The following is a 113,096-nucleotide window of genomic DNA, read 5'->3' as shown; positions in this document are numbered from 1 at the left end:
CGTCCGAGGCGAAGAGCATCGCCCCGGAACCGACGACGACCCCGCCGTCTTCCGACACTCCGGCGACGCCGCCGGCCTCGATGAGTTGCGAGACCCTGATCCCCTCGGACACGGTCGCCGCCCTGCACAAGCAGGGCTGGGCGGCGATGAAGCGCGACTTCGCCTTCGGACCCGACCCCGTGCCCGGCGGCATCGAGTGCCTGTGGTCGGATCCGGCCATCGCCTCCGACCGCGGCCTGCTCTACGGTTGGGCGCCGATCGCCGGCGCCGAGGCGAAGACCCGCCAGGAGCAGCTGGTCGCGTCGGGCTGGATCCGCGAGGACAGCGCTCGCGGTGTGTACATCACGGCGGACCCGCGTGCCTCGCTCAGCCAGGACGAGGACGGCTACGGCATGACCTACCTGTTCGGTCCGGGGTGGGTGACCGTGTCCGACACGAAGCAGGGCCTGGTCCTGATCGACCCCCGGGGTTGATCGGGATGCCCGTGCGGACGACCTCTCTCACCGTTCCTGCCTCCCCCGACCGGGAGAACGAGGATGCGATCGCGCTGGCGACCGGCATCGGCGTCGTGGTCGACGGCGCCGGGATCCCGGCAGACCTGCGCCGTGGCTGCACGCACACCGTGGCCTGGTATGCGCGGCGCCTCGCCGACGCGTTCTGCGCGCGACTGGTCGATCGCGGCACGCCGATGCGCGACGCCCTTGCCGGAGCGATCGCCGAGGTCACCGCGCTGCACGCCGGATCGTGCACGTTCGAGGGCGGCTCGCCGAGCGCGACGGTCGCCGCCTGGCGCGTCGATGGCGCGGAGATCGAGCATCTCGTGCTTTGCGATGCGTCGATCGTGGTGCGGGATGTGTCGGGCCGCGCGCACGAGATCACCGACGACCGCATCGAACATTCGGTGGCACGGCGCACCCGAGAGCTGCTGTCCGCGCGCACGGCTGCAGCCGATCCCCATCCGGACGAACGGGCGGCGCTCCGCTGGCGAGCTCTCGAAGAGTGCCGCAACTCCCCTGACGGGTTCTGGTGCGCGCAGACGGATCCGAAGGTCGCGGAGCAGGCCCTCATCGGGCGTCAGGCCATCGACGACACCGCGGCTGTGATCGCCGCCACCGACGGTGGCACGCGCGGGTTCCAGCTCGTGGACGCGCACGATCTGCCCTCCTTCGCGCTCAGAGCCGCATCCGGAGAACTCGACGGACTGGCCGCCGAGATCCGTGCCGGCGAAGAGGGACTCCGCACCCGATCCGACTTCGACGGCAAGATCCACGACGATCTCTCGATCGTGGTCGGATCCTTCGACTGACGCACTCCCAGGTTCCGCACGGCGTGGGCGAGTTGCCCGTCGCCTCGCGGCCTTCTACTGTCGAGAGCGTGATGGCAGATGCGCTCCAGTCCGCGTGGTCCGACGTCTCGAGCCAGGATCCGGTGCGCATCACCCATGCCCTCGAGGCATTCCGGGGGCTGCTCCCCGAGGCGCTGATGACCGAGGGCGAAGGCGGAGACGCCCACCGCAGCGCACTGCGCGGGCTGGCGTACGGTCTGGACGAGCTCGGCCGCGCGGACGAGGCCAGGGAGCTGTACCGCACGCTCGCGGAGGTCTGCGAAAGCGCACTCTCCGACCAGGGGCACCTGGACGAGCACCGCGAGCAGCTCCTCGACGACCGGCTGTATGCCCGCGCCGCCGAGCAGATGGTCGGTCAGGGACCGGCTTCCTCCGCTGTCGTCGCCGCGCTGGACGCGCTGATCGCGGAGGGCGAGCAGACGCTCGGCGGTGCGCACGGCCGCGTGCTCTGGCTGCTGGACCGGCGGGCGCAGCTGCTCACCCGGATGAACCCCGCCGAGGGGCTGCACGCCTACGATCTGCTCATCGCTCGCGCCGCGGCCGCGGACGAGCGCGGGGAGAACCACCTGACGGCGCTCGCAGCGAAGGCGACGGAGCTGTCCCGGATCGACGAGGACGAGCAATCCGCCCTGCTCTGGGGTCAGGTGCTGGACGGCCGCCGGGCGCTCCTCGGCTTCGATGCACCGTCGACCCTGGACGCATGGTGGTGGCGTGCGAGGACCAGGTACTGGTCGGGCGACGCCGCCGGAGCCGATGCCGACCTCGCCCTGCTGATCCCTGCGCTGCAGCGGCAGCGCGGGGAGGACGACGCGCTCACCCTGGACGCCATGAAGTTCCGCGCCACGACGCTGCGGGTGCTGGCCCGTGACGGCGCGACCGCGGACGATCCGCTGCCGCTGGTGCGACGGATCGCCGTGCTGGAGACCGCGCGCTTCGGCCCGGGCGCCGACCAGGTGCTCGCGTCCCGGATGATGGCGGTCGAGGTGCAACTCGACCGAGAGGACCGCGAAGGACTGTGGCCTGCGCTCATCGCGGAAGCCCGTGGGATCGTCGACGACACGGCGGATCGCGCACCGCGCGCCACGCTCGCACTCCGCGCGCGTGACGTCCTCGCCCGCGTGCTGGGCGACGCTCGCGCAGAGGTCCCCTCCCCTGCGCTCACCGAGTCGGGCCTCGCCACCGCCGTCGCACGCTGCGCGCACATCGATCACGCCTGCGAAGGACTGACGTCGGCCGACCAGACGACCGCCGCGAGCCAGGAAACCGTCACGGATCCGGATCCGTCCCTCGCCTCGCCCGAGCACCTCGCGAACGAGATCGCGCGCGCCTGGACAGACCTGTCCCGTTGGCACGCACCGCACACCTCCGACGCACTGGATGCGCTGCGCGCGGGTGCCGACCGCCTCCGCGGACTCGGCCCTGCGGGACGCCGGAGCGAGATCGACGTGCGGGACGAGCTCGGCTCCGACTTGCGCGACGCCGGTCGTGGATCCGAGGCTCTCGCAGAGTTCGAGCGCTCGCTCGCGCTGGAGCTCGGGCTGGCTGCCGAGGCGTCGACCCCGGACCATCGCCGCACGGCGGCGACCAGACTCGCGCAGTCCCGGTACGCGCTCGGCGCCACGCTGCGCGGCATCGGGCGCAACGCCGAGGGCGAGGCGCTGCTCGCCGACGCCATCGAGATCGCGCAGCACGACGGCGCCTCGCCCCGGATCGTCTCCGAGCTCCGCGATGCCCGTGCGCTCGCCCTGCAGGATCTGGGGCGCAGCGACGAGGCCGCCGCCGAGATGCGCGCGCTCTACGACGCCTCGGGCGACGTCGGCCACGCGATCGACCTCGCCGCAGTGTATCTGCGCAGCGACCGCGCGGCCGAGGCCGAGGCGCTGCTGCGACCCGTACTCGCACAGCTCGAGGCGGAGGGCTCCGCCGAGACCGCCCAGGGTTCCCGCGTGATCGGCAACCTCGCCCTGGCCGCGTGCCAGCTCGGGCGGGACGCCGAAGCCGCCGCCACTTACGACCGTCTCTACGAGCTGCAGTCGCGCATCCTCGGGACCGAGCACCGCGACACCCTGATCACCCTGCACAACCGTGCGCAGGAGGAGCGGCACCTCGGCCGCTACGCGGAGGCGGCGCGACGCTTCGAATCGGTACTCGCGCGGCGCACGGCCGCGCTCGGCGCGAACGATCCGCACACCCTCAGCACCCTGTCCGCCCTCGCCGGGACGGTCGCGGACGCCGGAGATCTGCCCCGTGCCAGGGAGCTGACGGAACGGGTCGTCGCCGAGACGCGTGCCGTGCTCGGCGAGACGGATCCGCAGACGCTGCACCGGATCCGCGATCTGGACGGCATCCTCGCCCGCCTCGGCGACGCACAGCAGGATCGCGATGTGCTCGCCGACCAGGTCAGGGCCGGGTTCGCCTCGGCCGAGGGCGCCGCCGATGACGGTGCCACGTCACCCGGGCTCGCCGCGCTGCGCTATGCCGACCACCTCGCCCGGCAGAACCGCTACGGCGACGCCCTGGTCGAGTACAGCCGCGCCCGCGACGCGCTGAGCGACACCGCAGGCATCGACTGGTTGAGGGCCGAGCGCGGCGCCGCAGAGTGCTCGAAGCGGCTCGGCGCATACCGCGAGGCCGCCGACGCCTACGCGCGCATCGTGCCGCAGATCGAGCGGCTCCTGCCCGGCGACCACTGGGCGCTCGCCGACACGCTGAACGACCACGGTCTCGTCCTCTCCCACCTGGGCCTCGTGGACGCGATGATCCCCGTGCAGCAGCGGGCGATCCAGATCGCCGACGGCGCCGGATCCGACCCCGAAAGGGCCGTGCAGCTGCGGATCTGGCTCGGCCGCCGTCTGGCCGAGGCCCGGCGCTTCCCGGAGGCCCTCACCGCCTACGACGATGCCGCCGAGACCGGCGCCCGCACGATCGGCGCCGAGCACGCGATCACACTCGACGCGACCGACGATCGGGCCGAGACGCTGATCGCGCTCGGACGGCATCGCGAGGCGCTGAAGATCTACCGCACGAACATCCCCGCCATGGAGCGGGTGCTGGGCGCCGACTCCGCCGCTGTGCGTCGCGCCCGGACCAAGCAGAAGGCATCGGCGCAGCAGGCGTCCAAGACCCGTTCGGTGATCATCGGCGGCGCCATCGTCGCGGCCATCCTGGTGTACGTCATCTGGACCCGGATGAGCTGATCGGCAGGCTCGCTCGCAGAACGCTATGAATGCGGATCCGGATCTTCCGTCGCGCCGGCGTCTGCGGGATGCTCAGCGTGTCCGTGGCCGATCACGACGGACATGGGAACGCACGACCCGAAATCGAGGAGCACACCATGACCAACTACCTGCTGATCTACCGGGCTGACCCCGCCGCGATGGCGGCGATGCCCGAGCCCACGCCTGAGCAGGCCGCCGAGATGATGGACGCTTGGAACAGCTGGGCCGCACGCGCCGGCGACGCCATCGTCAACTTCGGCGACCCGACCGCGGCGGTCTCCCCCGGCGCCGACCCCACCGTGGGCGGCTACTCCCTGCTCAAGGCGGATTCCTACGACGAGATCGCCGCTCTGCTCGAAGGCCACCCGCACACCGCCATGGGCGGCACGATCGACGTCTACGAGACCCAGCCCGTAGTGGGCGGCTAGCGCGACCGGCAACGCCCCGTCGGCCGCTAGGCGTCCGGCGGATCCAGATGAGATCGGCGCAGGGCCGATCTCATCTGCTGAACGGATGCGAATCCGGCGACATGCGCGACGTTGTCCATGGTTTCGCGGCTGTGCTGTGGCGTGCCTTCCAGAAGTGACCGGGCCGAGTCGACCCGAGTCGCCTCCAGCGCCCGCCGCGGGGTCGTGTCGATGTGAGCGAACAACCGGTTCAGGAATGACTGGTGCACGGACAAAGCGGCCGCCAATTCACGAATGGTGAATGTGGAATCGCGATGCCGGGCCTCGATGAGATCCAATGCTCGTTTCAGCACTTCGAAGTTCGTCAAAGAGAGAGACATCGGCAAGCCGAGCCCGTCGAGCACCGCGGCATACAACGTCGTGTTCAAGGCGCCCGTCAGCGCCCGTGCTCCCGGAGAACTCGATAGACCAGGCTGCGCGCAGAAGACGTTCGTGGTGTTGGCGACGAGAGTGAATGTGTCGGCGGTGAGGCTGAGGGGCTGCATGAAGAGATCGCGGCGCCTCACCGAATGAAAAGGGGTGCTCAGCTGCCACTCGAACCATGACCACGTCGCCGAAGCCGAGGCGGTCAGCGGGACTGTTCCGTCGACAACCACCATCTGCTGACGCGTCAAGCGGAACGGAGCCTCGGATCCGCGCGTGAGCGTGACCTCGCCGTCGACGCACACGAGGACCCTCTGGACCTTTGGCGAGAGGAGACGAGCGGCGAGCGAGCACGGCGTCACCCGGCTCCGGCCGACAAGCCAGGTCGTCGAAGCCGTACGTTCTGCCGACACATGCAGCGGAGGAGCACCCACGGGGCGCCAACCGAGAGCTTCGAGAGCTGCGGTCGGCGCCCCTGGCGGCGATTGGCTGGACATCTTTACCTTCGAATCAGACGGACCTCGCGGCTCAACCGCCGGTCTGCGGTGCAGACACCGAACATGGTGGACGAGCAGCATCAGGACGCGCCGACACGACAGCCATGACGGCGAGCCGCGTGATGCCTACATCCTGCGCGCTGGAGCGCCAGAGTCAAGCTCCACGAGAACCTGATCGTCTCCGCCCCTACCCGACTCCCGGGAGGGCTACACCATGATGCCGCTGAACTGGTCCGTCCGGACGCGTGCTACGCCGTCGTTCTCCCCGTTCGACATCGTGCAGCTCGGGGACTGCGTGAAGTGCGGCACGTACGTCGTCGTCATCGAGATCGAGTAGGGCTCAGAACTGACGTCGTACCCGACCGGCACCGTCGACATGTCGATCGTGCCCGTGGCGGCCGCGGACAAGGGGATCGCCGTCGTTCCGGGGGCGGCGTTGGACGTCACAACGGTGCTGGACGGCAGACCTGTGCGCGTGAACTCGTACACCCAGTTCGCGCCGACATGCGTGCTGCTGGTCAGCTGCCAGCCCGCGGGGATGGACGTCCAGGACGCCACCCTCCAGGGAAAGGTGTAGCTGTAGGTGATCGACAGGACGTCGACGGTCACGGTCTGTGCGGACGAGAACGAAAGCGCGGGCCAGCCGCCCGGGGCGTCATTGCCGAACTTGAGATACATCGTTCCGGTCGTCGAGGATGTCGTCTTGTCCTTGTCACGTCCGGTGGTCAGGTTGGTCCAGTCGTCGTGCACCGTCCCTCCCCAGTACCAACTCAGGGAGGGGCAGGCCGTGCCGCTCGCCGCAGCCAGGGGTGCGGCCGTCGCAGCCGCGATCACCGGGATCGACCAGGCCGCGCCCTTCACGATCGTTCGGCGCGTGATCCGCTGCCGCGGAGCGCTCGTGGGATGTTCCGAAGTCATCTGCAATCTCCATGCTGTCGGGCAAGGGAAGGCCGTGGTGATGCTTCGATCAGGTCGTCAGCCGATGCGGCTGATGACACCGTGACTCTTCGTCCCCCGCGACGCACTCCCCAGTGGCGTCAGAACGGCCCGGTTCGGACCGCCTTGCAGCCAGTAGACCGGAAATGGACTCCCCACCCGTTCTCCGAGGGCAAACTGGCGAAAAACCGATCGCCGCGAGTCAAAATCGATCGGAGACAGGGATCCTGTGGTCACCTTCACGTCGCTGCGGATCATCGCGACATCGACGAGCTGCTATCGAGAGCCCGCTCACCAGGCCCAGCGGATGCCGATGGCGCCAGGGCCGAAGTCCCGCTGCCGATAGTGCACGGATGCGGTGGCATCGACCTCGACGGGCCACTCATGACTCATGCCCCGTTCGCTGAAATAGACCCAGCATCGACGCGGTACCTCAGCGGGGGCGAAGCGCACCCAGATCAGGATCTCCTCGAGTCGTTGCTCTGCGGCGACCTCGTAGTCCGTGTCCAGATCGAGAGGCGCTCCATCATCCTGCGTGACGACGGTCTCCGTCATCGCCGACTCACCCTGCTTCAGCGGTTGAGGGAAGCGGAGCCAGACGCTGCGGACGTTCTTCGCGAGACGTCGATCGTCGCGGATCTCGCATCCGGCCAGCGCACGGATCTTCAGGTCTCCGACATCGGCGTTCTCGTCGACGCCCATGAAGACCGTGAAGCCCTCCGCGCCGTCGCGGTTGGCGACCACAAGCCGTCGTGCCGTCGTCGAAACGATCTCGCGATGCTCGCCGATGACGATCGTGACCTGAGTCGAGACGCGCGACACGTCCCCTTCGCCCGTGAACGCCGCGCCGGTCGCCGGATCGGCGACCGGGTAGTCCAGGAGCCCGTCGAAGCTCTCCACCCGCCCCAGCCTCCGCGCCGAGGGCCCGACGACGAGCTTCGCCAGCGTCCCTGAATCCACGCCGATCGCGGCCTCCAGAGCAGGAATCGCATCCAGCGATGATTGACGCTCCGGAAGCCGATGCCCGGAACGCCAGTAAGACAAAGCTGTCAACGAGACAGGGTGCCCTTGCCGCGCAAGTCGATCGCGCACCTCGGTCAACGTGATGCCTTTGTCGACGAGTGCAGCGCTCATCACAGTCGCGAATGTCACTGGGCGATGGGAATCTGACACGATCTGATTGTCGCCGCCCCGCGGGGAACAGCAAAAACCAGGGTGAACCACGACACGACACCGCCGGTGCTCCGCGATCGGCTCAGCGCTCGCGGCTGGCAGCGGGGACTCGGTGCGTGCCCGACTCCTCGCTATGCTCTGGCTATGCAGCGCTGCCGCTGCGACGACGAGCGGCCCTGACCCGAGAGGAACTCACGATGAGCGATGCGACTACGGCGACAAAGCCGGCGGGCCCGAAGTGGGAGAACGACGCCAAGGACGCTATCAAGACCGCGTTACGACGTTTTCAACGACCGTTGTCCGACCTCGTTGATCGCGATGCCAACGAGGGCGACACTCGCCTCCTCGTCACCGACTTCCTCTGCGATGCCCTCGGCTACGACAAGTACGAGGATCTCACCACCGAGTTCGCGGTCCGCGGTGAGTTCGCAGACTACGGCGTCCGCATCGACAAGCAGCTCGTCGCTTTCATCGAGGTCAAGCGGGTAGCGCAGAAACTCAACGCCCGGCATCTCCGCCAGGTCGAAACGTACGCCGTGAAGGAGGGACTCGAATGGGTCATCCTCACCAACGGACAGATCTGGCAGGCGTACCACATCTCTGCGGGTACGGGTCAGCAAGTCTCCACCACCCTCGCGCTGGAGGTGGATCTGCTCGGTGACGAATCTCCGTCGAAGAAGACCGCCACGCTCTTCCACCTGCACCGCAGCGCACTCAAGCGCAACACGATCGACGAGCTCTGGAAGCGACAGACCGCTACCGCCCCGGCAGCGCTCGCATCGGTACTCACCGCGGACACCGTTCTCGACGCAATACGGAAGGAGATTCGTCGCGGCTCCGGCTTCAACGCAGATCCCGCCGACATCGCCACAACGCTCACGCGGTCCGTCATCAGGGGAGAGCTGCTGAGCGCTTCGACCTGAGCGCGCAGGCTCTTCCGTCACCTACCCTCCCAACGACACGCGGCCCCGACCGAAAGGCGGACCATATGTTCGCAGGGCTCAACGGATGGCACCTTGTGATCATCCTCACGGTGATGCTGATCGTCGTCGCCCTCATCGCCGGCGTCGTCATGGTCATCGTCGTCGCTGTCAGAAGGGGCAGCGGTTCGGCGTCTCGAGACCAGTTTCCGGCGAGCGCTTCGGCACGGCGGGCGCCGACGTCTCCTCCCGCTGGGTGGTACGCGGATCCCGATGGCGATCCCGGTCAGCGCTGGTGGGACGGGCAGCGCTGGACCGAGCACCGTCAGGCGCCGTGAACTCTCTGCCCGGCGCCTGCACAAGCGTGTGGTCTGAGGGCACAAGAAAAGCCCCGGGATCCCTACTCTCGTAAGGGATCCCGGGGCTTTTCAGAGCGACAGCGGCACGGTGGAGCTGGGGGGAATCGAACCCCCGTCCAACGCTGAGTCTCCACGCCTTCTCCGGGCGCAGTCTGTGCAGACGTTCTACTCGGCTCCGACCTTTGTCACAGACACCTAAGTCGACAAGCCCAGCCTGGGAAGAGTCCCGTGCGACGTCCAGACGCCATCGCACAGCAAGATTCCTAGATGACGTCAGGATCCGTATCGGAATCACATACGGCCTGACGGACTATCGGGCTCGCTTACGCAGCGAGGGCGAAGTCAGTGCGCTTTGCATTGGCACTTATTGTTTTGCAGGGAGCGTTCACGAGATAACCCTGCATCCTCGGCCCGCTTCTCGTGGATTCACAGGCGCTGTCGAAACCGATCAGCCCCGTGGTCCTTCTCGCGAAGGAGCCGCTGTCGCTCTGTGGAATTACCAGCGGGCGCGCGAAGCGCCCGAGCATCACAGACTACAACGCTTGAAGCGTCCGCGCCATTCCGCGGCTCGGCCGTCACGTCGGACACGTGCCGTAGAGTCGCGGCATGAGCGAGGTCGTCATCACCGTCCGCGGCGAGCACGAGGTGCGGATCGCACCCGAACGCGCCATCGTCACCCTGTCCGTCGCGCTGGACGGCCCCGATCGCGAAGCCGTCGTCGCCCGCACGGTGGCCCTCGCCGAGCCCGTGCGCGAAGGCATCGCCGCTCAGGAAGAGGCCGGCGCCGTCGAGACCTGGTCGAGCCGCCGCCTCGCCGTGCGCTCGGAACGGCCATGGAGCAATGACGGCACGCGGCTCGCCCTCGTCCATCACGCCTCGGTCGACTTCACCGCGACGTTCGTGGACTTCTCCGCGCTCTCCGCGTGGGTCGCCGAAGTATCGACCGGCGACGGCATCGCTGTGAACGGCACCGACTGGATCCTGACGCCCGAGACCCGAGCCCGCGTCGAGCAGGAGGTGGCGTCGGAGGCGGTGCGCACCGCGGTCACGCGCGCGGGCGCCTATGCGGCGGCCCTTGGACTCACGAAGGTCGAGCCGATCGAGATTGCCGATGCCGGGCTGATCACCGACCGCGGCGCGGCGGACATGGCCCCGAAGGCGATGCGCGCGTTCGCCGCTCCCCCATCGGGCGCCGGGCTCGAACTGCAGGGCGACGACATCACGGTATCCGCGACCGTCGAGGCGCGATTCGTCGCCGCCTGAGCGGACAGGAACCGCGCCTCGACCGCGTGCTGCGGGGTCAGGCCCTGCGGCGCCTCACGGAGGCCAGAGCGAGCACGCCGCCGAGCAGGAGCACCGCTCCGGCGCCGATGACCGGAAGCGGGTCCGCACCGGTCGCGGGCAGCGCTCCGCCGGCGGATCCGCCGGGGGCCGTCGTGGGCGCTGAGGTCGGCGTGACCGTCGGAGTCGGCGTGGGGGTCGGCGTGACGACCACGGGCGTCAGTACGAAGTCCTGTCCTTCGATCAGCTCGCCCTGCTCGGTGATCGTCACCGTGCGCGTGGCGGGAGTCGCGCCGGTGAAGCCATCGGGCACTGCGACATCGATCGTGTAGACGCCGGGCGCGAGCTCGCCGAGTGCGTATGAGCCGTCCGCGGCCGTGGTGACCACGAACGGGCCGCCGGGGCCGGCGATGGTCACGGTCGCGTCCGGGTGCGGCGCTCCGCCGTCATCCGTGACCGTGCCGGCGACGGATCCGAGACGGGCGAGCGCGAAGTCCACGTTCTCGACGTCATCGGCGGCGACCGTCTCAGCACGCGACGCGTCACCCGACACGACGTAGCCTTGCGGGGCCTCCACGCGCACGGTGTAGTCGCCCGACGGAAGCCTGGGGAACGAGTAGGTGCCGTCGGCGGCGGTCACCGTCTGCTCGGTGCCGCCCGGCCCCTCCGCGGTGACGACCACACCGCCGACGCCGACTCCGGCCGCGGTCACCGTCCCGGAGAGAGTCGGCTGCACCTGCAGCACGAAGTCCTTGCCGGTGATCGGCGTCTCGTCGTTGCCCGGCACCGTGAACGGCGTCGGCGAGGACACCACGGTGTAGCCATCGGGCGTGGTGATCGTGACGGCGTGAACGCCCACCGGCACGTCATCGAAGAGGTACGACCCATCCGCACCGGTGACCGTGGTGCGTCCGCCGTCGAGCGTGATGGTGGCCCCAAGGATCGGGGTGCCGTGCTGGTCCTTCACCGTCCCGGAGACGGGAACAGGGATGATGTCGCGCACCGCGAAGTCAGCCGTGCCGTCGGCGTCGGTCAGGTCGACCTGGCGCGATCGCAGGTCGCTGGTCTTGCCTGCGGGCGGCGTGATCTCGACCGTGTATCCATCCGTGGCGACGGCGCCGCCGAACGAGTACGTGCCGTCGGCCGCGGTCGTCGTGGTGCCGATGACCGTGCCGTCGGGTCCGGTCAGGCGCACTTCGACGCCAGACGCCGGCGTGCTCGCGGTCTGATCGAGAACGGTGCCCGAGACGGCGCGCGTGATCGCCGCGAACCACGTCTGATACACCGGGAACCCGGCTCGGCGGGTGAAGGTGAACGTCAGCGACGAGATCGGCGCGTTCGGTTCGAACCAGGCGGCCGCGCCACTCGTGTCCGCCGCCGCCGCATTGCCGGTCAGGGTCAGCGTGGAGGCGTCCCAACTCGGCACGTCGGCCGCGTCCCCCGTGCACGAGGGCTTGCCCGCGAACTCCGGCGCGCAGTAGTTGAAGCCTCCACGGAAGCCCAGTTCGGCGGCGGTGAGCACATGCCCGCCGGGGCCGACGGCCGAGATCGCGACCTTGTCGGCGTCGATGTCGCCGAGCACGAACGTCCACCCGGCGGTCGGGGTCGGATGCGCGAAGGTGTACGTCGTCTCCGAGGGCGACGAGGCGTTGTCGGCACGCGGACGCAGGTTCAGGTACTGCTGGTCGCGGCTGCTGCCGTACTTCGCACCGACCGGCGTGGTCGCTGCGAGCCACACGCTGGCGCCGCTGATCACGCCGACCGATCCACCACGAGAGTCGCTCGTGTAGGTCGCGTCCAGCTGCGGCGCGGCGGCGGTCATCGTGCCGGTGTACGCGCCGGAGGATCCCTTCAGCTCGCCCCAGTCGGCCCAGGGCGTGCCCGTCGCGGCCGAGGCGGGCGCGACGAGGGCGAGGGCGGTGAGGGTCGCCAGAGCGGCGGCAGCGAACGCGACGGTACGTCTCATACCGATATGTTGGCAGATTTCTCCGCGCGACGCGGTGCGCACAGCGTCACCGAAGGACGCACCGCGTCGGGAGTGCAGGCTCTCCGCCTGTGGATCTCAGACCGCGAAGGGCGCGAGTTCCGCGGCGAGACGCTCGTTGACGTGCGCGTGGATGCGGGTGCCCGCCTCCTCGTGCGCGACCTCGAGCAGCAGCCCGGTCTCGTGCACGGCCGCGACGAGATCGCCGCGGTCGTACGGCACGACAGCGCTGATCTCGACCGCCGGCTTGGGCAGCACCTCATCGATCGCGGCGCGCAGCCCGGCGATGCCCTCACCGCTGCGCGACGACACGAAGTGCGCACCGGGCACGAGCCCGCGCAGCACCATCCGCTCGTCGTCGTCCAGGAGGTCCGCTTTGTTGAACACGATGATCTCAGGGATGCTGCGCGCACCCACATCGCCCATCACGTCGCGGACGGTCTTGATCTGCCCGGCCGGATCCGGGTGCGATCCGTCGACGACGTGCACGATCACATCGGCGTCGGCGACCTCCTCGAGCGTCGAGCGGAACGCCTCGACGAGCTGGTGCGGCAGGTTGCGCACGAAGCCGACCGTGTCGGTGAGCGTGTAGACGCGGCCATCGGCCGTCTCCGACCGGCGGACCGTGGCGTCCAGGGTCGCGAACAGCGCGTTCTCGACGAGCACACCCGCGCTGGTGAGCGCGTTGAGCAGGCTGGACTTGCCGGCGTTCGTATAGCCGGCGATCGCGACGGACGGGATCGTGTGGCGCTTGCGCTCGGCGCGCTTGGCCTCACGGGCGGGCTTGAAGTCGCGGATCTGTTTGCGAAGCATCGCCATGCGGGTACGGATACGACGACGATCGAGCTCGATCTTCGTCTCACCGGGTCCGCGCGAGCCCATGCCGGCGCCGCCCGCGCCGACCTGGCCACCGGCCTGACGGCTCATCGACTCGCCCCAGCCGCGCAGACGTGGCAGGAGGTACTCGAGCTGGGCGAGTTCGACCTGCGCCCGGCCTTCGCGGCTCTTGGCGTGCTGGCTGAAGATGTCGAGGATCACCGTGGTGCGATCGATGACCTTCACCTTGACGACGTCCTCCAGGGCACGACGCTGAGACGAGGCGAGCTCGGTGTCGGCGATCACCGTGTCTGCGCCGACCGCGGCGACGATGTCCTTGAGCTCCTGCGCCTTGCCGCGGCCCAGGTAGGTGGCCGGATCCGGATGCGGCCGGCGCTGCAGCAGGCCGTCGAGCACCACGGCACCGGCGGTCTCGGCGAGGGCGGCGAGCTCGCGCAGCGAGTTCTCCGCGTCCTCCTGCGCGCCCTGCGGGTACACGCCGACCAGCACCACGTTCTCCAGGCGGAGCTGGCGGTACTCGACCTCTGTGACGTCTTCGAGCTCGGTCGAGAGACCCGCGACGCGCCGCAGCGCGTGCCGTTCCTCCACCTCCCACTGTTCGCCGTCCGTGGAGGTGTAGCCGGCGGTGGCCGTGTCCTGCAGCGCCTGCGCGGATCCGAACACGTGCGATTCCGCACGTCGCTCCGCTGCTGCCAGGACGCGCTCGACCGCGTCGCCGTGCTCGTCATGTGTCGTGGACTGCGTCATCCGCACCTTTCTCGTGCCCGCCGATTCGGTCGGGCGCCTTAACTTTAGCTGGGAGTGTCCGCTACGCTCGCTCCATGGGCTCGGACCACTACTTCACTGCGGCCCCCGCCAGCCCCGAGAACCTCCGCAGGATCAAGGTGACCCTCGCGGGCAAGGAGATCGAACTCACCACCGCGGCCGGAGTCTTCAGCCCCGATCATGTGGATGTCGGCACCTCCGTGCTCCTCGCGAACACCCCGCCTCCGCCGCCTGGCGGACACCTGCTCGATCTCGGGTGCGGCTGGGGTCCGATCTCCCTTTCGCTCGCTCTCGCCTCGCCGCACGCGACGGTATGGGCGGTGGATGTCAACGAGCGGGCGCTGGATCTGGTCCGCCGCAACGCCGCGGAACTCGCCCTCGACAATGTCAACGCCGTCACCCCCGACGATGTTCCCGCCGATGTGAGCTTCCGCACGATCCGCTCCAACCCGCCCATCCGGGTCGGCAAGAGCGAGCTGCACGATCTGCTGGAGCGCTGGATCCCACGGCTGGACGAACGCGCGGACGGCTGGTTCGTGGTGAGCCGCAACCTCGGAGCCGATTCGCTGCAGCGCTGGCTGGCGACCACCTTCGACGACGGCTACAGCATCTACCGCGCCACGACCGGCCGCGGCTTCCGGGTGCTGAAGGTCCGCCGGCACGGCACGCCGCGCACGGACACCATCACGCTGCCGTAGCCGCGTCTTCCACCACACCTCGAACTCGCCACCGGGCAGTACCGGCGACGAGGTCCGCGGTCAGGCCAGCTCGATCTCGCCCGAGAACGCGAGCTGGGCAGGACCCGACAGGAAGGCGTGCTCGCCGTCCGCACCGGGGGCCATGGTGACCCTGAGCGTGCCGCCGGGGACCTCGACGAGCCACTCGTGAGGCGCCGCCGCGCCCGCCCAGTGCCGCACCGCGAGAGCCGTGGCCACCACTCCGGTCCCGCAGCTGAGGGTCTCCCCCACGCCGCGCTCGAACACGCGCATGCGCACCCGGCCGACGCCGTCGTGCACGAGGGGCTCCGCCGGCACGACGAACTCGACGTTCGCTCCGTGCTCCGGCATCGGGGCGAGCTCGGGTCCGTGCGCGAGCTCGAGGCCGTCCAGCTCCGCATCCGAGGCGATCGCGACCACGACGTGCGGGTTCCCGACGTCGATGCCGAGACCGGGGCGGGGAACGCTCAGACCCGTGGCGCGGGCGAGCGGATCGTGCCCGGACAGCCGCCAGGCGCCGATGTCGACGCGGTAGCCCTCGTCGCTGCGGGTGACGTCGCGCACCCCGGCACGCGTGCCGATCGGCAGCGCGCCGCCCTCCTCGAGATCGGCGAGCCCGGTGCGCAGCAGGTAGTGCGCGAAGACGCGCACGCCGTTGCCGCACATCTCGGCCGCCGAGCCGTCGGCGTTGCGGTAGTCCATGAACCACTCCGCGTCGGGGTTCTCCGCGAGCGCAGCGGTCCCCTCGGGAAGTGCCCGGGAGCGCACCACTCGCAGCAGGCCGTCCGCGCCGATGCCGAAGTGGCGATCGCAGAGCGCGGCGACCTGATCGGCGTTGAGCTCCAATTCACCGTCGGGGTCGGCGATGATGACGAAATCGTTGCCGGTACCGTGCCCCTTGGTGAATGCGACCATGCGTCGATTCTAGGGGCGGTGCTTCTGCGGCGGCTGCGCGCAGCGTCCGCTGCGCCCCCACGCCGTGCGTCCCCTCTGCCGGGAGCGGATCCGCTCCGAGCAGATCCGCTGGCGCCGCGATCGCCCGCCGCCGCACGCTGAGGACATGACCGATGACATGCCTCGCAACCTCTTCGACGCCGACACGCGCCGGATGCTGTTCGCGCGCCGGGTGCTCGTGCTCGACGGCGCTCTCGACGACGACAACGGCGTGCTGCTCATGACCCAGCTGCTCGCCCTGGCCGCCGAGGATCCCGATGCCGACATCACGCTCTGGATCCACTCCCCCGGCGGATCCGTGCCCGCGATGCTCGCGATCCGCGACCTCATGCGCACCGTTCCGTGCGACGTCGCCACGGTCGCCTTCGGGCTCGCCTGCAGCGCCGGACAGTTCCTGCTGTCCGCGGGGACGAAGGGCAAGCGGCGCGCGCTGCCGCACAGCCGGATCCTGCTGCACCAGGGCTCCGCGGGCATCGGCGGCACGGCCGTCGACGTCGAACTGCAGGCGGCGGATCTCCGGCACACCCGGGACACCGTGCTGGGCCTGATCTCCGACGACACCGGGCAGAGCATCGAGCGGGTCTTCGAGGATTCGCTGCACGACCGCTGGTACAGCGCCGACCAAGCACTCGCCTACGGGTTCATCGACGAGATCACCACGGATTTCGCGGCGGTCCTGCCGCGACCCAGCCGCCGAAGCATCGGCCTGACCGCAGAAGGAGCCTGACATGGCCTCGTTCCTCGTCCCCAACGTCATCGCGACCTCGCCCCGAGGCGATCGCGTGCTCGACGTCTACTCCCACCTGCTCGCCGAGCGGGTGATCTATCTCGGCACTCCGCTGGATGCCGATGTCGCCAACGTGCTCGTGGCGCAGCTGCTGCATCTCGACGCCACGGGCAGCGACCGGGACATCCAGCTCTACATCAACTGCGAGGGCGGGGATCCCAGCGCCATGCTCGCGGTCTACGACACCATGCGCTTCATCCGCTCCGACGTCGCCACGTTCTGCATCGGTCAGGCGGTGTCCGTCGGCGCGGTGCTGCTGGCTGCGGGGGCGACGGGAAAGCGCGCCGCCCTGCCGCACGCCAGGGTGATCCTGCACCAGCCCGCCGCGCAGGGCCGCGGAACGATCCCCGACCTCATCCTGCAGGCCGACGAGGTCGTCCGCGTGCGCGACAGCCTGGAGCAGATCCTCGTGGCCCACACCGGACAGGACGCCGAGCGGCTGCGCCGCGACACGGACCGGGATCTCGTGCTCACCGCGGAGGGCGCGCGCGAGTACGGGGTCGTGGACCAGGTCGTGATGCAGGCGCCCCCGCTGCCGGGGTCGCCGTCTGTGGAGGCCGGCCGGGCTCAGGCGGCCAGTGCGTAGGCGGCGCGCGCCGGCTGCGCGGGCTGCCGGATCGGCGCCACCTGGCCGATCGTGATGCGCTCGGCGACACCGAGGGTGAGGTCCAGCAGCGTGAGATCGAGCGCGCCGGATACCGCGGCGAGCATCTCGCTGGACGCCTCCTTGCGCCCGCGCTCCATCTCCGACAGATACTGCGGGGAGACGCCGGCGCGCTGCGCGGTCTCGGCGAGCGTCTCGCCGCGATCCGTGCGGGCGTCGCGCAGCAGCTCGCCCACGACGTTGCGCCAGAGGCGCTCCGGTTCGGTGCCCGGGTTCTTCCGGGGCTCGTGCGAGGGGGCGTGCTCGACGCGGAGAGGCTCAGGAGTCGCGGTCATGGCGCCATGCTAGGCACGCTGCTTCCGCGGGCGCGACCGGATCCGCTCAGAGCAGAACGCCGCTCGAATCGGGTGCTGACCCGGATGCGCACACGATCATCGAGGAGTGGAATCGGGCGAAGGGGCGGTGCGCCCCCAGGAAGGGATCGGATCATGGCGCTCTACATGGATGTCCACCGGCTCGACGGCCCCGTCACCCTCGACGATGTCGCGGCGGCGCACGCGGCCGACCTTGCGACGCAGGATCAGCACGGCGTGCACTATCTGCGCTACTGGGTCGATGAGGAGGGAGGGAAGATCTTCTGCCTCGTCGATGCGCCGGACGCGGAGGCTGCGAACACCGTGCACCGCGAGGCGCACGGTCTCGTCGCGGACGAGATCCATCTCGTCCAGGAAGGTCGCTGACGCACGGCCCGTCCGGACACGGCCCGCGGCGACCGGGCGATCAGACGTCGTGGATGAGCCGCTTGCCGGTGTTGCCGACCTCGAAGCGCTCGTAGCCGAGCGCGTCGTAGAAGCCGAGCACCTCTTCGTTCCCGACCCGGACCATGAGCTGGACCTTGGGGCAGCCCATCGCGTGCAGGAGCCGTTCGGCCTCGGCGACGAGCGCCCGGCCGATGCCGGCGCCGCGCCGATCCGAGGCGCTGGCGAGGTAGTAGAGCCAGCCACGATGCCCGTCGTAGCCCGCCATCACGGAGCCGACGATCCGAGAGGTGACTCCGTCGGCGTCGCCGTCGGAGCGATCCGGGGTACGCTCCTCCGCGACGAGGAAGAGCTCAGGCTGCACTGCGAGCTTGCGCTCGATGTCGGCGCGCGGATCGTTCCACGGCCGGGTCAGGCCCGCGTCCTCCCAGAGGGCGACGACAGCGTCGGTGTCTGCGCGCCCGAAGGCCCTGATCGCGATTCCGGTGGTCATGCGCTCTCCTCCAGGATGGTCCCCACGTCGATCGGCGCCAGCGCGTCGATCCATTCCGCCTCGGCGTACCGGCGGAACCAGGACACCTGGCGGCGCGCGTAGCGACGGGTCAGCGCCTGCGTCTCGGCGATCGCCTCGTCCTGGGTGAGCGCGCCCGTCAGCTGGGACAGCGCCTGCGCATAGCCGATCGCACGCCGGGCAGTCGTGCCCTGCTCGAGGCCCTCGCCGCGCAGTCGTTCGACCTCTGCGAGCATCCCCTGCTCCCACATGCGCTCCACCCGACGGTCCAGCCGCTCGACCAGCGCCGAGCGTTCGACCCCCAGCGCCAGCACGCGCGTGCGCGGGTGCCACGGCACCGGCTGCTCGGGCAGCGCGGCGCCGTGCGTGCGCTCGCCCAATGCCAGTACCTCGAGCGCCCGTACGATGCGGCGGCCGTTCTTCTGGTCGATCCGTGCGGCGGTCTCCGGATCCTGCTGCTGCAGACGCGCGAGCAGGGGCCCCGGACCGTCGTGCTCCAGCTCGGCTTCGAGGCGCGCACGCAGCGCGTCATCCCGGGGCGGGAAACGGAAGTCGTAGAGCACGCTGGAGACGTAGAGACCGGATCCGCCGACGAGGATCGCATCCGCGCCGCCGGCATGGATCTGTTCGATCGCGGCGCGCGCGTGCGGCTGGTACCAGGCCACCGCCGCGTCCTCGGCGACGTCGAGCACGTCGAAGAGGTGATGCGGGATCCCCCGCCGCTCGGAGGCGGGGAGCTTGGCGGTGCCGATGTCCATGCCGCGGTAGAGCTGCATGGCGTCCGCGTTCACGACCTCCGCGCGACGACCGCGCGCAGCCAGCGCCTGTGCGAGGTCGAGCGACAGGTCGCTCTTGCCCGTGCCGGTCGCACCCACGATCGCCCACAGACGCGGGGCGGTGACGTCGGGCCCTTCGACGGACTCGGGGACCGGCACTGCGCCCGTCGCGCTCACACTCCGACGCGGAGCGTCGGCAGTCCCAGCGACACCGCGCGCGGCATCCCGTCGGACGCGGGAGCCGCCGGCACCGCGCAGGACTCGGACTGCGCCCGGTCCCAGGCGTCGCCGCCGCGCGTGCGACGGATCCGCAGCGGCGCGCCGTCGACGGCGTCCGCAAGCAGGTGGAACGGCGCCCCGTGGGTGATCGTCACGGTCACCACGTCGCCCGGACGCGGTCGGTCGGATCCCTCGGGCAGCTCGAAGTGCACGAGGCGGTTGTCCTGGGCGCGGCCGGTGAGCCGGTGCGTCTCGGCGTCCTTCTTGCCCTCTCCGACGGAGACCAGGACCTCGACCTCGCGGCCGACCTGCTTCTGGTTCTCCTCGAGCGAGATGCGCTCCTGCAGCGCGATGAGGCGCTCGTAGCGCGCCTGCACGATCTCCTTGGGGACCTGCTCGTCCATGGTCGCGGCGGGCGTGCCCTCGCGGATCGAGTACTGGAACGTGAAGGCGCTCGCGAAGCGGGCCTGCTCCACGACGCGCATCGTGTCCTCGAAGTCCTCCTCGGTCTCGCCCGGGAAGCCGACGATGATGTCGGTGGAGATCGCGGCGTTCGGGATCTTCGCGCGCACGCGGTCGAGGATGCCCAGGAACTTCTCGCTGCGGTAGGAGCGGCGCATCGCGCGCAGGATCCTGTCGCTGCCGGACTGCAGCGGCATGTGCAGCTGCGGCATGACGTTGGGCGTCTCCGCCATGGCGTCGATCACGTCATCGGTGAAGGCCGCGGGGTGCGGGCTCGTGAAGCGGATCCGCTCGAGTCCCTCGATCTCGCCGGCGGCGCGCAGCAGCTTGCCGAACGCCTGGCGGTCGCCGAACTCGACGCCGTAGGAGTTCACGTTCTGGCCGAGCAGCGTGACCTCGATCGCGCCGTCGTCGACGAGCAGCCGGATCTCGTTCAGGATGTCGCCGGGGCGGCGGTCCTTCTCCTTGCCGCGGAGGCTGGGCACGATGCAGAACGTGCAGGTGTTGTTGCAGCCCACCGAGATCGACACCCAGCCGCTGTGCGCCGAATCGCGACGGGTCGGCAGCGTGGACGGGAAGACCTCGAGCGCCTCCAGGATCTCGAGTTCGGCCTCGCCGTTGTGGCGGGCGCGCTCGAGCAGACCGGGCAGGGACCCCATGTTGTGAGTGCCGAAGACCACATCGACCCAGGGCGCCTTGTCGAGGACGGCCTGCTTGTCCATCTGCGCCAGGCAGCCGCCGACGGCGATCTGCATCCCGGCGTGCTTGTCCTTGCGGCTCTTCAGATGCCCCAGCGTGCCGTACAGCTTGCCGGCGGCGTTGTCGCGCACCGCGCACGTGTTGATGATGACGATGTCCGCCTCGTCGTCTGCGGCTGCGCGGACGTAGCCGGCGCTCTCCAGCGAGCCCGACAGACGCTCGGAGTCGTGCACGTTCATCTGGCATCCGAAGGTGCGCACCTCGTACGTGCGCTGCTGCCCGGCCTCATCGAGCGCCGCGGCGGAGGGCGCGATGAGCGTGGGCTCTGAGAGGGGAATGGTCATAGTGCCTGCCATTCTACTTTCGCCAGGCGGGAAAGGTCCCCGCTCGCTCTCGCGCAGCTTCTCTCAACGATGCGGACGCTTACCCGATGATGCGAAAGCCCACCCTCCGGGTTCAGCTCTCCTCGAACCGCACCCGCCCGACGCCCGAACCGCGCTGCGTCTCGCGCCACGCGGTGCGTGCGGCGGTCAGCGCCACGCCGCCCCCGTATCCGCGGCGGGACAGCTGTCCGACGAGACGCCGGATCGCGGTGTCCTCGTCGTAGCGACGCAGGCCCGCCACCTTGGACCGTGCATAGTCGAGCGCCCGCTCGGCGTCGTCATCGTCCAGGACGGACAGCGCCTCGTCGGCGATCTGGCGCGGAATGCCTCGCTGACTGAGGGTGCGGGCGATCGCCACACGCCCCTGTCCCTTGCGCTCGGACCCCGAGGTCACCAGGAGCTCGGCCAGGGAGACGTCGTCGAGATACCCGCGCTGCTCGAACTGCTCGACGACGAGATCGCGGTCCTCGGAGGAGAGGCCGTTCTCACGCAGCACGTCTCGCGCTTCCGCGCTCGACAGCTGCTTGGAGCGGAGCTTCCGGACCAGCAGCTCGCTCGCGTCGGCGATCGGATCGTCCGGCACGGCCGCGTCGTCCCCGCCGTGACGGCCGACGGCACGCAGCCCGCGACGGACGGGCGCGGGTGCCACCGGAGCGGAGGTATTGCCCTCTTCGGTTGCCAGCGCCGCGGCGGCGGGGTGGCGGGAACTCGGCCCGCGGCGCTCGGCCTCAGACTCCGCAGCCCAGGTCGAGCGCCACTCGTCCCCTGCGGACGACGCGGCGGACGCCGGGTTCGACGGGCGCGTGCGCCCGCCGTCGGCGGGCGCACCGCGCCCCCCGAACAGCGGGATCACGGGGGCGAGGCGGTCGTCCTCGGACGATGCCCCGCCCCTGTCGTCACTCACGGCTCACTCCGGTCGCCGAGCGTCGTCGAGGCGCATGTCAGGCCGGACGCCGCTGTGCGAGCTCGTCGGCCGCCGTCGCAGCGGGGGCCGCCGCACCGCCGATGCCGAGCTTCTGCTTGATCTGCGTCTCGATCGTCTCCGCGATGTCGGGGTTCTTGAGCAGGAAGTTGCGCGCGTTCTCCTTGCCCTGGCCGAGCTGGTCCCCGTCGTAGGTGTACCAGGCGCCGGACTTCTTCACGATGCCGTGGTCGACGCCGAAGTCGATGAGGCTGCCCTCGCGGGAGATGCCGACGCCGTAGAGGATGTCGAACTCGGCCTGCTTGAACGGCGGAGCCATCTTGTTCTTCACGACCTTGACCCTGGTGCGGTTTCCGACTGCCTCCGTGCCGTCCTTCAGCGTCTCGATCCGACGGATGTCGAGGCGGACCGACGCGTAGAACTTCAGCGCCTTACCACCGGCGGTGGTCTCCGGCGAGCCGAAGAACACGCCGATCTTCTCGCGCAGCTGGTTGATGAAGATCATCGTGGTGTTGGTCTGATTCAGACCGCCCGTGAGCTTGCGCAGCGCCTGCGACATCAGTCGCGCCTGCAGACCGACGTGCGAGTCGCCCATCTCGCCCTCGATCTCCGCACGCGGCACGAGAGCGGCCACGGAGTCGATCACGATGAGGTCGATGGCACCGGAGCGCACGAGCATGTCGGCGATCTCGAGCGCCTGCTCACCGGTGTCGGGCTGGGAGACGAGCAGCGCGTCGATGTCGACGCCGAGCTTCTTGGCGTACTCGGGGTCGAGGGCGTGCTCCGCGTCGACGAAGGCGGCGATGCCGCCGGCGCGCTGCGCATTGGCGATCGCGTGCAGGGTCAGCGTGGTCTTACCCGAGGACTCCGGGCCGTAGATCTCGACGATGCGGCCGCGCGGCAGGCCTCCGACGCCGAGCGCGACGTCGAGCGCGATGGAGCCGGTGGGGATGACAGCGACAGGAGCACGCTCGTCACTGCCGAGGCGCATGACCGAGCCCTTTCCGAACTGCTTGTCGATCTGGGCGAGTGCGGTCTCGAGGGACTTCTCGCGGTCTGCGGGAGAGGGCATGACGTGCTCCTTCGTGCTCGTGAACTGCCGCCTGTAGGCTGTCGCGGCTGCCCCGGCTGGGGCGAGCTCTCCGACAAGGCGTATGACCTCGTGGTCATGTCGAACACGCTAGGCGGAGCCTCCGACATTCAGCCGGCGTTCCCGTAAGTCGTGCAGATCCCGATCACGAAATCATCTGTGCAGGACGATACGCGCATCTCGAACATGTCTTCGACGACACGCCGAGAAGACCGAGGAACGGATCGAACACCGCGCGCCCGGATCCGACCGCGTTCAGCGCCGCCGAGGCTCCAGCCGGCCCGCGCCGTACCGGTGCGACTCCGGGACGTCCATCTCGGCGCACAGCGCCAGCCAGACGTCCCGCGGAGGCACACCGGCCTCCATCGCCTGCGCGGCCGTGCGCCCGCCGACGGCGCTCAGAACGAGGTCCGCCACGAGGGAACCGCTACGCGATCCGAACTCCGTATCGACTGCACGGAGGAACTCGCTGCGCCGCATCCCGTCAGCGCAGCGACAGCTCGGACTCGACCGAGGCCACGAGCTCGTCGGGAACGACGTCGGGGATGACCTGCATGCCCTCGAGCACGGCGATCCGATCGCCGACCTCGCGCATGATGGTGGAGATGGGCACGTCGAGTGCTTCGGCGACCGACGCGAGGATCTCGCTGGACGCTTCCTTCTGCCCGCGCTCGACCTCGCTGAGGTACCCGAGTGCGACAGACGCTTTGCCTGCGACCTGGCGGAGTGTGCGGCCCTTCTGCAGACGGAAGTCCCGCAGCACGTCACCGATCTCCTGTCGTACGAGAATCATCGGGACCTCCTCTCCCCCATCCCCCGGCCCCAAGCGCCGGATCGGATGGTCAGTCTAACCCGACCTGTCGGGATCGACACTAGTATTTCGTCCTGTGCATTGAATGTGAGCACACTCGACTCAACTTCGTCGATGAGCACTCTATTCCCGGTCGTCCCGCCCGGGCGCGCCGGCATCGATCTCCCGGCCCGTCACCGTCTCGAAGAGCAGCGCGAGAGCCGCCCGAAGCGCGGCAGCGCGGATCGCGGAACGATCGCCGTCGAACAGGAACGGGCGGCTGATCGTGCGCTCGGCGACGCTCACTCCGATGTGGACCGTGCCGACAGGCTGCCCGCCCTGCGGGGTGGGACCGGCGACACCGGTCGTTGCGACGCCGACGTCGGCCGGGCGCCCGTCCACGGCCAGCGCCGAGCGGGCTCCCGCGGCCATCTGCCGCGCGACCTCCGCATCGACGGGCCCGTGCGACGCGAGCCGGAGCGGATCCACGCCCAGCAGCGAGGACTTGATCGGCGTCGCGTAGGCGACCACGGCGCCGTTGAGCACGTCCGAAGCGCCGGCGATCTCCACGAGTGCCGCAGAGAGCGCTCCTCCGGTGAGCGACTCGGCGACGGCCAGCGTCATCCCGCGCTCGCGCAGCGCATCGAGCACGGCGGCCGCGGTGCGAGACGATTCCGCGGACATCAGGACGCTGCGCCGCGATCCGCGCGGGAGCCTCGCACCTGCGCCACGATGTAGTCGATGCCGCTCAGGATCGTCAGGATGAGCGCGATCACCATCAGCACCGTGGTCGTGATCGACCACACCGGCATCCCGATCCAGACGTGCAGCGGCAGCAGCGCCCAGGACAGCGCCACGGCCTGCACGGTCGTCTTGATCTTGCCCATCCACGCCGCAGCGACGACGTGCTCCTTGACGATCATGAAGCGGTGCACCGTGATGCCCCACTCGCGGACGAGGATGACGAGCACCAGCCACCACCACACCTCGCCGAGGATCGCGAGGCCGATGAAGCCGGCTCCGGTGAGCAGCTTGTCGGCGATCGGATCCCAGAGCTTGCCGAAGTCGCTGACCAGGTCGTACTTGCGAGCGAGATAGCCGTCCACCCAGTCGGTGGAGATCGCCAGGATGAACAACCCCGCGGCTACCCAGCGCAGCGCGGGCTGCGCCATGCCGTTCGCACCCCCCATGAGCAGGAGCACGAAGAAGACGACGGCGAGAGGGATGCGGGCGATCGTGATCGCGTTCGGCAGCTGACGCGGAATGGCCATCAGTCGCGCCCCGTCAGGCCCCAGGCGTCCTCATCGGACTCCGCGTCGACCTCGGGGAGTCCGCGGTACTGCGCTTCGAGCGGATCCTCGCCGTAGCGGTCATCCGCGGCGCCGTAGGACGATGCGGCCACAGGGTCGGCGGGACGCGGCGGCACTGCGGCCGCCGGCATGGACGCGGGAGCCGCCGGCGCGGCAGGAGCGCTCGGAGCCGAGGCCGCGCGGGCAGAGGGCGGATCCTCGCCACGCAGCTTGGCCAGCACCCCGGCCAGCTGCTCGGGGGTGACCAGCACGTCGCGCGCCTTGGACCCCTCGGACGGGCCGACGATCTCGCGGGACTCGAGCAGATCCATGAGCCGCCCGGCCTTGGCGAAGCCGACGCGCAGCTTGCGCTGCAGCATCGACGTGGAGCCGAACTGCGACGAGACGATGAGCTCGGCGGCGGCGAGGAGCAGCTCGAGGTCGTCGCCGATGTCCTCGTCGACCTCCTTCTTCTTGCCCTCGACCGCTTCTGCCACATCGGGCCGGTACTCCGGACGCGCCTGACCGGTGACGTGCTTGACGACCGCTTCGATCTCGCTCTCGTCGACCCAGGCGCCCTGCAGGCGGAAAGGCTTGGAGGATCCCATCGGGGAGAACAGCGCGTCGCCCTGCCCGATCAGCTTGTCGGCGCCGGGGCTGTCCAGGATCACGCGGCTGTCGGTGACGCTGGTCACGGCGAAGGCGAGGCGTGACGGCACGTTGGCCTTGATCAGGCCGGTCACGACGTCGACGCTGGGTCGCTGGGTCGCGAGCACGAGGTGGATGCCGCTCGCGCGGGCGAGCTGCGTGATGCGGACGATCGAGTCCTCCACATCGCGCGGGGCGACCATCATGAGGTCCGCGAGCTCGTCGACCACCACCAGCAGGTAGGGGTAGGGCTTGAGCACGCGCTCGCTGCCGGGAGGAACCACGACTTCTCCCGCGCGCACGGCACGGTTGAAGTCGTCGATGTGGCGGAACCCGAACGACGCGAGGTCGTCGTACCGCATGTCCATCTCCTTCACGACCCACTGCAGCGCCTCTGCGGCCTTCTTGGCGTTCGTGATGATGGGCGTGATGAGGTGCGGGACGCCGGCGTAGCTGGTGAGCTCCACGCGCTTCGGGTCGATCAGCACCATACGCACGTCCGCGGGGCGGGCGCGCATGAGAAGGCTCGTGATCATCGAGTTCACGAAGCTCGACTTACCGGATCCGGTCGATCCCGCCACCAGGAGGTGCGGCATCTTGGCGAGGTTGGCGAGGACGAAGTTGCCGCCGACGTCCTTGCCGACGCCGATCGTCAGCGGATGCGTGCTCTTCTGCGCCGCAGCGGAGCGGAGCACATCGCCGAGCGCGACGGTCTCGCGGTCGGCGTTCGGGATCTCGATGCCGATCGCGCTCTTGCCCGGGATCGGCGAGAGGATCCGCACGTCGTTCGACGCGACCGCATAGGCGAAGTTGTTGCTCAGCTGCAGGATCTTCTCGACCTTGACGCCGTGACCGACCTCGACCTCGTACTGGGTCACTGTCGGACCGCGCGAGAAGCCGGTCACCTTCGCATCGACGTTGAACTGGGTGAGAACGTTCGTGATCTGCTCGACCACGCGATCGTTCGCCTCGGAGCGGGCGACCGCGGGCGGCCCCGCCTTGAGCGCACCCGGCGACGGGAGGATGTACGGTGCGGCCGGCGCCTGCGGGCCGCGCTCGCCGGGCCCATCGGTGCCGAAGCCGTCGAATCCGGCCAGCTCGAGCTCGCCGGTGTCGCCGTCGTCCAGCAGCGCCGTGCTCTGCTGCTCGGCGAGGGAGTCCGCGACGGCGCGCACGTCGGTGAGCACCTCGGTGGCGGCGTCGTACGGATCCTCGTCCTTGATGACGGCCTGGTCGTACGCGGTCGCCTGCGCCACGGTGGGGGTGTCGTCCTGCGCCGTGAGCAGCTCGGTGAGGTCCTGCGAGCCGATCCCGTCGTCCGGATCCTCTTCGCGTCCTGTCTTGTTGCGCCGCCACCAGGGCAGCACGTCCGGGTCGTCGACCTTGTCCGCCTCGTCGACGGCCGCGGCCTCCTCGGCGGGGGCAGCCTTCGGCGTGCGCTCCGCGTCGAACATCCACGCGTACAGGTCGCCCAGGCGCTGGCCGATGCGGTTCGGCGGCGTCTTGGTGAGGATCAGCACGCTGAGCGCCGCGAGCAGCGACAGCACGATGTAGGCCGGGACCGAGGTCAGGTAGCTGAGGGGCTGGCCCAGCAGCCAGCCGAAGAGTCCGCCGGCGGCGCTGAGAGCCACCATCCCCTGCTTCGGCTGCGGCATCCCGCCTGCGACGTGGCAGAAGCCGGCGAGGGTGACCACGAACAGTCCGAATCCGATCCCGATCCGTCCGTTGTCGTGCACGGAGGAGGGGTGGCGGAACAACCACCCGGCCAGGAGCAGCAGCAGCACCGGCATGATGAACGCGGCGCGGCCGATCAGCGCACCCACGGAGTAGGCGCTGATGTTCGTCGCGACCGTGTTGCCGATGAAGAACCACTCGTTCACGGCGCCCGCGACGGCGAGCAGCACGAGGAGGAACGGGAAGCCGTCGCGGCGCTGATCCTTCTCCAGCGTCTCCAGGCCGAAGGCCCGGAAGAGCCCGCCCACGCCGTGCGCGAGGCCCGTCCAGGCGCGCGCGATCACCGGCGGCTTGTCGGGCTCGTCGACGTACTTCCTCGGGGCGGGCGCGGCCTTGGTCGAACTGCGCGGCTTCGCCCCGGACGTGGAGCGACTGCGCGTCGAGGGCTTCTCGGCCGCGCTCTTGGTCGCATTCGAACTCCTGGGCATGCCTCCACGCTACGGCCGGACGCCGACAAAGGCCCGCAATGACGCGGCTTTCCGCGTAATTGCGGCCTCAGCGGGACTCAGGAGACCGGTCGCTCACGCCTCGATGACGAGCGGGACGATCATCGGGCGGCGACGCAGCTTCTGGTTCACCCATCGGCCGATCGTGCGGCGCACGATCTGCGAAAGCGCGTGGCTGTCGCGCACCCCGTTCCCGGCCGCCTCCTTGAGCGCCGCGACGATCTTCGGCGCCACGTCGTCGAAGACGGAGTCGTCCTCCGCGACGCCGCGGGCGTGGATCTCCGGGCCCGAGATGATGCGACCGGTCGTGGAGTCGACCACGACGATGATGGACACGAAGCCCTCCTCGCCGAGAATGCGCCGGTCCTTCAGGTCCGCGTCGGTGATCTCGCCGACCGTGGAGCCGTCGACGTACACGAAGCCGATGTCGAGCTGCCCCGCGACGCGGGCGACGCCGTCCTTGAGGTCGATCACGGTGCCGTTGGAGCCGAGGATCGTGCGCTCCTCTGGAATTCCGGTGTCCTGGGCGAGCTTCGCGTTCGCCATGAGGTGACGGTACTCGCCGTGCACGGGGAGCACGTTCTTCGGCTTCAGGATGTTGTAGCAGTACAGCAGCTCTCCGGCCGCGGCGTGGCCCGAGACGTGCACCCGCGCGTTCGCCTTGTGCACGACGTTCGCCCCGAGCTTCGTCAGCCCGTCGATCACGCGGTACACCGCGTTCTCGTTGCCGGGGATGAGGCTCGACGCCAGGATCACGGTGTCACCAGGGCCCGGCTCGATCGCGTGGTCGAGGTTCGCCATGCGGCTGAGCACGGCCATCGGCTCGCCCTGGGATCCGGTCGACATGTAGACGATCTGATCCTCGGGGAGGTCGCGCGCCTTCTTGTAGTCGATGAGCACGCCGTCCGGCACCTTGAGGTAGCCGAGCTGCTCCGCGATCGTCATGTTGCGGACCATGCTGCGTCCGAGGAACGCCACCCGGCGGCCGTGCGCGTGCGCGGCGTCGATGACCTGCTGCACGCGGTGCACGTGGCTGGAGAAGCTCGCGACGATGACACGACGCGGCGCCTTGCCGATGACCTGATCGAGCACAGGGCCGATCGAGCGCTCGGTCGGCGTGAAACCGGGCACGTCGGCGTTGGTCGAGTCGACGAGGAACAGGTCGACGCCCTCCTCGCCGAGGCGCGAGAACGCGCGGAGGTCCGTGATGCGGCCGTCCAGCGGCAGCTGGTCCATCTTGAAGTCGCCGGTCGCGAGCACCAGGCCCGCGGGGGTGCGGATCGCGACGGCGAGCGCGTCGGGGATGGAGTGGTTGACCGCGACGAACTCGAGGTCGAACGGCCCGACCTTCTCCTGCTGACCTTCCTTCACCGTGAGGGTGAAGGGCTTGATCCGGTGCTCCTTGAGCTTGGCCTCGACGAGCGCGAGGGTGAGCCCCGATCCGATCAGCGGGATGTCTCCCTTGAGCCGCAGCAGGTAGGGCACGGCGCCGATGTGGTCTTCGTGGCCGTGCGTGAGCACGACGCCGACGATGTCGTCGAGGCGGTCCTTGATGGGCTCGAAGTCGGGCAGGATCAGGTCGACGCCGGGCTGGTGCTCCTCCGGGAAGAGCACGCCGCAGTCGACGACCAGGAGCTTGCCGTCGTACTCGAAGACGGTCATGTTGCGACCGACCTCCCCGAGCCCGCCCAGGGGCGTGACGCGGAGGGTGCCGGGCGCGAGCGCTTCGGGATCGGCGAGGGGAATGTTCATGTGGTGCCTCCTAGGCGGGACGCGCTGCGCGTCCGAGGTTCTTGTCTCCCCTGCCGACCGGGACCGGATCCGTCTGCGCGTTCCGCGCGGATCCGTCCTGTTCGGGTGCGATGCCCATCGGCCGCGCCCTCATCGGGTCGTGCCGTGCACCTTGGGGAGTGCGCCGCCGGCGGCGGCATTGCGGTCGGGGCGGAAGTCGGAGAAGTCCGCGCCCGGGATGTCCTTGACGAGCGCGAGCTCGTCCTCGATGAGGGCGGCCTCCCACTCCTCCGGCCCTACCAGAGGCAGGCGGACGCGGGGGCTGGTGATGCGGCCGAGGCCGTGCAGGATGTACTTCGCCGACACCGTGCCAGGCACGTGCGTCATCGCGGCGCGGACGAGCGGCTCGAGGCGCTTGTGCTCGGCGGTGGCGGCGGCGAGGTCACCGCGGTTCACCGCGTCGACGATCGCGCGATACGGCGCCGAGGTGATGTTCGCCGTGACGCCGATGAGCCCGGTGGCTCCGATCGAGAGGTGCGGGAGCACGTTCGAGTCGTCGCCGGAGAAGTACATCAGGTCGGTCTGGTTGAGCACCCGGCTGACCTCGGAGAAGTCGCCCTTGGCATCCTTCACCGCGAGGATGTTCGGGTGCTTGGCGAGACGCAGGATCGTCTCGTACTTGATCGGCACGCCGGTGCGACCGGGGATGTCGTAGAGGATCACCGGCAGGTCTGTGGCGTCCGCGACGAGGCGGAAGTGCGTGAGGATGCCCGCCTGGGTGGGCTTGTTGTAGTACGGCGTGACGATCATGATGCCGTCGGCGCCGGCCTTCTCGCTGGCCTTGTACAGCTCGATCGCGTGTGCGGTCTCGTTGGATCCGCCGCCCGTGATGATCTTCGCGCGCCCCGCGGCGACGTCCTTGCCGACCTCGACGAGGCGCAGCTTCTCGGCGTCGGTGAGAGTCGAGGTCTCCCCCGTCGTCCCCGTGACGACGATGCCGTCGGCACCGTCCGAGATGACGCGGTCGATGTGCTTCTCGACGGAAGGCCAGTCGACCTCGCCGTCGGCCGTCATCGGGGTGATGAGGGCGACGAGCACCTGTCCGAAGGGATTGCCCGTGTGCGTCATGGGTCCAGCGTAATGGACCCGGCGATGCTCACGCTGTCGGCGTGACGCGGATGACGTCGCCGCGGGCCAGATCCGCACTGGGCTTCAGGAGCAGACCGGCGGCGATGCCCACCGGCGCCTCGCTGGCCTTCTTGCGGAACATCTCGATGCCGGTGATCGTGCTGGCACCGGTCTGGGTGGCTCCGCGGAGCACCACCACGCGGTCACCGACGCGCATCGTGCCCGTCGTGGTCCTGCCGGTCGCAACCTGCCCGCGCCCGGTGATCGTGAAGACGTCCTCCACGACGAACTCCGAGGTCCCGATGCCGGTCGAGACCGTGCTCGCGGCCGAGGCGATGCCCGCGCTCGGAGCGATCCCGGCGGCGGCCAGGCGCTCTGCCTCCTGCGCGTTGTACTGCCGGAGCATCTCGTTCGCGTCCTGCGGATCCTTCTTCTTCCCGAACCAGCCCATGCGTTCGAGCCTAGAGGGGGCGGCCGGTTAGGCTCGCGCACATGGCCTGGCAGACGCGGGACTCGCGCATCGTCTACGACAACCGCTGGATCTCGGTGCGGGAGGATCAGGTTTCCGGACCCGCCGGCGACGGGATCTACGGCGTCGTCACCCTGAAGAACCCCGCGGTGTTCGTGGTGGCTCTGGACGAGCAGGACCGCGTGTGCCTCGTCACGATCGACCGCTACACGACCGGACGCTCGGTCGAGGTGCCCGCCGGAGGCTCCGACGGGGAGGATCCGCTCCTCGCCGCGCGCCGCGAGCTCCGCGAGGAGACAGGGCTCGAGGCGGACGAGTGGACGCCGATCGGCACGATGAACGCCCTCAACGGCGTGACCGTGGCGCCGGAGCACGTGTTCCTCGCCCGAGGCCTGCGCGAGGCCGCGGACAGTGCGGACACGCAAGCCGAGGAGGGCATCGACGAGATGGCGTGGGTGCCTTTCGCCGAGGCCCTCGCGATGATCGCCGACGGGCGGATCCGCGACGGCGAGACGATCGCCGCGCTCGCCTACGCCGGTATCCGGCTGGGCCGGTTCGCCTGAACGGGCAACGGGCGCGGTTCCGCCGGCGGCTCCATCGGCATTGGTCGGGCCCGTCTCGCCGAATGCAGGAGCGGTTCACCACGTGCAGGAGCACAGACGTTCCGTGCCCGCGGATCTCCTGCTACTCCGCGGATCCGGCGTCCCCTCCGCTCACCGATCCTGCAGTCGGGCGGCATCGTCCTGCACTTGGCGCGACTGGAGGACAGCAAGCCGCCCCTCGATCGCGGCCAGCACCAGATCCCAGCGGAAGAGGATCATCACGTAGTCGAAGCGCAGCGTCTCGTAGCCTTGTGCGGCCGCCGCCGCGTCCCGCAGCAGATCCTTGTGCCGTTTCGAGGATCTTTCGTGGTTCTCTCTCCCGTCCGCCTCGAGGATGATGCGACCAGCGAGGAGGAAGTCGACGCGTGCGACCCCGGCTATCTCCACCTGCGACTGCAGGGTGATCCCCCGCAGGTGCAATCGAAGTCGGAGCAGGGACTCCAGCCCGCTGTCGGCCTGATCCGACGCGAAGTCGACGAGCCAGCGCAGGTGTTCCGAGACACGAGAGCGCAGCGTCGCCAGGCCACCCTGCGGAATGAGCCCGAGTTGCAGCGCGGACTCCAACGCCGCGAAGAAGCCCTCCGGCGTCCCGCATACGGCGTACTGGACGAGGGCGAGCAGCACTTCGACAATCCCGAACCCGGCCGGCCGGTCACCGATCTCATGATGCGCCCTGCACCGGCACCCGGCATGCGCGTGCTGCCGTCCGGAGGGCCCCATCCACACATGCAACCGGGGCATGGGGCGGTGATCTCGGTCGTTGGCACCGCTCCGCGCGGGATGTTCATCCGAGAGGACCCAGACACCGTGGGCGCGCAGGGCCGCACCGCACGCGACCTCGCCGCCGTGTCGGGCCGCGCTGAGCACCGCCGGGTCCACCGCAGGCGTCGCGTACACGCCCTGCCGGACGCGGATCACCGCGCCGCGTGCAAGCGCATGGTCGATGTCCGGCCTGGATACGCCTCTGTCGAGGACCTGCGCGCGACGGCCGATGCCGCCGAGCTGGTCGAGCACGCGTGCGATATCTGACATGCCCGGAGAGCCTGCCGCACCGCACGGCGCTGTGCGACGCTCTCGCGGAATCGGGGGGAAATCCGGGCGCTTGCCGGATTGTGTGGACCGTTCTGGTTCAGACGGTGACGACGACTGCCCCCGCCAAATGCAGGACCGACCCTCCGCATGCAGGATCAGCCGGGGTCCCGGGCCCAATCGGCGCTCGTTGTTTCGCGGCACTCCGCGGGATCGATGGCCTTCGCCGCCGACCGATCCTGCAGTTGGCCAAGCGGTCCTGCATTCGGCGTGCACAAGGTCGGAGCCCCCGACAGTGCTCCCCCGCCGCGCGTCCTACATGCGGCCGCGGCGGGCGATGCGCGTCGTGAGCGAGCGCGGCACCAGGCGCGAACCGGCGACGACCGCCTTGTAGCGCAGCGACGGGATCACGACCGACCTGCCCTGGGCGGCGGCGCGCAGGCCCTGGCGCACGACGAAGGGCGCATCCACCCACAGGAACCGCGGCACCCCCTCCTGGCCTGCTCCGAGCCCCATCCGCGAATGGAAGGTGGTGTGCACGAAACCGGGGCAGAGCGCGGTGACCGTGACCCCGTCGGCCGCGTACTCGCCGTTCGCCCAGCGGCTGAAGCCGATGAGCCACGCCTTGCAGGCGGAGTACGTGGACCGCGAGATGAACCCGGCCACCGAGGCGACGTTGATGATCCGTCCTCCGCGCCCGCGCATGGCCCCGAGCGCGGCGTGCATGAGCCGCATCGGCGCCTCGACGTGCACGCGCAGGTGGCGCACCTCGTCCGCGATCTCGTTGTCGGCGAAGTGCAGCGGCAGCCCGAACCCGGCATTGTTCACGAGCAGGTCGATCGGGCGCCCGGCATCGGCGATCCGCTGCGCGACGCGGTCGACGTGCTGCTCCTCGGCGAGGTCGGCGACGAGCACCTCCGCCGCGACGCCATGACTCGCGCGGAGCTCCGCGGCGAGCGCCTGCAGCGCGTCCTCCGAGCGGGCGACCAGCACGAGGTCCGCGCCGCGGTCGGCGAGCTGGCGGGCGAACTCGGCGCCGAGCCCTGCGCTGGCGCCGGTGATGAGAGCGGTGGGCATGCGGATCCTCCTGTCGGGAGCGGGCGATGCGGTCAGCGCTGGTAGCCGAGGAAGCGGAAGCGGATCCCGGTCCTGCTGGTCTGCCACTCCCCCTCCGAGACGAGCCGGAAGCCCTCGCGCGACGGGGCGAAGGCGTCGCCCGGAACGTCCAGGTCGAGCTCGGTCACCTCCAGGCGCTCGGCGTCACCGATCACCTCGCGGAAGATCTCTCCCCCGCCGATCACCCATGCCTCGTCGAGGCCTTCGAGCGCATCGGTGATCGATCCCGCGGTCCGCGTGCCCTCGGCGGACCAGCCGGACTGTCGTGTGATGACGATGTTGTCGCGCCCTGGAAGCGGCCTGAACCGCTCGGGGAGCGACTCCCAGGTGCGCCGCCCCATGAGCACGGGCGCGCCCAGGGTGACCTCCTTGAAGTGCGCGAGGTCCTCCGGCACGTGCCAGGGCATCGTGCCGCCCGCGCCGATCACACCGCCGTGCGCCTCGGCCCACACCAGCCCGATCCGGGTCATACGGCGACCGCCGCCCGGATGGCCGGGTGGTGCTGGTAGTCCTCGATCGCGAAGTCCTCGTAGGCGTAGTCGAAGATCGACTCCGGCTTCCGCGTGATCTGCAGGGTCGGGTACGGGTACGGCTCGCGCGTGAGCTGCTCCCGCACCTGCTCGAGGTGGTTGTCGTAGATGTGGCAGTCGCCACCCGTCCACACGAAGTCGCCGGGCTCGAGGCCGGTCTGCTGCGCCACCATCAGGGTGAGCAGCGCGTAGGACGCGATGTTGAACGGCACGCCGAGGAACAGGTCGGCGCTGCGCTGGTAGAGCTGGCACGACAGCTTGCCGTCGGCCACATAGAACTGGAAGAGCGCATGGCAGGGGGCGAGCGCCATGTTCGGGATGTCGGCCGGGTTCCATGCGGACACGATGATGCGGCGCGAATCCGGCGAGTTGCGGATCTGGTCGATCACCTGCTGCAGCTGGTCGATGTGGCCGCCGTCGGGCGTGGGCCAGGAGCGCCATTGCACTCCGTAGACCGGACCGAGGTCGCCGTCGGCATCCGCCCACTCGTCCCAGATGGTGACGCCGTTCTCCTGCAGCCATCGCACGTTGGAGTCGCCGCGCAGGAACCAGAGCAGCTCGTACGCGATGGACTTGAAGTGCACGCGCTTGGTCGTGATGAGCGGGAACCCCTGCGACAGGTCGAAGCGGATCTGCCGGCCGAACACGCTGGTCGTTCCCGTGCCGGTGCGATCGTCCTTGTGCGTGCCGCTCGCCAGCACGTCGCGGAGCAGGTCTTCGTACGGCGTGGGGATCGCGGCGCTCATGCGTTTCAGCGTACCGGGGGCGACCGACGCGCGGGTCGTTCGACAGGCTCAGGGGGCCGAGAGCTCACCGGGAGCGCGCCCTGACTCGAACCGTCATATCCGCCCGCTCCCCCGCGGGCGGACGTAGCCTCGGACCATGTCCCTGCCGATCGCCGTCACCGTGGTCGCCGCGCTCCTCGTGGCGACCGTGCTGGTGGGCGTGCTGCTTCGGCGAAGGGACGGCCGCGCGGTGACCGTGCACGGCGACCGGCACGTGGATCCCGCCGACCTCATGCGACCGCTGGGGGCGCAGGCGACCCTGGTGCAGTTCAGCACCGAGTTCTGCGCGCGCTGCCCGCAGGTGCGGCGCATGCTCGGATCCGTCGCCGCCGAGCGCACGGGCGTCGTGCACGCCGAGGTCGATCTCACCTCACGCGCCGACCTCGCCGCGCGGTACAAGGTGCTCTCCACGCCGACGACGCTGATCGTCGATCCCGAGGGCCGGATCCGCTCCCGCTTCACCGGCGTCCCCACCAGGGCCGCCGTGCTCTCGGCGCTCGATGCCGCCGACCACATCCAGGAGGCCACCGCATGACAGCTCCCGCCGGCATCGATCCCCGCGGTCCGCGTTTCGCCGCGTGGATCACTTCCGCCCTGCTCCTCGTGGCCACCGTGCTCGGGCTGGTGAGTCCGCCGTTCAATCAGCCCGCGTTCATCCTCACGTTCGTGATCGCGCTGCTCTTCCTCTGGGGCGTGCTCTCGCCGCGCACCCAGCCGTGGAGTCTGCTGTTCCGCGCCCTCGTGCGCCCGCGGCTCGCGCCGCCCCGCGAGCTGGAGGACCCGCGTCCGCCGCGCTTCGCCCAGGGCGTCGGGCTGCTCGTCGTGACCGTCGGACTCGTCCTGCATCTGCTCGGCGTGCCGTGGGCGCTGCCGATCGCGACCGCGATGGCGTTCGTCGCCGCCTTCCTGAACGCCGCGTTCGGGCTGTGCCTGGGCTGCCAGCTGTATCTGCTGCTGCAACGTGCCGGGATCCTGGGACGGGCCCCGCGACTTCCCTGAGAAGTACGGATCCGTCCCGATCCGGTCGCTAGGCTGGCACCCTCACCCATCCCGATCGGAGGACCCCCATGTCGGTCACGAGCGAAGCCGCTGCCACCTGGACCGGAAGTCTCATCGAGGGCGAGGGATCCGTCTCCCTCTCCTCCTCCCGCCTGGGCACGTTCCCCCTGAACTGGAAGGCGCGGTCGGAGGGGTCCGACACCACGACCACGCCCGAGGAGCTCATCGCCGCTGCGCACTCCTCGTGCTTCAGCATGGCGCTCTCGCACGCGCTGGCCGGCAACGGCACCCCCGCGGAGCGCGTCGACACGACCGCGTCGGTCACGTTCAAGCCGGGCGTCGGCATCACCGGCAGCCACCTCAACGTGAACGCCTCGGTTCCGGGCCTCGATGCCGAGACCTTCCAGCGCCTCGCGCAGGAGGCCAAGGTCGGCTGCCCTGTCTCCGCCGCGCTCTCCGGCATCGAGATCACGCTCGAGGCGACTCTGGCCTGACGCTCGTCGTCTCGCAGAACGGCCGTGTCCCCCGGGATGCGGCCGTTCGCATATCCGGCCGCGTCAGGGGCGCGCCAGGGCTACTTGGCCAGGCGGATCGCGGCACGGATCGCCGCCCGCGCGTCCTTGCGGTGGCCCGCCGCGTCGTGCACCACGCCCAGGCGGTACTGCGCCCGCCAGTCCTCAGGTTCCGCGGCCGCGGCCGATCCGTACTCCGACACCAGCCGGTCGGCGTCCTCGGGCAGCAGCCGACCGTTCGGACGCAGGTTCTCCGGCGCCTCGGGCATCCCGCCCTCGTCGTTCAGCGTGCGGCCGAGGCGATCCGCGGCGAAGCCGAACTGCAGCTCGCGCACAAGCGCCCAGGCGCCGATCAGCGGCATCACGAGCAGAGCGATGCCCATCGTGATCCCGAGCGCCTGTCCCGAGCCGAGCAGCACCACCGCTCGCCAGCCGACGAGCGCGATGTACAGCACGAGAAGCGCGGCCATGACGACGACGCCGATGCGGGAACCCATCCCTCCATCCTAGATCGGCGCACTCGGCACGACCCGCGACGGCAGGCGTCCGTCGCCGTCCCGGAAAGCGTGCGACAGCGGGACGACAGTGCTCCGACAGCGGGGCGGCGGATGCTCTGAGCATGACGAATCCCACCACCGACTGGGCCCTCGAGGCCGACGGACTCGTGAAGGTGTTCGGTGAGAACCGCGCGGTCGACGGCGTCGACCTGCGCGTGCGCACCGGCACCGTCTACGGCGTCCTCGGCCCGAACGGCGCCGGCAAGACCACCACCATCAACATGCTCGCGACCCTCATGCGCCCCGACGGCGGATCCGGTCGCGTCTTCGGCCATGACGTCGTGCGCGAGGCGCACGTCGTGCGCCAGCTCATCGGCGTCACCGGGCAGTTCGCCTCGGTCGACGAGACCCTGTCCGCCACCGAGAACCTCATGATCTTCGCACGGCTGCTGGGCCTCGGTCGCAGCGAGGCGAAGGCGAAGTCCGCCGATCTGCTGGAGCGCTTCGGCCTCACCGAGGCCGCGCGTCGTCCGCTGAAGCAGTTCTCCGGCGGCATGCGCCGACGGCTCGACCTGGCCGCGTCCCTGCTCGCGCAGCCCCCGCTGATCTTCCTCGACGAGCCCACCACCGGACTGGATCCGCGCACCCGCGGCCAGATGTGGGACACGATCCGCGAGCTCGTGAACACAGGCTCCACCGTGCTCCTCACGACGCAGTACCTCGATGAGGCCGATCAGCTGGCCGACCGCATCGCCGTGATCGACCACGGCAGGGTCGTGGCGGAGGGCACCCCGGACGACCTCAAGGCGTCCGTCGGCACCTCGTCGTTGCAACTGCGCGTGCGCGACGCCGCCGACACGGCCGACGCGTTGCTCGCGATCGAGCAGGCGCTCGGCGTCCGCGGCGTCCTCTCTCCCGAGGCATCCCGGATCACGGCTCCCCTCGCGGATCCGGATCGGGTCGCCGAGCTGCTGATCACGCTCCGAGAGGCCGGCATCGGCCTCTCCGAGGTGAGCGTGCAGAAGCCCACCCTCGACGAGGTGTTCCTCACCCTCACCGGCCACCCGGCCGACGAGGAATCCGCAGACGACTCCACCACCGCACAGATCCAGGAGGTCAGCGCATGACCACCCTCGCCCCCACCGCCGGGCGCATCATCCCGGCCGCCGAGCGCCGGCTGAGCCCGCGCGCGAGCCTGTCCCTGACCCTGCGCAACACCCTCACGATGGCGGCGCGAGGTCTCATCAAGATCCGGCGCACGCCGGAGCAGCTCGTCGACGTGACGGTGCAGCCGATCCTGTTCACCCTGATGTTCACCTACATCTTCGGCGGCGCGATCTCCGGCAACGTCACGAACTACCTGCCCGTGATCATCCCCGGCATCCTCGTGCAGACGGTCATCACCACCTCGGTCGTGACCGGCGTACAGCTGCGCGAGGACATGGACAAGGGCGTGTTCGACCGGTTCCGCTCACTGCCGATCGCGCGCATCGCCCCGCTGTCCGGCGCGCTCCTCGCCGACACGATCCGCTACGGCATCGCGACCGTGCTCACCTTCGCGATGGGCTTCGTGATGGGCTTCCGCCCCGCGGGCGGGCTCGGCGCCGTGATCGGCGCGGGCCTCCTCGTGATCGTGTGCTCCTGGGCGATCAGCTGGATCTTCGCCTTCGCCGGCGTGATCGCGCGGACCGCGTCGAGCGTGCAGGGGATCTCGATGATGATCCTCTTCCCGCTCACCTTCCTGTCCAACGCGTTCGTCCCGGTGAACACGATGCCGGGCTGGCTGCAGTGGTTCGTGAACGTGAATCCGGTCTCGCATCTGGTGACGGCCGTGCGCGACCTCGCCAACCTGGGCACCTTCGGCGTCGACGCCTGGGTCTCGTTGCTCGGCGCCGCCGTGATCGTGGCGGTCTTCGCCCCGCTCACCGTGCGCGCGTACATGCGCAAGGCCTGAACCGTCCGGCAAGGGGCGTCCTCGACGAGGGCGCCCCTTCGTCGTGCCCGGCGCGAGCTGCGCTCAGCGAGATCCCAGCACGGCGAGGCCTCGCGCCACGCGGTCCGCAGGATCCAGCATGGCCGCATCCCTCCTCGCCACGGCGACGGCCTCGGATCCGGCGATCCGCTCCGCATCCGCGAAGTGCGTCGCGAGGTCGAGGCTGGGCATGTTCTGCCGTCCGCCGAGCACCTCGGCGAGCGCGATCGCCTCCGTACCCCGCGCGACCAGCTCCGGCCGCCGCAGCGCCCAGGCCGACCAGCCGATCAGCGCCGTGCCGAGGACGGGCCTGTCCACGCCCTCTCGCCTTTGCCGGCATGCGGCGATCGTGCGCGTGCGCAGGCGCCGCTCCCAGACGGCGAGCTCCGCCTCGGGCACCGCGAGCTCCCGCGCGGCCGCGGAGACGTAGCCGGACAGCGCCATCAGATACCAGGGCGAGCGGCGGTGCACCGGATCGGCGAACGCTGCCATCGCGCGTCCGAACGCCTCGGTCGCCCCCGCCACGTGCCCGTCCAGGAGCTCCGCCTCCGCGAGGCCGTACAGCCCGATCGACCCGAGTTCCACGCCGTCCTGGCTGAGGCCGCCCTCCTCGATGAGCCGCGTGAACAGAGCCCGTGCCTCGCGGCCGCGGCCCAGGCAGAGAAGCGCGCCGCCGCGCACCCACTCCTGATGATTCATCTGATCCTGCGCGTCGAACTCCTCGAACACGACGGTCGCACGCTGGATCCAGGTCATCGCCTCGGCCGGGCGCGCCGACTGCGCGGCCAGCTGCGCCGCGAGATCGGCGGCCATGCCCTCGGCCCAGCGCTCGTCGAGGCTGCGCGCCCGATGCCAGGCGCTGCGGGCGGCCTCCATCGCGACCTCGGCCTCGCCATCGTTCTCCGCCCGGTGCGAGCGCAGCACATCCGCCGTCAGCTGCGCCCGCGGATCCGTTCCTCGTTCGAGCTCCGACACCGACCCCATCGGCCCGCCCCGGCCGACCGCGAGCAGGGAGTCCGCCAGCAATTGCCAGGACGGCGCGAGCGCGTCACCGGCGGCGCGCACGGCGCGGGTGACGAAGGCCAGTCCGCGCGCGGCGAGCGGATCCCCGCTGATCATGCAGCCGAGCGACGCCATCACGACCGCCATGACCTGCAGATCGGGCTCGATGTCGTCGGCCGGCAGCGCATCCACGATCTCGATCATCGGTCCGGCATAGCCGATGAACTCGGTGAAGGATCCGCGGATGAACCACGATTGCCCGAGGACGGTGAACAGGCGCACCGCATCGGCGCCGCGGCCCGCGGCCACCAGGTGCCTGAGCACATGCACGAGGTTGTCGTGCTCGCGCGTGATCGCGAGGTGGGCGTGCGCGGTCAGCCCCGAGGGGAACGCCCTGGCCCTCGCGCCGTGCTCGGCGACGAAGGCGAGCGCCCAGGTGACCACGGCCTCCCAGGCGTCGTCCTCCGCGCCGGTCTCGGCGAGGCGGTCGTGCCCGAACTCGCGCACGGTCTCCAGCATGCGGAAGCGCACGGCGCCGTCGGCGACCTCGATGACGTTCAGCAGCGACTGCGAGACGAGGCCCTCCAGGACATCGTCCGAGGCCTCGGACAACACGGCATCCGCGGTCTCCGCGGAGAAGCCGCCAGGGAGCACGGACAGCTGCGCGAGCGCCTGCCGCGCGTCCGGCGAGAGCAGGTCCCAGCTCCACTCGATCACGGCCTCGAGCGTGCGATGACGCTCTGGGGCCGCGCGGTCTCCCGAGGTGAGCAGCGCGAAGCGGTTCTCCAGGCGCTTCTCGATCTGCTCCGGCGTCATCGTGCGCACGCGCGCGGCCGCGAGCTCGATCGCGAGCGGGAGCCCATCCAGGCGCGCGCACAACCGCGCGACGACCTCGAGATCGAGCGTCGCGCCGGGGCGCGCGGCATGGGCGCGCTCCGCGAAGAGACGAACGGCGGGAGCCGCGGGCGTCGCCTCGATCTCCAGCGGTTCCAGCGGCAGCACGCGTTCCGCGGCGATCGCGAGCGGCGTGCGGCTCGTGGTCAGGATCCGCAGGGAGGGCACCGCGGCCAGCAGATCCGCGGTCCACCGTGCGACGCCGTCGATGACCTGCTCGCAGTTGTCCAGCACCAGCAGCGTCGTCCGGTCGCCGAGGGCAGCCACGATGCGCGCGCCGAGGTCGGGGCGCGGTCGCTGCTCGGAGAGCCTGCCGCCGGGGACGTTCTCGCTGATCCCCAGGGCGGCGGCGATCGCCAGCGGCACGCCCGTGTCCGCGCGCACGCCCGCGAGCGGGACAACGACCACTGCAGGGGCCATTGACTCGGCCGCCAGCGCCTGCGCGAGCCGCGTCTTGCCCAGGCCGCCGGCGCCCATGATGGTCACCAGCCGTGCCGAACGCAGCAGAGCACGCGCGCTCGTGACGGCGTCATCGCGGCCGATGAGCTCGTTCGGGGCGGCCTGCACGCCGATCCGGACCCGCGGACCGTCATCCTGTCCGCGCAGCAGCTGTGCGTTGAGTTCGACGAGAGCAGCGCTGGGCGAGCTGCCCAGGGCATCGGCGAGCGTGCCGCGCAGCCGGGCGAAGACGCCGAGAGCCTCGGGCGCTCGGCCGTCCTCGGCGAGGGCCGTCATCAGCGCGGCGTGCGCTGTTTCGTCGAGCGGGTGCGTTGCCGCGAGCTCCTCGAGGATGCCGATGCCCTCGGCCGCCTGGCCTGAGGCGACGAGCGCCGCGGCGAGGCAGCCGCGGAGAGCGGCGCGCAGCTCCTGCGCCTCGGTCGCGAGGTCCTCCGCGATCGGAGCCCCGGCCAGGTCGACACCGGGTTCGCCCCGCCAGAGAGCGATCGCCGCGCGCAGCAGCCGGATGCGGTCCGGATCCCCGTCGTCGAGCGTCTCCGCCTCGGCGCGCAGCCGGCGTGCGTTGTGCAGATCGGTATCGTCGGTGCCGAGCGCATAGCCGCCCGGCGCGCTCGCGATCGCGTCGGATCCGGCGAGCGCCCTGGCCCGCGACACGAGCGTCTGCAGCGCGGCCTTCGGGTTCTGCGGCTGATCCTCGCCCCAGACCTCGTCGGCGAGCGCCGGCACCGAGCGCGTCGTGCCGGTGCCGGCGAGGACGAGCGCGGCCAGCAGCGCGCGCATGGACGTGCCGCCGGCGTCGCGATCCGCGATCCGCACCGGGCCGAGCACGCCGATGCGCGCGGTCATGCGCGCGGCCGGATCCCCAGGTCGATCACGTTCTCCAGGCCGACGACCACACCGCGCAGGTCCCGCGCGTACGGCAGGGCGAGGCGGATCCCGGGGGCGTAGGCCGCAGCCGACTGCACGGTGTCGTGCACGATCGACAGCGACTCCCCGGGACCGGAGAGGATGACCTCCTGCTTCGCGATGACGCCGGGGCGCCGCAGCGAATGCACCGGCACGCTCGCCACCTGCTGTCCGCGGGCGCGCTGGTCGACGTGCGGTGCGTCCACGGGCCCCTGCTCGGCGCGCGCTGCGGCGATGAGCTCGGCCGTGCGCACGGCGGTGCCGCTGGGCGAATCGATCTTGGTGTGCTGGTGCGCCTCGATGATCTCCACGGATCCGAAGAACGGCGCGGCAAGGGCGGCGAGGGCCGTGCCGAGCACGGATCCCAGCGAGAAGTTCGGCACGAACAGGGCGCCCGTGCCGGCGGCCTCGATCGCCGGGCGGACCTGCGCGATGCGGTCGGAGGACCATCCGGAGGTGGCGACGAGGAGGTTGATGCCCCGGTCGGTGGCGGCACGCACGATCTCGACGCTGGACGCCGGTGTAGTCGCGTCGACGACGAGGTCCGCGCCGTCGAGCTCGTCCATGGTGCTGGCGGATCCGAGCACCGCCCCGATCTCGAATCCGTCGAGACGGGCGATCACGTCCGCAATGATGGTGCCGAGCTTGCCGGAGGCGCCCACCAGGGCCACGCGCGTCGTCATGCCCTCAGTCTATTCAGCGCCTCCGACGCGGTCGCCGCCTGGCGCCGCGGCTCTCGATGCGCCACGTCGTCGGGGGCCACGCGCGTCCGAACCGCAGACCCGCGGCATCGATTACCGTCGGATCATGCCCACGTTCCGCATCGCGTCCCCCGAGGACTCCGACGCCCACGCCGTGCTCGTCGATTACTTCACGCTGCGCGCGGCGGAGTTCCCCGGGGGCAACTACTCCCCCACGTATCCGACCGCCGCGGCGTTCCAGGCCCCGGACGGCGTCTTCCTCCTGCTCGAGGACGAGGGCGCGATCGTCGGCTGCGGCGGGATCCGCCGTGTGGGCATGCCCGAGGGCGAGACAGACGTGTTCGAGATCAAGCACGTCTTCCTGCGCCCGCGGACCCGCGGCCGCGGCTGGGGCCGCCTGCTGCTGGACGAACTGGAGCGTCGCGCTCGCGACTTCGGGGCCGGCGCCCTCGTGCTCGACACCCATCACACGCTCGAGGCGGCGGGCCATCTGTACCGCAACAGCGGCTTCGCCGAGATCCCGCGCTACAACGACAATCCGAACGCGACAGTTTGGCTACGTAAGGAACTCGGATGACGGATAGCGAACGTGTGACTCAGCAACGTATGCGAAATCGCTTGATGGACTACCTAGAACTCGCGGGGTCGTTCGATGCACAGCGGACTTACGACTCACACCGAGTTGTCAACGTCGCGTACGAGGTAATCAATCAGTGGGAGGACTGCGTTCCCGTCAAGCCATGGGAAGACCAGTCGATCAACACAGGCTACAGCTGGGATGAAATCGAAGCGATGAAGGTGTTCGATCGGGTGTGGACGCGGGCCGCTACCGCAGTTCCGAACGACTACCCTGACCTGGCCGACGTGCAGGCTCTCCCCGAATGGTTGGAGCTACGAGTTCAGGCGCAACGAGCTCTAGCAGTGTTCCTCACACGCGGCAGAATGCCCGAAGATCACGCAATCTCATGAGCCCCACCAACCACAACCCGAACGCTTCAGTTTGGTTACGTAAGGAACTCGCTCATGACCGATGACTCGCTGCCGACTGTCCTGACCACGGAAGAGGCTTTTCGCGCCGCCTATTTCATGATCCAGATCTACGGCGATGTTGAGGATTGGCGATCGGAGGACCTGGTTCTCCTAGCCCAATACATGCGCTCAGACCCGGCCCGCGCATCGGACTGGAAGAACGCGGTGCAAATGGCCCTCGAACAACCGAATGCAGTGTCATCGGAACGGGACTCATGAGCACGAGCAACGACAACCCGAACGCCACTGTTTGGTTACGTAAGCCCGTTGAGTGGGCTACGTCCAGAGCGATAGGCACCTAGGCTACGAGCCTTCTACCACCCACTGCCTTGCTTCTGGGAGTCCTCTGGATCCTGTGTCACAACACCCCGGCAGGGAGGCGCGCATGTCCCTGCTGAGGACCCGATAGATTCTGGGCATGGGCAGATCACCAGCGGATCACGCGGAAGACGAGGCTTTCGAACAAGAGGTCGTGCGCATCGCGCGCGCTATCTACTCCCCGACACGCCCGTACCAAGGCGCGACCGTTATCGGAGGACGCGAACGGGATGCAGTGATCGAAGGTGACGAGGTAGTGGTCGCAATCGAAGCGACAACATCCCGCACGGTCGAAAAGGCTAGCAAGGACGGTACCAAGCTCAAGGAGCTTTGCGACCGTCTCGCTACTCGGCATAAGTTCAAGGCCATCAAGGGCTTCTTTGTCACGCGGGATGACACAACTGCCCAGCAACGCGACGTGATTAGAGGGGTCGGAGGACCGATCACAGCATGTAGTCTCGCCCAGTTCCGGGCGCAGCTCATCGACTCCCGAGACTACCTAGAGTGCAGGCAGATGTACCCCTTCGGTAGCGCGCGCAACCCTGATACGGGCAGCGCAACCGAACTAGAACGCTATGTGCCACTCGGCTTCAGCGCTGTACAAAATTCACAGTCGCCGCGCGCCACCCTAGGTCTCGCAGACATCGTCGAGCGCATCGCTGAAGGAGATGCCACCCTGCTTCTCGGCGACTTTGGTGCTGGCAAGAGCATGACGTTGCGGGAAGTACACCGAGAACTTGCGAAACGCCACTTCAAGGATGCACTCGCCCCCTTTCCAGTGACTCTGAACCTTCGCGACCATCAAGGACAGAAAGACACCGACGAGGCGCTAAGGAGGCATGCCGCGCGGATAGGGTTCGAATCGGCAACGAAGCTAGTACGCGCCTGGCGCGCGGGTCAGGTACACGTCCTGCTTGACGGGTTTGACGAGATTGCGGCGAGTGGGTGGCGCGGGCGAACACCCGATCTCCCGCTAATCCGACGCGGTTCGGTGGAGTTGGTTCGCCGCTTCACGGAAGAGACACCCCCCAGCGCTGGCCTCCTCATCTCGGGGCGTCGTCACTTCTTCGACTCGGACGCTGAGATGACGGCATCACTGGGTGTACGCGATCGACGTCCCATTGTGCTGCATACCGATGACTTCAACGACGATCAGGTGCGGGCCTATCTTTCCGAACGCTCGTGGACCGGCCAACTACCCGACTGGTTGCCGAGCCATCCGCTGCTTCTTGGACACCTTGCAAGTGCGGGCGCGCTTGGCGCGCTGACTGAAGGCGCGCTGCCGGAACCAGCTCCCGGATGGGAGTACCTTCTGGACCGGATCTGCGAGCGCGAAGCAAAAATTGAGCAAGGGCTCGACGGACGCACCATCCGCCGAGTGCTGGAGCGGCTGGCAACGATCGCGCGCGGTCGGGGTGGCGGACAGGGACCGGTTCTTCCAAGTGACTTGTCTCAAGCCTTCGAGGAGATAGCGGGCTACCCGCCTGATGAAGGGTCCTTCCAGGTACTTCAACGCCTCCCCGGCTTAGGAGTCCAGGATGCAACCGATGGAGCGCGTGCATTCATCGATGCTTCGCTCCTCGACGCAGCAAGAGCAGGGGACGTGGTGCGCTACGCGGCGGGGCAGGACGACTCGCTCGGTAACATTTCTGTTGCCTCGGTCCCCCTTAGCCGGCTCGGTGTCCTCGTCGCAACGCTTCAGGCGGAGCGACTAAGTGTGACGCCCGGGCAATGCAATGCGTCAGCAAAGAAGTTGCAGACGCGAGGCGATGTTGACGCGTTCGTTCTCGATCTCGTGCGCATCGGTGCGGAGTTGGGTCCGTCAAAGCCTGGGGTTCTTGAATTCTCGTTTCTCGAGATCGAGAGTCTGGAGATGCAGGATACCGAAACCGACTTCGGCTCGCTTACCTTCCGAGAGTGCATCGTCACAACGCTTGACCTCACCGAGTACGACGGCGAAGCACCACTTCCGCATTTTGATCACTGCCACATTGGAACTGTCCTGGGCGCGGCATCCGCTACGGGGCTTCCATCGGGGAGATTCACCGATTGCACGTTCGACGCATTCGACCCCTCGTCGAAGACGACACGAGGCATCCTGGGGATGCCCGGTCTACGACCGGGTCAGAAGGTGATCCTTACTGTGCTGAAGAAGGTCTACCTTCAAGCAGGAGGCGGTCGTAAGGAAGAAGCATTGGCGCGAGGCCTTTCTCCCCACTTCCGCGACCTTGTTCCCGATGCGATTGCGTACCTGGTCGGCAATAACCTGCTGATCGAGTCGCGTGCCGGGGCGAGAAAGATCTACTTGCCCGTGCGAGGACAGCGAGGACGAGTCCGCGCGCTCTTGGAATCGGCCACGGCGAGCTCTGATCCAGTTCTTCGAACCTACTAGGGCGGCAGCGCAGACACACTCAACGACAAGGCGAACGACAACCCGAACGCGAGCCGCTGGTACCGCAAGGAGCTGCGATGAGTCAGGACGAGAACCCTGTCGTCGGCTCGCCGGTCCCGCCGCCCGCCGCGCGACACGAACCGGTCGACCTGACGCAGTTCGGCGATTTCGACATCACTCGGGCGACCGAGTATCAGGGCGAGGCCAATCGGCGGAGCATCAGCCTGGTCGTCTGGAAAGCAGGACTGTTCCTGTTCGTCGGTGTCGTCATGCTCGTTGCCGCTCTTTTCACGCGAGCACCGTGGTGGGCCTATCTGATGATTGGGCTTTACATCCTGATCCCCTCCGTCGGCATCTTCTACTGGCAGCGCATCTACCGCAGGACGGATCCCTCTCGCCCGAATCACGCTGGTCAAGGCAGAGACGACGAGTCGGCGAGGGAGACCCGCGCATGAGGCTGTGGTCGGTTCATCCGCAGCACTACGACCGGCAGGCGCTGACGGCGTGCTGGCGCGAAGGGCTGCTCGCACAGGCCGTCATCGCCGATCCGACGCGCCGGGGCTATGCGCACCATCCGCAGCTCCAGCGCTTCCGCGAGACGCGCGACCCCCTCGCCGCGATCGGCGACTATCTTGCGGCCGTCGTCGACGAGGCCGACGCCCGTGGCTACCGCTTCGCGAGGGAGAAGATCCTCAAGACCGGTCTGGCCGAACGCATCCCGGTGGCCCGGGGCCAGCTCGAGTACGAGTGGGGGCATCTGCTCCGCAAGATGGAGGTGCGCACTCCGGACCTCTGGGAGCGCTGTCGCGCGGTCCCCCTCCCGGCTCCGCATCCTCTGTTCACCGTCGTGGATGGCCCGATCGCCGACTGGGAACGGGTCGGCTGAGCGGCCCCACGATCACAGAAGGCCCTGGCTCGGCTCCTGCTGTTGCAACCGATGCTGCTTGTCGTCCTCCCTGCGCGCCGCGCGAGCGGTGAGGAGCGCTGCGGCGATCGCCGCGACCAGTGCGAACGCCCCGCAGAGAGGCAGCCAGATCTCCCACGACACGAACGCTCCGTACGTGCGCAGGCCAATGCCGACCCAGACCAGCGCCGCTCCACCCGCCGCTCCGACCGCTGCGACCCAGGCTCTCGACGCCACCGTGCGTTCCGCGTACCAGGTCCACGGCCCGAGCAGGGCGAGGACTCCGAATCCCGCTACGAGTCCTGTCACGGCCCCGCCGGCAGCACCCGCGTATGCCAGCGCTACCCGCACGAAGAGGCTGTCTTCGCCGTCGTCCGGCGGCAGCACCATCGGCTCTGCGACCATCAGAAGCAGACCTATGACGGCGCCGAGGACGGTCAGCCATCCCAGCACCTGCCGGTACGCCACCCAGAACATGGTCAGACCAGGAGCGGATCCGGCAGGCCTGTGCGCAGCTCCATCGGGAGGTGGCTCAGGTCGTTGTGCGCGACCAGGCTCCACGGGCGTCCCTGCTTCTGCGAGATCACCGTGAGGCCGCAGTTGGCCTGGTTCAGCGTCATCCAGCGCCACTCCGGGGCTTCCAGCACCTCGCGCACGAACCAGCTGATCACGAAGTTGTGCGTGATGAGCACCTCGTGCACGTCGCCCGGCTTGCGCACCAGGAACTCGTTCACGGCGTCGCCCATCTGCGCGCTGCCCGCCTCGATCTCCGCGTCGGTGATGGATCCGAAGAACGGCTCGAAGACGGCGGGCGTCTCCTCCGTCATGCCGGTGGGCACGCAGTCGAACAGCAGGGCGGACGGCTCCGCCTCGACAGCGGGGATCCGCTCCGAGATCGCACGGGCCGTCTCGGCGGCGCGCAGCAGCGGAGAGTGCCAGATCGCGTCGAGCGGCAGGCCGGACAGGCGATCGGCCAGCAGCGCGGCCTGCCGGCGTCCGCGCGGCGAGAGGGGTCCGTCAGCGAGACCGTGCTCGGCGTCCTGATGCTCGCCGTGCCGGACCAGATAGATGTAATGCGTCACAACCCGCTCGCCTCGTCTCCGGCGCCGTGGCCGGGGTGCTTCCAGCCTATGTCACAGATCGGACACGGCGAATGACCGGTCGGGTCAGCTCGCGGCCCGCGTGAGCTCGGCCAGCTGTGCGCGACCGAGGGCGACGCCCGCGCCCTGCATCAGTTCGTCGACCTGGTCGGTGGCGAACGCGTTGACGATGGGTGCCGTGATCGTGCGCTGCGCGAGCAGCCAGCCGATCGCGACGGCGGCGACGGGCACTTGCAGCTCGGAAGCGGCGATGTCGAGCGCCCGCAGCACCTTGATGCCGCGGCGGTTGATGTTGCCGCGCAGCTGCATGCCGCGCACGCCCTGCAGCGACTGCTTGGTGCGGTGCCGGCCGGAGAGGAATCCGTGTTCGAGCGCGTGCGACGGGGTGACGGCCAGCCCCTGCGCTGCGGCGACGAGCCGGAGGTCGCCCTCGAAGCCCGTCCGGCGGAGGAGGTTGTACGGCTCGTCGAGCACCTCGATGCGCGGGTAACCGGCCGATGCCAGGATGCGCGCCTCGACGAGGCGCTCCGCGGTGAAGCCGAAGGCGCCGAGCGCCCGGACCTTGCCGGTCTCGACCAGCCACTCGGCGGTGGCCAGGGTGTCCTCGAGGGCGCTGCCGTCGTCGACCGTGCCGTCGAGGTAGAGCACATCGATGCGCTCGACGCCGAGGCGGGTCAACGAGGCCTCGGCCGCGCGCACCAGGTTCACCGACCCGATGCCCGGGTTGTCGGGGTGTCCGCCGACGCGCACGCTCAGGACGATGTCGTCGCGGTTGCGGCGCGTCGCGAGCCAGCGGCCGATGATGTGCTCGCTGCGCCCCGCGGCGAAGCTGTCGGCCGTGTGCACCGCGTTGCCGCCGAAATCGGCGTAGCGGTCGAGGATGCGCAGCGCCGTGTCGGCGTCGGTGTTCCAGCCGAACTCTGCGCCGCCGAGGATGAGCGGGAAGGTGCGGATGCCGGTCTCCGCGAGCGGCACGCGCAGGCTGGTCCCTATGCCGGGCCCGACCACGGGGATCGGCGCAGAGGGATGGGGCGTGACCACGGCGGACGCGCCGGTCGCCGCGGGTGCGGCATGGCCGATGGCGGACCCTGCTGTGGATCCGACGCTGAAGAGACGCATGCGATCACCCCCGTGCCTGCTGCGTTTTGTGTTCTGTGGCGCACCCCCCGGTGCGTCCCTTCGAGAGTAAGCGAGGCCTCGGACAGTTCCGTTCATTGAGTCGTCCAGGAGGCGAACAACTCGTAACGTTTCGGTCACGAAGACGACGAAAGGCCCGTCCTGTCCCCCTTTCGGTGGACAGAACGGGCCTTTTCGTGCGAAGGCTTAGACCTCGGCGGTCTCAGCGACCGGCTCGGCGCCCTCCGCCGGAGCCTCGTCGATGACGGGCTCGAGCGAGAGCTTGCCGCGGTCGTCGATCTTCGTGATCTTCACGAGGATCTTCTGGCCGACGGAGAGGACGTCGTCGACGTTCTCCACGCGCTTGCCACCGGCGAGCTTGCGCACCTCGGTGACGTGCAGCAGGCCATCCTTGCCTGGGAGCAGGGAGACGAACGCACCGAAGGTCGCGATCTTGACGACCGTGCCCAGGAACTGCTCGCCGACCTCCGGGTTGGTGGGGTTGGCGATCGCGTTGACCTGAGCGCGGGCGGCCTCGGCCGAGGGGCCGTCGGTCGCGCCGATGTAGACGGTGCCGTCCTCCTCGATGGAGATCTGCGCGCCGGTCTCGTCCTGGATCGCGTTGATCGTCTTGCCCTTCGGGCCGATCAGCTCGCCGATCTTGTCGACCGGGATCTGCACGCTGATCACGCGCGGCGCGGTCGGCGCCATCTCGTCCGGGCTGTCGATCGCGGCGTTCAGCACGTTGAGGATCGTGAGGCGCGCCTCCTTGGCCTGGGTCAGCGCGCCGGCGAGCACCTCGGAGGGGATGCCGTCGAGCTTCGTGTCCAGCTGGATCGCGGTGACGAACTCGCTCGTTCCTGCGACCTTGAAGTCCATGTCGCCGAGGGCGTCCTCGGCACCCAGGATGTCGGTGAGCGCCGCGTAGCGGGTCTCGCCGTCGACCTGGTCGGACACCAGCCCCATCGCGATGCCGGCGACCGGTGCGCGCAGCGGCACACCCGCGTTCAGCAGCGACAGGGTCGAGGCGCAGACGGAGCCCATCGAGGTGGATCCGTTGGAGCTGAGCGCCTCGGACACCTGACGGATCGCGTACGGGAACTCCTCGCGCGTCGGCAGCACCGGCACGAGGGCGCGCTCGGCGAGGAAGCCGTGCCCGATCTCGCGACGCTTCGGCGAACCCACGCGGCCGGTCTCGCCGGTCGAGTAGGGCGGGAAGTTGTAGTGGTGCATGTAGCGCTTGCTCGTCGTCGGGGACAGCGAGTCGATCTGCTGCTCCATCTTGAGCATGTTCAGCGTGGTGACGCCCAGGATCTGGGTCTCACCGCGCTGGAAGATCGCGGAGCCGTGCACGCGCGGGATGACCTGCACCTCGGCGTCGAGCGGACGGATGTCCGCCAGGCCACGACCATCGATGCGGACGCCCTCGGTGAGGATCCGGCCGCGCACGATCTTCTTCGTGACCGACTTGTAGGCGCCGGAGAACTCGGCGAGTGCGGCCTCGGGCTGCTCCCCCGCCTCGACGGCGGCGACGAGCTCGGCCTTGACGCGGTCCTTGATCGCGTCGTCGGCGTTCTGGCGCTCCTGCTTGTCGGCGATCTGGTAGACGTCGACGAGCTCGGCGTAGGCGCGCTCTGCCACGAAGTCGTACGTGCCCTCGCTGTACGGCAGGAAGACGGGGTAGACGCCCGGCTCCTTCGACGCCTGCGCGGCGAGCTCGGCCTGAGCCTTGACCAGCTGCGAGATGAACGGCTTGGCAGCCTCGAGGCCCTGCGCGACGATGTCCTCGCTGGGCTTGGTGGCGCCGGCCTTGATCAGGTTCCAGCTGCCCTCGGTGGCCTCGGCCTCGACCATCATGATCGCGACGTCCTCGGTGCCGTCACCCTTGGTGACGACGCGACCCGCGACGACGAGATCGAAGACGGCCTGCTCGACCTGCTCCGCGTTCGGGAACGCGACCCACTGGTCGGCGTGCTCGCCGTGACCCGGGATGAACGCGAGGCGCACACCGGCGATCGGGCCGGAGAACGGCAGACCCGAGATCTGGGTCGAGGCGGACGCCGCGTTGATGGCGAGCGCGTCGTAGTACTCGCCCGGAGCGATGCTCAGGACGGTGATCACGATCTGCACCTCGTTGCGCAGGCCGTCGACGAACGACGGGCGCAGCGGGCGGTCGATCAGACGGCAGACGAGGATCGCCTCGGTGGAGGGACGGCCCTCGCGACGGAAGAACGAGCCGGGGATCTTGCCGGCCGCGTAGGAGCGCTCCTCCACGTCGACGGTCAGCGGGAAGAAGTCGAAGCCCTCACGGGGCGACTTGCTGGCGCTCGTCGCCGAGAGCAGCATCGTCTCCTCGTCGAGGTAAGCGGCGACCGCGCCCTGCGCCTGCTGCGCGAGACGACCCGTCTCGAAGCGGACGGTGCGGGTGCCGAAGCGGCCGTTGTCGAGAACGGCCTCGGTGGCGGTGATTTCAGGACCTTCCAAGAGGTCTCTCCTTCTTTGTTTAGGCTCGCTCTCCCGTGTGGAGCGCGAGCATGGACGGATGCGCACAGAGGCATCCTGTTCGATCCTATCAGTGCGGCGCGCCTGAGTCCGCGACGTCAGACCTCGCTGGGCTCTCGCACCCCGCGCTCCCGGCCGAGGCGCACGTAGTCGTGGTGCTTCGCGCTGCGTCCATCGCCCGCGGCGCGGCCGTGCAGGCGGCGCCAGACCCACGGCAGCGCGTGCCGGCGCCACCACACGCCGGCTCCGGTGCGCTCGGCCGCGTGCAGGGCCTCGTCGAGCGCCCCGAGCTCGTCGGCGAGGGGCACGCCGAGCGCGACGCCGGCCCGGTAGGCGAGGAAGCGGTGCCCACGGCTGGAGAGGTGCACGAGGTCCTCCCCCCAGTTCGGCCGCTCGGCGAGCTGCGGGTGGAGGTCGGTGTCGAGCAGGATCGCGCCCTGACGCCGGGCGATGCCCGCGAGCGCCGTGGCCCAGGCGGAGAACCGGCGGACGTAGACGCGGGCGGCAGGGTTCCCCGGCAGGAACGCCGTCACGAGGAGCACATCGGCGCCCGCTTCGCGCAGCTGCCGCACGGTGTCCTCGAGACGGACCGCGAGGAGCGGGATCGAGACCCGCTGCTTCACGAGGTCGTTGGCTCCGACCAGGATCGACACGAGGTCGGGGCGCAGCTGCAGCGCGCGGTCCAGCTGGGATCCGCACACGTCGTCGACGCGCTTGGAGCGGATCGCGAGGTTCGCGTAGTCGAGAGGCTCCCGCGCGGCCAGGAGCAGCGCGAGCCGGTCCGCCCAGCCGCGCAGCTCGCCCTCCGGGCCCGGATCGCACAGGCCCTCGGTGAGGGAGTCCCCGAGCGCGACGTAGCGGCGCCAGTGCTTGCGCTCCCCCGCCGGCGTCGGCTCCGGCCGGACGGCGCGAGGCGCGCGCAGCCCTGCGTCGGCCCTGTGCAGCTCCTGCGCCTCGACGAAGTGGCCGAGGAGCTGGTCGCACACCGCGCTCCAGCTGCGTCCCTCCACCGCCTCGCGCCCCGCGCGGCCGAAAGCCTGTCGCTTGCGCACGTCGCCGGCGAGATCCCGCACCCGCTCGCGCAGATCCTCCAGGTCGCCCGGGCGGTAGAGCCAGCCGTCGATGCCCTGGCGCACCAGATCGAGCGGGCCTCCCCTGCCCGTCGCGACCACCGGGATCCCGCTCGCGTGCGCCTCCTGCAGGGTCTGCCCGAATGTCTCGCTCTCGCCGGGATGCACGAAGACGTCGAACGACGCCATGGCCTGCGCGAGCTCCGGACCGCTGAGATGACCGAGGAACACCGCGTCCGGCAGCAGCGACTCGAGCCGAGGACGGGAGGGGCCGTCGCCGACGATCACGAGCCGGACTCCCGGCAGATCCGCGAGTGCGCGCAGGTCCTCGACCTGCTTCTCCGGGGCGAGGCGTCCCACGTAGCCCACGACGGCCTCGGCGTCGGCGCGGTGCTCCCATGCGCCGAGGCGGCGGTCCGGGTGGAAGCGCTCGGCATCGACGCCCCGGCCCCAGCGGCGCACCCGGTCGACGCCGAGCCGGGCGAGCTGCTCCTCCGATTCGGACGAGGGGGCGAGGGTGAGCGTGGCGCGCCGGTGCAGCCGCGCGATGTGGGCCTCGGCGAGCGCCGTCGTCAGCGAGACCCCGTAGCGCGCGGCGTAGGCGGCGACGTCGGTCTGATAGGCGGCGACCGCGGGCACCCCGATCCGCTCCGCGGCGAGCGCGCCGCGCCAGCCCAGGGCGAACGGCGAAGCGAGGTGCACGACATCCGGTGCGAAGCGTGCCAGCGACGCCGACAGCCGATGCGTGCTGGACGTCCCGACGCGCACGGTGCGATAACCGGGCAGCGCGACGGACGGGATGGCCTCGACTCTGGCGTGCCCGATCATGCGCGGCATGTCCGCGGCGGCAGGGGCGTACACCCTGGCCTCGTGGCCGTGTCGCTCGAGGTGGCGAAGGATCTGCAGGACGCTCCCTGTCACACCGTTCATGTGCGGGAGGAAGGATTCCGTCACGATCGCTGCTCTCACGCGATCAGGATCCCGCCCGTTTCCGCCTCCCATCGCCGGAAACGGCCGCCAACACGGAGTGTTCACCGGATGCACCGCGATCGGTCACCCCGTGTCCGCCGCCGCGCCCCCTGCCCGTCCCGCCGCGTTCTTCCAGGACTCCTGGACGCCCCCGGCGCTAGGCTGACGCCCATGAGTACCGACGACACCGCCGCCGCGGACATGAAGCGCAAGTTCAAGGAGGCGCTCGAGAAGAAGAACGCCCAGCAGCACCAGGGCGAGGCGCACCTGAACGGCGACTCCGCCGTGCACGGCACGCACGGGGCGCAGACCCGGCGCGAGTTCCGCCGCAAGAGCGGCTGATCCCGTATCCACCGCGAAGGGCGTCGACGAGGGATCGTCGGCGCCCTTCGTCGTCCGCGCATCCGCGGAAAGGGGTGGGAATCCACAGCGAGCGGGGTTAGCGTCGAATGGTGATCGTTTCTTCCGCCCCTGCCGCACCGGTGCGCAGAGCCCGCACGACCCGCCCTGTTATGGCGCTCGTGGCCGGCGTGCTGCTGATGGTGCCGCTCGCGGTGGCCGCACCCGCGTATGCGGACGACTATCCGTCGTGGCAGGACGTGCAGAACGCGCAGGGGAACGAGCAGGCGACGCAGGACCAGATCACCCGGATCAATGATGCACTCGCCACCGCACAGCAGAAGTCCGCGGACGCCTCGACCGCGGCGATGAAGGCCAATCAGGCTGCGGATGCGGCCAGGGCCGATGCCCATACCGCCGCGCAACGCGCAGACGAGCTGGGCGTGCAGGCCGCCGCCGCCGCGCAAGCCGTGCAGCAGACGCACGCGCAGGTCGGCGCTGTCGTGGCAGGCCGCGCCCGCGTCGAGTCCGCGGCTCCCCTCACGGCGCGACTGTTCACGTCTACGGACCCGGACCAGCTGCTCACGCGCCTTGGCGTGCTGCAGCAGCTCGACTCGACCTGGGCGAAGCTCGGCGAGCGCGCTCTCGAGGCGCAGAGCGTCGCGACGTCACTGGAGGATCAAGCCCAGACCGCCCGCGCGGCCCGGGATACACTCGCGACCGCCGCAGAGGACGCGGCCCAGAAGGCGAAGACCGCTGCGGACGCCGAAGCCGCCGCGGTCGCCGACCTGCAGGGTCACGTCACCACGCTGTACGCGCAGCTGGCCACACTGAAGAACACCACGGCCGACGTTGAGCGGCGCTACCGAATCGGCCAGCAGGTCGCCGAGCAGGAGCGAGCCGCGGCTGCAGCGGCAGATGCTGCGGCGGCCGCATCCTCGAGCGGATCCGGCGGCGGCTCGGGCGGCGGCGACCTCGGCGGAGGCGGCGTGAACGTCGATCCCGCCGGCGCCCAGGCCTACGCCGCCGGCCAGCTCGGCAACTACGGCTGGGGCCAGGACCAGTTCTCGTGTCTGTACCGGCTGTGGATGCAGGAATCGAGCTGGCGCGCGGACGCCCTGAACCCCGACAGCGACGCCTACGGGATCCCCCAGGCGCTGCCCGCCGACAAGATGGCGGCGGCCGGGCCGGACTGGCGCACCAACGGCGACACCCAGATCGACTGGGGCCTCAGCTACATCCAGGACCGCTACGGATCCCCCTGCGGCGCCTGGGCCCACGAGGTCGCCAACAACTGGTACTGAGCGCGCGCGGGCTCAGCTCTCCGCGAGCGCCGCACGGGCGGCATCGAGCACGACCGGATCCGCACAGCCGCGCGCGAAGCCCGCGATCCTTCGACGGATCTCCCGCCCCAGGACCACCGTGCCGATCCGTTCCGCGAGCGGTGCGAGCCACACGGGGCGACAGGTGAAGCTGTACTTCCAGACGGCGCGGGTGCCGCCGTCGACGGCCTCGAAGCGCCAGCCCGCGCCGAGCGTGCGGAGGAACCACGGCCCCTTCTCCATCACCATCCCCACGGTGGTCGGCGGCGCATAGGAGACGTAGTGGGTGATCATCGACAGCCCGAACCGCTGCCGGGTGAACGTGCGCACACCCTTCGCCGGCGCCATCGCCCCGTCCAGGAAGTGCTGCGCGTGGATGAAGCCGTCCCAGCGTCGGCGGACCTCGCCCGTCGTCTGCGACACCGCGTACGCGAGCGCGGGCGGGATCGGGACGACGACGGCGGCCTGGACGACGGGCATGACCCGACGCTATCGCTCCTGCGCGCGACGAGGGGACGCGACGGCCGTCGGGCCGGGGCGGAGAGCCGTCATCGGCATTCCCGCTCCGGCCCGACGGCGGATCCGGATCAGCTGCGGCCGGCGCGAGCGCGGGCCCGCTCCTGCTTCGCGGCCATCTCCTCGACCGCGGCGCGCCCGAGGGTCTCGGTGCTGACCGGCTCCGCCGCGGCCGTGTTCTGCGCGGCGGGGAGCGCCTCGTGCCCCACGCCGTCCAGGGTCGACTCGTCGAACGGACGCGCACCGGAGAGCACCTGACGCACCTGCTCCGTGTCGATCTGCTTCGTCCAGGTGCCGATGAGGATCGTCGCGACCGCATTGCCGGTGAAGTTGGTCAGCGCGCGTCCCTCCGACATGAAGCGGTCGATGCCCACGATCACGCCGACGCCGTTCACGAGGTCGGGACGATAGGCCTGCAGGCCGCCGGCCAGCGTCGCGAGCCCGGCGCCGGTGACACCCGCGGCGCCCTTGCTCGCGATGATCATGAAGACGAGCAGACCGATCTGCTCGGGGATCGACATCGGCTGGCCCAGGCCCGTCGCGATGAAGAGCGACGCCATCGTCAGGTAGATCGCGGTGCCGTCGAGGTTGAACGAGTATCCCGTCGGCACCGTGATGCCCACCACGGGCTTCGCCACCCCCAGATGCTCCATCTTGGCGATCAGCCGGGGCAGCGCGGATTCGGACGACGAGGTGCCGACGATCAGCAGGTACTCGCGTGCCAGGTACTTCATCAGCTGGAAGATGTTCACGCGGGCCACGAGCAGCAGCACTCCGCCGAGCACCACGACGATGAACACGATGCAGGTGAGGTAGAACGCCCCGAGAAGGATCCCCAGGCTCCAGATCGCGGCGACGCCCGTCTTGCCGACCACGGCGGCGATCGCGCCGAATGCGCCGAGCGGCGCGAGCCACAGGATCATCCCGAGCACGCGGAACACGAGCGTCTGCAGCTGCTTGATCGCCCCCATGATGGGGGCACCGCGCTCCCCCAGGCCCTGCAGCGCGAACCCGACGAGCAGCGCGATGAAGAGGACCTGCAGCACGCTCTCACCGGTGAAGGCACCGAAGAACGTGGCCGGGATGATGCCGAGGATGAAGTCCTGCGTGGTCTTCGCCTCGGTCGCGGCCGCCTGGTAGGTCGCGCCCGCCATGTGCAGCCCCTCACCGGGGTGGATGATGTTGCCCACGACCAGGCCGATCGCGAGCGCGAACGTCGACATCACCATGAAGTAGAGGAGCGCGAGTCCGCCGATCTTGCCGACCGTCGCCGCCTTGGCGATGGATCCGACGCCGATCACGATCGTGCAGAAGATGATCGGCGCGATCATCATCTTGATGAGGCTCACGAATCCCTTGCCGATGGGTTCGAGGCCCTGCGCGAACTGCGGGAACACGAGGCCCACCGCGATCCCGAGGCCCACCGCGATGAGCACGGACACATAGAGCCAGGTGTGCTTGTCCCAGGAGTTCTTGCCGCGGCGCCAATCGTGCCGCGGGAGAGTGAAACCTTCGGTGAGAGCCATCGTCGCCTCCGCTGAGTGAACCGGACACCGCACCACAGTGGGCGGGCCGTGTCGACCATCGTGCGGACCGGCCGCGCCGCGCGGCGAGTTCTGGTCGTATTGAAACCGGCGCGGATCCGGTGCAGGCCGCCGCGCGCGGCACGACCTCGCGCATACTGGCTGAGGAGGTCGGATCGGCGATGGCGACGAAAAGACGCGGCGGAGTGCGCAGTGCCGCATCGCGCGTGTTCGCGCTGCTGATCGCATCCGTCCTGCTGATCGGCGCGGCGATCGGGGTGTTCCTCACCTGGGAGGCGCAGACCTCGGCGCGGCAGGAGGCCGAGCATGTCACCGCGGCGATCGCGCACGCGCTCTCCGCGGCACCCGCGATCGAAGCCGCCGTGACCGCGACCGACCGCCCCTCCGCAGAGGGCGCGCTGCGCGCGTACGTCGAGTCCGTCCGCACCGGAGCCGGGCTGGACTTCATCACCGTCATGGACCGTGACGGCGTGCGCCTCACGCATCCGGATCCCGCACGCATCGGCGAGAAGTACCTGGGTACGATCCCCGCCGACGGCCGCACGCTGACCGAGCAGTACACGGGCACGCTCGGCCCGTCGGTGCGCACGATCGCCCCCGTCCACGACGCCGGCGGTGCGATCGTCGGCTGGGTGTCGGCGGGCGTGACCGTGGAGTCGCTGGCCGGGGCCCTGCTGCGACGCCTGCCCGTGATCGTGCTGCTGACCCTCGCGGTCGTGGCGCTGGGCGCGATCGGAGCGGTGCTCGCGCGACTCGCGACGCGGCGCATCACCGGCGATCTCGAAGCGCGAGACGTGCGCGAGGCCGTCGCCGGCTACGAGTCGGTGCGCACCCTCGGGGAGGCGCTGCGCGCGCAGACGCACGAGCACGGCAACCGCCTGCACACCGCGCTTTCGCTGCTGGAGCTCGATCGCCGCGACGAGGCGATCGCCCTGCTGTCCGAATCGTCCCTGCAGAGCCAGTCCGTGATCGACCAGATGACTTTGCGCGACGGGGATCCGACGCTCGGCGCGCTGCTGCTGGGCAAGGCCTCGCAGGCGAAGGAGCGCGGCGTGCGCTGGCAGGTGCACGTGGATCCTGCCGCTCCCCGCGTGGATCTGACGCCCGTCGATGCGGTCGCTGTGGTGGGGAACCTCATCGACAACGCGCTCGACGCCGCCCCTCAGGCAGAGTCGGGCGGCGACCGCTGGGTGCGGGTCGACGTGACCGCGGCGGGCGGTGGAGCTGTCGCGATCACGGTCTCGGACGGCGGCCCCGGAATCCCCTCGAACCTCCGCGAGCGGATCTTCGAGCACGGCTTCTCCACCAAGCCGAGCGACCGCTCCGGCCGCGGCGTGGGACTCGCCCTCGTGCGTGACATCGTGGCGGCCGCGGGCGGGAGCGTGGAGCTCTCCGCCGCGCCGACGTCGTTCCGGGTGACGCTGCCCGGCGTCCCGACGGAGAGGAGCACCGGATGATCGGCGTCCTGCTCGTGGACGACGACCCGCTCACGCTCGAACTCCATGCGGCGTACATCGCGCGGCTCGAGGGGTTCGAGGTCGTGGGCGAGTGCACCGGCGTCCGCGCCGCGCTGAACGCGCTCACCGCCGATGCGGAGCGGATCGATCTGGTGCTGCTGGATCTCACCATGCCCGACGGCTCCGGCATCGACGTGCTGCGGCGCATCCGCGGCGCGGGCAGCGCGATCGACGTGATCGCGGTGACCAGCGTGCGCGACGTCGAGGCCGTACGACGGATGTCGGCCTTGGGCGTCGCCCAGTACCTGCTCAAGCCGTTCCCGTTCGCCGTCTTCCGCGATCGCCTGATGCAGTTCCGCGACCGCCACGAACGCGCGGTCGCGCTGGCGGGCGCCGCCAGCCAGGAGGAGATCGACGCCCTGATCGGGGGGCCTGCGACCGGCGCCATCGCCCTGCCGAAGGGCCTCGCCGCCGACACCCTGCAGGTGGTGACGGCGGTGCTGCGCGCGCACGGCGACCTCTCGGCCGCGGAGGCGGCGCCTCTCGTCGGCGTCTCCCGGGTCACCGCACGCCGCTACCTGGAGCACCTCGTCGCGCAGCAGGTCGCGATCCGCGCCCCGCGCTACGGCACCCCGGGCCGGCCTGAGACGGCCTACCGCCTGGCCGGATCGGCCGCGCCGCCGCGCTGACGGCCCGAGCCGGGCAGCGGCACCGTGGTCGGGCCGCCCGCGGCGCGGTGATAGCGTCGTCCTGTCCTCAGGGCGGGGTGAAAGTCCCCACCGGCGGTGTCGCGGCATGGTCCGCGCGAGCCCGCGAACGGTCCCCATGGTGGGGACCGCCGATCCGGTGCGATTCCGGAGCCGACGGTCACAGTCCGGATGAGAGAGGACAGAAGGAGCAGTCCACCATGCCCAGAATCGCCATCGTCGCCGCGCAGTGGCACGCCGAGATCGTCGAGCAGGCCGTTTCCGCCTTCATCGAGCGTCTCGCCGAGCTCGGCATCGACCAGGTCGACGTGTACCGCGTTCCCGGCGCGTTCGAGATTCCGCTGCACGCGCAGCGCCTCGCGCGCACCGGCCGTTACGCGGCCATCGCGACGAGTGCGCTCGTCGTGGACGGCGGGATCTACCGGCACGACTTCGTCGCCGGATCCGTCGTCGACGCGCTCATGCGCGTTCAGCTGGACACCGACGTGCCGGTGTTCTCCGCCGTGCTCACGCCGCACCACTTCCACGAGCACGACGAGCACCAGGACTACTTCCGGCGTCACTTCGCCGTGAAGGGCCGGGAGCTCGCCGAGGCCGTGTCGGCCACGGTGCAGAGCCTCGCCGCGATCGGCTGACCGACCCGCGAGGCCCTGCCCCCGGCACGTCCGCCGCGCTGAGTACGCCTTCGAGGCGGACTCAGCGCGGCAGGCGTCCTTCGTGGAGCACGCCGTCGGGATCGGCGCTCGCGCGCACCGCACGCAGCCGGTCGATGTCGGACGCCGTGGCGCACTGCTCGAGCGACTGCCCTGGCGTGAGGAACGTCGGGACCGTCCGCTCGGCGGCGACCGGGGCGAGCAGCTCGCGGAGCCCCGCGATGCTGGCGTCGCCGGGTTCGGCCGGCGCACCGGGGAAGTTCGGCACGAGCGCGTGCAGGAGCCAGCCCGCCGACGCAAGGGATGCGAAGCCCGAACGGCGCGGAGCGTCGAGTGCTCCGCCCAGCATCCGCAGGTCGATTCCGATGATCGTCGACTGGGCAGGTGCCTGACGGAAGTCGACCAGCGCGTCGATCATGGCGTCGTCGAGCCGGTCGAGAGCGGCGGAGGCGCCCCGGCCCGGCGTCGGATCGGTCGGCTCCCCCGAGGCGGCGGCGAGCGCGGCGAGCGAGGTCGGTCCCGCGGTCTCGCGCTGCACGGTGCCGGCGCGCCGCACCCCGTCGAGGAGAGCTTCGGCGGCGCCGTCGGAGGACAGCGCCTGGACCGTCAGGTAGCTCTTGCCGCGGATCGCCTCCGGCAGCATCGGCGCGTCGGGCATCCGCATGGAGCTCGTGAACACGTTGAGCGTCGACGGCGCGACAGCGGCGAGATCCCGCACGGCGCGGATCACCGCGGCGGAGTCGGCCGCGTCGAAGGTCAGCGAGGCGCCCCACTGCGCCGGGGCACGGACGAGATCGATCTCGAGCGCGGTGACGACGCCCACGACGCCGCCCGCTCCGCGCAGCGCCCACATCGCCTCACCGTCGCTGTCGTCGTCGATCCGCTCATGCGTGCCGTCGGGTCGCAGCACCCACGCGGCGCGCAGGTTGTCGGACCCGAGACCCGCCGTGCGGCTGAACCAGGAGTGACCGCCGCCGAGCGTGTACCCCGCGACCGATACGACGGGGCTCGTGCCTGCGGGAGCCGCCCACCCGGTGCCTTCGAGCGCGTCGACGACGGCGCCCCAGCGCACACCGCTGCCGACGACGACCACGCCGGCCGCGAGGTCGATGTCGAGCCGGTCGAACGCCGCCGTCCGGACGATCACGGCCCCTGCCAGGTCGCCGGAGGCGCCGTGGCCGCTCGGCTGCACGGCGATCGGCGTCCCGGCCTCGCGGGCGGCCGCGAGGATCAGACGAAGATCGTCGAGCCCCGCGGGCGCCGCGACCGCGGCGGGGAGCTGGTCGATCGAGAGATTCCACGGGCGGCGAGCGGCGTCGAATCCGTCGTCGGAGGGGAGCAGAAGGGTTCCGTCCAGCGCACGGTCGAGAGTGTCGAATGCAGAGAGAAGGGGCATGACGCCACCCTAGGATGCCCCACGGACATTCCCGGTGACGTCACGCCCCTTGTGCCTGTGCAGGCCTATTCCCCTGCGAGACCGCCCAGCAGGTGCCCGAACGAGCGTCCTTCGCCGAGGTAGTTGCCCGGGTGGAAGGGATCCTTGTCGGCTGCGGGCTCGCGTCGGGCCATGGCCTCGGCGAGCTCCCGCGCTCCGCGCTCGACCCGCGTGCTGAGCGGCGCCACCTCGTCGGCGTTCGCCCCCCAGTCGCTGGATGCCGCGAAGACGCCCGTGGGGACGGGCTCTGCGTGCAGGTAGGTGAACAGCGGGCGGATCGCGTAGTCGATCGCGAGCGAGTGCCGCGCGGTTCCGGCGTTCGCGCCGATCAGGACGGGCTTGCCGGCCAGCGCGTCCGGGTCGAGCACGTCGATGAACGACTTGAACAGGCCGGAGTAGCTCGTGGAGAAGATCGGCGTGACGGCGATCAGGCCGTCGGCCGAGATCACCGTGTTGATCGCCGAGTCCAGCGCGGGCGGGGCGAACCCGGTGAGCAGGTTGTTCGTGATGTCGTGCGCGAGGTCGCGCAGCTCGATCACGTCGACGCCGACCTCGGAGCCGAGCTCGGTGAGCCGGCGCGCGGTCTCCGCCGCGAGGCGGTCGGCGAGCATGCGCGTCGAGGACGGGTTGCTGAGCCCTGCGGAGATCACCGCGATGCGACGGGCGCCCATCTCAGTTCGCCCCCTTCGTGGCCGCGGTCCCGAACGAGGACCCTTCGACATGCTCAGGGACCGGGGCGGCCGGAATCGCGCCGCCGTCCTGGTAGGGCGAGCCCGCGGTGAGGTTGTCTCCGCGGTTCGCGCCGGGGCGCGCCTCGCGCGCCGGGCCGTCGCCGTACACGGCCTTGACACGGGCTGCGTGGGTCGGGGCATCCGGCACGGTCTCCGGGCGGTTCTGCGCGAGCTCCTTGCGGAGCACCGGCACGACCTCGCCGCCGAGCAGGTCGATCTGCTCGAGCACGGTCTTCAGCGGCAGGCCGGCGTGGTCCATGAGGAACAGCTGACGCTGGTAGTCGCCGTAGTGGTCGCGCATCGCGGCGTAGCGGTCGATGACCTGCTGCGGGGATCCCACCGTGAGCGGGGTCATCTCCGTGAAGTCCTCCATCGACGGGCCGTGGCCGTAGACCGGGGCGTTGTCGAAGTAGGGGCGGAACTCGTTCACCGCGTCCTGAGAGTTCGGGCGGATGAACGCCTGGCCGCCGAGCCCGACGATCGCCTGCTCCGCGGTGCCGTGGCCGTAGTGCGCGAAGCGCTGCCGGTACAGCTCGATCAGCCGCTGGTAGTGCTCCTTCGGCCAGAAGATGTTGTTCGCGAAGAATCCGTCGCCGTAGTAGGCGGCCTGCTCGGCGATCTCGGGCGTGCGGATGGAGCCGTGCCACACGAACGGCGCGATGCCGTCGAGCGGGCGAGGGGTGGACGTGAAGCCCTGCAGCGAGGTGCGGAACTTGCCCTCCCAGTCCACGACGTCGTTCGTCCACAGCTCGTGCAGGAGCGCGTAGTTCTCGATCGCGAGCGGCAGGCCCTGACGGATGTCCTTGCCGAACCAGGGGTACACGGGGCCGGTGTTGCCGCGGCCCATCATGAGGTCCATGCGCCCGCCGGACACATGCTGCAGCATCGCGTAGTCCTCGGCGATCTTCACCGGGTCGTTCGTGGTGATGAGCGTCGTGGAGGTCGAGACGATCAGACGCTCGGTCTGCGCGGCGAGCGCGGCGAGGAACGTCGTCGGGCTGGACGACCAGAACGGCGGGTTGTGGTGCTCGCCGATCGCGAAGACGTCGAGGCCGACCTCTTCCGCGTGCTTCGCGATCGTGAGGGTGTTCTGGATCCGCTCGCGCTCGCTCGGGGTCTCCCCCGTGACCGGGTTGCGGGTGATGTCGCTGACCGACATGAGGCCGAACTGCATGCCCGACCAGGTGCTCGACTCGCTCACTGCTGTCTCCTTCAGATTTCTATTCACTTGAATGTATCTGATGAAACATCCTTCTCCCAGGAGTATTCCCGGGATCCACGACATCGGCCAGGGGCGCGCGGACGAGGGAACGCCCGCCTGGGGCGCAGACGGGCGTTCGCGATGGAGCCCAGGCGGGCTCCGCGGGTCAGGCGAACAGCGCCGCGCCGACGTAGGAGCCCTGCCGCGCGCCGGGCGGAACGGCCCAGATGCCGGATCCGATGTGCTTGATGTACTCGCTCATGAGATCGGTCGACAGCCGCTTCTGCAGCGTCACGAACTGCTCCGGCGAGCGCTGGTAGGAGAGGAAGAACAGGCCGGCGTCGAGGCGGCCCAGCTCGTTGTTGCCGTCGACGTAGTTGTAGCCGCGGCGGAGGATCCGGATGCCGTCGTTGATCTTCGGGTGCGCGAGGCGCACGTGCGAGTTCTCGTCGATCGCCGAGCCGGAGAACACCGGCTCCGTCATCTCGCCGCCGCCCGAGAGGGGCGCTCCGCTGCCCTTGACCCGGCCGATGGTGCGATCCTGCTCGGCGAGGCGCAGCCGATCCCAGGTCTCGACGAGCATCGCGATCTTGCGCGCGACGAGATACGACCCGCCGGACATCCACGCGGGCTCGTCCTTCTCCCCCACCCAGACGTGCTCGTCGAGGGCTTGCGCGTCGTCGGCGAGGATGTTCGCGGTGCCGTCCTTGTAGCCGAAGAGGTTGCGCGGGGTCTGCTGATCGGCGGCGGTGCGCGAGGTGCGCCCGAATCCGAGCTGAGACCAGCGCAGCCTGGCGCGACCGAACGCGATCCGGCTGAGGTTGCGCACGGCGTGCACCGCGACCTGCGGGTCGTCGGCGCAGGCCTGGATGCAGAGGTCGCCGCCCGTGTAGCCGGCGTCCAGGGCGTCGCCGAGGAACCCGGGCAGATCGGCGAGCGCGGACGGCCGTCGGTCCGCGATGCCGAACCGGTCACCTTCCGCGAGGAAGAGCGACGGGCCGAGCCCGAAAGTGATCGTGAGACCCGCTGCGGTGAGACCCTGCGCCTCGCCGGTGTCGTCCGGCGGCGCCTCCGGAGAGCCTCCGACGGCGCCCGAGGCGCTCACGTCGAGGCCCTTCGTGAGCCGCGATGCCGCGTAGCTCCAGTCCTGCAGGAGCGAGACGAGGTCGTCACGACTCGCGCGCGGCATCATGTCGAAGCTCGCGAAATGCAGGTGTTCCTGCACGCGCGTGGTGATCCCGGCCTGATGGGCGCCTTCGAAGGCGTACTGGTCTGCGGGCGCGGATCCGCCCAGCACCCCGGTCGCGGCGACGGCGGCCGCACCCCCGGCTCCGACGGCGATGCCCGCGACACCGCTGCCGAGCGCCCAGCCGATCAGGCCGCGCCGGCTGATGCCGGTGCGCGATGCCGTGCCCTCCGGCACCGCGCCCTCGGGAGACGCGGCACGCGCGTCGGCGGTCGACGACCCTTCCGGCGCCGCCGCGGAGGGCCGGTCGGGTCCTCCCTCGGACTCAGGCACCGTCATGTCAGCCGAGGATCGTGCTGGTGAGCTTCGAGAGCGGCTCGGCGAGCGCGTTCAGCAGGTCGGTGAGGTCGCGCTTCTGGGTCTCGGTGACGGTCGAGTACGCCGCGAAGCCGTCCTTCAGCGAACCGTGCACCGCGAGCTCGGCCTCCAGGGCGGAGAATCCGCGATCGATCTGCTCCACGAGCTTCTTGCCCTCTGCGCCCTTGCTCTCGGCGAACTCGCGCACGACGGAGAAGGCCATCTTGGATCCCTCGACGTTCGCCGCGAAGTCGGAGAGATCCGTACCGGACCACCAGTCCTCCTCGCCCGTGATCTTGCCGTTGGCGACCTCGTCGAGGAGCGAGATGGATCCGTTGGAGATCCCGGCGATGCCCTTGGACTCGAGATCCTTCACGAACGCGTCGGAGTGGACGTGGTCGTACAGCTCCTGCAGATCGGCGAGGAGCTTGTCGGCGAACGTGCCGCGCTCGGCGGGCGTCGACGGCGCCCAGTCCAGGTTCGCCGGAGTGGTGCCGTCGGAGTTCATCGCGCCGGCGGCCGGGGCCCACAGGTCCTTCTCGATGCGGTGGAAGCCGGTCCAGTCGATGCCCTCGGCCTTGGCGTCGAGCTCGCGGAAGTCCAGCCGAGGGTCGAGCGTTCCCAGCTGCTCCGCGATCGGCTCGATGCGCTCGTAGTAGGCGCGCACGGTCGAGAACTGGGCCTTGGCGGCCGCGTCGTCGCCGCCGCGGTAGGCGTCGGCGAAGGTCTTCGCGGCGGGGAGCAGCTGGTCGACCTGGTCCTTGACGTACGAGGCGTACTGCGTGAGGGCCTTCTGCTTCTGCGCCGCGTCGCCCCCGGTCTCGGCGACCTTCTCGCCGCTCACGGCGAACGAGGTCTTGCCGACCCCGGCGCCGAGCATCCCCGGCTTGCACACGGTGAAGTACTTGCCCGGCTGCGCCACGACGGTGAGGGTGCGCGAGGCTCCGGGAGCCACGTTCTCGACCTCGCCGACGATGCGCACGCCGTCCTCGGCGAGCAGGTAGAACTCGGTCACCTCGTCGCCCTTGTTGTTCACGTCGAACGCGAGCGTGCCGCTGGTCGCGGTGGCGGCGGAGACGCTGCACGCATCGGCCGTGGAAGAGACGGTCAGACGTCCGGCTGCGGAGACGTCGGACTTGGCGACGCACCCGGTGAGGGCGAGGCCGAGGGCGGCGACGGCGCCGAGGACGGCGATCGGTCGGCGGGCGATGGTCATGAGGCTCCTTCAGGAGAGGGCGAGACGGTCGATGCGGCACGGGTGGCCGCCGACTCGGTCGTGACGGGCGTCGCGGAGGAAGCGGGAACAGAGGAAGAAGGCGTCGCGCGCGGTGTCGTGCGGCGCAGTCCGCGCACGAACAGGGTGCCGACGATCGCGATGTACAGCACCCAGGCGATCACCTGGAGCCAGCTCATCCGCGGCATGAATCCGACGGTGGCCTGCAGCAGCACGGCGAGTGCACTGTCGGGGCGGATCACCGCGGTCACGTCGAACGCCCACCCGAAGGGCAGGCCGGCCCAGCCGACCAGCACGGAACCGGCGGCGTCGAGCGGCGCCGCGGCGGTGAACGGTCCAGGCACGACGCCGGCCTCCTGCAGGTCGCTGAGCGCGTAGGCGAGCACGCCGGCCGCGATGACCACGAGGAAGCCGCCCGTCCAGGTGAAGAAGCGGGAGAGGTCGAGCCTGACGGCGCCCCGGGCGAGCAGCCATCCGGCCAGCACGGCCACCACGAGGCCCAGCGCCGCCCCGAGGATCGCCGACGGCGCGTCGCCGAAGGACTGCACCATCGACCAGAGCAGGAGCGTGGTCTCGACGCCCTCGCGGGCCACCGAGACGAAGCCGACCAGCACGAGCGCCCAGACGGTGCCCGCCTCCAGCGCCCGGTCGACGCCCCCCTGCAGCGTGGCCTTCATGGTGCGTCCGGCCTTGCGCATCCAGAAGATCATCCAGGTGACCATGCCGACCGTGACGAGCGAGAGCGTGCCGCCGATGATCTCCTGCCCCTGGAAGGTCAGGGCGTAGGCGCCGAAGGTCAGCACGGCGCCGATCGCGAGCGCCAGGAGGATGGCGGCGCCGACGCCGGTCCACAGCCGTGGCAGGACGTCCTTGCGATCGAGCCGCTTCAGGTAGGCGACGAGGATGCCGACGACGAGCGCGGCTTCGAGGCCTTCACGGAGGCCGATGAGGAAAGTGGCGAGCACGAGGAGCTGTTCCTGGAGAAGTTATGAGGTAAGGCATCCCTTACCTCGAAGACTCTAGCATCCGCGCTCCCGTCCGTCGGACGCACGTTCGGCGGAGGGATCCGTCCGCGGTAATCCTCGGCAACAAACGGCCGACCCTTGCAGCGCCCGTCCTAGCCTCGCCTCATGGCCGAACTGAACCTCCCGATCCTTGACCTGTCCCAGCTCGACGCGGGCCCCGAGGCCGCCGCGGCGTTCCGCGACGACCTGCGCGCCGCGACCCACGACGTCGGATTCTTCTACCTCACCGGCACCGGCGTGACCCCCGAGCTCGAACGCCGCCTGCACCAGGCGGCGTTGGACTTCTTCGCGCTGCCCGAGGGCGACAAGCTCGCGATCGAGAACGTCAAGAGCCCGCACTTCCGCGGCTACACCCGCATCGGCGGCGAGCGCACGCAGGGCGCCGTGGACTGGCGCGAGCAGATCGACATCGGGCCGGAGCGCGAGGCCGTCGGCGGCGGGGCCGCCTACAACCGCCTGATCGGCCCGAACCTGTGGCCCGACGCCCAGCCCGAGCTGCGCGAGGTCGTCGCGGAATGGCATGCGCAGCTCTCCGGTGTCGCCCGCAAGCTGCTGCGCGCCTGGGCGCTCGCACTCGGCGCCGAGGAGACCTACTTCGAGCAGAACTTCGGCGACCCCTCGACCCTGATCAAGATCGTCCGCTATCCGGGCACCCACGAACCGGAGCCGCAGCAGGGCGTCGGCGCACACAAGGACTCCGGCGTGCTGACCCTGCTCTGGGTCGAGCCGGGCAAGGGCGGCCTCCAGGTGGAGCGCGACGGATCCTGGGTCGACGCTCCCCCGGTCGACGGCGCGTTCGTCGTCAACATCGGCGAGCTGCTCGAGTACGCGACGGACGGCTACCTCAAGGCCACCAACCACCGGGTGGTCTCCCCGCAGGCGCCGGACGAGCGGATCTCGATCCCGTTCTTCTTCAACCCCGCCCTCGACGCGCGTCTGCCGCTCATCGACCTGCCGGCGGATCTGGCGGTGCAGGCACGGGGCGTCACCAAGGATCCCTCGAACCCCATCCATGCCCTCTACGGCGAGAACGCCCTGAAGTCGCGCCTGCGTGCGCACCCCGACGTCGCGGCGATCCACCACGCGGACCTGGTCGGCGCCTCCGCCTGAGCGAGGGACGGCTCAGCTCTCGAGCACACCGTCCAGCTGCGACAGCACGGGCTCGCGGCTCATCTCGATGTGCGCGTACATCTGCGCGGAGGCGAGCGCGCCGCGGCCGTGCGCGATCGATTCGACGAGCTCGACATGCTCGTCCGTCTGCTCGCTGTCCCTCGTCTCGCGCGTGAGCCGGAACACCCACTCCATCCGCCCGACCAGCGGCCCGAGGCTGCGCAGCAGCAGTCGGCTTCCGCTGAGCCGCACGATCTCGGAGTGGAAGTCGAGGCTCGCGGCCCGCGCCGCCTCCGCGTCGACGACCGACGCGTCCTCGTGCAGCGCGCGAAGCCGGTCGATGGTCTCGATGCCCTCGTGCACGCGCTCGGCAGCCCGCTGCGCCGCGAAGGGCTCGAAGCACAGCCGGGTGTCGAAGAGGTCGTGGATGTCGGCACGGGTGAGCGGCGTGACGTTGGCGCCGCGGTGCCGCGAGGTCACCACGAACCCCTCGGCCTCCAGCCGCTGGAGCGCCTGGCGCACCGGGATGCGCGAGACCGCGAAGCGCTCGGAGAGCTCGCGCTCCTTCAGCCACGCACCGGGCGCGACGTCACCGTCGATGATCGCGCGGAGCAGATCACGGTAGACGCGATCGGCGAGCGCGATGGCGGTGCCGTCGGATTCAGTGCCGGTCTCCATCTGCCGCTCTCCTCTCCCCCGCGAGCGGGAACACGGGCGGGAACAACCCACCGGCGCCGCCCCGGTGATCGCGCTCGTCGTAGCCGGCGCGCATGATGTCGAACAGGGCCTGCGCATCCTCGCGAACGGCCCGCAGGTCGATCCCGTCGATCGCGCCATCGCGCATCACGACCCTGCCCGCGACCATCGTAAGGCACGCGTCCCTGGCGCTCCCGGACAGAACGAGGTTGCGCAGCGGGTCCTCGATCGGACCGAATCGCACATCCGAGAGGCGGAACGCCGTGAGGTCGGCGGCGGCCCCCTCCGCGATGCGCCCGAGATCGGGCCGGTGCAGCGCGCGTGCTCCGCCGAGGGTCGCCGCCTCCACATAGCCGGCGAGATCTCCGGCCGCGAGCGAACGGTTCTGCACCTTCGCGACGGAGACGCCGGTGTCGATGCCGCGGATCAGATCCGGCGGGAACGAGTCGGTGCCCAGCGAGATGTTCAGCCCCGCATCCCGGTAGCGGGCGAACGTCTCCAGCTCGGATCCGTAGCGCGCATTCGTGAGCGGGCAGTGGACGATCGACACCCCCGCCTCGACGAGCGCGGCGAGATCCCCCCTGTCCTCGCCCCACACGCGAGGGTTGACGTCCAGGAAGACGCCGTGCGGGATGATCAGGCGGTCATCGAGCAGGCCCTGCCGGCGGATCAGCTCGAGCGGTGTGCATCCGTGCTGCTCCAGGATCCAGTCGCGCTCGAAATCCCCCTGCAGCGCGTGCAAGCGCACGAGGGCGCCGCGCTCCCTTGCCGCGTCCGCAGTGGCCGCGAGGAGCTCAGGGGTCAGCGTCTCGATGCGGCAGGGCAGGAACACGGGGGTGAGCAGCGGATCCGCCCAGGCGCGCAGCGTGTCGTGGAACCGGATCGCGTCGGCGAGACCGGCCTCGCCCTCCGCCTCGTCGAAGAGGACGACGCGCTCATCGCCCTGCACGACGTTGACCCCGGAGCGGTAGGAGGGCCCGAGGAAGCCGCGCAGCCCGAGCGACCGGGAGAACTCCGCCATGGCGAGGAAGTCGTCGGCCGACTCCGCCCAGGCGGAGTGCACTTCGGAGGCGATCGGCATGTAGCTCGTGATGCCGTGCAGGGCGAGCTGCACGAGCGCGATCTCCCTGATGCGCCGGCGCTGGCCCGCACTGAACACATGCTGCCGGCGGGAGAACCAGTCCGCCGACCACTGCAGGCGGCGGGCATGCTCCGGCGCCGACCAGGAGTCGAGGATCAGGTGGTCGATGTCGGTGAGCGCGTCCAGGTCGATCAGCCCCGGCATCAGCAGGCTCTCGCCGAGCTCCACCGTGCGATCGGCGTCCTGAGGTGCTTCGGCGCGCGGCCCCACGAAGGCGATGCGGTCGTCGTCCACCAGCACGGCGCCGTCGCGCAACTCCGTATTCGATGTGCCGTCGAAGGCAAGGACGTGATCAGCGGTGATCAGGGTACGCACGGGGGCACTCCTCAAGGCGGGACGATTGGTATCCAAAACCTATCGACCCTCGAGCATCGCAACAACGTCTGCGCACAAGTTTCAGGAAGTCAGTGGGATTTGGTATACATATCCTCTCAGGCTGGTATACAATTCCAGCAACCCCCGTTCCTGACCATCAAGGAAGATCGTGACGGAAACGCTGACGACGGTCCCGACCACCGAGGCCTTCACCACCCCGAAGATCGCCACAGGACGTTCGCTCCTCGGCACCGCCTGGCTGCGCATCAGACGCAGCCGCATCGCACTGGCGTCCTTCGCCGTGGTGATCGCGATCGTGCTCTTCGCGATCCTGGCACCGCTGCTCACCGCGATCGAAGGGCAGGATCCGTTCACGACGCACACCGGCCCCGACACGCTGGACAACTTCGACACCCCCGGCCTGCCGCTGCCGCAGTTCCTCTATCCGTCGGCAGGGCACTGGCTCGGCCTCGAGCCCGGGCTCGGCCGCGACCTCTTCGCCCGCCTCGCCTACGGCGCGCAGGTCTCGCTCACGATCGCGCTGCTGGCGACCCTCGTCTCGGTCGTCCTCGGCACGATCATGGGTGCGGCCGCCGGCTTCTTCGGCGGCAAGGTCGACATGGTCATCAGCCGCCTGATCGACCTCTTCCTGGCGTTCCCGCACCTCCTGCTCGTGCTCTCGCTCACGCCGATCCTGCAGTCCCGGCTGCGGGGCACCGCGCTCGGCCAGGGCAGCTTCGTGCCCATCGCATCGCTCGTGATCATCCTCGGCTTCTTCGGCTGGGCATACCTCGCCCGCGTCGTCCGCGGCCAGGTGCTCAGCATCCGCGAGCAGGAGTACATCGAGGCCGCGCGCTCCTACGGCGCGTCCAAGCGGACGATCCTGTTCACGCAGGTGATCCCGAACGTGTCGGGCGTGGTGCTGGTCTACGCAACCATGATGATCCCGACCAACATCTCGGCGGAGGCCGCACTCTCCTTCCTGGGCGTCGGCGTCAAGGATCCGACCCCGTCGTGGGGGCAGATGCTCAACGCGGCGCAGTCCGGCAACTGGTACCTCGTCGACCCCTGGTTCCTGATCGTGCCCGGCACCGCGCTCGTCATCACGGTCCTCGCCTTCAACCTGCTCGGCGACGCGGTCCGCGACGCCCTCGATCCCAAGGCCTCGCGCAGCTGAACCCCGCACGCACGTCCCGCGCGCGGCCACGCCCGCCCGCGCCCTCCGTCCGTCCTTTCCATCCCCATCCCGAGAAGAGAAGAACCATGAGACACAGCCGTCCCCTGTTCGCCGCCTCCGTCGTGGCCGTCGCGCTCGCCGTGACCGGCTGCTCGGCAGGATCCGCCTCCGGCGGCACCGCCACCGCAGGCGCCGGAGCGAACAACCCGTACGCGCCGCACGTCGTCAACGAGGGTTTCAGCACCAAGGGCGGCAACGTCAACGTGCTGATGTCGAGCGACTTCCAGACGCTCGACCCCGGCAACAGCAATTACGTCCAGACCGCCAACGTCGGCCAGCTCTACTACCGCACGCTGACCATGGCGAAGGAGACCGCAGGCCAGCCGCCCAAGATCGTGCCCGACCTCGCGACCGATCTCGGCAAGGCGTCCTCGGACGGCCTCACCTGGACGTACACGCTCAAGGACGACCTCAAGTACGAGGACGGCTCCCCGATCACGTCCGCCGACATCAAGTACGGCATCGAGCGCACCTTCGCCCGCGACGTCTACACGCAGGCCCCGCAGGAGCTCAACGCCGTCCTCGCCGCCGACACGTACAAGGGCCCGTACTCGGGCGGAGACCTCGCCGCCGTGGAGACCCCCGACGCGAAGACGATCATCTTCCACCTCAAGCAGCCGTACCCCGACTTCCCGGCCCTGGCCTCGCGTTCGAACAGCGCCCCCGTGCCGCAGGCCAAGGACACCAAGCTCGACTACACGAACCACCCGATCTCCTCCGGTCCCTACATGATCGCCGGCTACGACCGCGGGCGGGAGCTCAAGCTGGTCCGCAACCCGAACTGGGATCCGAAGACCGACGAGAACCGGACCGCCCTGCCCGACACGTTCTCGTTCTCGCTCTCGACCGCCCAGGCGACGATCAGCCAGCAGCTGCTGAGCGACTCCGACCCGACCGCGATCACGCTGGACTCGAACGGCGCGCTGCAGGCCTCGGACGCGGCACGCCTCAGCGACCAGACCATCAAGCCCCGCACAGCCGGCGGCCTCCTCGGCTGCACCGACGTGCTGAACTTCAACACCACCACGATCACCGACCCCGACGTGCGCCACGCCCTGGCGCTCGCGATGGACCGCGCGTCGATCCAGGTGCAGTACGGCGGCCCCCGCTTCGGCAAGCTCACCAACTCGTACCTGAACGACGCGCAGGTGGGCTGGATCGCGCCGACGCTCGACCTCGACGCGGCCGGCAAGCCGAAGCTGGACGAGGCGAAGAAGCTGCTGCAGGGCAAGACCGTCCCGAAGACGCTCACCTACGGCTACTCGAACGCCACCGAGCGGTACAAGAACCTCGGCACGGTGCTGCAGCAGGACTTCAAGGAGCTCGGCATCGACCTGCAGATGGTCGCGATCCCCGCCCCGAACTACTACACGACGCTCGCCGGCGACCAGATGCCCGACATCGCCCGTGCCGGCTGGTGCGGCGGCGCGGCCTCCGGATCCACCCGCACGACGGTCGACCCGAACCTGGGCCCGAGCCTGGATGGCTCGTCCTTCGGCTTCAGCAACATCTCGCGCTTCTTCGACCCGACGATCTCGGGTGAGATGTACAAGCTGCGCGACACCAACGGCTCGTCCGAAGAGCTCAACACGAAGTGGACCGAGCTCTACAACAAGGCCATGGAGACCTACCCGATCGTGCCGCTGTTCCGCACGTACACCTCGAGCGTCGTGGGATCCAAGATCCAGAACGCTCAGGTCGGGTACTTCTTCGGAAGCATCGACCTGTCCACCGTCGGCGTCAAGAACTGACGCCTCCGCACTCCTGAAAGGACGGGGCCGGCCCTCCGCGGCCGGCCCCGCACGGGACAGCAATGTTCGGATTCCTCATCCGCCGGGTGGCCGGCCTCGTCATCCTCCTCCTCGTCGTGAGCTTCGTCACGTTCGCCCTCTTCCAGATCGGTCCGTCCGACCCCGCGGCCGCCGCGTGCGGCCAGGAGTGCACGCCGGAGCGCATCGAGCAGGCCCGCGTCGCGCTGGGCATGGACAAGCCCTTCTTCATCCAGTACTTCGCGTACCTGTCCGGCTTCTTCGGGCCGCGCATGATCGGCGCGCCAGGGGCCGAGCAGGTCTGCGCCTGGCCGTGCCTGGGCAAGTCCTTCCAGACCAACGAGAACGTCACGGACGTGCTCGCCCGCGCCCTCCCTTACACGCTCTCGATCGCCGTCGGCGCGGTCGTGCTGTGGACGATCGTCGGTGTCGGCCTCGGCCTCCTCGCGGCCCTCCGCAAGGGAAGGGCGACCGACAAGTTCATCGTCGGCGCGGCCTCGGTCGGCGTCTCGCTGCCGATCCCGGTGACCGGACTGCTGCTCCTGCTGGTCTTCGTGAGCACGCTGCACTGGCTGCCGTTCACGAGCAATCAGATCAGTAGTCCGTTCGGATCCGCCGGCCCCGCCGCCTGGTTCCTCAACTACCTGCTGCCGTGGGTGGCGATCGCGGTCCTCTTCAGCGCGCAGTACATCCGCATCACTCGCAACAACATGATCGAGACGTTCGGCGAGGACTTCATGCGCACCGCCAGGGCCAAGGGCCTCGGTCGCCGCGAGATCGTGTTCCGGCACGGCGTGCGCGCCGGAATCACCCCGATCGTGACCATGCTGGGCCTCGACATCGGCGCCCTGCTCGGCGGCGCCGTGCTCACCGAGCAGATCTTCTCCGTCCCCGGCCTCGGCTTCACGGCCGTGCACGCCGCCGTCGCCGGAGATCTGCCGGTCACCATGGCGATCACCATGCTCGCCGCGTTCTTCATCATCACCGCGAACGTCGTCGTCGACCTCGCCTACGCCGGCATCGACCCGAGAGTGAGGGTCAGCTGATGGCCACCCCGTTCCTCGACATCCGCGACCTGCGGGTCGACTTCCCCACCGACGACGGCGTCGTGCACGCGGTGAACGGCATGGATCTGCGCCTCGAGCGCGGCGACACGATCGGCATCGTCGGCGAGTCCGGATCCGGGAAGACCGTCACCAGCCAGACCCTGATGGGCCTGCTCAAGGGCTCGAGCGCCCGGGTCACCGGCCAGATCCTGTTCGAGGGGACGGACCTCGTGCCGCTCACCGAGAATGAGATGCGGCCGTACCGCGGGCGCAAGATCGGCATGATCTTCCAGGATCCGCTCTCCGCGATGCATCCGTACTACACCGTCGGCACGCAGATCGCCGAGGCGTACCGGGTGCACAACAGGGTGAGCGCGAAGGCCGCCAAGGCGCAGGCGATCGACATGCTGGCGCGCGTGGGGATCCCGGATCCGGTGTCCCGCTACGACGCCCACCCGCACGAGTTCTCCGGCGGAATGCGCCAGCGCGCGATGATCGCGATGGCGCTGATCTGCGAGCCGGAACTGCTCATCGCCGACGAGCCGACGACCGCGCTCGACGTCACGGTGCAGGCGCAGATCCTCGACCTGATCTCGTCCCTGCAGCAGGAGACCGGATCCGCCGTCGTGTACGTGACGCACGACCTCGGCGTCGTCGCCGAGGTCTGCCAGCGGGTCGTCGTCATGTACGGCGGACAGTGCGTCGAGCAGGCCGAGATGGAGGACGCCTTCCTGCGCACCGCGCACCCGTACACGAAGGGCCTGCTGGCATCGATGCCGTCCATGGCGGACGAGGCAGGCCGGCTCACCCCGATCCCCGGCTTCCCGCCGTCGCTGCTGGATCTGCCGCAGGGCTGCCTGTTCGCCGACCGCTGCCCCGTGGCGCACCTCGTGCCGGAGAACCGCTGCCGCACCGAGCGGCCTGTGCTGCACGGCGCGGGATCGCACCGATCCCGGTGCCATCTGTCCGAGGACCTCGGCGCGTCCGAGTCGATCACGATGGAGGCCGCGCGATGAACGCACCCCTGCTGCAGGTCGAAGGGCTCGCCAAGCACTTCCCCGTCTCCCAGGGCATGTTCAAGCCGAAGAGCATCGTCAAGGCGGTCGACGGCGTGTCGTTCACGCTCGAGCGCGGCAAGACCCTGGGTCTCGTGGGCGAGTCGGGCTGCGGGAAGTCGACGACCGGCCGGCTGCTCATGAGCCTGCTCACGCCGACGTCGGGCAGCATCCGCCTGGACGGCGCCGACGTCGCGGGGCTCGCCGGATCCGAGCTGCAGGACTTCCGCCGCCGCGTGCAGATGGTGTTCCAGAACCCCGCCTCGTCGCTCAACCCGCGACAGACCGTGGGGGCCGCGATCGCCGCGCCCCTGCGCGCCCAGGGCATCGCCCCGAAGGAGGGGATGAAGCCCCGCGTGCAATCCCTCATGGACCGCGTGGGACTTCGCCCGGAGCACTACAACCGCTTCCCCCACGAGTTCTCCGGCGGCCAGAAGCAGCGCGTCGGCATCGCCAGGGCGCTGGCTCTGGAACCCGAGGTGGTGATCTGCGACGAACCCGTCTCGGCGCTCGACGTCTCGGTGCAGGCGCAGGTGATCAACCTGCTGCAGGACATCCAGGCCGACACGGGCATCTCCTACGTCTTCATCGCGCACGACCTCTCGGTGGTCAAGCACTTCGCGCACGACGTGGCCGTGATGTACCTCGGCAAGGTCATGGAGCTGGGCACCAGGGACGAGGTCTTCGACGCCCCCCGGCATCCCTACACGCAGTCGCTGCTGTCGTCGGTGCCCTCCCCTGATCCGCACGCGGATCGCAGCGGGCGGATCCGGCTGACCGGCGATCTGCCGCATCCGTCCAACCCGCCGAGCGGCTGCGTGTTCCGAACGCGCTGCCCTGTGTTCGCGCTGCTGGACGAAGAGAAGAAGAAGATGTGCGTGGAGCACGTGCCGTCCGGTGCGGTCGCCTGCCACCATCCGGCCGAGGCCGCCGCGTTCGCGGCGCGCACCCCCGAAGAGAGGAAGATCCTTGCTGATTCGTGACGTCCGCCCCTGGGGCGGTCCCGCATCCGATGTCGTCATCGAGGAAGGGCGCATCGCCGCCATCCGCCCGCACGACGAGTCCGTCCCGCTCGGGGCCGGGGATGTGGAGGGTCGGGGCCGGCTGCTGCTGCCGTCGTTCAGCGACGTGCACGTGCACCTGGACTCCTCGCGCATCGGCCTGCCGTTCCGCGAGCACACCGGCTCCCCCGGCGTGTGGGGAATGATGATGAACGACCGCCGCAACTGGCGCAGCACCGATGTGCCGCACGCCGACATCGTCGCCGGCACGCTGGAGCGGATGATCGCACGCGGGACCACGAGGGTACGCTCGTACGCGCAGGTCGACGTGGACTGCAAGCTCGAGAAGTTCGACTCGGTGATGGCCGCGAAGGAGAAGTTCGCAGGTCGGGCCGAGGTGCAGATCATGACCTTCCCGCAGGCGGGCATCCTCCTGGAAGAGGGCACGGTCGACTACCTCGAGGAGTCGCTCAAGCAGGGCGCCGACGTGATGGGCGGCATCGACCCCTCGCAGCTGGACCGCGATCCCGTCAAGCACCTCGACATCGTGTTCGGCCTCGCCGAGAAGTACCAGGTCGAGATCGACATCCACCTGCACGAGCCCGGCAACCTCGGCGTCTTCAGCACCGAGCTCGTCCTCGAGCGGGTGCGCGCCCTCGGGATGCAGGGCAAGGTCACGATGTCGCACGCCTATGAGCTGGGCGGGGTGAACGAGGCCACCAGCCGCCGGCTGATCGACGAGTTCGCCGAACTCGACATCGCCATGGCGAGCGTCGCCCCGGCAGCCCGCAACCAGCTCTCGCTCGTCGACCTCGTCTCCTCCGGCGTGCGCTTCGGCCTCGGCGAGGACGGCCAGCGCGACTACTGGAGCCCCTACGGCAACTGCGACCTGCTGGATCGCACCTGGCAGCTGGCGTTCACGAACAACTTCCGCAGGGACGAGCACATCGAGATGTGCCTGGCCATCGCGACCATGGGCGGCGCCAGCATCATGTCGCACTCGTCCCCGCGCCTGACCGGCGTGCAGGATCGTCCCGGCACCGCGGTCGGCGACCGGGCCGATCTGCTGCTCGTGGACGGCGAGACACCGACCAGCGCCGTGATGGACCGCGGCACGGACCGCACCGTCCTCCATGACGGGCGCGTCGTCGCCGATGGGCTTCGTGTCCTCGCGCACTGATCGGGGGGATGGCGCTGCCGGCGGCGCCGTCCCGGCCGGACGCACGGCGGACCGTGCCCGGCTCGCGCCGACCGGGAGCGCCGCCCGAGCCCTCGCGCTCGGGGCCGCGCTCCTGGTCGGCGTCAATCTGCGCCCCGCGATCACCTCGGTCTCCGCACTGCTGGATCAGGCGACGAGCGAGTTCGGCCTCGGCGGCGTCGGGCGCAGCCTCCTCGCGACGCTTCCGGTGATCGCGTTCGGGCTCACGGCGATGCTCGGCCCTCTCCTGGCGCGGCGCATCGGCACGACCCGCGCGATCCTCGTCGCGATGGCGGTGCTCGCGGCAGGTCTCCTGCTGCGCGTCCTGAACGGCTGGATGCTGCTGCCCGGAACGTTCCTCGCGGGCGCGGCGATCATGGTCGCGGCGACCCTGCTGCCGCCCTACCTCAAGGCGCTCGGCGCGAGCGGACTCTGGGTGGGGCTCAGCAGCATGTCGTTCGGAATCGGTGCCGCGCTCGGCGCGAGCCTGGCGGTGCCGCTCGACGAGGCGCTCGGCCTCCGTCCGGCGCTGGCCGCGTGGGCGGCGCTCGCGATGCTGGCCGCGCTCGCGATGCTGGCCGCCGGCCGCGGCGCGGCTCCCACCGCTCCGTCCAGGGCTCCGATCGCGCTGCCGGCGGGCTCCCGGAGCACGGTGGCGCTCATGACGACGGTGTTCGCCCTGCAGGCGCTGCTCTACTTCGCCGTGACCACCTGGCTTCCGCTGATCCTGTCCTCGCACGGTGAGACGCGCGCGGCTGCGGGAGGCCTGCTCGGGTGGTTCAGCGTGATCGGCCTCGTCCCCACGCTGCTCGCACCGATCATCGCGCGCCGCCGCCGGATCCTGACCTGGTTCGGTCCGGGACTCGGGATCGTCATGGCGGCCGGGTTCGCCTGGCTCGCCCTCGACGGCGGCCACGACCCCGTGGTGGTGTCCGTGCTCGGCATCGCCCAGAACGCGGGATTCGGGCTCGCCATGGGGCTGCTCGTGAGCCTGTCCGCGGACGAGGCCTCCGCCGGGATCCTCTCCGCGATCGCGCAGGGCGTCGGCTACGCCGTCGCCGGTGGCGGCAGCCTGCTCCTCGGGATCGTGCACGACATGAGCAGCACCTGGACCGCGAGCCTGCTGATCATGGCCCTCTGCGCGGTGCTGCTCGCGGTGTCCGTGACGCTCGTGATCCGCCGCCATCCGGTGTCGCTGATCCGGAGCTGACGCCGGGCCGCGCGCGGCCCGCGCCGGGCGCGCCCGCGACCGGTTGCGCCCGTGAGACACCACTTCCTGCATGAAACACCGTGCCTGACGTGTTGCCTCACGCGGATTCTGGTTTCTCGCGCGGATTCCCGCCTCCTACGGAGCTGGATCCGACGACGGCACAGGATCCTGCCGAGCGGACGGACCCTCGACGCGATCAGGCCGTGCGTTCGGCAGGATCCCGTGCACTCGACGCTGGCGGGCGCGGACGCAGCGCAGCGCCCCCGGACAAAGGTCGAGGCCCGCCCCACACCGTGGGACGGGCCTCGCAAGAATGTTCTGCGCGATTGTGCGCTGGCTGCTTAGCGGCGCAGTCCGAGACGCTCGATCAACGACCGGTAACGGTTGATGTCGACGTCCTGGAGGTAGCCGAGCAGACGACGGCGCTGACCGACGAGCAGGAACAGGCCACGACGCGAGTGGTGGTCGTGCTTGTGCTCCTTGAGGTGCTCGGTGAGGTCCTTGATGCGCTGCGTCAGCATTGCAACCTGCACCTCGGGGGATCCGGTGTCACCGGGGTGCGTCGCGTACTCTTCGATGATCGCCTTCTTGACGTCTGCTTCCAGTGCCATAGGTGATCCCCTTCCTCTTTGCTGCGCGGTGCCCGACGCCGAATGCGTGGGCTCTCTTTATCCGCGGCCGATCGAACGGCAACCGCCCAAGTCTATCAGCACAGGGCAGCCCGGCGCGCCGAGTCGGATCCACGGCCCTCGGAGCGCCGATACGCTCGACGAGTGAGTCATCTGATCGATCTGAGCCCGTTCCGGCAGAGCCCGGCGTTCGCCCGGATGTGGATCGGATCCACCCTCAGCGGCATCGGCGGGCAACTCACGATCGTGACCGTCATGCTGCACGTGTTCGCGCTCACGCAGAGCACCTTCGCCGTCTCCATGATCGCCGTCGCGGGGCTCGTGCCGATGATCCTCGCAGGCCTCTACGGAGGGATGCTCGCCGACGCCTTCGACCGCCGGCGGGTCGCGCTCATCGCCGCGGTCATCACGTTCGCCGCGACCGCGCTGCTCGCCACCCTCACCTGGGCGCACGCGGAGACCATCTGGTGGCTCTACGCCCTGAGCATGATCATCGCCGCCGCGAACTCGGTCGGGATGGCCACGCGCACCGCGATCATCCCTCGACTGCTCTCCCGCGACATGCTCGCCCCCGCCTCCGCGCTGAACGGCGTGGCCTTCGGCATGACGGTCATGGCCGGCCCCGCGCTCGCCGGACTCCTCGTGGCGCTCACCGGCTACGGCTGGACCTACACGATCGACGTGATCCTCATGCTGTCGATGTTCCTGGGGCTCTGGACGCTGCCGAAGCTGCTGCCCGAGGGCGAGATCGTGCGCCCGGGGCTCGCCTCCCTCGTCGACGGCTTGCGCTTCCTGCGACGCGCCGGCAACATCCGGATGCAGTACGTCCTCGACATTTGCGCCATGACGTTCGGCCAGCCCCTCGCGCTCTTCCCCGCACTGGGCACCGTGATCCTGGGCGGCGGTGCGGTGACCACGGGCCTGCTGACCGCGGCGGTCGCGGTCGGGACGTTCCTGTCGAGCCTGTTCTCCGGGCGCATCGTGCACTACCGCTGGCACGGCCGCGGCATCGCCAGGGCTGTGCAGGCGTACGGCGCGACGATCGCACTGTTCGGCGTCGTCCTGCTCGTCGGCGCGCTGCTCCCCGCAGGACACGCCACCGCATCCTCTCCGAACGTGCTGCTGATCGCGCTCGCCTGCGTCGCCCTGGCGTTCTCGGGCGCGGCGGACAACGTCAGCTCCATCTATCGCAACACCATGATGCAGGCCGCGGTCCCCGACACGATGCGCGGCCGCCTGCAGGGCGTGTTCATCATCGTGGTCGCGGGCGGACCGCGTCTCGGCGCCCTGTACGCCGGGGCGCTGGCCTCGCTCACCGCCCTGTGGTTCCCGCCGCTCCTGGGCGGGCTGCTCGTGATCGGCGTCGTCGCGCTGTTCGTCCGGCTCAGCCCGCGGTTCCGCGCGTACGACGCCGAGGATCCGCAGCCCTGACCCGCTGTCGAGGGCCGCGGATCCCGGCGGACGTCAGCGCTGCCCTGCCGGCTGGCGGATCGCGACGTTGATGCGGTTCCACACGTTGATCGCGCTGATCGCCAGGATCAGGGCGGACAGCTGGCGCCGATCGAACTGCGCCGATACCTCGTCCCACAGCTCGTCGGACACCGGATCGACCGTGTCCGCGATGCGGGTGAGCGCCTCGGTGAGCGCGAGCGCGGCCCGCTCCCTCGGGGTGAAGAACGGGGCTTCGCGCCAGGCCGCCACGCCGAACACCCGCTCGTCGCCCGCCCCGTCCGCGCGCATCTCCTTGGAGTGCTCGATCGTGCACCAGCTGCAGCCGTTGATCTGGCTGGCCCGCAGGTGAACCATGTGCAGCAGCTCCTGAGGCAGATCGGTCGAGGCCGCCACACCGCTCAGCGCGGCGATCGCGTCGAAGCCGCCCTCGAGCAGGAACGCGGGGTGCGGCATGCGCGCCTTGATCGCGACGGCGGCCGTGGTGTCGATGGTCTGGTCGATGGTCATGTCAGACTCTTCCCGTTCTCTTGTCAGAAGCCGCCCGATCCGGACGGTCACTCTGATGACACGCGGGCCGGAGGAGATGTGACATGACGGATCAGGAATCTCTCGCCGACCGCTTCGAGGAGCAGCGACCGCGGCTGCGCCGGCTCGCGCAGCGCATGCTCGGGTCCACCGCCGAGGCCGACGACGTCGTGCAGGACGTATGGCTGCGGGCCTCTGCGGCCGGAGCCGACGACGTGCAGAACTTCGGCGGCTGGCTGACCACGATCGCCTCCCGCGCCTGCCTCAACGTGCTGCGCTCGCGCGCCTCACGGGGAGAGATCCCGCTCGACGACGACGGCACGGGGCCGGTCATCGAGGCGGATGTGCGGGCGCCGGATCCCCTGGAGGCGGCGCAGCAGGCCGAGGCCGTCGGCGCCGCACTGACCCTGGTGCACGAGCGCCTCTCCCCCGCCGAGCGCGTGGCATTCGTGCTGCACGACTCGTTCGACGTGCCTTTCGAGCAGATCGCAGACCTGCTCGAACGCTCCCCCGATGCGGTGCGGCAGTTGGCCAGCCGCGCGCGCCGAAGAGTGCGTTCGGGGGATGTCGCCGCCACCAGGGCCGCCCGCGACCGGCGTCCGATCGTGGATGCGTTCTTCGCGGCGGCCCGCGCAGGCGACTTCGACCGGCTCGTGTCGCTCCTCTCCCCCGAGGTCGAACTGCGGATCGAGCAGGGGCTTTCGGCGACGGCGCTCGTACGCGGCGGCGGCGCGGTCGCGGGCCGGGCGCTCATGTTCGCCATCCCCGACGCGGTGCTCCGGCCCGTGCTCGTGGACGGCCTCCCCGGCGTCGTCGTCCTGGTCGGAACGCGCGCCGTCTCGGTCATGGCGTTCGACGTCGACGGCGAGCGGATCGCGGCCATCGACGCGTTCGCCGGTCCTGCCGCGATCGCCGCGCTGTCGCTGCCGCGGTGACGCCGGCGGCAGCGGCAATGAGACGCCCGACGCCCGAGAGAATGTCGGTGCCCTGGCGCAGACTGACGGCATGAGCGCCACCACCCGCACCACCACGCTGCCCCTCGCCGGGGCCTACGACCTCCGCGAGGTCGCCCTCATGGGATTCGGCCATCGCGACGAGTCCGCCTTCGACGGCGTCATGCGGCTGGCGTTCTGCACCGATGCGCTCGATTCCCAGGTCGGCGTCGAGGTGCGCCAGCACGACGGCGCGCTCGCCCTGACCGTGCACGGAGAAGGGGATCTCGACGCGATCGCCCGGCAGGCGGCCCGCGTCGTCTCGTCCGACCACGACGGCGACGCCTGGGCGTCCGTCTGCGCCGCGGATCCCGTGCTCGCCCGCGTGCACGCGGCGGCGCCGGGCTTCCGCCCGTCGAACTTCTACAGCCCGTACGAAGCGGCGGTGTGGGCCGTGCTGTCAGCCCGTCGCGCGCGGAGGCAGGGCATCGCCCTGCGCCGGCGTCTGTCCGAACAGCACGGCAGGGTGTTCACGCTCGCCGGACGACCAGAACCCGCCCTGCCGCTGCCCGAGCAGTTGCTCGCACTCGAGGAGTTCCCCGGGCTGCCCGCGGACCGGATCCCGCGGCTGCACGCGATCGCACGCGCGGCACTGGACGGGCAGCTCGACGTGCGGCGGCTCGCCGGCATGACGCCTGCGGAGGCGATGCTCGACGTGCAGCGTCTCCCCGGCATCGGTCCGTTCTACAGCGCGCTCATCGTCATCAGGGCCTGCGGGCTCACCGATGTGCTGTCGACGCAGGAGGATCACACTCGCGCCGCCGTGCAGGCCCTGTACGACCTCGATCACGCCCCCGACGATGCCGAGCTGGAGCGGATCGCCGAGGCGTGGCGCCCGTTCCGCACCTGGGCCGCCGTGTCGTTGCGAGCGATCGGATCCCGGCTCCTCGATCAGCCGGCGGCCTGAGACCCGCGCGAGACGACGAGAGGGCGGGGGTCGCTGTGCGCGACACCCGCCCTCTCGGACGATGCTCCGATTACGCCTGCAGGGCGCCCTGCAGGTCGAGCGTGATCGTGACGTCCTTGCCGACGAGCACGCCACCGGTCTCCAGCGCGGCGTTCCAGGTGAGGCCGAAGTCCTCGCGGTTGATGACGGCCTTCGCGGAGGCACCGGCCTTGTAGTTGCCGTAGGGGTCGGAGCCGAAGCCGCCGAAGTCCAGCTCGAACGTGACCGGCTTGGTGACGCCGTGGATCGTGAGGTCGCCGTCGACGAAGAGGTCGCCGCCTTCGACGCGGGCGCCGGTCGAGGCGAAGTCCATGGTCGGGTACTTCTCGACGTCGAAGAAGTCGGCAGACATCAGGTGGCCGTTGCGACCGGCGTCGCCGGTGTCGAGGGACGTGACGTCGACGCTCGCCTCGACGCGCGCCTCGAGCGGGTTCTCCGGGGCGACCAGGGTCGCGCTCTTGACGCCGAAGGTGCCGCGCACCTTCGAGATCATCATGTGGCGGACGCTGAAGGTGACCTCGCTGTGGGCGGGGTCCAGGGTCCAGGTGCCGCTGCGGTAGCCGGGGATGTCGATGCTCATGGGTGCTCCTCATCGGAAGGTCTGCGGTCGCTGCTGCTGCGGCGACATCAGGGTCCAACTTACATTCAGGTGAATGCATTCCCGATTCGCCGAACTTTTTTCGAGAACCCCCGCCGGCACGACGAAGGCCCCGTCCGAGGACGGGGCCTTCGTCGTGCGCGATCGTCAGCCGACGGCGACGAGGTCGATGATGAAGATGAGGGTCTTGCCTCCGAGGAAGTGACCGGATCCGGCGGGTCCGTAGGCGAGGTGCGGCGGGATGACCAGCTCGCGGCGTCCGCCGACCTTCATGCCGGGGATGCCCTCCTGCCAGCCCTGGATCAGGCCGCGCAGCGGGAACTGGATGGTCTCTCCGCGGCCCCAGGAGGAGTCGAACTCCTCGCCGGAGTCGTGCTCGACACCGGCGTAGTGCACGGTGACGGTGTCGCCGGGCTTCGCCTCGTCACCGGTTCCTTCGATGATGTCGCGGATCACGAGCTCCGTGGGGGCGGGTCCGGTGGGGGCGTCGAACTCGGGCTTGGTGCGCTCAGTCATGCCTCCATCCAACCCGACACTGTCCGGCCCGGTCAACGCGGGACACTGCGCCGATGGCGAACAGCGCCCCGGCGCGTTCCGACGAGGAGACGGGGACGCGGCCCGCCGAACCTTGACATCCCCGCGCCGCGGGTGCAACCTGTTTTCAGATCAACTCAGCGCCCGGAGGACTTGCAGGCATCGCCGCAGCACCGGGCGCTGAGTCTTGCTGTGGGGAGGTCACGGCCGCGAAACGGAGCGAGTCGAAACCTTCCCGCCTCAGACCGACAGCAGCGCGTCGCGCGCCGCGTGCGTGCGCTGCAGCAGGACCTGCTCGTCCTGGGTCGCCAGCGGATCCCGTCCGGTGATGATGCGCTGGCGCACGGATGCGAGCGTGGTCGCGTCCTTGATGAACCGCCGCATGATCGGACGCCGGTCGCCGCGCAGCCCCGACGCCCACCGCAGGCCGACGCGGCGGCCCGCGGGAGTCGCGAGCATCGACACCTCCTGCGGCGTGAACCAGCCCGCGGTGGCGTAGTCGCTGAGCCGGGCATAGGTGAGCCGGGACTCCTCCTTGCGCAGCAGGATGATCACCACGATGAAGCCGACGAACAGCGGCACCTGCAGCACGATGTACAGCACGAAGAAGTTGCCGATCATCGAGGATCCGTTCCACAGCGCGTGCAGTGCCATGGCGCCGAGGAGCCCCACGGCGCCGAAGCCCAGTGCGCGGGCGGCCGAGGCGCCGCGACGCGCGGCCAGCCCGATCGCGAATCCGGTCACGGAGGTGAACATCGCGTGGGCGAACGGCGACATGAGCCCGCGCAGCACGAACGTGACGGTCAGGTCAGGCGCCCCGCCCTCGATGAGGCTGACCGCGAAGTACTGGATGTTCTCGGTGAAGGCGAAGCCGGCGCCCACCAGCGCGCCGTAGACGACGCCGTCGATCGGGCCGTCGAAGCTGCGGCGCGCCATGAGGAAGATCAGGAAGACGCCGAGGCCCTTCGCCGTCTCCTCGACCAGCGGCGCCTGGAGCACGGCGGTCAGATCGTCGTTGCGCTGCCCGAGCAGCAGCGTCAGTAGGAGGTCGACGACGAGCGCGAGCCCCACCGAGGCGATCGCGCCCCACGCGATCGCGAAAGCCACCAGCGACTTCGGCTCCGGCTCCCAGCGGTCGATGAAGAAGACGCCGAAGAAGACGATCGTCAGGGGCACCAGCGCGAGCACCATGCCGATCATGGAGGCTGCGGGCCCGAGCGCCCACACGAAGTAGGCGATGAGGCCGAGGAGGACGAATCCGAGCGCACCGAACGCCCACACCGAGGCGTGCCGCCCCTTCGCGGAGGGGACGGGCAGCGCCGGCACCGCCTGAACGGGAGCGGGCGGGGTGTAGGCGTCGTAGGCGACGGCGCCGTGATGCTCGGGGCGCTGCGCCAGCACCGAGCCGTACACCGGCGCGATCGGCGTCGAGGCGGTCTGCGGGTAGCTCTGCGGCTGGACGTACTGCGGCTGCTGCAGGTACTGAGGCTGTGCGTACTGCGGCTGCGCGTATGCGGGCTGCGTGTAGGGAGGCTGGGCCGCCGGCGCGGGGGGCGACGGCTGCGGCTGATAAGGCGCGGACGGCCCCTGGTCCGCCGACGCCTGAGGCTGCCCGGCCGCGGGCGGCTGATACGGCGACGGCGCGGGGGGCGACGGGCGCGAGGCCGGGCGCTGCTCGGCGGGATCGCCGTGTCCTCCAAAGGTCATGCCCAAAGCCTAGAGGCTCTCCGCGCCGGGGCAGCGGGCGCGCCCGGTAGCGTGGAGGGCATGCGGTTCGCTCATCTGCGCCGTCCCGAATCCGACATTCCCGCGCTCGCCGTCATCGACGGCTCCGGCGCGACGCTCGTCGCAGATCTCGTGGATCCGGCCCCTGCCACCCTCCAGCAGCTCATCGAAGGCGGCGACGTCCTTCTCGACGCCGTCCGCGAGGCGCACGCCCGCGGCGAGGCCCCCGTGCACGCGCTCGACGGCTTCGCGTACAGCGCCGCGGTGCTCGCCCCTCCCGTCGTGCTCGCGGTGGGCCTGAACTACGCGGCGCACTCGACCGAGCTCGGGCTGAAGACCGACACCGCACCCACGGTCTTCACGCTGTGGCCGAACTCCCTCGCCGGGCACGAGCAGACCACGACGTGGCCGCGTGCGCTGTCCGAGTCGGTGGACTACGAGGCCGAGCTCGGCGTCGTGATCGGCGCCGCCGCGAAGGACGTGTCCGCCGAGGACGCCCTCGGCCACGTCTGGGGCTACACCGTGGTCAACGACATCACCGCCCGGGACATCCAGTTCGCCGAGGCGCAGTGGTCGCGCTGCAAATCGTTCGACGGCTTCTCCCCCACCGGCCCCGTGGTCGTGACTGCAGACGAGATCGCGGATCCGCAGGACCTGCACATCTGGACCGTCGTCGACGGCCACATGGTGCAGGACGCCTCCACCGGACAGATGGTGCGGCCGGTGTCGGCCCTCATCTCGCACCTCTCGCGCTCCCTCACGCTGCGCCCGGGGACGCTGATCTCCACCGGCAGCCCCGGCGGCGCCGGCTACTCCCGGGATCCGCAGATCTTCCTGCGCGACCGCTCCACCGTGACGGTCGGCATCGACGGGATCGGCGAGCTCACGACGCACTGCCGGATCCTGGACTGACGATCCGCCCCGCGCGGGGCGTCGACGGCTCCTCAGCAGCCGCAGCTGCCCCCGACGCGGAGATCCGTCGCCAGTCGCACGGTGCGCGCCGGCTCGCTCCCGTCGCCGGGATCGGTCAGCAGCAGGTGGGCGGCGATGCGCCCCATCAGCTCCATCGGCTGGCGCACCGTGGTGAGGGTCGGCGTGGACATCCGGCCCGCCAGGATGCCGTCGAAGCCGGTCACCAGGACGTCCTCGGGGACGCGCACCCCCTCGCCGCGGAGGACGTCCATCACCCGCAGCGCCGTCTGATCGCTGCCGCACACGAGCGCATCGGGCAGGGCGCCCGCCGCGGCGCGCTCGCGCAGCACGGGATAGGCGGGCGTCCGCTCCAGATCGGTGTCGTCGAGGGCCTCTCCGTGCGCGCCGGGGATCTCTGCGACGGCGGAGAGGAACCCCTCGCGCCGCTCGTCGAGGTCGTCCTCCCCGATCGCGCCCACCCAGCCGAACGACCGGGTGCCGTGCGCCTCGTGCAGGTGCCGCACGATCATCCGCATGCCCCCGGCGTTGTCCACCGTGACCCGATGCCCGATGCCCGCACGCTTGCTCAGCTGGACGACCGGGACGCGTGCGGCCACGGCCTCGATCGCCGCGGTCGTGGAACGGCCGGGCAGGATCGCGAGGCCGTCGACCCTTCCCGCCGTGTCGGCGAGGTCGGACACGCCCACGCCGCCGCTGCTGAGCAGAACCGCCGTGCCGTTGCGTTTGCATTCCAGCACGAAGCCGCGCTGGACCTCGTCGACGTAGAGCGGGAACGTCCTCGGATCGCTCTCGCGCTCATCCGCCGCGGCATCCCAGCTCACGGGCTCGACGTCCAGGTCGAGCTCGTCCAGGTCGATCCGGGCTCCCCCGCGGGCCGACGGCGACGCCTCCGGCTCCTCGTCGAGCAGCATGTCGAAGAGGTGCAGGCCGAGCACGCCGGTGCGTCCGCGCGCGAGACTGCGGGCGGATCCGCTCGGCACGTAGCCGATCTCCCGCGCCGCTTCGAGCACGACGCGGCGGGTGTCCTCGCGCACGCGCTCCGGCCGGCGGAACGCGAAGGAGACCGTGGCGATCGACACGCCGGCGCGCTGCGCCACGTCGTAGACGGTGGGTCGGCTCGACGCCATGAGCACCTCGCTTTCGGAGCGATTCTACTGAGCGCGGGGTCGGTCGATCGTCAGCCCTGCGCCGCGGCGGAACACCGGATCCTCGGTTCCGTCCGGCACGTCCGCGAAAGCCGCCCGCACGGCATCCATCGAGCGCGGGATGTCGACGGGGAGCACCCCGCGCGGCGGAGTACGTCCGGAGAGCGCCGCGAGCACTGCAGCATCGGAGCTGCCGAACTCCACCGCGATCGCGGCCGCGAACGGGACGAAGGGCGTGAGGATGGCAGGGCGATCGAGGTTCACGACGATCACGAGCGGGCAGTGCGCGGCGATCCGGCGCAGCCGCGCGACGAGTCCCGGCGGGAAGTCGAGCGACCCCTGGTGGAACCACGCCTCGAGGAACAGGTCGTCCCTCGGCTCGAAGGGGGCCCCGATCCGCACGAGCGCGACATCGGCGTCCTCGGGCGCGGCCACGGGGTCGGCGTAGGCGGCGAGCGCCTCCGCCGCGACGCCCTCGGCGTAGACCTTCGGACGCGCCCCCTGGAACAGCGGCAGCGTGCGGTCGCGGTTCTGCAGCACGGTGACCGAGGCGGCCTGAGCGCGTTCCCCCTCGGCGCGGAACTCCGCGGCTCCGACGATCCGCTCGGCCTCGTCCTCGTCCACATAGGGATCGTCGAAGAGCCCCAGACGGAACTTCACCCGCAGGATCCGCCGCGCCGAGCGGTCGATCCGCTCCTCGGCGACCGCCCCCTCCGCGACGAGCTCGAGGAGCAGCTCGACGCATTCCTCCCCGCCGAACTGGTCGACGCCCGCATCGAGCAGCCGCAGCATCCGCTCCCGCGGCGTCAGGTCCTCCACACCCCAGGCCCGCGCCGGCAGCACCTGATCCCCGACGTGGTTGTCGTTGATCAGCTCCCAGTCGCTGAGCACGACCCCGTCATAGCCCAGCTCCTCCCGCAGCAGCTCTGTGACGATCTGCCGGCTGTAGCTGAACCCGACCTCCTCGATCGGCTCCCCGTGACGCACCAGTCCCACCGGCATCCCGTAGTACGGCATGATCCCCGCGGTGTCTCGGCGGATCGCCTCGACGAACGGCCGCAGGTGCTCCTCGAAACGCCCGCCCGGATAGACCTGCTCGCGACCGTACGGGAAGTGCGCGTCTTCGCCGTCCAACTGCGGCCCTCCGCCCGGGAAGTGCTTGGTGATGCACGCGACGCTCTCGGGGCCCAGCTCCGCGCCCTGGAATCCCTCGAGATACGCACCCGTCATCGCCGTCACCCGGTCGGCGTCGTAGCCGAGCGTCTGCGCCTGACGCCCCCAGCGCGCCTCGGTCGGCAGATCCACCTGGGGGTGAAGCGCCATCCGGATGCCGACCGCCCGGTACTCGCGCCCCGCGATCCGGGCGAACCGCCGCACCTGTTCGACGTCATCGAGGGCGGCGAGCCCCAGCGGCTCCGGCCACTGCGAGAACGGGCCTGCCGCGAAGGCGACGCCCGAGTTCTCCACGAACGCATGACGCGGATCCGTGCTGATCGTGACCGGGATCCCGTGGGGTGTGCCGGCCGCGAGCTCCTGGAGCCGGTTGTTCCAGCGGGCGCCCTCCCGTGCGGTCCTCATCCCGTGCACGTTGAAGTGCGTGAGGTGCTTCTCCCGGACGACCTGCGAGGTCGGAGACTTCGAGATGGCACCGGGCTCCTCGCGCAGCTCTCCCCCCTCGCCGATTTCGATGACCGTGTGGAACAGCAGGCCCGCCTTCTCCTCGATCGACAGGCGGGAGAGCAGGTCGTCGACGCGCTCCTCCGTGCCGAGCCGTGGATCCTCGTACGGATCCATGACTCCGTTGCCGTTGAGGTCGCGGAAGGGCAGGCCCTCCTCCGTCGTCCGGTCTTCGGCTCTCATACGTGGGTTCCTCCTGGTCGATGCGGTCATTTCAGGCCTGTGGTCGCGACGCCCCGGATGAACCAGCGCTGCAGGAACACGAACAGCAGCAGGATCGGAGCGATCACGAGCACGGATCCCGCGAGCAGCAGCCCGTAGTCGGTCGCGTTCTGCCCCGTGGAGTACAGCGACAGCGCGACCGGCAGCGTGTACATGTCCTCCGTCTGGGCCGAGACGAGCGGCCACAGGAAGTTGTTCCAGGACCCGAGGAAGGTGAGGATCCCGAGCGTCGCCAGGGGCGGTCCGCACAGCGGCATCACGACACCGCGGAAGATCCGCCACTCCCCTGCACCGTCCAGGCGGGCGGCCTCGAGCAGCGCATCCGGGATGCCCGTCATGAACTGGCGCATGAGGAACACGCCGAGAGGCGCCGTCACGAACGGGAGGATCAGGGCCGGATAGGTGTTCACCAGCCCGAGCTTGGAGACCATCACGAACAGGGGCACGAAGGTCACCACGCCGGGAACCATGAGCGTGATCATGACCGCGCCGAAGAGCACCCGCTTGCCCGGGAACTCCATCTTGGCGAGCGCGTAGCCGACCATCGAGCAGAACACGAGGTTGCCGAGCACGGTGACGAGCGCCACGATCAGGCTGTTGCCGAAGAAGTGCCAGAAATCGAGCGGGCCGAACCACTGCGCATAGTTCGCCGCGGTCGGGGCCTCCGGCCACCAGGTCGGCGGGCGACGCAGGATCTCGCCCTGCGTCTTGACGGATCCGAGGACCATCCAGATGAAGGGGACCAGCCAGACCACGAGGCCGATCGTGAGGACGGCATAGGAGACCGCCCTCCCGCTGAGCCGTCGAGGACGGGATCTGCGCACCGGAGGTGCTGTCCGTGTGAGAGTCATGGCGTCAGTCCTTCGATCGCAGCAGCCGGAACTGCAGCAGGCTCACGAGGGCGATCACGAGGAACAGCACGTAGCTGGCCGCGGACGCGAGCCCGTACTCGCCGAAGCCGAACTGCTGGTACGTGTAGTAGGCGACCGACAGGGTCGAATCGAGCGGCCCGCCCTTGGTCATCACGAACGCCTCCTCGAAGAACTGCAGATAGCCGACCGAGATGAGCACGGCGCCGAGCAGCAGTGTGGGCCGCAGCAGCGGCAGCGTGACGGAGACGAGCCGCCGCCACGGCGAGGCGCCGTCCATGATCGCCGCCTCCGTGACGTCCTCCGGCACCGCCTGCAGGCCCGCGAGGAAGATCACCATGAGAGTTCCGACGTTGCGCCACACCGCCATCAGGATCAGCGAAGGCAGCGCGAAGGCGGGATCGTTCAGCCAGTTGGGCCCATGGATGCCGAACAACGCGAGTGCGGTGTTGAGCAGGCCGTCCGGCTGCAGGATGTAGCGCCAGACCACGGCGACGGCGACGATGCTCGTGACCACGGGCGCATAGAACCCGACCCGGAAGAACGACACCAGCCGCCCCTTGCCGCTGTTCAGCGCGAGGGCGAGCGCCAGTGCGACGACCATCGTCACGGGGATCCCGACCACGACGAAGACGCCCGTGACGCCGAGCGAGGTGAGGAACCGGGGATCACCGAAGAGCGTGACGTACTGCTGAAGACCGACCGCGTCGACGGCGAACGGAGAGACGATGTCGCGCGCGGTGAAGTCGGTGAACGACATCGCGAACGAGCCCACGATCGGCACGACCATGAACACCGCGAACACGAGCACGAACGGCAGGGCGAACCCCCACGCGATGAGCGCGCGCCGGCGACGGGCGGCGGCGAACGTGCCGGCGCCGCGCCGGTCGCCCCCGCCACCGGAGCCCGTGCGGGTTCCGGTGGCGGGCAGGAGAGTGGCCGTCATCTCACTTCAACCCGATCGTGTCGGCGTCGGACTGCAGGGTCTTCAGGGCGTCCGCGACCGAGGTTCCGCCTCGACGGATCGACTCGAGCGCCTGGTCCCCCTTCGCGGCCACCTGCACCCAGGAGGTCGAGACGGGCGGGGCCTTCGCCGTCTCCAGCTGGGTGCCGAAGGTCGTGAGGCTCGCGTCCGCGGAGACGGCCTTCTCATCCCAGGCCGCCTTGGCCGCGGGCAGATCGCCCGTCGCGGTGTAGAACTCGGCCTGGACCTCGGGCTGGGAGAGCCAGCGGGCGAGCTTCCACGCCGAGGCGGCGTTCTTGCTGCCGTTGAAGACGACGAGGTTCGCGCCACCGCTGAACGAGACCGAGCCCTTGTCCGCCGGCAGCACCGCGGTCGCGTACTTGCTCGCGAAGTCGGCGCCGCCGACCGATGCCAGCTGCCCGCGCAGGAACGGCCCCTCCACGACCATCGGCGTGGTGCCGGCGACGAACTCGGATTCGACCGCGCCCGGCGAGGTGTCGACGTTCGGATCGGAGAGCTTCTTGTCGAAGAAGCTCTTGTAGTACTCGATGCCCTTGGTCATCTCGGGGGTGTCGAGCGTCCACTTCTTACCGGCGGAGACCTCGGCGCCGGCGGACCACGGCATCCAGAGCGCTCCCTGGAACGAGTCGTTCCCCGCGGGCATGCGGATGCCCCACTTCGCGCCGCCCTTGGACTGCATGTCCGCAGCCATCTGCTGCAGCTCGTCCCAGGACTTCGGCGCCGCGGTCCATCCGGCCTTGGCGGCGATGTCGGTGCGGTAGTAGAGCACCCGGGTGTCGACGTACCAGGGGATCCCGGCGGCGCGGTCGCCCACCTTGGTCGAGCTGACAGCCCCGTCGAAGAAGCCCGAGGTGTCGATCCCCGAGGGCACGCTTCCGAAGGCATCGCCGAAGTCCGCCATCCAGGTGGTGCCCATCATCGCGATGTCCGGGGTGTTGCCGCCGGCGATCGCGGTCTGGATCTTGTTGTGCGCGGCGTCCCACGGGATCGCGGTGACCTTGACGGTGACCCCGGGGTTCGCCTTCTCGAAGGCCTTGACGAAGTCCGGCAGGGCCTCTCCCTCGGCCCCCATCGCCCACATCGTGATCGTTCCGGTGGCCGGTGCGTCATCGAGCTGCACCGCGGATGCCGCGGGCGCCGAGGATCCCCCGTCCGCCCGACCGCACCCGGTGAGTGCGAGGCCGATCGCGGCGAGAGCGGCGATGCCGGCCAGAGCTGTCCTGCTTTTCACGTCTTCCTCCTTGAAGCGTCCTGTTGCCAGGATCTAAGCGCATAGATTCTTGCTCTTCGTCGATCTAAGCGCATAGATCGTCTCGCCGCAAGACCCGCTCCGGAGACGGCGAACGGCCCGCCGCTCCGGAGAGCGACGGGCCGTTGTACGTGCGGGCGATCAGGCGCCGGCGTCGACGTCCTTCGACGGGATCACGGGGATCGCCGCGGTGATCGTCTCGAGGCCCGACAGGCGCGCGGGCGACAGCTGCTTGGCGACCTCCTCGCGCGACATCAGCCCCGCCTCGACCACGAGGTCGGCGACGTTGCGGTTGGTCAGCAGCGCGGTCTTGGCGAGCGCGGCCGAGGCGGCGTAGCCGATGAACGGGGTGAGCGCCGTGATGACGCCGACCGAGGATCCGACCATCGCGCCCAGGCGGTCGCGGTTCGCGGTGATGCCGTCCACGCAGTTCACGCGCAGGGTCCACATCGCCTGGCGCATCCAGGTGATCGACTGGAAGATCGAGTGCGCGATCACGGGCTCGAAGGCGTTCAGCTGCAGCTGACCGGCCTCGGCGGCCATCGTCACCGTCATGTCGGATCCGGCGACGGCGAACGCCACCTGGTTCACGACCTCGGGGATCACCGGGTTGACCTTGCCGGGCATGATGCTGGAACCGGCCTGCATCGCGGGCAGGTTGATCTCGCCGAGACCGGCCTGCGGGCCCGAGGAGAGCAGACGCAGGTCGTTGCAGATCTTGGAGAGCTTCATCGCGTTGCGCTTGAGCGACGAGGAGAACGACATGAAGGATCCGGTGTCGCTGGTGGCCTCGACGAGGTCGCTCGCGGTCGCGAGGTCCAGGCCCGAGATCTCGCGCAGGTGCTTCAGCACGGACGGGGCGTAGGCCGGGTGCGTCGTGATGCCCGTGCCGATCGCGGTCGCGCCCATGTTGATCTCGTACATGAGCCAGGCGTTCTCGGTGAGGCGCGTGTGGTCGTAGCCGAGCGTCGAGGCGAAGCCGTGGAACTCCTGGCCGAGGGTCATCGGCACCGCGTCCTGCAGCTGGGTGCGGCCGACCTTGAGCACGTCGTGGAACTCGCGCGCCTTGTTGAGGAACGACACGCGCAGCAGGTCGAGCTCATCCAGCAGCGAGCGCAGGTTGAGCGACAGGCCGATCTTGATCGCCGTCGGGTAGACGTCGTTCGTGGACTGGCTGCGGTTGGTGTGGTCGATCGGCGAGAGGAAGGCGTAGTCGCCCTTCTCGCGGCCGGCCAGCTCGAGCGCGATGTTGGTGATGACCTCGTTCGCGTTCATGTTGGTCGAGGTGCCGGCCCCGCCCTGGATGACGCCGACGATGAACTGGTCGTGGAACTCGCCGTTGATGACCTTCTGCGAGGCAGCGTCGATGAGGTCGGCCTTCTCGGCGTCGAGCGCGCCGATCTCCTTGTTCGCACGCGCGCTGGCCTGCTTGACCATCGCGAGCGCCTCGATCAGCTCCGGGTAAACGGAGATCGGGCGCTTCGTGATCGGGAAGTTCTCTGCGGCGCGGAGCGTATGGATCCCCCAATACGCGTCAGCAGGGATCTCCTTGCTTCCCAGGGAGTCGGTTTCGGTACGGGTGGCAGGCGCAACGGCGGCCATGGACACATCCTCGTGGGTGATGGCGAACAGGGAAGGGGGATGCGTCCATCCTACCCGTCCGCGATCACCGGCCCGGCTTGCGCGAGAACGCCTCCAGCCGCTGCTCTGGCGTGAGCCGGGCCATCCGCTCGACCCATTCCGGACTGAACGTGTCGACCGGTGTCGCCTCGACCACGGGGACCACGGTGTGCGTGATGGTCTCCGGGCGCACGTGCACGAGCTGGAACGACTGCGCGGCGTCCATGCCGTTGACCCGATCCGCGGGGCTCGCGACGTCCATCGTGTAGCAGGTGGCGCTCGCGACGCTCACCGGGGCGCCGGCGAACGTGGCGTGCAGCGAGTAGTGCAGGTGGCCCGCGAGGATCCCGCGGACGTCGGAACCTCGCAGCACCTCGGCGAGTTCGTCCTGGTGGCGCAGTTCGAGGATGTCGAAGAACGGGATGTGACTCGGCACCGGCGGGTGGTGCATGGCGAGCAGCGTGCCGTGCGGGGCGGGCGTGCGCAGCTGCTCAGTTAGCCAGGCGCGCTGCTCGGCGTCGATGTCGCCGTGGTGCCAGCCGGGGACCGTGGAGTCCAGCGCGATCACGCGCAAGCCGTTCAGATCCCAGACGCCCGTGATCGGATCCTCGGCGGGCGGGACGTCGAGCAGGTGCTCGCGCATGGCCGGGCGCTCGTCGTGGTTGCCGGCGACCCAGATCACGGGAGCGCCGAGGCGCTCCGACACCGGCTCCACCATCGACCGCAGCCGACGGTATGCATCGGGTTCACCGAGGTCGGCGAGGTCTCCCGTGACGACGATCGCGTCCGGCCGGTCGGTCGCGCTCTCGATCGCGGCGAGCGTGCGCGCCAGGGTGCTGTCCACGTCGAAGTGTCCGCCGAGGGCTGCTCCCCCGGCGAGGAGGTGCGGGTCGCTCACGTGCACCAGGGTGTGCGTGGGCGGGGCGTAGCGGCCGAACTGCGCAGTCATGGTCCTCAGGCTAGCGCCGAGACGACGGCGTTCCGGGGCGGCGACTCTCGGACCGCCCTACCGGCTGCTCGACGACTACTTCACGACGATGAGCAGGATGCCGCCGAGCACCGCCGCCGCGCAGACGGCGAAGCACGCGTAGGCCGCGATCTGGGCGAGCGCCTTCTGTCCGTCGGTGAGCGGGCTCTTACGGGCGGCCTTCGCGGCGGCCTTCGCTGCGCGCTTGGCCTCCTTCTCGCTGATCACGGTGATCGCGTCGGTGAACTCGGCGGGCGTGACCACCGGAACCCTGCCCGCGCGCACGAGCAGCCGCAGGCCGAGAGCGTAGAAGCCCACGACGACGAGGGTGCCGACGAGTGCGGCGCCGAGCACCTGGAAGAACGCCTCCCAGTGGATGACGACGGTCATCGTCCCGCCCCCTTCTCCTTGGCCTTCGCGCGTTCGCGGGCGCGCTGCGCCCTGGCCTGCCGCGGGGTGAGCGGCGGCTCCTCCGGCACCTCGATGGCGAGGCCGGAGTCGGCGACCTCGCTGAACGCGTTGTTCGCCGTGACGGCGTTGCGCCGAGAGCGCAGGAACAGGGCGATGATCACGGCGAGCGCGAGGATCGCGTCGATCAGCACACCCCAGCCGCCGCCGACGACCACGATGAACGCCGCGACCGCCCCGACGAGCCCGGCCGCGGGAAGCGTGAGCACCCAGCCGATCGCGATGCGGCCGGCCGTGCGCCAGCGCACGGCCGAGCCGCGCCGGCCGAGTCCGGATCCGATCACGGAACCGGAGGCGACCTGCGTGGTGGACAGCGCGAAGCCGAGCGCGCTGGAGGCGAGGATGGTCGCCGCGGTGGAGGTCTCCGCGGCGAAGCCCTGTGCGGGCTTGACATCGGTGAGGCCCTTGCCGAGCGTGCGGATGATGCGCCAGCCGCCCAGGTAGGTGCCCAGCGCGATCGTGAACGCGCACGCGACGATCACGTAGATGTGCGGCTGGTGGTCGCCCTGCGCCTGCCAGCCGACCGAGATCAGTGCCAGCGTGATCACGCCCATGGTCTTCTGCGCGTCGTTCGTACCGTGCGCGAGAGCGACGAGTGACGACGTGAAGATCTGTCCCCAGCGGAAGCCGCTTCTGCCGTCCGGCTTGCCGTCGTAGCGCCGTGTGGTCAGATACGCGAGTTTGGTGGCGAGGAAGGCGATCAGCCCGGCCGTGAGGGGCGCGATGAGCGCCGGGAGCACGACCTTGGACAGCACGACGCCGAAGTTGATGCCGCTGAGTCCGACGCCGACCAGCGTGGCGCCGATGAGCCCGCCGAACAGGGCATGCGAGGAACTGGACGGCAGTCCGAGCAACCAGGTCAGCATGTTCCAGGTGATCGCACCGATGAGGCCGGCGAAGATGAGCGACGGCATGAGGTGCGCCGTGCTCGAATCCTCCTGGATGATGCCGCCGGAGACCGTCGCGGCGACCTCGGTGGAGAGGAACGCCCCGACGAGGTTCAGTCCTGCGGCGAGCATGACCGCGGTCCGCGGTTTGAGCGCGCCGGTCGCGATCGGGGTCGCCATGGCGTTCGCCGTGTCATGGAACCCGTTGGTGAAGTCGAAGAAGAGTGCCAGCAGGATCACCAGCACGACGATGAGGGCTGCGGTTTCCACCGTTCGCTTTCGTGAAGTGGAGGGAAGTGACGAACGAAGAGTTCACCGGGGATTCAGCATCCGTTAACGGGCCGGTTGCATCCTCCCACCCCGGCCCAGGACGGTCAACTCGACGCCCCCGCCGTCGAGTCCCGCCTTCGCCCTCGCGGCCTCGACTAGCGTTGATGCGTGACCTCCGTCTCCGAGACCGCTCCTGTCCCCTCCCCCGTTCCCCCGCGCGCGGCGCGCCGCTCGCTGATCCGCACCCACCACGGCGACGTGTTCGACGACCCGTACGACTGGCTGCGCGTGAAGGAGGATCCCGAGGTGATCGCGCACCTCGAGGCCGAGAACGCCTACACGGATGCGCGTCTCGCGCACCTCGAGCCGCTCCGCGAGACCCTGTTCCAGGAGATCAAGGGACGCGTGCAGGAGTCGGATCTGTCCGTGCCCACCCGCCGAGGAGACTGGTGGTACTACGGCCGCACGGTCGAGGGCAGCCAGTACGGCCTGCAGTGCCGCGCGGCGGTCTCCTCCGCCGACGACTGGACGCCGCCCGTCCTGGACGCCGCGATCCCCGTTCCCGGTGAGCAGATCCTGCTCGACGGCAATGTCGAGGCCGAGGGGCACGAGTTCTTCGCGATGGGCGCGTTCGACGTCTCGGACGACGCCACCCGACTGCTCTGGTCGACCGACTTCGAGGGCGACGAGCGGTACACCGTGCACGTCCGCGATCTGCTGACAGGCGAGACGCTGCCCGACGAGATCCCCGGCACGTCCGGCGCGTTCTTCACGCCGGACGGCGCCGCCGTGATCTACACGACCGTCGACGACTCCTGGCGCCCTGACACGCTGTGGCTGCACCGGATCGGCACGCCGGTCTCCGACGACGTGCAGCTCTTCCACGAGCCGGACGAGCGGTTCTGGCTCGGCGCGGGGATCACCCGCAGCCGCCGCTATCTCGTGATCGGCGTCGGATCCAGCATCACGAGCGAGGAGCACCTCGTCGACCTCGACGACCTCACCGCGCCCCCGCGCGTGGTCTGGCCGCGGCGCGAAGGCGTCGAGTACTCCGTCGAGCACGCCGTGGTCGACGGCCGGGACGAGCTGCTCATCCTGCACAACGACGAAGCGCTGGACTTCGAGCTCGTCGCGGTCTCCGCATCCGACCCCCAGGGCGAGCGCCGCGTGGTCCTTCCGCACACGCCAGGACGCCGCCTGCTGGACGTGGACGCGTTCCGCGACACCACGGTCGTCGCGTACCGGTTCGAGGGCCTGGAGCGCATCGCGCTGATGGATCCGGCCACGGGGGCTCTGGATGAGCTCGGCTTCGACGAACCGCTGTACTCGGCGGGCTTCGGCGGCAACCCCGAGTGGTCCGCACCGTTCCTGCGTCTGGGCTACGGCTCGTTCGTGACGCCCTCGACGGTCTACGATCTGGAACTCGCGACCCGCACGCTGCACCTGCGCAAGCGCCAGCCGGTGCTCGGCGGCTACGACCCGGCCGACTACGGGCAGCGCCGCGACTGGGCTGTCGCCCCGGACGGCGCCCGCATCCCCGTCTCCCTGGTGTGGAAGCGCTCGTTCGGCGAGCCCGGAGCCGAGCCCCGTGCCGTGCACCTGTACGGCTACGGATCCTACGAGCACTCGATCGACCCCGGCTTCTCGGTCATGCGCCTGTCGGCGCTGGACCGCGGCGTGGTCTTCGCGGTCGCGCACGTGCGCGGCGGCGGCGAGATGGGCCGGCAGTGGTACGAGGACGGCAAGCTCGGGCAGAAGGCGAACTCGTTCACCGACTTCGTCGCGTGCGCGCGCCACCTGGTGGACGCCGGCATCACCAGCCCGGACCGGATGGTCGCGGAGGGCGGCAGCGCGGGCGGTCTGCTGATGGGCGCCGTCGCGAACCTCGCCCCCGAGCTGTTCCGCGGCATCCTCGCCTCCGTCCCCTTCGTGGACGCGCTGACGACGATCCTGGATCCGTCCCTCCCGCTCACCGTGATCGAGTGGGACGAGTGGGGCGACCCGCTGCACGATGCCGAGGTGTACGCCTACATGAAGTCGTACACGCCGTACGAGAACGTGCGCGACGGCGTCGCCTACCCGTCGATCCTCGCCGTCACCTCGCTCAACGACACGCGTGTGCTGTACGTGGAGCCGGCGAAGTGGGTGTCCCGCCTGCGCGACGCCGGCGCGGACGACGTCCTGCTCAAGTGCGAGATGGTGGCCGGCCACGGCGGTGTGAGCGGCCGGTACAACTCCTGGCGCGAGCGCGCCTTCGAGCTGGCCTGGATCCTGGACCGCCTGGGCGTCGCCGCGGTCTGACCCTGCCTTTCCAAGGCCGAGCCTTTCTAGGACGTATGCAACTCTGCAGGACAGGATCCGGGATCCTGTCCTGCAGAGTTGCGTTCGTCCTGTCGAGTCGACCTGCTCCTCACCCGAACAGGGCGGCGGCCTCCTCGTAGCGCTGCAGCGGAACGGTGTTCAGCTCGCCGAGCGCCTCGGCGAACGGGACGCGCACGATGTCGGTGCCGCGCAGCGCCACCATCTGGCCCCAGGAGCCGTCCACGAGGGCGTCGGCGGCGTGCAGGCCGAGGCGGGTCGCGAGCACGCGGTCGAACGCGGAGGGCGAACCGCCGCGCTGGATGTGACCGAGCACCGTGGAACGCGTCTCGATGCCGGTGCGCTTCTCGATCTCCGGCGCGAGGATCTCGCTGATGCCGCCGAGGCGCGGACGGTTGAACGCGTCGAGGCCCTTGTCGCTGAAGGCCTGATCCATGCCCTTGAGCTTGAAGCCCTCCGAGACCACGACCAGCGGCGCACGACCGCGGTCGCTCGCGCGGGTGACGAGGTCGCAGATCTCCTCGATCGACATCGGCACTTCGGGGATGCAGATCACGTGCGCGCCCGCGGCCATGCCCGCGTGCAGGGCGATCCAGCCGACGTGGCGGCCCATGACCTCGGCGATCATGCAGCGCTGGTGCGAGTCGCCGGTGGTGCGCAGCCGGTCCATGGCGTCGGTCGCGATGTTCACCGCAGTGTCGAAGCCGAACGAGTAGTCGGTCGCCCGCAGGTCGTTGTCGATGGTCTTCGGCACGCCCAGCACCGGGATGCCGTCGTTCGAGAGGCGGTCCGCCGCCGCCAGGGTCCCCTCGCCGCCGATCGCAACGATGCCGTCGATCCCGTGCTTGGCGAGGGTCTTCGCGACGTTCTCCGCGCCTCCCCTGGATCCCTCGTACGGGTTGGTGCGGCTCGTTCCGAGGATCGTGCCGCCGACCTTGCTCAGGCCCTTCACCTCGTGCCGGGTGAGCGGGAAGAAGTCGCCGTCGACGACCCCGCGCCAGCCGTCGCGGATGCCGACGAACTCGAGCTCGTACGTGGTGGTGCCCTTGAGCACGATGCCGCGGATGACCGCGTTCAGGCCGGGGCAGTCGCCACCGCTGGTCAGGATGCCGATCTTCATGGGTCGTCCTCGGGAAGGGGAAGGGGGATGGAAGCGCGGCACCGTTGCCTCGTTCGACCCTAGTGCCGATCGACTCCCGCGCGCCATTCCGCGACGCCGAAAAGCGGAGTTCTTACACGTCTCCTCACGGAGTTCTCGCCTTCTTGACGAAGAACGGCGCCTCGGCCCCCGAAAGCAGGAGAAGAAGCGCCGTTCTTGACGAGCAGATGACGGGATGTGGTCAGTCGCCGCCGAGCGCCACGCGCAGCAGGTGCATGAGCGCCGCCAGCTGCACCGGCTCGCTCGCGCCCTCTTCCACGGCCTCGCCGTCGAGTGCCCGCGCCGCAAGACCCTGCTTCTGGTCGATGAGTTCGGCGATCTTCGTGTCGAGCGTGTGCGCGGCGATGATCCGCCATGCCGTGACCGGCTCGTCCTGACCGATGCGGTGCACGCGGTCGATCGCCTGCGTCTGCTCCGCCGCGGTCCAGCTGAGCTCGGCGAGCACCACGTTCGATGCCGTCTGCAGGTTGACGCCGACGCCGGCCGCGGTGAGCGAGCACACGGCGATCCCGACCTCGGGGTCGCCGTTGAAGGCGTCGACCGCCTGCTGCCGTGCGATCGCGGTCTGGTCGCCGCGGAGCGACACGGAACGGATCCCTGCCGCGGCGAAGTGCGCCTCGGCCTGATCCATCACGTCGACGTGCTTGGCGAAGAACACCACCTTGCCGACCGAGCGCTGCAGCTGCGCGGCATAGTCCGCGGCGAGCTGCGCCTTGGCCTGACCGATCTTGCGCACCATGGTGAAGACGTTGTCTCCCCCGGTGCCCGCCGCCTTCGACTCCTCGAGTTCGCTGTGCGCGACGAGCCGGACGATGTCCTCGTCGATCTCGCCGTGGGCCAGGCCCCGGTCTCCGCGCGCCTCGATGATCCGACGGTACTTCGCCGCCATCCGCGCGCCCAGCTCGGCCTCGGCCTGCCGGATCCCGCGACCGAACTCGTCGTCGAGCTGCACCGGCAGATCCGCGATGAGCTTGTCCGGCAGGTCCGCGGCCACGTCCTTCTTCTTGCGGCGCACGATGCCCATCGAGATGACCGCGTCCCTGGCCTCGCCGTAGAACGCCTTGTCCGCGGGCGTGAGGCCGATCGCGTCGAGTCTGTCCGCGAGCTCCGCGGAGGGCCGCTCGCCGTTGGTCCAGCCGAGGAAGCGCCAGATCGCGTCGAAGTCCTCGACGTCGTTGATCAGCGGGGTTCCGGTGAGCGCCATGAGCAGCGGGTTCGAGCCCGCCGCCTGCTCCCTGATCCGCGACGCCAGTGCGAGCACGTTCTGCGAGCGCTGCGACGAGAGGTTCTTGATGAAGTGGGCCTCGTCGACGACCATGCCGCGCAGGCCGATCTCACCGAGCCAGGACAGGTGCCTGTCGAGGATCTCGTAGTTGACGATGAACACGTCGGCGAACGCGTCGACGTCCTGACCGTCGCCTTGGATCACCGCGGCACGGCGCTGCGGGGTCCACCGCTCCACCTCGCGCGCCCAGTTCATCTTCACGACGTTGGGAACGACCACGAGCAGCGGGTACGCGTGGGCGATCGACGCGGCGAGCACCGACTGCGCGGTCTTGCCGAGGCCGGGCTCGTCGGCGAGCAGGAACGAGCGATGCCCGGCTCTGACCGACTCGAGGAAGCGCGACTGGTGCACCATGACCTCGAGGCCCTTGGGCGAGAGGTGGTCGTACTCGGGCAGCGGCGGCAGCTCCATCGAGGCCGCGGTGCCGCCGGCACCCGACTCGAACGCCTTGTACAGCGGTCCCATCAGTTCCCAGCCGTCCAGCCGGCGCCGCGGCGTGACCGCCGCCCGGGGCGTGAGATCCGGGGCGAGGAAGGGATTCGCCAGCATCCGCGACTCCACCGAGGGCGGCGTGACCTGGCGCTCCGCGAGCGCTGCGGGCACCACCGGCGCCTGCTGCACGCGGATGACGTCGGCGATGACGAGCTCCTCTGGAGCGAGTTCCGCGCCGGACTCCAGCAGCCAGTCACGGCGCATCCGCTTCGCGACGGGACTCGTGGCCTGGTCCGCCTCGAGCAGCTGGATCAGCGAGGTGTCGCGCGCGGCCGTCTTCGCGAGGATCGTCGCCACGCCGTCCAGTCGCTTGAGCTGCTCGGCCCGCGCGGCGTCGCCGAGCTCGGCGTCGCCCTTGGCCCTGGCGCGCTCCTCGCGCACCAGGAACGCGATCACCTGGAACTTGACGCGATTGGTCGGGCCGAGTTTTCCGTGCTGGGCCTTGGCCTCGATCTCGCGCACCTTGCGCGCGAGGATCGGGATCAGCGGCGCGTCCTCGTCTCGACGGGACGTCTTCTTCCGCCGGGTGGCGGTCGCCGTGGTCGGCATGCTCCTCCTGAGCGTGGATGCCGTCTCCGAGAGGACGGCGACTGTCCGAAATGACCGTCCGGACGAAGCTCCGTCCCGACGATGCGTGTCCGCGGACGGGCGGCTGCCGAGAGGCATCGCAGACCGAGCGGACGAGAACCCCGCAGGCGTGCATCGCGCACGTCGATCACAACGGGTTCGTGCTCAGTTTACGCCACACGAGGACCGATGCGCTCACTCGGCGGGCGAGTTGGCCGGATCCGGCTCCGACAGGCCCAGCAGGATCCGCGCCTGAGCGACATCGGAGGCGATGCCCGCGACGAGTGCATCCATGCTCTCGAAGGCCGTCATGCCGCGCAGCCGGTGGGTGAACTCGACCGTCGCATCGTGCCCGTAGAGGTCCAGTCCAGGGCTGTCGATCGCGTGGGCCTCGACCTGGCGCTGCAGCACGTCGTCGAAGGTCGGGTTGGTCCCGACGGAGATCGCGGCCGGATGCGCGAGCCCTGTCGTGTGATCCACCAGCCGGCCCGCGTAGACGCCGTCCGCCGGCACCATCTCGTCGAGCAGGGCAGGGAGATTGGCAGTCGGGAAGCCGAGTTCGCGCCCGCGCTTGAGGCCGTGCACGACCTCTCCGCGCACCGAGACGGGGCGCCCCAGCACGGCGCCTGCGAGTGCCACATCGCCCGCCGCGAGCAGCTCGCGCACCCAGGACGAGGAGACCCGCCGATCGGTGCCCTCCAGGAAGACGTCCTCGATCACGTCGACGGTGAAGTCGCTCCGCGCGCCCAGCTCTGCCAGCAGCGCCGGCGTTCCCTTGCCGCCGCTGCCGAAGCGGAAGTCGCGTCCGACGAGGACCGTCGCGACGTGCAGCGCGTCGACGAGGATCGCCTGCGCGAAATCCTCCGCCGTGCGCGAGGCCAGCTGCTCATCGAAGGTCAGCACGAGGACGGCGTCCAGCCCGCACGCGGAGAGCAGTTCGATCTTGCGCTCAACCGACACGAGATCGTCCGGGCACCGATCGGGGCGCAGCACGCTCAGCGGGTTGCGGTCGAAGGTCACCGCCACGGTCTTCGCACCGATCCGCGCCGCATCCTGCTGAGCGCGGCGGAACACCGCGCGATGTCCGGAGTGCACGCCGTCGAACTTGCCGATCGCGGCGACCGTGCGTCCGAAGTCCGCGGGGATCTCGGAGGGGTCGCGGAACATGATCATGCGGCGGATCCGTTCGACGAGGCGGGGCCGTCCATGACCGCGGGCGCCGTGCGGGCCGGGCGGTGCGTGACGAGCCACCACAGTCCGACCATCGGAAGGAACAGCGGGATCAGCACGTAGCCGAGGCCGTACTGCGACCACACGGTCTGATGCTGGAAGAGCGCGGGGTGGGTCAGGCTCAGGGTGCCGACGACCAGGACGCCGACCATCTCGAACACGATGGCGACCCACGCGACGCGATACCAGCCGGGGCGCCCGGATCCGATCAGCGCGAGCGTCGCGACGATGTAGACGACCGCGGAGGCCGCGGACAGGGAGTACGCGAGCGGCGCCTCGTCGAAGGCCCGCGCGATCTGCACGAAGGACCTGCCCGTCGCGCCCAGCGCCATGACCGCGTAGACGATCACGAGCACACGGCCCACGCCCCGCATGCGGGGTCGGGGCGGTGCGACGGAGGAGCCCTCCGGCTGGGGGGCGGAGTCGGACGGGGTCGAGGGTCGCGCGGTGCTCATGGCGGACTCCATTCTACGGAACGCGAGGACCTGTGGTCCTCGCGCGCGGACGTGCTCAGCCGCCGATCGGGGTGATCCAGATGACCTGCATGCGCCAGATCATCACGGCCAGCGCGAGCGCGACCACGCCCATGATCACGGTGCTCCAGCGCGAACGCTCGAGCAGCGCCCAGATCGCTCCGCCGATCGGCAGCAGGATCGCCGAGACCAGATACACGCCGTACTCGAGCGGATCGCCCAGGGCCGGATTCCCGGCGAACGGCGAGACGATCGCCAGGACGGCCTGCACGATGAGCAGGAGTTCGATCAGAGCGAGGGAACCGACGGTCCAGTCGTTCGGGCGCTTGCCCGCGAAGCCCATGATCAGGCAGAGCAGGCCGGCGGCGACGGCGACCACGAGCTGCACGACCGTGAACCAGAGGATCATGACGCCCCCTCCGGCATGTTCATCGCGCTCTTCAGATCATCGCCGCGGCGCTCGACGATGCCGATCAGGGCGCCGTCCGGATCGATCGCCGCGGCGCGCGGGCCTTCGAGCCTCGCCCGCTGGCCGGCCAGGCGCTTCCCGTGACGCAGGTCGACGGCCTCCTGCGCGCTGACCTCGAGGACGGGCAGTATCCGCGCCGCGGCATCGGCCGCGCTCAGCGGACGGGCCTCCGCGAGGTCGTCGAGCGCAGACGCATCGGCCACGTCGAACGGGCCGACGCGGGTGCGGCGCAGCGCCGTGAGGTGCGCACCGACGCCGAGGGCGGCTCCGAGATCGCGGGCGAGGGCGCGGATGTAGGTCCCGGAGGAGCAGTCCACGACCACGTCGAGGTCGCGCACGCCGCCTTCGCCCGGGCGGTCGTCGAGCACGTCGAAGCGCGACACCACCACGTCGCGGGCCGCGAGCACGACCTCCTCCCCTGCGCGCACCCGGTCATAGGCCCGGCGCCCGTCGACCTTGATCGCGGAGACGGCGCTGGGCACCTGCGAGATGGCTCCGGTGAGCGCGGCGACGCCGGTGGCGATCTCGTCCGCGCTGATCGCGGCGACCCGCTCCGGATCCGCCGAGGTCAGGATCTCCCCGTCGGCGTCGTCCGTGCCCGTGGTCTGACCGAGGCGGATCGTGGCGAGGTAGGTCTTGTCCGCCCCGACCACGAAGGTGAGCAGGCGCGTCGCCGCCTCGATGCCGACCACGAGCAGACCCGTGGCCATCGGGTCGAGCGTGCCGGCATGCCCGACCTTGCGCGTGCCGAAGACGCGGCGGGTGCGGGCGACGACGTCGTGACTCGTCATCCCGCCCGGTTTGTCGACGAGCAGGATCCCGCTGGTTGCCATCCTCCCAGCCTAGAGGCCCCGGGATCCGGGATCCGACGAGCTGCACCCGACGCAGGGGCTCCGTCGCGCGGTAGCGTGGACTCCCGTGCCCGACTCCCCCGCCCCCGCGCCGATCGCGTCCGCGCTGATCGCCTGGTACCGGGAGCACGCTCGGGATCTGCCCTGGCGACGCGAGGAGTACCTCGCCCGGTACGGCGCCTGGGGCGTGCTGGTGAGCGAGTTCATGCTGCAGCAGACGCCCGTGAACCGGGTGATCCCGCACCTGGAGGCCTGGCTCGCACGCTGGCCGGATCCGCTCTCGCTCGCGGCAGCGACCCCGGCCGAGGTGCTGCAGCAGTGGGCGAACCTCGGCTACCCGCGTCGGGCGCTGTGGCTGCACCGGGCCGCGACCGCGATCCGCGATGAGCACGCGGGCGTCACGCCGCGCGAGGTGCCCGCGCTGCTGGCGCTCCCCGGCATCGGCGACTACACGGCACGCGCCGTCGCCGTGTTCGCGTTCGGCGACCGCCATCCCGTGGTCGACACGAACACGCGCCGGGTGATCGCTCGCGTCGTGCACGGGCGCGCCCAACCGGATCCGCCCTCTCGTCGCGACCTGGACGACATGCTCGCCCTGCTGCCGGACGAGCCCGGCGACGCCGCCGTCGTGAACGCGGCGACCATGGAGCTCGGCGCGACCGTATGCACCGCCCGCCGCGCGGACTGCGCACACTGCCCGCTCGCCGACCTGTGCGCCTGGCGCGCCGCAGGCTTCCCCGACGGCGAGGATCGGCGGCGGCGGCAGGCGAAGTACGAGGGATCGGACCGGCAGGCGCGCGGCGGCGTGCTCCGCGCATTGCGGCACGCCGAGGGGCACCGTCTGCCCGCCGATGCCGTGCTCTCGGACTGGCCGGACGCGATCCAGCGCGACCGCGCGATCGACTCGCTCATCGCCGACGGACTCCTCGAAGCGGCGGACGGCGAACTCCTGCTTCCGCGCTGACCTCATCGCGACCGCCGCCCCCGGACGGACGGCGACTCAGAGGTGCTGGTCCGTGCGGTGCGCGAGCACGGTCAGCTCATGCCGGGTGCGCACGTCGACTTTGGCGAAGACGCGCCCGCCGTGCACCTCCACGGTCCGCACCGACACCTGCAGTGCGAGAGCGATCTCCCTGTTCGTTCGCCCCTCGGCCATGAGCAGGGCGACGTCCAGCTCCCGCGGGGTGAGGATGGGCTCCCACATCGCACGGCACACCTCCAGGGGCGAGTGCTCCGGATCCCGCTCCGGCGCACCGGCGCCCGCAGCGGAGGGCAGCCGACTCGCCCCCAGTGCCCGAAGCCGCCGGCCGACCATGCCCCGCCACGCCAGGGCTCCGGATTCCTCGAACAGGCTGAGCGCCGCGCGCAGGTGCCGCACGCCGCGGCCGCGGTCGCCGCGCGCCACGGCGGTCGACCCCAGCATCGCCTCGACCCTGGCGCGTTCGAACGGCGAGCGGATCCCCCGGCTCTCCGCGGCCACGGCCTCGAGGTCCGTGCGCCAGGACGACTCCCGCGCGGAGCGGACGCGCTCACGCAGCGTTCGCGCGAGCGCGGCCTCGGGCGGCTCCGGCGCCATGCAGGCCCCCAGCGGACCGACCTCGTCCAGTCCGGGAAGCCCGAGCCGCTCCGAAGGCATGCCCCGATCCGCCCGGAGCGCCATATGCACAGCGGCCTCGTCACTGCGCCCCCGCAGATACGCGTCGATCGCGCGGTCCACGAAGCCGTCGGAGTCGTGCGTCCACGGCGAGGCCGCGGCGAGCTCGAGCGACAGCCGTCCGATACGACCCTCGACGGCGAGTTGGAGCCGACGGCACAACGCCGCGGCGACGCCGCCGAAAGGGAGCGCCACCGGGAATTCCGCGGCGGAGGCGCTCAGGAGACCGTACGCGGTGCCGATCCGCCCTGCCCAGACGTGCAGCAGCACGTCGGCGACCGCACGCCGGGCGCGCAGCAGCGGGGCGCGCGCGTGCAGGCCGAGCAGGGGTCCGGCGCCGACGGTCGGCTCCGGATCCGCGAGGGTGCGGATCCCGGCATCCGGATCGCCGTCGAGGCCTGTGCGGAGGGCGTCCGTCACGCGACGGAGGGGATCGCCGTCACCGACCGCGCCGTCGGCGCCCGGCACCAGAGCCATGAGCCGGCGCAAGTCTGGCCCACGGTCGCCGAGGCCCGCGCCGAAGGGTGCGCTCAGCACCGCGGCGAGTCCGCACCCGCGGCCGATCGCCTCGGCTGAGACCCGCGGATCCGGCGCCGGGGGCGTGCCGTGCCGCAGGACATGCGCCAGGGCGAACGCCGTCGCCGCCTCACCGCGACACCCGCGATCGATGCGCAGCGTCTGTGCGAAGCGCTCCAGGGCGTCCCCGATCCACCCTCCCGCCAGGGCCGCGTATCCGCTGAGCAGCAGAGCCCTGGCGTGCGGCGACGTACCGGGCGACGCGTGCTCCGCGGCCTCCGTCGCACACGACCAGGCGCGCCCCGCGTCTCCGTCGTGAAGCGCAGCGCGTGCGCGCGCGAGGAGCGGTTCGACCAGTGCCGGATCGCTCACCACCGCGCCGCGAGCACGATGCCACAGTGCGGCCTCGCTCTCTCCCATGCCCGCGAGGACCCGCGCGAGCAACTGGTGAGCACGCAGGCGCTCCTGCGGCGTCGCTGCGGCGAGCACCTGGACGCGCAGCTCCGCATCGGCGAACCGGAAGCGCCCGCCGCGCAGTCGGGCGAGGCCGGCGAGCGGCGACTCCGGGATCCGGTCGGGCGCGCATCTCGCGATCGCGCACAGGACCTGCACCGATCCGGTTCCGCACAGCGCCAGCGCGAGCGCCCGCCCCGGATCCGCATCGCGCGGAAGAACGCGTCGGGCATGCGCGTCCCCCGCGCGGATCGCCGGAAGCGGATCCGGCAGAGCCCGCCATCCGTGCCGCTGCTCCGGATCCAGGGCCGCAAGAACCGCCGCGGATGCCGCCGTGCGGCCACCGCACGCGCGGTCGATCGCCGAGCGCACGTGCGGAGCGACGTCGTGGACGCCTCCCGGCACGGCGGAGGCGTCCGCCTTCCCCTGCCCGGCCGGGGATCTTCTCCCCGCTCGCGGATCGCGCGGTCGCGCGCTCTTCGTGTCCCCCATCGCGCAGCCCCCCGCTGTGCTCGACCGTGCGCCTCGTCGCGCACGCGCTCGGATGCCAACAAGGGCACTCGACCCCCACCAAGGTTCTTGAACCCGGTCGAAGAACTGCGATCGACGCGGCAGAACACGAGAGAGGCCTGGAAACCAGCGTTCCCAGGCCCTCTCTGCGAGAGTCACGGCGCCGCGATGCGGCGCGATCCGATCTACTCCTCGTCGTCCTCGCGCGGCTTGACGTACGGGTCGGCCTCGCCCGCGAACGAGGCGGAGGCCGCGATGCCGGCGACCTGCTCATCGCGCTCGCGCGCCTGACGCAGCAGATCGTTGATGTGGTCGGCGTTCTCGGGCAGAGCGTCGGGGATGAACTCCAGCGTGGGCACGAGGCGCACGCCGAGCTGACGCCCGACCTCCTTGCGCAGCAGCCCGGTCGCCGCGGTGAGCGCGGCGCCAGACGCGACGCGCTCCTCCTCCGTGCCCAGCACGGTGTAGAACGCGGACGCATGCTGCAGATCACCCGTGACGCGCACCTCGGTGATCGTCACGAAGCCGAGGCGCGGATCGCGGAGCCCCTTCTCCAGCCGCTCAGCGAGGATGACGCGGATCCGATCCGCGAGTCGTGCCTGTCGTTCTCCGGCCATGTCCTTACCCTCTCACTCTTTCGCCCGCGCGGAACGCGAGCGGGGAGCAGGATGGCATCCTGTGGCGACCGTCGGGGTGCCCGCGAAGCGGGCCGGGCCCCCGAAAGGCCGACACAGGATGCCATCCTGCACAACCACGTGCTTACGCGCGCGGCTTCTCCACCATCTCGGTGGTCTCGATCTCGTCACCGATCTGGATGTCGTTGTACTTGCCCAGGCCGATACCCGCCTCGAAGTCCGTACGGACCTCGGTGACGTCGTCCTTGAAGCGGCGCAGCGACTCGATGGCCAGGCCATCGGCGAGGACGATGCCGTCGCGGATGACGCGAGCCTTGGCGTTGCGCGTGATCGTTCCCGACCGCACGATGACACCGGCGATGTTGCCGAACTTCGAGGAGCGGAACACCTCGCGGATCTCGGCGACACCCGACTGGACCTCTTCGAACTCCGGCTTGAGCATGCCCTTGAGGGAGTTCTCGATCTCGTCGATCGCGTTGTAGATGACCGAGTAGAACCGCACGTCCACGCCCTCGCGGGACGCGGCCTCACGGGCCTTCGGGTCGGGACGGACGTTGAAGCCCACGATGATCGCGTTGTCGATCGTCGCCAGGTTCACGTCCGACTCGGTGACGGCGCCGACACCGCGGTGGATGATGCGCAGCTGCACCGAGTCGTCGACCTCGATCTTGAGCAGCGACTCCTCCAGCGCCTCGACGGCACCGGACACGTCGCCCTTGATGATGAGGTTGAGCGTCTCGACCTTGCCCTCTTCGAGAGCACGCGTGAAGTCCTCGAGCGAGATGCGCTTGCGGGCCTTCGCCAGCTGCGCGTTGCGCTCGACGGCTTCGCGCTTCTCCGCGATCTGACGGGCCATGCGGTCCTCGTCGGTCACGATGAAGACGTCGCCGGCACGCGGGACCGAGTTCAGACCCTGCACCTGGACCGGGCGGGACGGAGCTGCGGCCTCGACCGCATCGCCGTTCTCGTCGATCATGGCGCGGACGCGTCCGTATGCGGTGCCCGCGACGATCGCGTCACCGATCCGGAGGGTTCCGGACTGGATCAGCACAGTCGCGACCGAACCGCGGCCCTTGTCGAGCTTCGCCTCGATGGCGATGCCTCGCGCGGCCTTGTTCGGGTTCGCGGTGAGGTCCAGACCGGCATCAGCGGTGAGCAGAACGGCATCCAGGAGCTCCTGGATTCCGGTGTTCGCACGCGCCGAGACGTCCACGAAGATGACGTCTCCGCCGTACTCCTCTGCGACGAGTCCGTACTCGGTGAGCTGCTGACGCACCTTGGCCGGGTTGGCCTCGGGCTTGTCGACCTTGTTGACCGCGACCACGATCGGCACGTTGGCCGCCTGGGCGTGGTTCAGCGCCTCGACCGTCTGCGGCATGATGCCGTCGTCGGCCGCGACCACGAGGATCGCGATGTCGGTCACCTGCGCACCACGGGCACGCATGGCGGTGAACGCCTCGTGACCCGGGGTGTCGATGAAGGTGATCGCACGCTCGATGCCCTCGTGCTCGGTCCACACCTGGTACGCACCGATGTGCTGCGTGATGCCGCCGGCCTCGCCGTCGATGACGTTGGTCTGGCGGATCGCGTCGAGCAGTCGGGTCTTACCGTGGTCGACGTGACCCATGACGGTGACCACC

Annotated in this window: 106 protein-coding genes, 1 other RNA gene, 1 pseudogene and 1 riboswitch (2 of these 109 only partly in view); of the genes and pseudogenes, 42 read left to right on the top strand and 66 right to left on the bottom strand. The window is 70.0% G+C overall.

The features are described from left to right. The 4 genes from CQ044_RS03475 to CQ044_RS03460 form a co-directional block, all read left to right on the top strand. Positions 1-473, top strand: the 3' portion of a protein-coding gene (locus tag CQ044_RS03475) for a hypothetical protein (RefSeq protein ID WP_105686851.1). The gene continues 112 nt to the left of window position 1, outside the view; only the last 473 of its 585 coding nucleotides appear in the window; its start codon lies off the left edge, out of view; its stop codon occupies positions 471-473. Between the two features lie 11 nt (positions 474-484). Next, positions 485-1,306: a protein phosphatase 2C domain-containing protein gene (locus CQ044_RS03470; RefSeq protein ID WP_181158170.1), complete on the top strand. Its 822-nt coding sequence runs from the start codon at positions 485-487 to the stop codon at positions 1,304-1,306. 71 nt (positions 1,307-1,377) lie between these two features. Then, positions 1,378-4,542 (top strand): tetratricopeptide repeat protein, encoded by a 3,165-nt coding sequence (locus tag CQ044_RS03465; RefSeq protein ID WP_105686848.1) that lies wholly within the window; start codon positions 1,378-1,380, stop codon positions 4,540-4,542. 137 nt (positions 4,543-4,679) lie between these two features. Further along, the gene (locus CQ044_RS03460; protein WP_181158169.1) at positions 4,680-4,991 is read left to right on the top strand and encodes a YciI family protein; all 312 of its coding nucleotides are present in this window, start codon (positions 4,680-4,682) and stop codon (positions 4,989-4,991) included. Between the two features lie 26 nt (positions 4,992-5,017). Here the strand turns inward: CQ044_RS03460 and CQ044_RS03455 are convergent, their stop codons facing one another. The 3 genes from CQ044_RS03455 to CQ044_RS03445 all read right to left on the bottom strand — a co-directional run bounded on the left by CQ044_RS03455 (position 5,018) and on the right by CQ044_RS03445 (position 8,050). Then, positions 5,018-5,698: a helix-turn-helix domain-containing protein gene (locus CQ044_RS03455; protein WP_181158168.1), complete on the bottom strand. Its 681-nt coding sequence runs from the start codon at positions 5,696-5,698 to the stop codon at positions 5,018-5,020. A 399-nt stretch (positions 5,699-6,097) separates the two neighbouring features. Continuing rightward, positions 6,098-6,808 carry a hypothetical protein gene (locus CQ044_RS03450; RefSeq protein ID WP_105686843.1) on the bottom strand — a complete coding sequence of 237 codons (711 nt, stop codon included), beginning with the start codon at positions 6,806-6,808 and terminating at the stop codon, positions 6,098-6,100. A gap of 309 nt (positions 6,809-7,117) precedes the next feature. Further along, a complete protein-coding gene (locus tag CQ044_RS03445; protein ID WP_181158167.1) occupies positions 7,118-8,050 on the bottom strand; it encodes a hypothetical protein in 933 nt (310 codons plus the stop codon). Between the two features lie 146 nt (positions 8,051-8,196). On the opposite strand from CQ044_RS03445, the gene CQ044_RS03440 reads away from it, so the two are divergent. Further along, a complete protein-coding gene (locus CQ044_RS03440) occupies positions 8,197-8,922 on the top strand; it encodes a type I restriction enzyme HsdR N-terminal domain-containing protein (RefSeq protein ID WP_181158166.1) in 726 nt (241 codons plus the stop codon). A gap of 65 nt (positions 8,923-8,987) precedes the next feature. Further along, positions 8,988-9,257, top strand: a complete 270-nt coding sequence (locus tag CQ044_RS03435; protein ID WP_219844907.1) for a DUF2510 domain-containing protein — start codon at positions 8,988-8,990, stop codon at positions 9,255-9,257. A 107-nt stretch (positions 9,258-9,364) separates the two neighbouring features. On the opposite strand, the gene ssrA is transcribed toward CQ044_RS03435, so the two are convergent. Continuing rightward, positions 9,365-9,734, bottom strand: a transfer-messenger RNA (tmRNA) gene (ssrA, locus tag CQ044_RS03430). A gap of 150 nt (positions 9,735-9,884) precedes the next feature. On the opposite strand from ssrA, the gene CQ044_RS03425 reads away from it, so the two are divergent. Next, positions 9,885-10,541, top strand: a complete 657-nt coding sequence (locus tag CQ044_RS03425; protein ID WP_105686838.1) for an SIMPL domain-containing protein — start codon at positions 9,885-9,887, stop codon at positions 10,539-10,541. A gap of 37 nt (positions 10,542-10,578) precedes the next feature. Here CQ044_RS03425 and CQ044_RS03420 read toward each other — a convergent pair whose 3' ends face one another. After that, the gene (locus tag CQ044_RS03420; protein WP_105686837.1) at positions 10,579-12,525 is read right to left on the bottom strand and encodes a collagen binding domain-containing protein; all 1,947 of its coding nucleotides are present in this window, start codon (positions 12,523-12,525) and stop codon (positions 10,579-10,581) included. Between the two features lie 96 nt (positions 12,526-12,621). Further along, positions 12,622-14,127, bottom strand: a complete 1,506-nt coding sequence (gene hflX, locus CQ044_RS03415) for a GTPase HflX (protein WP_105686836.1) — start codon at positions 14,125-14,127, stop codon at positions 12,622-12,624. Between the two features lie 74 nt (positions 14,128-14,201). On the opposite strand from hflX, the gene CQ044_RS03410 reads away from it, so the two are divergent. Next, a complete protein-coding gene (locus CQ044_RS03410; protein WP_105686834.1) occupies positions 14,202-14,843 on the top strand; it encodes a class I SAM-dependent methyltransferase in 642 nt (213 codons plus the stop codon). Between the two features lie 60 nt (positions 14,844-14,903). Here CQ044_RS03410 and dapF read toward each other — a convergent pair whose 3' ends face one another. Next, complete coding sequence (dapF, locus tag CQ044_RS03405) at positions 14,904-15,776, bottom strand: diaminopimelate epimerase (RefSeq protein WP_105686833.1); 873 nt, start codon at positions 15,774-15,776, stop codon at positions 14,904-14,906. Positions 15,777-15,921: 145 nt separating this feature from the next. Between dapF and CQ044_RS03400 the strand changes: the two genes are divergently transcribed. Then, the gene (locus CQ044_RS03400) at positions 15,922-16,542 is read left to right on the top strand and encodes a ClpP family protease (RefSeq protein WP_045273972.1); all 621 of its coding nucleotides are present in this window, start codon (positions 15,922-15,924) and stop codon (positions 16,540-16,542) included. 1 nt (position 16,543) lies between these two features. After that, the gene (locus CQ044_RS03395; protein ID WP_105686831.1) at positions 16,544-17,188 is read left to right on the top strand and encodes a ClpP family protease; all 645 of its coding nucleotides are present in this window, start codon (positions 16,544-16,546) and stop codon (positions 17,186-17,188) included. Here CQ044_RS03395 and CQ044_RS03390 read toward each other — a convergent pair. After that, on the bottom strand, positions 17,170-17,541 hold the full coding sequence (locus tag CQ044_RS03390; protein WP_105686830.1) for a helix-turn-helix domain-containing protein: 372 nt from the start codon (positions 17,539-17,541) through the stop codon (positions 17,170-17,172). The two genes, CQ044_RS03395 and CQ044_RS03390, sit on opposite strands and share 19 nt — an antisense overlap. Before the next feature lie 153 nt (positions 17,542-17,694). Here CQ044_RS03390 and CQ044_RS03385 point away from each other — a divergent pair, with 153 nt between their 5' ends. Then, on the top strand, positions 17,695-17,946 hold the full coding sequence (locus tag CQ044_RS03385; RefSeq protein ID WP_045273768.1) for a DUF4242 domain-containing protein: 252 nt from the start codon (positions 17,695-17,697) through the stop codon (positions 17,944-17,946). 40 nt (positions 17,947-17,986) lie between these two features. Here the strand turns inward: CQ044_RS03385 and CQ044_RS03380 are convergent, their stop codons facing one another. From CQ044_RS03380 to CQ044_RS03320, 13 genes are all read right to left on the bottom strand, one after another. Then, complete coding sequence (locus tag CQ044_RS03380; RefSeq protein WP_105686828.1) at positions 17,987-18,457, bottom strand: GNAT family acetyltransferase; 471 nt, start codon at positions 18,455-18,457, stop codon at positions 17,987-17,989. Continuing rightward, positions 18,454-19,428 (bottom strand): tRNA (adenosine(37)-N6)-dimethylallyltransferase MiaA, encoded by a 975-nt coding sequence (miaA, locus tag CQ044_RS03375; RefSeq protein WP_374954843.1) that lies wholly within the window; start codon positions 19,426-19,428, stop codon positions 18,454-18,456. Before miaA ends, CQ044_RS03380 begins: the two co-directional genes overlap by 4 nt. Then, positions 19,425-20,975 carry a tRNA (N6-isopentenyl adenosine(37)-C2)-methylthiotransferase MiaB gene (miaB, locus tag CQ044_RS03370; protein ID WP_105686827.1) on the bottom strand — a complete coding sequence of 517 codons (1,551 nt, stop codon included), beginning with the start codon at positions 20,973-20,975 and terminating at the stop codon, positions 19,425-19,427. Before miaB ends, miaA begins: the two co-directional genes overlap by 4 nt. 112 nt (positions 20,976-21,087) lie before the next feature. Further along, positions 21,088-21,918 carry a regulatory protein RecX gene (locus CQ044_RS03365; protein WP_105686825.1) on the bottom strand — a complete coding sequence of 277 codons (831 nt, stop codon included), beginning with the start codon at positions 21,916-21,918 and terminating at the stop codon, positions 21,088-21,090. A gap of 37 nt (positions 21,919-21,955) precedes the next feature. Next, on the bottom strand, positions 21,956-23,008 hold the full coding sequence (gene recA, locus CQ044_RS03360; protein ID WP_105686824.1) for a recombinase RecA: 1,053 nt from the start codon (positions 23,006-23,008) through the stop codon (positions 21,956-21,958). A 273-nt stretch (positions 23,009-23,281) separates the two neighbouring features. After that, on the bottom strand, positions 23,282-23,506 hold the full coding sequence (locus tag CQ044_RS03355; RefSeq protein WP_105686822.1) for a DUF3046 domain-containing protein: 225 nt from the start codon (positions 23,504-23,506) through the stop codon (positions 23,282-23,284). A 4-nt stretch (positions 23,507-23,510) separates the two neighbouring features. After that, positions 23,511-23,819: a helix-turn-helix domain-containing protein gene (locus tag CQ044_RS03350; protein ID WP_045273774.1), complete on the bottom strand. Its 309-nt coding sequence runs from the start codon at positions 23,817-23,819 to the stop codon at positions 23,511-23,513. Between the two features lie 141 nt (positions 23,820-23,960). Next, positions 23,961-24,500 carry a CinA family protein gene (locus CQ044_RS03345; protein ID WP_105686821.1) on the bottom strand — a complete coding sequence of 180 codons (540 nt, stop codon included), beginning with the start codon at positions 24,498-24,500 and terminating at the stop codon, positions 23,961-23,963. Next, a complete protein-coding gene (gene pgsA / locus CQ044_RS03340) occupies positions 24,500-25,087 on the bottom strand; it encodes a CDP-diacylglycerol--glycerol-3-phosphate 3-phosphatidyltransferase (RefSeq protein WP_045273775.1) in 588 nt (195 codons plus the stop codon). Before pgsA ends, CQ044_RS03345 begins: the two co-directional genes overlap by 1 nt. Further along, positions 25,087-27,915 (bottom strand): DNA translocase FtsK, encoded by a 2,829-nt coding sequence (locus CQ044_RS03335; protein ID WP_105686819.1) that lies wholly within the window; start codon positions 27,913-27,915, stop codon positions 25,087-25,089. The genes pgsA and CQ044_RS03335 overlap by 1 nt, the downstream gene beginning before the upstream one ends. A 93-nt stretch (positions 27,916-28,008) precedes the next feature. Continuing rightward, complete coding sequence (locus tag CQ044_RS03330) at positions 28,009-29,685, bottom strand: ribonuclease J (protein ID WP_045273777.1); 1,677 nt, start codon at positions 29,683-29,685, stop codon at positions 28,009-28,011. Between the two features lie 129 nt (positions 29,686-29,814). Beyond that, on the bottom strand, positions 29,815-30,792 hold the full coding sequence (gene dapA / locus CQ044_RS03325) for a 4-hydroxy-tetrahydrodipicolinate synthase (RefSeq protein ID WP_045273778.1): 978 nt from the start codon (positions 30,790-30,792) through the stop codon (positions 29,815-29,817). 28 nt (positions 30,793-30,820) lie between these two features. Further along, complete coding sequence (locus CQ044_RS03320) at positions 30,821-31,243, bottom strand: EF-Tu/IF-2/RF-3 family GTPase (protein WP_105686818.1); 423 nt, start codon at positions 31,241-31,243, stop codon at positions 30,821-30,823. A 41-nt stretch (positions 31,244-31,284) separates the two neighbouring features. Here CQ044_RS03320 and CQ044_RS03315 point away from each other — a divergent pair, with 41 nt between their 5' ends. After that, a complete protein-coding gene (locus CQ044_RS03315; protein ID WP_105686816.1) occupies positions 31,285-31,824 on the top strand; it encodes an NUDIX hydrolase in 540 nt (179 codons plus the stop codon). A gap of 150 nt (positions 31,825-31,974) precedes the next feature. On the opposite strand, the gene CQ044_RS03310 is transcribed toward CQ044_RS03315, so the two are convergent. The 4 genes from CQ044_RS03310 to CQ044_RS03295 all read right to left on the bottom strand — a co-directional run bounded on the left by CQ044_RS03310 (position 31,975) and on the right by CQ044_RS03295 (position 35,284). Beyond that, positions 31,975-32,895 (bottom strand): DUF559 domain-containing protein, encoded by a 921-nt coding sequence (locus CQ044_RS03310; RefSeq protein WP_105686815.1) that lies wholly within the window; start codon positions 32,893-32,895, stop codon positions 31,975-31,977. Positions 32,896-33,207: 312 nt separating this feature from the next. Continuing rightward, the gene (locus CQ044_RS03305; RefSeq protein ID WP_105686813.1) at positions 33,208-33,969 is read right to left on the bottom strand and encodes an SDR family oxidoreductase; all 762 of its coding nucleotides are present in this window, start codon (positions 33,967-33,969) and stop codon (positions 33,208-33,210) included. A gap of 32 nt (positions 33,970-34,001) precedes the next feature. Continuing rightward, positions 34,002-34,478: a dihydrofolate reductase gene (locus CQ044_RS03300; protein ID WP_105686812.1), complete on the bottom strand. Its 477-nt coding sequence runs from the start codon at positions 34,476-34,478 to the stop codon at positions 34,002-34,004. Then, positions 34,475-35,284, bottom strand: coding sequence for a thymidylate synthase (locus CQ044_RS03295; protein WP_105686811.1), 810 nt, complete (start codon positions 35,282-35,284; stop codon positions 34,475-34,477). Before CQ044_RS03295 ends, CQ044_RS03300 begins: the two co-directional genes overlap by 4 nt. 136 nt (positions 35,285-35,420) lie before the next feature. Between CQ044_RS03295 and CQ044_RS03290 the strand changes: the two genes are divergently transcribed. The 3 genes from CQ044_RS03290 (at position 35,421) to CQ044_RS03280 (ending at position 36,816) form a co-directional block, all read left to right on the top strand. Then, a complete protein-coding gene (locus CQ044_RS03290; RefSeq protein WP_105686809.1) occupies positions 35,421-35,858 on the top strand; it encodes a thioredoxin family protein in 438 nt (145 codons plus the stop codon). Then, a complete protein-coding gene (locus tag CQ044_RS03285) occupies positions 35,855-36,322 on the top strand; it encodes a DUF4395 domain-containing protein (protein ID WP_105686808.1) in 468 nt (155 codons plus the stop codon). Before CQ044_RS03290 ends, CQ044_RS03285 begins: the two co-directional genes overlap by 4 nt. Positions 36,323-36,390: 68 nt before the next feature. Beyond that, a complete protein-coding gene (locus CQ044_RS03280) occupies positions 36,391-36,816 on the top strand; it encodes an OsmC family peroxiredoxin (protein ID WP_045273786.1) in 426 nt (141 codons plus the stop codon). Between the two features lie 80 nt (positions 36,817-36,896). On the opposite strand, the gene CQ044_RS03275 is transcribed toward CQ044_RS03280, so the two are convergent. Further along, positions 36,897-37,331 (bottom strand): hypothetical protein, encoded by a 435-nt coding sequence (locus CQ044_RS03275; protein ID WP_105686806.1) that lies wholly within the window; start codon positions 37,329-37,331, stop codon positions 36,897-36,899. A gap of 122 nt (positions 37,332-37,453) precedes the next feature. Here CQ044_RS03275 and CQ044_RS03270 point away from each other — a divergent pair, with 122 nt between their 5' ends. Together CQ044_RS03270 and CQ044_RS03265 are read left to right on the top strand one after the other, a co-directional pair. Then, positions 37,454-38,458: an ATP-binding cassette domain-containing protein gene (locus CQ044_RS03270; RefSeq protein ID WP_105686804.1), complete on the top strand. Its 1,005-nt coding sequence runs from the start codon at positions 37,454-37,456 to the stop codon at positions 38,456-38,458. After that, complete coding sequence (locus tag CQ044_RS03265) at positions 38,455-39,285, top strand: ABC transporter permease (protein ID WP_105686803.1); 831 nt, start codon at positions 38,455-38,457, stop codon at positions 39,283-39,285. Before CQ044_RS03270 ends, CQ044_RS03265 begins: the two co-directional genes overlap by 4 nt. Before the next feature lie 63 nt (positions 39,286-39,348). Here CQ044_RS03265 and CQ044_RS03260 read toward each other — a convergent pair whose 3' ends face one another. After that, complete coding sequence (locus tag CQ044_RS03260) at positions 39,349-42,504, bottom strand: BTAD domain-containing putative transcriptional regulator (protein WP_105686801.1); 3,156 nt, start codon at positions 42,502-42,504, stop codon at positions 39,349-39,351. After that, positions 42,501-43,247, bottom strand: coding sequence for a 4-hydroxy-tetrahydrodipicolinate reductase (gene dapB / locus CQ044_RS03255; RefSeq protein ID WP_105686799.1), 747 nt, complete (start codon positions 43,245-43,247; stop codon positions 42,501-42,503). Before dapB ends, CQ044_RS03260 begins: the two co-directional genes overlap by 4 nt. A gap of 124 nt (positions 43,248-43,371) precedes the next feature. Here dapB and CQ044_RS03250 point away from each other — a divergent pair, with 124 nt between their 5' ends. From CQ044_RS03250 to CQ044_RS03230, 6 genes are all read left to right on the top strand, one after another. After that, positions 43,372-43,842 (top strand): GNAT family N-acetyltransferase, encoded by a 471-nt coding sequence (locus tag CQ044_RS03250; RefSeq protein WP_105686798.1) that lies wholly within the window; start codon positions 43,372-43,374, stop codon positions 43,840-43,842. Next, the gene (locus CQ044_RS19375) at positions 43,839-44,234 is read left to right on the top strand and encodes a hypothetical protein (RefSeq protein WP_146116726.1); all 396 of its coding nucleotides are present in this window, start codon (positions 43,839-43,841) and stop codon (positions 44,232-44,234) included. The genes CQ044_RS03250 and CQ044_RS19375 overlap by 4 nt, the downstream gene beginning before the upstream one ends. A gap of 54 nt (positions 44,235-44,288) precedes the next feature. Continuing rightward, positions 44,289-44,513, top strand: a complete 225-nt coding sequence (locus CQ044_RS03245; RefSeq protein WP_105686796.1) for a hypothetical protein — start codon at positions 44,289-44,291, stop codon at positions 44,511-44,513. Positions 44,514-44,712: 199 nt separating this feature from the next. Next, on the top strand, positions 44,713-47,004 hold the full coding sequence (locus CQ044_RS03240) for an NACHT domain-containing NTPase (RefSeq protein WP_105686794.1): 2,292 nt from the start codon (positions 44,713-44,715) through the stop codon (positions 47,002-47,004). Between the two features lie 77 nt (positions 47,005-47,081). Then, a complete protein-coding gene (locus tag CQ044_RS03235) occupies positions 47,082-47,459 on the top strand; it encodes an SdpI family protein (protein WP_105686793.1) in 378 nt (125 codons plus the stop codon). Next, positions 47,456-47,890, top strand: a complete 435-nt coding sequence (locus CQ044_RS03230) for a pyrimidine dimer DNA glycosylase/endonuclease V (protein WP_105686791.1) — start codon at positions 47,456-47,458, stop codon at positions 47,888-47,890. The genes CQ044_RS03235 and CQ044_RS03230 overlap by 4 nt, the downstream gene beginning before the upstream one ends. 12 nt (positions 47,891-47,902) lie before the next feature. Here CQ044_RS03230 and CQ044_RS03225 read toward each other — a convergent pair whose 3' ends face one another. The 5 genes from CQ044_RS03225 to CQ044_RS03205 form a co-directional block, all read right to left on the bottom strand. Next, the gene (locus CQ044_RS03225; RefSeq protein ID WP_146116725.1) at positions 47,903-48,376 is read right to left on the bottom strand and encodes a hypothetical protein; all 474 of its coding nucleotides are present in this window, start codon (positions 48,374-48,376) and stop codon (positions 47,903-47,905) included. 11 nt (positions 48,377-48,387) lie between these two features. Continuing rightward, entirely contained in the window at positions 48,388-48,990 is a 603-nt protein-coding gene (locus CQ044_RS03220; protein WP_105686787.1) for a histidine phosphatase family protein, read from the bottom strand. Positions 48,991-49,074: 84 nt separating this feature from the next. Further along, complete coding sequence (locus tag CQ044_RS03215; RefSeq protein ID WP_105686786.1) at positions 49,075-50,127, bottom strand: aldo/keto reductase; 1,053 nt, start codon at positions 50,125-50,127, stop codon at positions 49,075-49,077. A 204-nt stretch (positions 50,128-50,331) separates the two neighbouring features. After that, positions 50,332-52,608: a polyribonucleotide nucleotidyltransferase gene (locus CQ044_RS03210; RefSeq protein ID WP_105686784.1), complete on the bottom strand. Its 2,277-nt coding sequence runs from the start codon at positions 52,606-52,608 to the stop codon at positions 50,332-50,334. 116 nt (positions 52,609-52,724) lie between these two features. Continuing rightward, positions 52,725-54,650 carry a GDSL-type esterase/lipase family protein gene (locus tag CQ044_RS03205; protein WP_258133143.1) on the bottom strand — a complete coding sequence of 642 codons (1,926 nt, stop codon included), beginning with the start codon at positions 54,648-54,650 and terminating at the stop codon, positions 52,725-52,727. Between the two features lie 186 nt (positions 54,651-54,836). Here CQ044_RS03205 and CQ044_RS19500 point away from each other — a divergent pair, with 186 nt between their 5' ends. After that, positions 54,837-55,007 (top strand): DUF5302 domain-containing protein, encoded by a 171-nt coding sequence (locus tag CQ044_RS19500; protein ID WP_160299713.1) that lies wholly within the window; start codon positions 54,837-54,839, stop codon positions 55,005-55,007. A gap of 110 nt (positions 55,008-55,117) precedes the next feature. After that, a complete protein-coding gene (locus CQ044_RS03200; RefSeq protein ID WP_146116724.1) occupies positions 55,118-56,308 on the top strand; it encodes a hypothetical protein in 1,191 nt (396 codons plus the stop codon). A 12-nt stretch (positions 56,309-56,320) separates the two neighbouring features. On the opposite strand, the gene CQ044_RS03195 is transcribed toward CQ044_RS03200, so the two are convergent. Next, on the bottom strand, positions 56,321-56,806 hold the full coding sequence (locus tag CQ044_RS03195; protein WP_105686780.1) for an SRPBCC family protein: 486 nt from the start codon (positions 56,804-56,806) through the stop codon (positions 56,321-56,323). A 107-nt stretch (positions 56,807-56,913) separates the two neighbouring features. After that, positions 56,914-58,368: a cation:dicarboxylate symporter family transporter gene (locus CQ044_RS03190; protein WP_105686778.1), complete on the bottom strand. Its 1,455-nt coding sequence runs from the start codon at positions 58,366-58,368 to the stop codon at positions 56,914-56,916. Between the two features lie 179 nt (positions 58,369-58,547). Between CQ044_RS03190 and CQ044_RS03185 the strand changes: the two genes are divergently transcribed. The 3 genes and pseudogenes from CQ044_RS03185 to CQ044_RS03175 all read left to right on the top strand — a co-directional run. Beyond that, positions 58,548-59,843, top strand: a complete 1,296-nt coding sequence (locus tag CQ044_RS03185) for an ATP-binding protein (RefSeq protein ID WP_105686995.1) — start codon at positions 58,548-58,550, stop codon at positions 59,841-59,843. Then, on the top strand, positions 59,840-60,532 hold the full coding sequence (locus tag CQ044_RS03180) for a response regulator (RefSeq protein ID WP_105686777.1): 693 nt from the start codon (positions 59,840-59,842) through the stop codon (positions 60,530-60,532). Before CQ044_RS03185 ends, CQ044_RS03180 begins: the two co-directional genes overlap by 4 nt. Positions 60,533-60,591: 59 nt before the next feature. After that, a riboswitch (FMN riboswitch) is annotated at positions 60,592-60,737 on the top strand. Between the two features lie 7 nt (positions 60,738-60,744). Continuing rightward, positions 60,745-61,185, top strand: a pseudogene (locus CQ044_RS03175) (6,7-dimethyl-8-ribityllumazine synthase); the annotation flags it as partial. 61 nt (positions 61,186-61,246) lie between these two features. Here the strand turns inward: CQ044_RS03175 and CQ044_RS03170 are convergent. The 6 genes from CQ044_RS03170 to efeU form a co-directional block, all read right to left on the bottom strand. Next, positions 61,247-62,599, bottom strand: coding sequence for an FAD-binding oxidoreductase (locus CQ044_RS03170; RefSeq protein ID WP_105686774.1), 1,353 nt, complete (start codon positions 62,597-62,599; stop codon positions 61,247-61,249). 65 nt (positions 62,600-62,664) lie between these two features. Beyond that, positions 62,665-63,309 carry an FMN reductase gene (locus CQ044_RS03165; RefSeq protein WP_105686772.1) on the bottom strand — a complete coding sequence of 215 codons (645 nt, stop codon included), beginning with the start codon at positions 63,307-63,309 and terminating at the stop codon, positions 62,665-62,667. Between the two features lies 1 nt (position 63,310). Then, positions 63,311-64,543 carry an LLM class flavin-dependent oxidoreductase gene (locus CQ044_RS03160; protein WP_105686993.1) on the bottom strand — a complete coding sequence of 411 codons (1,233 nt, stop codon included), beginning with the start codon at positions 64,541-64,543 and terminating at the stop codon, positions 63,311-63,313. 193 nt (positions 64,544-64,736) lie between these two features. Further along, positions 64,737-66,095 (bottom strand): iron uptake transporter deferrochelatase/peroxidase subunit, encoded by a 1,359-nt coding sequence (gene efeB / locus CQ044_RS03155; RefSeq protein ID WP_105686770.1) that lies wholly within the window; start codon positions 66,093-66,095, stop codon positions 64,737-64,739. Between the two features lies 1 nt (position 66,096). Next, on the bottom strand, positions 66,097-67,329 hold the full coding sequence (gene efeO / locus CQ044_RS03150; RefSeq protein WP_105686769.1) for an iron uptake system protein EfeO: 1,233 nt from the start codon (positions 67,327-67,329) through the stop codon (positions 66,097-66,099). After that, the gene (gene efeU / locus CQ044_RS03145) at positions 67,326-68,312 is read right to left on the bottom strand and encodes an iron uptake transporter permease EfeU (RefSeq protein WP_105686768.1); all 987 of its coding nucleotides are present in this window, start codon (positions 68,310-68,312) and stop codon (positions 67,326-67,328) included. The genes efeO and efeU overlap by 4 nt, the downstream gene beginning before the upstream one ends. Positions 68,313-68,477: 165 nt before the next feature. Here efeU and CQ044_RS03140 point away from each other — a divergent pair, with 165 nt between their 5' ends. After that, a complete protein-coding gene (locus tag CQ044_RS03140) occupies positions 68,478-69,482 on the top strand; it encodes an isopenicillin N synthase family oxygenase (protein WP_105686766.1) in 1,005 nt (334 codons plus the stop codon). A 12-nt stretch (positions 69,483-69,494) separates the two neighbouring features. On the opposite strand, the gene CQ044_RS03135 is transcribed toward CQ044_RS03140, so the two are convergent. Next, positions 69,495-70,160: a GntR family transcriptional regulator gene (locus CQ044_RS03135; protein WP_181158165.1), complete on the bottom strand. Its 666-nt coding sequence runs from the start codon at positions 70,158-70,160 to the stop codon at positions 69,495-69,497. After that, entirely contained in the window at positions 70,144-71,634 is a 1,491-nt protein-coding gene (locus CQ044_RS03130; RefSeq protein WP_105686763.1) for a chlorohydrolase family protein, read from the bottom strand. The genes CQ044_RS03135 and CQ044_RS03130 overlap by 17 nt, the downstream gene beginning before the upstream one ends. Before the next feature lie 169 nt (positions 71,635-71,803). On the opposite strand from CQ044_RS03130, the gene CQ044_RS03125 reads away from it, so the two are divergent. The 7 genes from CQ044_RS03125 (at position 71,804) to CQ044_RS03095 (ending at position 80,150) form a co-directional block, all read left to right on the top strand. Further along, positions 71,804-72,811, top strand: coding sequence for an ABC transporter permease (locus tag CQ044_RS03125; RefSeq protein ID WP_258133142.1), 1,008 nt, complete (start codon positions 71,804-71,806; stop codon positions 72,809-72,811). An 86-nt stretch (positions 72,812-72,897) separates the two neighbouring features. After that, positions 72,898-74,622, top strand: coding sequence for an ABC transporter substrate-binding protein (locus CQ044_RS03120; protein WP_105686760.1), 1,725 nt, complete (start codon positions 72,898-72,900; stop codon positions 74,620-74,622). A gap of 62 nt (positions 74,623-74,684) precedes the next feature. Further along, positions 74,685-75,686: an ABC transporter permease gene (locus CQ044_RS03115; RefSeq protein ID WP_045273810.1), complete on the top strand. Its 1,002-nt coding sequence runs from the start codon at positions 74,685-74,687 to the stop codon at positions 75,684-75,686. After that, positions 75,686-76,702 (top strand): ABC transporter ATP-binding protein, encoded by a 1,017-nt coding sequence (locus tag CQ044_RS03110; protein ID WP_105686759.1) that lies wholly within the window; start codon positions 75,686-75,688, stop codon positions 76,700-76,702. The genes CQ044_RS03115 and CQ044_RS03110 overlap by 1 nt, the downstream gene beginning before the upstream one ends. Further along, a complete protein-coding gene (locus tag CQ044_RS03105) occupies positions 76,699-77,724 on the top strand; it encodes an ABC transporter ATP-binding protein (RefSeq protein ID WP_105686757.1) in 1,026 nt (341 codons plus the stop codon). Before CQ044_RS03110 ends, CQ044_RS03105 begins: the two co-directional genes overlap by 4 nt. After that, complete coding sequence (locus tag CQ044_RS03100) at positions 77,711-78,922, top strand: amidohydrolase family protein (protein WP_105686756.1); 1,212 nt, start codon at positions 77,711-77,713, stop codon at positions 78,920-78,922. The genes CQ044_RS03105 and CQ044_RS03100 overlap by 14 nt, the downstream gene beginning before the upstream one ends. Beyond that, a complete protein-coding gene (locus CQ044_RS03095) occupies positions 78,906-80,150 on the top strand; it encodes an MFS transporter (protein ID WP_181158164.1) in 1,245 nt (414 codons plus the stop codon). The genes CQ044_RS03100 and CQ044_RS03095 overlap by 17 nt, the downstream gene beginning before the upstream one ends. Before the next feature lie 341 nt (positions 80,151-80,491). Here the strand turns inward: CQ044_RS03095 and rpsO are convergent, their stop codons facing one another. Beyond that, complete coding sequence (rpsO, locus tag CQ044_RS03090; RefSeq protein WP_018187174.1) at positions 80,492-80,761, bottom strand: 30S ribosomal protein S15; 270 nt, start codon at positions 80,759-80,761, stop codon at positions 80,492-80,494. Positions 80,762-80,977: 216 nt separating this feature from the next. Here rpsO and CQ044_RS03085 point away from each other — a divergent pair, with 216 nt between their 5' ends. Beyond that, positions 80,978-82,210, top strand: a complete 1,233-nt coding sequence (locus CQ044_RS03085) for an MFS transporter (RefSeq protein ID WP_374954846.1) — start codon at positions 80,978-80,980, stop codon at positions 82,208-82,210. Positions 82,211-82,243: 33 nt separating this feature from the next. Here the strand turns inward: CQ044_RS03085 and CQ044_RS03080 are convergent, their stop codons facing one another. Beyond that, the gene (locus tag CQ044_RS03080; protein WP_219844906.1) at positions 82,244-82,738 is read right to left on the bottom strand and encodes a carboxymuconolactone decarboxylase family protein; all 495 of its coding nucleotides are present in this window, start codon (positions 82,736-82,738) and stop codon (positions 82,244-82,246) included. 83 nt (positions 82,739-82,821) lie between these two features. On the opposite strand from CQ044_RS03080, the gene CQ044_RS03075 reads away from it, so the two are divergent. Next, on the top strand, positions 82,822-83,691 hold the full coding sequence (locus CQ044_RS03075) for a sigma-70 family RNA polymerase sigma factor (protein WP_105686751.1): 870 nt from the start codon (positions 82,822-82,824) through the stop codon (positions 83,689-83,691). A gap of 70 nt (positions 83,692-83,761) precedes the next feature. After that, complete coding sequence (locus CQ044_RS03070) at positions 83,762-84,655, top strand: DNA-3-methyladenine glycosylase (protein WP_105686750.1); 894 nt, start codon at positions 83,762-83,764, stop codon at positions 84,653-84,655. Positions 84,656-84,725: 70 nt separating this feature from the next. Here CQ044_RS03070 and CQ044_RS03065 read toward each other — a convergent pair whose 3' ends face one another. The 3 genes from CQ044_RS03065 to CQ044_RS03055 all read right to left on the bottom strand — a co-directional run bounded on the left by CQ044_RS03065 (position 84,726) and on the right by CQ044_RS03055 (position 87,533). Continuing rightward, positions 84,726-85,274 carry a YceI family protein gene (locus CQ044_RS03065; RefSeq protein WP_045273818.1) on the bottom strand — a complete coding sequence of 183 codons (549 nt, stop codon included), beginning with the start codon at positions 85,272-85,274 and terminating at the stop codon, positions 84,726-84,728. 165 nt (positions 85,275-85,439) lie between these two features. Next, positions 85,440-85,808: an FKBP-type peptidyl-prolyl cis-trans isomerase gene (locus CQ044_RS03060; RefSeq protein ID WP_045273819.1), complete on the bottom strand. Its 369-nt coding sequence runs from the start codon at positions 85,806-85,808 to the stop codon at positions 85,440-85,442. A gap of 258 nt (positions 85,809-86,066) precedes the next feature. Beyond that, positions 86,067-87,533, bottom strand: coding sequence for a PrsW family intramembrane metalloprotease (locus CQ044_RS03055; RefSeq protein ID WP_105686748.1), 1,467 nt, complete (start codon positions 87,531-87,533; stop codon positions 86,067-86,069). Between the two features lie 60 nt (positions 87,534-87,593). Here CQ044_RS03055 and CQ044_RS03050 point away from each other — a divergent pair, with 60 nt between their 5' ends. Then, positions 87,594-88,463 carry a fumarylacetoacetate hydrolase family protein gene (locus CQ044_RS03050; protein ID WP_105686747.1) on the top strand — a complete coding sequence of 290 codons (870 nt, stop codon included), beginning with the start codon at positions 87,594-87,596 and terminating at the stop codon, positions 88,461-88,463. Positions 88,464-88,495: 32 nt separating this feature from the next. On the opposite strand, the gene CQ044_RS03045 is transcribed toward CQ044_RS03050, so the two are convergent. The 9 genes from CQ044_RS03045 to CQ044_RS03005 form a co-directional block, all read right to left on the bottom strand. Next, a complete protein-coding gene (locus CQ044_RS03045) occupies positions 88,496-89,611 on the bottom strand; it encodes a LacI family DNA-binding transcriptional regulator (RefSeq protein ID WP_105686746.1) in 1,116 nt (371 codons plus the stop codon). Positions 89,612-89,635: 24 nt separating this feature from the next. Continuing rightward, on the bottom strand, positions 89,636-91,489 hold the full coding sequence (locus CQ044_RS03040; protein ID WP_105686744.1) for a glycoside hydrolase family 3 protein: 1,854 nt from the start codon (positions 91,487-91,489) through the stop codon (positions 89,636-89,638). A gap of 26 nt (positions 91,490-91,515) precedes the next feature. Beyond that, entirely contained in the window at positions 91,516-92,379 is an 864-nt protein-coding gene (locus tag CQ044_RS03035) for a carbohydrate ABC transporter permease (RefSeq protein WP_045273823.1), read from the bottom strand. A gap of 4 nt (positions 92,380-92,383) precedes the next feature. Next, entirely contained in the window at positions 92,384-93,343 is a 960-nt protein-coding gene (locus tag CQ044_RS03030; protein ID WP_105686743.1) for a carbohydrate ABC transporter permease, read from the bottom strand. Between the two features lies 1 nt (position 93,344). Continuing rightward, on the bottom strand, positions 93,345-94,613 hold the full coding sequence (locus tag CQ044_RS03025; protein WP_105686741.1) for an extracellular solute-binding protein: 1,269 nt from the start codon (positions 94,611-94,613) through the stop codon (positions 93,345-93,347). A gap of 159 nt (positions 94,614-94,772) precedes the next feature. Continuing rightward, positions 94,773-96,233: an aspartate ammonia-lyase gene (locus CQ044_RS03020; protein ID WP_105686740.1), complete on the bottom strand. Its 1,461-nt coding sequence runs from the start codon at positions 96,231-96,233 to the stop codon at positions 94,773-94,775. A gap of 64 nt (positions 96,234-96,297) precedes the next feature. Then, entirely contained in the window at positions 96,298-97,200 is a 903-nt protein-coding gene (locus CQ044_RS03015) for a metallophosphoesterase (RefSeq protein ID WP_105686739.1), read from the bottom strand. A 75-nt stretch (positions 97,201-97,275) separates the two neighbouring features. Beyond that, the gene (locus CQ044_RS03010; protein WP_105686738.1) at positions 97,276-97,608 is read right to left on the bottom strand and encodes a peptidase; all 333 of its coding nucleotides are present in this window, start codon (positions 97,606-97,608) and stop codon (positions 97,276-97,278) included. After that, a complete protein-coding gene (locus CQ044_RS03005) occupies positions 97,605-98,843 on the bottom strand; it encodes an inorganic phosphate transporter (protein WP_105686737.1) in 1,239 nt (412 codons plus the stop codon). Before CQ044_RS03005 ends, CQ044_RS03010 begins: the two co-directional genes overlap by 4 nt. Before the next feature lie 168 nt (positions 98,844-99,011). On the opposite strand from CQ044_RS03005, the gene CQ044_RS03000 reads away from it, so the two are divergent. Beyond that, positions 99,012-101,144 carry a S9 family peptidase gene (locus CQ044_RS03000; RefSeq protein WP_105686736.1) on the top strand — a complete coding sequence of 711 codons (2,133 nt, stop codon included), beginning with the start codon at positions 99,012-99,014 and terminating at the stop codon, positions 101,142-101,144. Positions 101,145-101,253: 109 nt separating this feature from the next. Here the strand turns inward: CQ044_RS03000 and CQ044_RS02995 are convergent, their stop codons facing one another. The 6 genes from CQ044_RS02995 to truB form a co-directional block, all read right to left on the bottom strand. Beyond that, the gene (locus CQ044_RS02995) at positions 101,254-102,282 is read right to left on the bottom strand and encodes a 6-phosphofructokinase (protein ID WP_105686734.1); all 1,029 of its coding nucleotides are present in this window, start codon (positions 102,280-102,282) and stop codon (positions 101,254-101,256) included. A gap of 220 nt (positions 102,283-102,502) precedes the next feature. Then, positions 102,503-104,647, bottom strand: coding sequence for a DEAD/DEAH box helicase (locus tag CQ044_RS02990; RefSeq protein WP_045273833.1), 2,145 nt, complete (start codon positions 104,645-104,647; stop codon positions 102,503-102,505). 213 nt (positions 104,648-104,860) lie between these two features. Continuing rightward, a complete protein-coding gene (locus tag CQ044_RS02985; protein ID WP_105686733.1) occupies positions 104,861-105,838 on the bottom strand; it encodes a bifunctional riboflavin kinase/FAD synthetase in 978 nt (325 codons plus the stop codon). Then, the gene (locus CQ044_RS02980; RefSeq protein WP_105686990.1) at positions 105,835-106,269 is read right to left on the bottom strand and encodes a hypothetical protein; all 435 of its coding nucleotides are present in this window, start codon (positions 106,267-106,269) and stop codon (positions 105,835-105,837) included. The genes CQ044_RS02985 and CQ044_RS02980 overlap by 4 nt, the downstream gene beginning before the upstream one ends. Before the next feature lie 136 nt (positions 106,270-106,405). Next, a complete protein-coding gene (locus CQ044_RS02975) occupies positions 106,406-106,777 on the bottom strand; it encodes a hypothetical protein (RefSeq protein WP_045273836.1) in 372 nt (123 codons plus the stop codon). Then, on the bottom strand, positions 106,774-107,670 hold the full coding sequence (truB, locus tag CQ044_RS02970) for a tRNA pseudouridine(55) synthase TruB (protein ID WP_105686731.1): 897 nt from the start codon (positions 107,668-107,670) through the stop codon (positions 106,774-106,776). Before truB ends, CQ044_RS02975 begins: the two co-directional genes overlap by 4 nt. An 85-nt stretch (positions 107,671-107,755) precedes the next feature. Between truB and CQ044_RS02965 the strand changes: the two genes are divergently transcribed. Further along, positions 107,756-108,652, top strand: coding sequence for an A/G-specific adenine glycosylase (locus CQ044_RS02965; RefSeq protein WP_181158163.1), 897 nt, complete (start codon positions 107,756-107,758; stop codon positions 108,650-108,652). 36 nt (positions 108,653-108,688) lie between these two features. Here CQ044_RS02965 and CQ044_RS02960 read toward each other — a convergent pair whose 3' ends face one another. From CQ044_RS02960 to infB, 3 genes are all read right to left on the bottom strand, one after another. Continuing rightward, entirely contained in the window at positions 108,689-110,716 is a 2,028-nt protein-coding gene (locus tag CQ044_RS02960) for a helix-turn-helix transcriptional regulator (protein ID WP_146116723.1), read from the bottom strand. Positions 110,717-111,006: 290 nt separating this feature from the next. Beyond that, on the bottom strand, positions 111,007-111,438 hold the full coding sequence (rbfA, locus tag CQ044_RS02955; RefSeq protein ID WP_105686728.1) for a 30S ribosome-binding factor RbfA: 432 nt from the start codon (positions 111,436-111,438) through the stop codon (positions 111,007-111,009). Between the two features lie 142 nt (positions 111,439-111,580). Continuing rightward, positions 111,581-113,096, bottom strand: the 3' portion of a protein-coding gene (infB, locus tag CQ044_RS02950) for a translation initiation factor IF-2 (RefSeq protein ID WP_235281839.1). Its footprint extends 1,259 nt past the window's final position; the window shows 1,516 of its 2,775 coding nt (coding positions 1,260-2,775); the start codon falls outside the window, past its right edge — the gene reads right to left on this strand; its stop codon occupies positions 111,581-111,583.

Origin of the sequence: Microbacterium sp. MYb64 (assembly GCF_002979495.1) — a bacterium.
GTDB lineage: Bacteria > Actinomycetota > Actinomycetes > Actinomycetales > Microbacteriaceae > Microbacterium > Microbacterium azadirachtae_A.
This window is presented reverse-complemented; position numbering and strand designations above follow the sequence as displayed.

Bases quoted from the DNA above. Each gene is read 5' to 3' on its own strand.
- pgsA (WP_045273775.1), bottom strand. From the start codon at position 25,087: ATGGCCATTCCGCGTCAGCTGCCGAACGCGATCACGATCGCCCGCATC.
- CQ044_RS03280 (WP_045273786.1), top strand. From the start codon at position 36,391: ATGTCGGTCACGAGCGAAGCCGCTGCCACCTGGACCGGAAGTCTCATC.
- recA (WP_105686824.1), bottom strand. From the start codon at position 23,008: ATGCCCTCTCCCGCAGACCGCGAGAAGTCCCTCGAGACCGCACTCGCC.
- CQ044_RS03350 (WP_045273774.1), bottom strand. From the start codon at position 23,819: ATGATTCTCGTACGACAGGAGATCGGTGACGTGCTGCGGGACTTCCGT.
- hflX (WP_105686836.1), bottom strand. From the start codon at position 14,127: ATGACGCAGTCCACGACACATGACGAGCACGGCGACGCGGTCGAGCGC.
- CQ044_RS02995 (WP_105686734.1), bottom strand. From the start codon at position 102,282: ATGAAGATCGGCATCCTGACCAGCGGTGGCGACTGCCCCGGCCTGAAC.
- CQ044_RS03300 (WP_105686812.1), bottom strand. From the start codon at position 34,478: ATGACCCGGATCGGGCTGGTGTGGGCCGAGGCGCACGGCGGTGTGATC.
- CQ044_RS19375 (WP_146116726.1), top strand. From the start codon at position 43,839: ATGACGGATAGCGAACGTGTGACTCAGCAACGTATGCGAAATCGCTTG.
- CQ044_RS03330 (WP_045273777.1), bottom strand. From the start codon at position 29,685: ATGAACATTCCCCTCGCCGATCCCGAAGCGCTCGCGCCCGGCACCCTC.
- CQ044_RS03075 (WP_105686751.1), top strand. From the start codon at position 82,822: ATGACGGATCAGGAATCTCTCGCCGACCGCTTCGAGGAGCAGCGACCG.
- CQ044_RS02990 (WP_045273833.1), bottom strand. From the start codon at position 104,647: ATGCCGACCACGGCGACCGCCACCCGGCGGAAGAAGACGTCCCGTCGA.
- CQ044_RS03180 (WP_105686777.1), top strand. From the start codon at position 59,840: ATGATCGGCGTCCTGCTCGTGGACGACGACCCGCTCACGCTCGAACTC.
- CQ044_RS03195 (WP_105686780.1), bottom strand. From the start codon at position 56,806: ATGCCCGTCGTCCAGGCCGCCGTCGTCGTCCCGATCCCGCCCGCGCTC.
- CQ044_RS03035 (WP_045273823.1), bottom strand. From the start codon at position 92,379: ATGACTCTCACACGGACAGCACCTCCGGTGCGCAGATCCCGTCCTCGA.
- rbfA (WP_105686728.1), bottom strand. From the start codon at position 111,438: ATGGCCGGAGAACGACAGGCACGACTCGCGGATCGGATCCGCGTCATC.
- rpsO (WP_018187174.1), bottom strand. From the start codon at position 80,761: ATGGCACTGGAAGCAGACGTCAAGAAGGCGATCATCGAAGAGTACGCG.
- CQ044_RS03185 (WP_105686995.1), top strand. From the start codon at position 58,548: ATGGCGACGAAAAGACGCGGCGGAGTGCGCAGTGCCGCATCGCGCGTG.
- CQ044_RS03380 (WP_105686828.1), bottom strand. From the start codon at position 18,457: ATGACCACCGGAATCGCGATCAGGGCCTTCGGGCGCGCAGACACCGAC.
- CQ044_RS03395 (WP_105686831.1), top strand. From the start codon at position 16,544: ATGGCCTCGTTCCTCGTCCCCAACGTCATCGCGACCTCGCCCCGAGGC.
- CQ044_RS03045 (WP_105686746.1), bottom strand. From the start codon at position 89,611: ATGGCGTCGAGCCGACCCACCGTCTACGACGTGGCGCAGCGCGCCGGC.
- CQ044_RS03080 (WP_219844906.1), bottom strand. From the start codon at position 82,738: ATGACCATCGACCAGACCATCGACACCACGGCCGCCGTCGCGATCAAG.
- dapB (WP_105686799.1), bottom strand. From the start codon at position 43,247: ATGACGACGCGCGTGGCCCTGGTGGGCGCCTCCGGCAAGCTCGGCACC.
- CQ044_RS03320 (WP_105686818.1), bottom strand. From the start codon at position 31,243: ATGGGCTGGTTCGGGAAGAAGAAGGATCCGCAGGACGCGAACGAGATG.
- CQ044_RS03110 (WP_105686759.1), top strand. From the start codon at position 75,686: ATGGCCACCCCGTTCCTCGACATCCGCGACCTGCGGGTCGACTTCCCC.
- CQ044_RS03165 (WP_105686772.1), bottom strand. From the start codon at position 63,309: ATGGGCGCCCGTCGCATCGCGGTGATCTCCGCAGGGCTCAGCAACCCG.
- CQ044_RS03070 (WP_105686750.1), top strand. From the start codon at position 83,762: ATGAGCGCCACCACCCGCACCACCACGCTGCCCCTCGCCGGGGCCTAC.
- CQ044_RS03115 (WP_045273810.1), top strand. From the start codon at position 74,685: ATGTTCGGATTCCTCATCCGCCGGGTGGCCGGCCTCGTCATCCTCCTC.
- CQ044_RS03285 (WP_105686808.1), top strand. From the start codon at position 35,855: ATGACAGCTCCCGCCGGCATCGATCCCCGCGGTCCGCGTTTCGCCGCG.
- CQ044_RS03420 (WP_105686837.1), bottom strand. From the start codon at position 12,525: ATGAGACGTACCGTCGCGTTCGCTGCCGCCGCTCTGGCGACCCTCACC.
- CQ044_RS03310 (WP_105686815.1), bottom strand. From the start codon at position 32,895: ATGTCAGATATCGCACGCGTGCTCGACCAGCTCGGCGGCATCGGCCGT.
- CQ044_RS03295 (WP_105686811.1), bottom strand. From the start codon at position 35,284: ATGAGCGCCGCGATCCCCACGCCGTACGAAGACCTGCTCCGCGACGTG.
- CQ044_RS03230 (WP_105686791.1), top strand. From the start codon at position 47,456: ATGAGGCTGTGGTCGGTTCATCCGCAGCACTACGACCGGCAGGCGCTG.
- CQ044_RS03015 (WP_105686739.1), bottom strand. From the start codon at position 97,200: ATGACTGCGCAGTTCGGCCGCTACGCCCCGCCCACGCACACCCTGGTG.
- CQ044_RS03065 (WP_045273818.1), bottom strand. From the start codon at position 85,274: ATGAGCATCGACATCCCCGGCTACCGCAGCGGCACCTGGACCCTGGAC.
- CQ044_RS03120 (WP_105686760.1), top strand. From the start codon at position 72,898: ATGAGACACAGCCGTCCCCTGTTCGCCGCCTCCGTCGTGGCCGTCGCG.
- CQ044_RS03390 (WP_105686830.1), bottom strand. From the start codon at position 17,541: ATGACCGCGACTCCTGAGCCTCTCCGCGTCGAGCACGCCCCCTCGCAC.
- CQ044_RS03050 (WP_105686747.1), top strand. From the start codon at position 87,594: ATGCGGTTCGCTCATCTGCGCCGTCCCGAATCCGACATTCCCGCGCTC.
- CQ044_RS03055 (WP_105686748.1), bottom strand. From the start codon at position 87,533: ATGACCTTTGGAGGACACGGCGATCCCGCCGAGCAGCGCCCGGCCTCG.
- CQ044_RS03060 (WP_045273819.1), bottom strand. From the start codon at position 85,808: ATGACTGAGCGCACCAAGCCCGAGTTCGACGCCCCCACCGGACCCGCC.
- miaB (WP_105686827.1), bottom strand. From the start codon at position 20,975: ATGACCATTCCCCTCTCAGAGCCCACGCTCATCGCGCCCTCCGCCGCG.
- CQ044_RS03250 (WP_105686798.1), top strand. From the start codon at position 43,372: ATGCCCACGTTCCGCATCGCGTCCCCCGAGGACTCCGACGCCCACGCC.
- CQ044_RS03105 (WP_105686757.1), top strand. From the start codon at position 76,699: ATGAACGCACCCCTGCTGCAGGTCGAAGGGCTCGCCAAGCACTTCCCC.
- CQ044_RS03345 (WP_105686821.1), bottom strand. From the start codon at position 24,500: ATGTCCGCGGAATCGTCTCGCACCGCGGCCGCCGTGCTCGATGCGCTG.
- CQ044_RS03290 (WP_105686809.1), top strand. From the start codon at position 35,421: ATGTCCCTGCCGATCGCCGTCACCGTGGTCGCCGCGCTCCTCGTGGCG.
- CQ044_RS03235 (WP_105686793.1), top strand. From the start codon at position 47,082: ATGAGTCAGGACGAGAACCCTGTCGTCGGCTCGCCGGTCCCGCCGCCC.
- CQ044_RS03170 (WP_105686774.1), bottom strand. From the start codon at position 62,599: ATGCCCCTTCTCTCTGCATTCGACACTCTCGACCGTGCGCTGGACGGA.
- CQ044_RS03260 (WP_105686801.1), bottom strand. From the start codon at position 42,504: ATGACCGCGCGCATCGGCGTGCTCGGCCCGGTGCGGATCGCGGATCGC.
- CQ044_RS03190 (WP_105686778.1), bottom strand. From the start codon at position 58,368: ATGGCTCTCACCGAAGGTTTCACTCTCCCGCGGCACGATTGGCGCCGC.
- CQ044_RS19500 (WP_160299713.1), top strand. From the start codon at position 54,837: ATGAGTACCGACGACACCGCCGCCGCGGACATGAAGCGCAAGTTCAAG.
- CQ044_RS03265 (WP_105686803.1), top strand. From the start codon at position 38,455: ATGACCACCCTCGCCCCCACCGCCGGGCGCATCATCCCGGCCGCCGAG.
- CQ044_RS03140 (WP_105686766.1), top strand. From the start codon at position 68,478: ATGGCCGAACTGAACCTCCCGATCCTTGACCTGTCCCAGCTCGACGCG.
- CQ044_RS03275 (WP_105686806.1), bottom strand. From the start codon at position 37,331: ATGGGTTCCCGCATCGGCGTCGTCGTCATGGCCGCGCTTCTCGTGCTG.
- CQ044_RS03440 (WP_181158166.1), top strand. From the start codon at position 8,197: ATGAGCGATGCGACTACGGCGACAAAGCCGGCGGGCCCGAAGTGGGAG.
- CQ044_RS03335 (WP_105686819.1), bottom strand. From the start codon at position 27,915: ATGCCCAGGAGTTCGAATGCGACCAAGAGCGCGGCCGAGAAGCCCTCG.
- CQ044_RS03400 (WP_045273972.1), top strand. From the start codon at position 15,922: ATGACCGATGACATGCCTCGCAACCTCTTCGACGCCGACACGCGCCGG.
- CQ044_RS03305 (WP_105686813.1), bottom strand. From the start codon at position 33,969: ATGCCCACCGCTCTCATCACCGGCGCCAGCGCAGGGCTCGGCGCCGAG.
- truB (WP_105686731.1), bottom strand. From the start codon at position 107,670: ATGGCAACCAGCGGGATCCTGCTCGTCGACAAACCGGGCGGGATGACG.
- CQ044_RS03315 (WP_105686816.1), top strand. From the start codon at position 31,285: ATGGCCTGGCAGACGCGGGACTCGCGCATCGTCTACGACAACCGCTGG.
- CQ044_RS03355 (WP_105686822.1), bottom strand. From the start codon at position 23,506: ATGCGGCGCAGCGAGTTCCTCCGTGCAGTCGATACGGAGTTCGGATCG.
- CQ044_RS03085 (WP_374954846.1), top strand. From the start codon at position 80,978: ATGTGGATCGGATCCACCCTCAGCGGCATCGGCGGGCAACTCACGATC.
- dapF (WP_105686833.1), bottom strand. From the start codon at position 15,776: ATGGTCGCATTCACCAAGGGGCACGGTACCGGCAACGATTTCGTCATC.
- CQ044_RS03385 (WP_045273768.1), top strand. From the start codon at position 17,695: ATGGCGCTCTACATGGATGTCCACCGGCTCGACGGCCCCGTCACCCTC.
- dapA (WP_045273778.1), bottom strand. From the start codon at position 30,792: ATGACGCACACGGGCAATCCCTTCGGACAGGTGCTCGTCGCCCTCATC.
- efeO (WP_105686769.1), bottom strand. From the start codon at position 67,329: ATGACCATCGCCCGCCGACCGATCGCCGTCCTCGGCGCCGTCGCCGCC.
- CQ044_RS03465 (WP_105686848.1), top strand. From the start codon at position 1,378: ATGGCAGATGCGCTCCAGTCCGCGTGGTCCGACGTCTCGAGCCAGGAT.
- CQ044_RS03040 (WP_105686744.1), bottom strand. From the start codon at position 91,489: ATGAGAGCCGAAGACCGGACGACGGAGGAGGGCCTGCCCTTCCGCGAC.
- CQ044_RS03135 (WP_181158165.1), bottom strand. From the start codon at position 70,160: ATGGAGACCGGCACTGAATCCGACGGCACCGCCATCGCGCTCGCCGAT.
- CQ044_RS03010 (WP_105686738.1), bottom strand. From the start codon at position 97,608: ATGACCGTCGTCATCCACTGGGAGGCGTTCTTCCAGGTGCTCGGCGCC.
- CQ044_RS02985 (WP_105686733.1), bottom strand. From the start codon at position 105,838: ATGATCATGTTCCGCGACCCCTCCGAGATCCCCGCGGACTTCGGACGC.
- CQ044_RS03215 (WP_105686786.1), bottom strand. From the start codon at position 50,127: ATGCGTCTCTTCAGCGTCGGATCCACAGCAGGGTCCGCCATCGGCCAT.
- CQ044_RS03240 (WP_105686794.1), top strand. From the start codon at position 44,713: ATGGGCAGATCACCAGCGGATCACGCGGAAGACGAGGCTTTCGAACAA.
- CQ044_RS03450 (WP_105686843.1), bottom strand. From the start codon at position 6,808: ATGACTTCGGAACATCCCACGAGCGCTCCGCGGCAGCGGATCACGCGC.
- CQ044_RS03460 (WP_181158169.1), top strand. From the start codon at position 4,680: ATGACCAACTACCTGCTGATCTACCGGGCTGACCCCGCCGCGATGGCG.
- CQ044_RS02975 (WP_045273836.1), bottom strand. From the start codon at position 106,777: ATGATCCTCTGGTTCACGGTCGTGCAGCTCGTGGTCGCCGTCGCCGCC.
- CQ044_RS03030 (WP_105686743.1), bottom strand. From the start codon at position 93,343: ATGACGGCCACTCTCCTGCCCGCCACCGGAACCCGCACGGGCTCCGGT.
- CQ044_RS03245 (WP_105686796.1), top strand. From the start codon at position 44,289: ATGACCGATGACTCGCTGCCGACTGTCCTGACCACGGAAGAGGCTTTT.
- CQ044_RS03435 (WP_219844907.1), top strand. From the start codon at position 8,988: ATGTTCGCAGGGCTCAACGGATGGCACCTTGTGATCATCCTCACGGTG.
- CQ044_RS03270 (WP_105686804.1), top strand. From the start codon at position 37,454: ATGACGAATCCCACCACCGACTGGGCCCTCGAGGCCGACGGACTCGTG.
- CQ044_RS03425 (WP_105686838.1), top strand. From the start codon at position 9,885: ATGAGCGAGGTCGTCATCACCGTCCGCGGCGAGCACGAGGTGCGGATC.
- CQ044_RS03410 (WP_105686834.1), top strand. From the start codon at position 14,202: ATGGGCTCGGACCACTACTTCACTGCGGCCCCCGCCAGCCCCGAGAAC.
- CQ044_RS03160 (WP_105686993.1), bottom strand. From the start codon at position 64,543: ATGCAGTTCGGCCTCATGTCGGTCAGCGACATCACCCGCAACCCGGTC.
- CQ044_RS02980 (WP_105686990.1), bottom strand. From the start codon at position 106,269: ATGCGGGGCGTGGGCCGTGTGCTCGTGATCGTCTACGCGGTCATGGCG.
- efeB (WP_105686770.1), bottom strand. From the start codon at position 66,095: ATGACGGTGCCTGAGTCCGAGGGAGGACCCGACCGGCCCTCCGCGGCG.
- CQ044_RS03020 (WP_105686740.1), bottom strand. From the start codon at position 96,233: ATGGCCGCCGTTGCGCCTGCCACCCGTACCGAAACCGACTCCCTGGGA.